This is a genomic window from Mesorhizobium sp. Primo-A (assembly GCF_003997175.1).
GTDB classification, from domain to species: domain Bacteria; phylum Pseudomonadota; class Alphaproteobacteria; order Rhizobiales; family Rhizobiaceae; genus Mesorhizobium; species Mesorhizobium ciceri.
On sequence record NZ_RZTG01000001.1, the window covers coordinates 342413 to 453485 of the forward strand.

At 61.8% G+C, this 111073-nt stretch carries 116 protein-coding genes, 2 tRNA genes and 1 pseudogene (2 of these 119 cut by a window edge); 66 read left to right on the forward strand and 53 right to left on the reverse strand.

Going from position 1 to position 111073, the window contains the following annotated elements; translation table 11 throughout:
- The 5 genes in view from EOC83_RS01530 to cpaB are tightly spaced (at most 57 nt apart) and all read right to left on the reverse strand, a layout consistent with a single transcriptional unit that may run on beyond the window.
- On the reverse strand, window positions 1-769 hold the 5' portion of the coding sequence (locus EOC83_RS01530) for a CpaF family protein (protein ID WP_024505345.1). 653 nt of this gene lie to the left of the window's left edge; only the first 769 of its 1422 coding nucleotides appear in the window; it begins with the start codon at window positions 767-769; its stop codon lies off the left edge, out of view.
- Entirely contained in the window at window positions 766-1980 is a 1215-nt protein-coding gene (locus tag EOC83_RS01535) for a CpaE family protein (protein ID WP_013531961.1), read from the reverse strand. Before EOC83_RS01535 ends, EOC83_RS01530 begins: the two co-directional genes overlap by 4 nt.
- Before the next feature lie 44 nt (window positions 1981-2024).
- Complete coding sequence (locus EOC83_RS01540) at window positions 2025-2294, reverse strand: hypothetical protein (RefSeq protein WP_013531962.1); 270 nt, start codon at window positions 2292-2294, stop codon at window positions 2025-2027.
- Window positions 2295-2298: 4 nt separating this feature from the next.
- The gene (locus EOC83_RS01545; RefSeq protein WP_244514347.1) at window positions 2299-3720 is read right to left on the reverse strand and encodes a type II and III secretion system protein family protein; all 1422 of its coding nucleotides are present in this window, start codon (window positions 3718-3720) and stop codon (window positions 2299-2301) included.
- 57 nt (window positions 3721-3777) lie between these two features.
- Complete coding sequence (gene cpaB / locus EOC83_RS01550; protein ID WP_244514296.1) at window positions 3778-4704, reverse strand: Flp pilus assembly protein CpaB; 927 nt, start codon at window positions 4702-4704, stop codon at window positions 3778-3780.
- A gap of 237 nt (window positions 4705-4941) precedes the next feature.
- Between cpaB and parE the strand changes: the two genes are divergently transcribed.
- Window positions 4942-6999 (forward strand): DNA topoisomerase IV subunit B, encoded by a 2058-nt coding sequence (gene parE, locus EOC83_RS01555; RefSeq protein ID WP_013531965.1) that lies wholly within the window; start codon window positions 4942-4944, stop codon window positions 6997-6999.
- Between the two features lie 45 nt (window positions 7000-7044).
- A complete protein-coding gene (locus EOC83_RS01560; protein ID WP_063167882.1) occupies window positions 7045-9111 on the forward strand; it encodes an FUSC family protein in 2067 nt (688 codons plus the stop codon).
- Here the strand turns inward: EOC83_RS01560 and EOC83_RS01565 are convergent.
- On the reverse strand, window positions 9108-10232 hold the full coding sequence (locus EOC83_RS01565) for a DUF2336 domain-containing protein (RefSeq protein WP_063167881.1): 1125 nt from the start codon (window positions 10230-10232) through the stop codon (window positions 9108-9110). The two genes, EOC83_RS01560 and EOC83_RS01565, sit on opposite strands and share 4 nt — an antisense overlap.
- Window positions 10233-10383: 151 nt before the next feature.
- Here EOC83_RS01565 and EOC83_RS01570 point away from each other — a divergent pair, with 151 nt between their 5' ends.
- Window positions 10384-10836: a MaoC family dehydratase gene (locus EOC83_RS01570; protein WP_063167880.1), complete on the forward strand. Its 453-nt coding sequence runs from the start codon at window positions 10384-10386 to the stop codon at window positions 10834-10836.
- A gap of 2 nt (window positions 10837-10838) precedes the next feature.
- Window positions 10839-11720: a CoA ester lyase gene (locus EOC83_RS01575; RefSeq protein WP_063170219.1), complete on the forward strand. Its 882-nt coding sequence runs from the start codon at window positions 10839-10841 to the stop codon at window positions 11718-11720.
- Between the two features lie 7 nt (window positions 11721-11727).
- Here EOC83_RS01575 and EOC83_RS01580 read toward each other — a convergent pair whose 3' ends face one another.
- Window positions 11728-12402, reverse strand: coding sequence for an isoprenylcysteine carboxylmethyltransferase family protein (locus tag EOC83_RS01580; protein ID WP_013531970.1), 675 nt, complete (start codon window positions 12400-12402; stop codon window positions 11728-11730).
- 398 nt (window positions 12403-12800) lie between these two features.
- Between EOC83_RS01580 and EOC83_RS01585 the strand changes: the two genes are divergently transcribed.
- A complete protein-coding gene (locus tag EOC83_RS01585; RefSeq protein ID WP_063167879.1) occupies window positions 12801-13517 on the forward strand; it encodes a TetR/AcrR family transcriptional regulator in 717 nt (238 codons plus the stop codon).
- 17 nt (window positions 13518-13534) lie between these two features.
- Here the strand turns inward: EOC83_RS01585 and EOC83_RS01590 are convergent, their stop codons facing one another.
- Entirely contained in the window at window positions 13535-14143 is a 609-nt protein-coding gene (locus EOC83_RS01590; RefSeq protein WP_024505354.1) for a flavin reductase family protein, read from the reverse strand.
- Window positions 14144-14728: a nitroreductase gene (locus tag EOC83_RS01595; protein ID WP_024505355.1), complete on the reverse strand. Its 585-nt coding sequence runs from the start codon at window positions 14726-14728 to the stop codon at window positions 14144-14146.
- Between the two features lie 157 nt (window positions 14729-14885).
- Between EOC83_RS01595 and EOC83_RS01600 the strand changes: the two genes are divergently transcribed.
- A complete protein-coding gene (locus EOC83_RS01600) occupies window positions 14886-15848 on the forward strand; it encodes a hypothetical protein (RefSeq protein ID WP_013531974.1) in 963 nt (320 codons plus the stop codon).
- Between the two features lie 20 nt (window positions 15849-15868).
- Here the strand turns inward: EOC83_RS01600 and EOC83_RS01605 are convergent, their stop codons facing one another.
- The 7 genes from EOC83_RS01605 to EOC83_RS01635 form a co-directional block, all read right to left on the reverse strand.
- Window positions 15869-16183 carry a type II toxin-antitoxin system RelE/ParE family toxin gene (locus tag EOC83_RS01605; protein ID WP_063167878.1) on the reverse strand — a complete coding sequence of 105 codons (315 nt, stop codon included), beginning with the start codon at window positions 16181-16183 and terminating at the stop codon, window positions 15869-15871.
- The gene (locus EOC83_RS01610) at window positions 16173-16448 is read right to left on the reverse strand and encodes a type II toxin-antitoxin system ParD family antitoxin (protein WP_063167877.1); all 276 of its coding nucleotides are present in this window, start codon (window positions 16446-16448) and stop codon (window positions 16173-16175) included. The genes EOC83_RS01605 and EOC83_RS01610 overlap by 11 nt, the downstream gene beginning before the upstream one ends.
- 105 nt (window positions 16449-16553) lie before the next feature.
- Entirely contained in the window at window positions 16554-17492 is a 939-nt protein-coding gene (locus EOC83_RS01615; protein ID WP_063167876.1) for a GNAT family N-acetyltransferase, read from the reverse strand.
- A gap of 84 nt (window positions 17493-17576) precedes the next feature.
- A complete protein-coding gene (gene thrS / locus EOC83_RS01620; RefSeq protein WP_027162582.1) occupies window positions 17577-19553 on the reverse strand; it encodes a threonine--tRNA ligase in 1977 nt (658 codons plus the stop codon).
- 176 nt (window positions 19554-19729) lie between these two features.
- A complete protein-coding gene (gene blaOXA / locus EOC83_RS01625; RefSeq protein WP_013531977.1) occupies window positions 19730-20557 on the reverse strand; it encodes a class D beta-lactamase in 828 nt (275 codons plus the stop codon).
- Between the two features lie 135 nt (window positions 20558-20692).
- The gene (gene yidD, locus EOC83_RS01630) at window positions 20693-21067 is read right to left on the reverse strand and encodes a membrane protein insertion efficiency factor YidD (protein ID WP_027162584.1); all 375 of its coding nucleotides are present in this window, start codon (window positions 21065-21067) and stop codon (window positions 20693-20695) included.
- Window positions 21068-21151: 84 nt separating this feature from the next.
- Entirely contained in the window at window positions 21152-21310 is a 159-nt protein-coding gene (locus tag EOC83_RS01635) for a hypothetical protein (RefSeq protein ID WP_082826450.1), read from the reverse strand.
- A 92-nt stretch (window positions 21311-21402) separates the two neighbouring features.
- Between EOC83_RS01635 and EOC83_RS01640 the strand changes: the two genes are divergently transcribed.
- Complete coding sequence (locus EOC83_RS01640) at window positions 21403-22320, forward strand: LysR substrate-binding domain-containing protein (RefSeq protein WP_063167875.1); 918 nt, start codon at window positions 21403-21405, stop codon at window positions 22318-22320.
- 103 nt (window positions 22321-22423) lie between these two features.
- Here the strand turns inward: EOC83_RS01640 and EOC83_RS01645 are convergent, their stop codons facing one another.
- Entirely contained in the window at window positions 22424-22870 is a 447-nt protein-coding gene (locus tag EOC83_RS01645; RefSeq protein WP_063167874.1) for an iron-sulfur cluster assembly scaffold protein, read from the reverse strand.
- A 240-nt stretch (window positions 22871-23110) separates the two neighbouring features.
- Between EOC83_RS01645 and folE the strand changes: the two genes are divergently transcribed.
- The 3 genes from folE to EOC83_RS01660 all read left to right on the forward strand — a co-directional run bounded on the left by folE (window position 23111) and on the right by EOC83_RS01660 (window position 25299).
- Window positions 23111-23746: a GTP cyclohydrolase I FolE gene (gene folE, locus EOC83_RS01650; protein ID WP_013531982.1), complete on the forward strand. Its 636-nt coding sequence runs from the start codon at window positions 23111-23113 to the stop codon at window positions 23744-23746.
- A gap of 35 nt (window positions 23747-23781) precedes the next feature.
- A complete protein-coding gene (gene hisI / locus EOC83_RS01655) occupies window positions 23782-24243 on the forward strand; it encodes a phosphoribosyl-AMP cyclohydrolase (RefSeq protein WP_013531983.1) in 462 nt (153 codons plus the stop codon).
- 81 nt (window positions 24244-24324) lie between these two features.
- The gene (locus EOC83_RS01660; protein WP_174299064.1) at window positions 24325-25299 is read left to right on the forward strand and encodes a patatin family protein; all 975 of its coding nucleotides are present in this window, start codon (window positions 24325-24327) and stop codon (window positions 25297-25299) included.
- A gap of 7 nt (window positions 25300-25306) precedes the next feature.
- Here EOC83_RS01660 and recJ read toward each other — a convergent pair whose 3' ends face one another.
- The 8 genes from recJ to EOC83_RS01700 form a co-directional block, all read right to left on the reverse strand.
- Entirely contained in the window at window positions 25307-27091 is a 1785-nt protein-coding gene (gene recJ, locus EOC83_RS01665; RefSeq protein ID WP_063167873.1) for a single-stranded-DNA-specific exonuclease RecJ, read from the reverse strand.
- Between the two features lie 178 nt (window positions 27092-27269).
- On the reverse strand, window positions 27270-27503 hold the full coding sequence (locus EOC83_RS01670; RefSeq protein ID WP_063167872.1) for a DUF6434 domain-containing protein: 234 nt from the start codon (window positions 27501-27503) through the stop codon (window positions 27270-27272).
- A 73-nt stretch (window positions 27504-27576) separates the two neighbouring features.
- A complete protein-coding gene (gene glpX, locus EOC83_RS01675) occupies window positions 27577-28560 on the reverse strand; it encodes a class II fructose-bisphosphatase (protein ID WP_013531987.1) in 984 nt (327 codons plus the stop codon).
- Window positions 28561-28764: 204 nt separating this feature from the next.
- Window positions 28765-28932, reverse strand: coding sequence for a Thivi_2564 family membrane protein (locus tag EOC83_RS01680; RefSeq protein WP_013531988.1), 168 nt, complete (start codon window positions 28930-28932; stop codon window positions 28765-28767).
- Window positions 28933-29003: 71 nt separating this feature from the next.
- Window positions 29004-29360: a hypothetical protein gene (locus tag EOC83_RS01685; protein ID WP_024505708.1), complete on the reverse strand. Its 357-nt coding sequence runs from the start codon at window positions 29358-29360 to the stop codon at window positions 29004-29006.
- 133 nt (window positions 29361-29493) lie between these two features.
- Complete coding sequence (locus EOC83_RS01690) at window positions 29494-30807, reverse strand: homoserine dehydrogenase (RefSeq protein WP_013531990.1); 1314 nt, start codon at window positions 30805-30807, stop codon at window positions 29494-29496.
- A 47-nt stretch (window positions 30808-30854) separates the two neighbouring features.
- Window positions 30855-32072, reverse strand: coding sequence for an LL-diaminopimelate aminotransferase (locus tag EOC83_RS01695; protein WP_013531991.1), 1218 nt, complete (start codon window positions 32070-32072; stop codon window positions 30855-30857).
- 44 nt (window positions 32073-32116) lie between these two features.
- Window positions 32117-32509 carry a hypothetical protein gene (locus EOC83_RS01700; RefSeq protein ID WP_063167871.1) on the reverse strand — a complete coding sequence of 131 codons (393 nt, stop codon included), beginning with the start codon at window positions 32507-32509 and terminating at the stop codon, window positions 32117-32119.
- Window positions 32510-32606: 97 nt separating this feature from the next.
- Here EOC83_RS01700 and phaC point away from each other — a divergent pair, with 97 nt between their 5' ends.
- The 3 genes from phaC to EOC83_RS01715 all read left to right on the forward strand — a co-directional run bounded on the left by phaC (window position 32607) and on the right by EOC83_RS01715 (window position 36284).
- A complete protein-coding gene (phaC, locus tag EOC83_RS01705) occupies window positions 32607-34442 on the forward strand; it encodes a class I poly(R)-hydroxyalkanoic acid synthase (RefSeq protein ID WP_063167870.1) in 1836 nt (611 codons plus the stop codon).
- 215 nt (window positions 34443-34657) lie between these two features.
- Window positions 34658-35908: a YcbK family protein gene (locus tag EOC83_RS01710; protein WP_032808955.1), complete on the forward strand. Its 1251-nt coding sequence runs from the start codon at window positions 34658-34660 to the stop codon at window positions 35906-35908.
- A gap of 301 nt (window positions 35909-36209) precedes the next feature.
- Window positions 36210-36284: transfer RNA gene (locus EOC83_RS01715), tRNA-Glu, on the forward strand.
- Between the two features lie 810 nt (window positions 36285-37094).
- On the opposite strand, the gene EOC83_RS01725 is transcribed toward EOC83_RS01715, so the two are convergent.
- The 5 genes from EOC83_RS01725 to EOC83_RS01745 form a co-directional block, all read right to left on the reverse strand.
- Window positions 37095-37502: a TadE/TadG family type IV pilus assembly protein gene (locus EOC83_RS01725; protein ID WP_013531997.1), complete on the reverse strand. Its 408-nt coding sequence runs from the start codon at window positions 37500-37502 to the stop codon at window positions 37095-37097.
- Window positions 37492-37917, reverse strand: a complete 426-nt coding sequence (locus EOC83_RS01730) for a TadE/TadG family type IV pilus assembly protein (RefSeq protein ID WP_032808908.1) — start codon at window positions 37915-37917, stop codon at window positions 37492-37494. Before EOC83_RS01730 ends, EOC83_RS01725 begins: the two co-directional genes overlap by 11 nt.
- Window positions 37918-37936: 19 nt before the next feature.
- Window positions 37937-39163: a pilus assembly protein TadG-related protein gene (locus EOC83_RS01735; RefSeq protein WP_063167868.1), complete on the reverse strand. Its 1227-nt coding sequence runs from the start codon at window positions 39161-39163 to the stop codon at window positions 37937-37939.
- Between the two features lie 322 nt (window positions 39164-39485).
- Window positions 39486-39749: a DUF6074 family protein gene (locus EOC83_RS01740; protein WP_013532000.1), complete on the reverse strand. Its 264-nt coding sequence runs from the start codon at window positions 39747-39749 to the stop codon at window positions 39486-39488.
- A 191-nt stretch (window positions 39750-39940) separates the two neighbouring features.
- A complete protein-coding gene (locus EOC83_RS01745) occupies window positions 39941-40237 on the reverse strand; it encodes a DUF982 domain-containing protein (protein ID WP_013532001.1) in 297 nt (98 codons plus the stop codon).
- 243 nt (window positions 40238-40480) lie between these two features.
- Between EOC83_RS01745 and map the strand changes: the two genes are divergently transcribed.
- On the forward strand, window positions 40481-41308 hold the full coding sequence (gene map / locus EOC83_RS01750) for a type I methionyl aminopeptidase (RefSeq protein ID WP_013532002.1): 828 nt from the start codon (window positions 40481-40483) through the stop codon (window positions 41306-41308).
- A 27-nt stretch (window positions 41309-41335) separates the two neighbouring features.
- On the opposite strand, the gene EOC83_RS01755 is transcribed toward map, so the two are convergent.
- Window positions 41336-42235: a HAMP domain-containing sensor histidine kinase gene (locus EOC83_RS01755; protein ID WP_245441330.1), complete on the reverse strand. Its 900-nt coding sequence runs from the start codon at window positions 42233-42235 to the stop codon at window positions 41336-41338.
- A 6-nt stretch (window positions 42236-42241) separates the two neighbouring features.
- Here EOC83_RS01755 and EOC83_RS33135 point away from each other — a divergent pair, with 6 nt between their 5' ends.
- Window positions 42242-42691, forward strand: a complete 450-nt coding sequence (locus EOC83_RS33135) for a hypothetical protein (RefSeq protein ID WP_245441331.1) — start codon at window positions 42242-42244, stop codon at window positions 42689-42691.
- Here the strand turns inward: EOC83_RS33135 and EOC83_RS01760 are convergent.
- Both EOC83_RS01760 and EOC83_RS01765 read right to left on the reverse strand, forming a co-directional pair.
- Window positions 42658-43419 (reverse strand): response regulator transcription factor, encoded by a 762-nt coding sequence (locus tag EOC83_RS01760; protein ID WP_063167867.1) that lies wholly within the window; start codon window positions 43417-43419, stop codon window positions 42658-42660. The genes EOC83_RS33135 and EOC83_RS01760 overlap by 34 nt on opposite strands.
- Window positions 43420-43461: 42 nt before the next feature.
- Window positions 43462-44319, reverse strand: a complete 858-nt coding sequence (locus tag EOC83_RS01765) for a MipA/OmpV family protein (protein WP_013532005.1) — start codon at window positions 44317-44319, stop codon at window positions 43462-43464.
- Between the two features lie 249 nt (window positions 44320-44568).
- On the opposite strand from EOC83_RS01765, the gene radC reads away from it, so the two are divergent.
- The gene (gene radC / locus EOC83_RS01770) at window positions 44569-45330 is read left to right on the forward strand and encodes a DNA repair protein RadC (protein ID WP_013532006.1); all 762 of its coding nucleotides are present in this window, start codon (window positions 44569-44571) and stop codon (window positions 45328-45330) included.
- A gap of 110 nt (window positions 45331-45440) precedes the next feature.
- Window positions 45441-46217 (forward strand): annotated as a pseudogene (locus EOC83_RS01775) (glutamine amidotransferase).
- 119 nt (window positions 46218-46336) lie between these two features.
- Here the strand turns inward: EOC83_RS01775 and EOC83_RS01780 are convergent.
- Both EOC83_RS01780 and tig read right to left on the reverse strand, forming a co-directional pair.
- The gene (locus EOC83_RS01780; RefSeq protein ID WP_013532008.1) at window positions 46337-46861 is read right to left on the reverse strand and encodes a hypothetical protein; all 525 of its coding nucleotides are present in this window, start codon (window positions 46859-46861) and stop codon (window positions 46337-46339) included.
- 160 nt (window positions 46862-47021) lie between these two features.
- On the reverse strand, window positions 47022-48488 hold the full coding sequence (gene tig / locus EOC83_RS01785; RefSeq protein ID WP_013532009.1) for a trigger factor: 1467 nt from the start codon (window positions 48486-48488) through the stop codon (window positions 47022-47024).
- A 374-nt stretch (window positions 48489-48862) separates the two neighbouring features.
- On the opposite strand from tig, the gene EOC83_RS01790 reads away from it, so the two are divergent.
- Window positions 48863-48947: transfer RNA gene (locus EOC83_RS01790), tRNA-Leu, on the forward strand.
- A 60-nt stretch (window positions 48948-49007) separates the two neighbouring features.
- Here EOC83_RS01790 and EOC83_RS01795 read toward each other — a convergent pair.
- Window positions 49008-49586: an NUDIX domain-containing protein gene (locus EOC83_RS01795; protein ID WP_024504405.1), complete on the reverse strand. Its 579-nt coding sequence runs from the start codon at window positions 49584-49586 to the stop codon at window positions 49008-49010.
- A 225-nt stretch (window positions 49587-49811) separates the two neighbouring features.
- Between EOC83_RS01795 and EOC83_RS01800 the strand changes: the two genes are divergently transcribed.
- From EOC83_RS01800 to EOC83_RS01810, 3 genes are all read left to right on the forward strand, one after another.
- A complete protein-coding gene (locus EOC83_RS01800) occupies window positions 49812-50915 on the forward strand; it encodes an NADH:flavin oxidoreductase/NADH oxidase (protein WP_024504404.1) in 1104 nt (367 codons plus the stop codon).
- Window positions 50916-51027: 112 nt separating this feature from the next.
- Complete coding sequence (locus tag EOC83_RS01805; RefSeq protein WP_013532012.1) at window positions 51028-51306, forward strand: DUF982 domain-containing protein; 279 nt, start codon at window positions 51028-51030, stop codon at window positions 51304-51306.
- A 30-nt stretch (window positions 51307-51336) separates the two neighbouring features.
- Window positions 51337-51576, forward strand: a complete 240-nt coding sequence (locus tag EOC83_RS01810) for a DUF2188 domain-containing protein (RefSeq protein ID WP_013532013.1) — start codon at window positions 51337-51339, stop codon at window positions 51574-51576.
- Between the two features lie 159 nt (window positions 51577-51735).
- On the opposite strand, the gene EOC83_RS33140 is transcribed toward EOC83_RS01810, so the two are convergent.
- On the reverse strand, window positions 51736-52287 hold the full coding sequence (locus EOC83_RS33140; protein ID WP_224672900.1) for a hypothetical protein: 552 nt from the start codon (window positions 52285-52287) through the stop codon (window positions 51736-51738).
- Window positions 52288-52413: 126 nt separating this feature from the next.
- Between EOC83_RS33140 and EOC83_RS01820 the strand changes: the two genes are divergently transcribed.
- From EOC83_RS01820 to EOC83_RS01860, 9 genes are all read left to right on the forward strand, one after another.
- Complete coding sequence (locus tag EOC83_RS01820; protein WP_063167866.1) at window positions 52414-53157, forward strand: competence/damage-inducible protein A; 744 nt, start codon at window positions 52414-52416, stop codon at window positions 53155-53157.
- 81 nt (window positions 53158-53238) lie between these two features.
- Window positions 53239-54072, forward strand: coding sequence for a universal stress protein (locus tag EOC83_RS01825; protein ID WP_027162597.1), 834 nt, complete (start codon window positions 53239-53241; stop codon window positions 54070-54072).
- A gap of 131 nt (window positions 54073-54203) precedes the next feature.
- Window positions 54204-54704, forward strand: coding sequence for a xanthine phosphoribosyltransferase (gpt, locus tag EOC83_RS01830; protein WP_013532017.1), 501 nt, complete (start codon window positions 54204-54206; stop codon window positions 54702-54704).
- Window positions 54705-54914: 210 nt separating this feature from the next.
- The gene (locus EOC83_RS01835; protein WP_013532018.1) at window positions 54915-55403 is read left to right on the forward strand and encodes an NUDIX hydrolase; all 489 of its coding nucleotides are present in this window, start codon (window positions 54915-54917) and stop codon (window positions 55401-55403) included.
- A gap of 132 nt (window positions 55404-55535) precedes the next feature.
- On the forward strand, window positions 55536-55847 hold the full coding sequence (locus EOC83_RS01840; protein ID WP_063167865.1) for a PilZ domain-containing protein: 312 nt from the start codon (window positions 55536-55538) through the stop codon (window positions 55845-55847).
- Window positions 55848-56478: 631 nt separating this feature from the next.
- Window positions 56479-60261 carry a vitamin B12-dependent ribonucleotide reductase gene (locus tag EOC83_RS01845; RefSeq protein WP_063167864.1) on the forward strand — a complete coding sequence of 1261 codons (3783 nt, stop codon included), beginning with the start codon at window positions 56479-56481 and terminating at the stop codon, window positions 60259-60261.
- An 88-nt stretch (window positions 60262-60349) separates the two neighbouring features.
- A complete protein-coding gene (locus EOC83_RS01850) occupies window positions 60350-61375 on the forward strand; it encodes a DUF4238 domain-containing protein (RefSeq protein WP_063167863.1) in 1026 nt (341 codons plus the stop codon).
- Between the two features lie 55 nt (window positions 61376-61430).
- Window positions 61431-61628 (forward strand): type II toxin-antitoxin system HicB family antitoxin, encoded by a 198-nt coding sequence (locus EOC83_RS01855; RefSeq protein ID WP_164746046.1) that lies wholly within the window; start codon window positions 61431-61433, stop codon window positions 61626-61628.
- An 87-nt stretch (window positions 61629-61715) separates the two neighbouring features.
- On the forward strand, window positions 61716-62312 hold the full coding sequence (locus EOC83_RS01860; protein ID WP_063167862.1) for a hypothetical protein: 597 nt from the start codon (window positions 61716-61718) through the stop codon (window positions 62310-62312).
- Between the two features lie 115 nt (window positions 62313-62427).
- Here EOC83_RS01860 and EOC83_RS01865 read toward each other — a convergent pair whose 3' ends face one another.
- The 7 genes from EOC83_RS01865 to EOC83_RS01895 form a co-directional block, all read right to left on the reverse strand.
- Complete coding sequence (locus EOC83_RS01865; RefSeq protein WP_127224108.1) at window positions 62428-62757, reverse strand: hypothetical protein; 330 nt, start codon at window positions 62755-62757, stop codon at window positions 62428-62430.
- Window positions 62741-63571, reverse strand: coding sequence for an S-formylglutathione hydrolase (fghA, locus tag EOC83_RS01870; protein ID WP_063167861.1), 831 nt, complete (start codon window positions 63569-63571; stop codon window positions 62741-62743). Before fghA ends, EOC83_RS01865 begins: the two co-directional genes overlap by 17 nt.
- Before the next feature lie 102 nt (window positions 63572-63673).
- The gene (locus tag EOC83_RS01875; protein ID WP_063167860.1) at window positions 63674-64483 is read right to left on the reverse strand and encodes a formylmethanofuran dehydrogenase subunit C; all 810 of its coding nucleotides are present in this window, start codon (window positions 64481-64483) and stop codon (window positions 63674-63676) included.
- The gene (gene fhcD, locus EOC83_RS01880) at window positions 64480-65388 is read right to left on the reverse strand and encodes a formylmethanofuran--tetrahydromethanopterin N-formyltransferase (protein ID WP_063167859.1); all 909 of its coding nucleotides are present in this window, start codon (window positions 65386-65388) and stop codon (window positions 64480-64482) included. The genes EOC83_RS01875 and fhcD overlap by 4 nt, the downstream gene beginning before the upstream one ends.
- Entirely contained in the window at window positions 65376-67007 is a 1632-nt protein-coding gene (locus EOC83_RS01885; RefSeq protein WP_063167858.1) for a formylmethanofuran dehydrogenase subunit A, read from the reverse strand. Before EOC83_RS01885 ends, fhcD begins: the two co-directional genes overlap by 13 nt.
- A complete protein-coding gene (locus tag EOC83_RS01890) occupies window positions 67001-68089 on the reverse strand; it encodes a hypothetical protein (RefSeq protein WP_063167857.1) in 1089 nt (362 codons plus the stop codon). The genes EOC83_RS01885 and EOC83_RS01890 overlap by 7 nt, the downstream gene beginning before the upstream one ends.
- A 117-nt stretch (window positions 68090-68206) precedes the next feature.
- Window positions 68207-68587 (reverse strand): 4a-hydroxytetrahydrobiopterin dehydratase, encoded by a 381-nt coding sequence (locus tag EOC83_RS01895; protein WP_013532029.1) that lies wholly within the window; start codon window positions 68585-68587, stop codon window positions 68207-68209.
- A gap of 153 nt (window positions 68588-68740) precedes the next feature.
- Here EOC83_RS01895 and EOC83_RS01900 point away from each other — a divergent pair, with 153 nt between their 5' ends.
- The 7 genes from EOC83_RS01900 (at window position 68741) to fae (ending at window position 75306) form a co-directional block, all read left to right on the forward strand.
- Entirely contained in the window at window positions 68741-69712 is a 972-nt protein-coding gene (locus tag EOC83_RS01900; protein ID WP_024504393.1) for a beta-ribofuranosylaminobenzene 5'-phosphate synthase family protein, read from the forward strand.
- 29 nt (window positions 69713-69741) lie between these two features.
- Window positions 69742-70635, forward strand: a complete 894-nt coding sequence (locus EOC83_RS01905; RefSeq protein ID WP_013532031.1) for an NAD(P)-dependent methylenetetrahydromethanopterin dehydrogenase — start codon at window positions 69742-69744, stop codon at window positions 70633-70635.
- A gap of 13 nt (window positions 70636-70648) precedes the next feature.
- A complete protein-coding gene (locus EOC83_RS01910; RefSeq protein WP_063167856.1) occupies window positions 70649-71743 on the forward strand; it encodes an ATP-grasp domain-containing protein in 1095 nt (364 codons plus the stop codon).
- Entirely contained in the window at window positions 71740-72696 is a 957-nt protein-coding gene (gene mch, locus EOC83_RS01915; RefSeq protein WP_024504391.1) for a methenyltetrahydromethanopterin cyclohydrolase, read from the forward strand. Before EOC83_RS01910 ends, mch begins: the two co-directional genes overlap by 4 nt.
- Window positions 72697-72926: 230 nt before the next feature.
- Complete coding sequence (locus tag EOC83_RS01920; protein ID WP_224619548.1) at window positions 72927-73778, forward strand: RimK family alpha-L-glutamate ligase; 852 nt, start codon at window positions 72927-72929, stop codon at window positions 73776-73778.
- 14 nt (window positions 73779-73792) lie between these two features.
- Entirely contained in the window at window positions 73793-74650 is an 858-nt protein-coding gene (locus EOC83_RS01925) for a triphosphoribosyl-dephospho-CoA synthase (protein ID WP_318011922.1), read from the forward strand.
- A 149-nt stretch (window positions 74651-74799) separates the two neighbouring features.
- A complete protein-coding gene (gene fae, locus EOC83_RS01930) occupies window positions 74800-75306 on the forward strand; it encodes a formaldehyde-activating enzyme (RefSeq protein ID WP_013532036.1) in 507 nt (168 codons plus the stop codon).
- A gap of 137 nt (window positions 75307-75443) precedes the next feature.
- Here the strand turns inward: fae and EOC83_RS01935 are convergent, their stop codons facing one another.
- A complete protein-coding gene (locus EOC83_RS01935; RefSeq protein WP_063167854.1) occupies window positions 75444-76142 on the reverse strand; it encodes a HisA/HisF-related TIM barrel protein in 699 nt (232 codons plus the stop codon).
- A 44-nt stretch (window positions 76143-76186) separates the two neighbouring features.
- Here EOC83_RS01935 and EOC83_RS01940 point away from each other — a divergent pair, with 44 nt between their 5' ends.
- Entirely contained in the window at window positions 76187-77224 is a 1038-nt protein-coding gene (locus EOC83_RS01940) for a hydantoinase/oxoprolinase family protein (protein WP_024504387.1), read from the forward strand.
- Window positions 77225-77244: 20 nt separating this feature from the next.
- Here the strand turns inward: EOC83_RS01940 and EOC83_RS01945 are convergent, their stop codons facing one another.
- Genes EOC83_RS01945 through EOC83_RS33145 form a run of 4 tightly spaced genes read right to left on the reverse strand, consistent with a single transcriptional unit; the run spans window position 77245 to window position 81611 of the window.
- A complete protein-coding gene (locus EOC83_RS01945) occupies window positions 77245-77835 on the reverse strand; it encodes a DUF447 domain-containing protein (protein WP_063167853.1) in 591 nt (196 codons plus the stop codon).
- 4 nt (window positions 77836-77839) lie between these two features.
- Window positions 77840-79234 carry a DUF6513 domain-containing protein gene (locus tag EOC83_RS01950; protein WP_063167852.1) on the reverse strand — a complete coding sequence of 465 codons (1395 nt, stop codon included), beginning with the start codon at window positions 79232-79234 and terminating at the stop codon, window positions 77840-77842.
- Window positions 79227-79778, reverse strand: coding sequence for a flavoprotein (locus EOC83_RS01955; RefSeq protein WP_013532041.1), 552 nt, complete (start codon window positions 79776-79778; stop codon window positions 79227-79229). The genes EOC83_RS01950 and EOC83_RS01955 overlap by 8 nt, the downstream gene beginning before the upstream one ends.
- A gap of 3 nt (window positions 79779-79781) precedes the next feature.
- Window positions 79782-81611, reverse strand: coding sequence for a (5-formylfuran-3-yl)methyl phosphate synthase (locus tag EOC83_RS33145; RefSeq protein ID WP_082826446.1), 1830 nt, complete (start codon window positions 81609-81611; stop codon window positions 79782-79784).
- 250 nt (window positions 81612-81861) lie between these two features.
- On the opposite strand from EOC83_RS33145, the gene EOC83_RS01970 reads away from it, so the two are divergent.
- The 6 genes from EOC83_RS01970 to EOC83_RS01995 are packed head-to-tail and all read left to right on the forward strand — an operon-like array spanning window position 81862 to window position 86904.
- Entirely contained in the window at window positions 81862-83091 is a 1230-nt protein-coding gene (locus tag EOC83_RS01970) for an ABC transporter substrate-binding protein (RefSeq protein WP_063167851.1), read from the forward strand.
- Between the two features lie 21 nt (window positions 83092-83112).
- A complete protein-coding gene (locus EOC83_RS01975) occupies window positions 83113-84084 on the forward strand; it encodes a YVTN family beta-propeller repeat protein (protein WP_013532045.1) in 972 nt (323 codons plus the stop codon).
- Window positions 84085-84113: 29 nt separating this feature from the next.
- Window positions 84114-84557 (forward strand): hypothetical protein, encoded by a 444-nt coding sequence (locus tag EOC83_RS01980; RefSeq protein ID WP_013532046.1) that lies wholly within the window; start codon window positions 84114-84116, stop codon window positions 84555-84557.
- A 57-nt stretch (window positions 84558-84614) separates the two neighbouring features.
- Complete coding sequence (locus tag EOC83_RS01985) at window positions 84615-85403, forward strand: ATP-binding cassette domain-containing protein (RefSeq protein ID WP_063167850.1); 789 nt, start codon at window positions 84615-84617, stop codon at window positions 85401-85403.
- Between the two features lie 35 nt (window positions 85404-85438).
- Window positions 85439-86275 (forward strand): ABC transporter permease, encoded by an 837-nt coding sequence (locus EOC83_RS01990; RefSeq protein WP_050580490.1) that lies wholly within the window; start codon window positions 85439-85441, stop codon window positions 86273-86275.
- A 53-nt stretch (window positions 86276-86328) separates the two neighbouring features.
- Window positions 86329-86904, forward strand: coding sequence for a hypothetical protein (locus EOC83_RS01995; protein WP_244514294.1), 576 nt, complete (start codon window positions 86329-86331; stop codon window positions 86902-86904).
- 16 nt (window positions 86905-86920) lie between these two features.
- Here the strand turns inward: EOC83_RS01995 and EOC83_RS02000 are convergent, their stop codons facing one another.
- Together EOC83_RS02000 and EOC83_RS02005 are read right to left on the reverse strand one after the other, a co-directional pair.
- Window positions 86921-87121 (reverse strand): hypothetical protein, encoded by a 201-nt coding sequence (locus tag EOC83_RS02000; protein WP_013532050.1) that lies wholly within the window; start codon window positions 87119-87121, stop codon window positions 86921-86923.
- A 201-nt stretch (window positions 87122-87322) separates the two neighbouring features.
- Window positions 87323-88261, reverse strand: coding sequence for a LysR family transcriptional regulator (locus tag EOC83_RS02005; protein WP_013532051.1), 939 nt, complete (start codon window positions 88259-88261; stop codon window positions 87323-87325).
- Window positions 88262-88384: 123 nt separating this feature from the next.
- Between EOC83_RS02005 and EOC83_RS02010 the strand changes: the two genes are divergently transcribed.
- From EOC83_RS02010 to gph, 10 genes are read left to right on the forward strand one after another with little or no spacing between them, the layout of a single operon-like run.
- Complete coding sequence (locus tag EOC83_RS02010; RefSeq protein ID WP_013532052.1) at window positions 88385-89431, forward strand: class 1 fructose-bisphosphatase; 1047 nt, start codon at window positions 88385-88387, stop codon at window positions 89429-89431.
- 8 nt (window positions 89432-89439) lie between these two features.
- Complete coding sequence (locus EOC83_RS02015) at window positions 89440-90312, forward strand: phosphoribulokinase (RefSeq protein WP_013532053.1); 873 nt, start codon at window positions 89440-89442, stop codon at window positions 90310-90312.
- 10 nt (window positions 90313-90322) lie between these two features.
- A complete protein-coding gene (gene tkt, locus EOC83_RS02020; protein ID WP_063167849.1) occupies window positions 90323-92335 on the forward strand; it encodes a transketolase in 2013 nt (670 codons plus the stop codon).
- An 11-nt stretch (window positions 92336-92346) separates the two neighbouring features.
- A complete protein-coding gene (gene fba, locus EOC83_RS02025) occupies window positions 92347-93426 on the forward strand; it encodes a class II fructose-bisphosphate aldolase (protein ID WP_063167848.1) in 1080 nt (359 codons plus the stop codon).
- A 21-nt stretch (window positions 93427-93447) separates the two neighbouring features.
- Entirely contained in the window at window positions 93448-94941 is a 1494-nt protein-coding gene (locus EOC83_RS02030; RefSeq protein WP_013532056.1) for a ribulose-bisphosphate carboxylase large subunit, read from the forward strand.
- Window positions 94942-94959: 18 nt separating this feature from the next.
- Window positions 94960-95394, forward strand: a complete 435-nt coding sequence (locus tag EOC83_RS02035; protein WP_013532057.1) for a ribulose bisphosphate carboxylase small subunit — start codon at window positions 94960-94962, stop codon at window positions 95392-95394.
- 7 nt (window positions 95395-95401) lie between these two features.
- On the forward strand, window positions 95402-96340 hold the full coding sequence (cbbX, locus tag EOC83_RS02040; protein ID WP_013532058.1) for a CbbX protein: 939 nt from the start codon (window positions 95402-95404) through the stop codon (window positions 96338-96340).
- Between the two features lie 58 nt (window positions 96341-96398).
- Window positions 96399-97085: a ribulose-phosphate 3-epimerase gene (rpe, locus tag EOC83_RS02045; protein ID WP_063167847.1), complete on the forward strand. Its 687-nt coding sequence runs from the start codon at window positions 96399-96401 to the stop codon at window positions 97083-97085.
- A gap of 21 nt (window positions 97086-97106) precedes the next feature.
- Window positions 97107-97664 carry a thioredoxin family protein gene (locus EOC83_RS02050; RefSeq protein WP_013532060.1) on the forward strand — a complete coding sequence of 186 codons (558 nt, stop codon included), beginning with the start codon at window positions 97107-97109 and terminating at the stop codon, window positions 97662-97664.
- Window positions 97661-98362 carry a phosphoglycolate phosphatase gene (gene gph / locus EOC83_RS02055; protein WP_013532061.1) on the forward strand — a complete coding sequence of 234 codons (702 nt, stop codon included), beginning with the start codon at window positions 97661-97663 and terminating at the stop codon, window positions 98360-98362. Before EOC83_RS02050 ends, gph begins: the two co-directional genes overlap by 4 nt.
- Before the next feature lie 47 nt (window positions 98363-98409).
- On the opposite strand, the gene EOC83_RS02060 is transcribed toward gph, so the two are convergent.
- Window positions 98410-98790, reverse strand: a complete 381-nt coding sequence (locus EOC83_RS02060; RefSeq protein ID WP_024504374.1) for a cytochrome c family protein — start codon at window positions 98788-98790, stop codon at window positions 98410-98412.
- 363 nt (window positions 98791-99153) lie between these two features.
- On the opposite strand from EOC83_RS02060, the gene EOC83_RS02065 reads away from it, so the two are divergent.
- From EOC83_RS02065 to EOC83_RS02090, 6 genes are all read left to right on the forward strand, one after another.
- Complete coding sequence (locus EOC83_RS02065; protein ID WP_013532063.1) at window positions 99154-99363, forward strand: hypothetical protein; 210 nt, start codon at window positions 99154-99156, stop codon at window positions 99361-99363.
- Window positions 99364-99396: 33 nt separating this feature from the next.
- Entirely contained in the window at window positions 99397-100383 is a 987-nt protein-coding gene (locus EOC83_RS02070; protein WP_063167846.1) for an ABC transporter substrate-binding protein, read from the forward strand.
- Entirely contained in the window at window positions 100380-101204 is an 825-nt protein-coding gene (locus tag EOC83_RS02075; protein ID WP_027162619.1) for an ABC transporter permease, read from the forward strand. Before EOC83_RS02070 ends, EOC83_RS02075 begins: the two co-directional genes overlap by 4 nt.
- The gene (locus EOC83_RS02080) at window positions 101173-101913 is read left to right on the forward strand and encodes an ATP-binding cassette domain-containing protein (RefSeq protein WP_013532066.1); all 741 of its coding nucleotides are present in this window, start codon (window positions 101173-101175) and stop codon (window positions 101911-101913) included. The genes EOC83_RS02075 and EOC83_RS02080 overlap by 32 nt, the downstream gene beginning before the upstream one ends.
- Window positions 101914-101947: 34 nt before the next feature.
- The gene (locus EOC83_RS02085) at window positions 101948-102910 is read left to right on the forward strand and encodes a quinoprotein relay system zinc metallohydrolase 2 (RefSeq protein ID WP_027162621.1); all 963 of its coding nucleotides are present in this window, start codon (window positions 101948-101950) and stop codon (window positions 102908-102910) included.
- A 118-nt stretch (window positions 102911-103028) separates the two neighbouring features.
- On the forward strand, window positions 103029-103892 hold the full coding sequence (locus EOC83_RS02090; RefSeq protein WP_063167845.1) for a quinoprotein dehydrogenase-associated SoxYZ-like carrier: 864 nt from the start codon (window positions 103029-103031) through the stop codon (window positions 103890-103892).
- A gap of 124 nt (window positions 103893-104016) precedes the next feature.
- Here the strand turns inward: EOC83_RS02090 and EOC83_RS02095 are convergent, their stop codons facing one another.
- Window positions 104017-104370, reverse strand: a complete 354-nt coding sequence (locus tag EOC83_RS02095) for a hypothetical protein (RefSeq protein ID WP_013532069.1) — start codon at window positions 104368-104370, stop codon at window positions 104017-104019.
- A 686-nt stretch (window positions 104371-105056) separates the two neighbouring features.
- On the opposite strand from EOC83_RS02095, the gene EOC83_RS02100 reads away from it, so the two are divergent.
- The 6 genes from EOC83_RS02100 to pqqC all read left to right on the forward strand — a co-directional run.
- Window positions 105057-106958, forward strand: coding sequence for a methanol/ethanol family PQQ-dependent dehydrogenase (locus tag EOC83_RS02100; RefSeq protein ID WP_013532070.1), 1902 nt, complete (start codon window positions 105057-105059; stop codon window positions 106956-106958).
- A gap of 178 nt (window positions 106959-107136) precedes the next feature.
- A complete protein-coding gene (locus tag EOC83_RS02105; RefSeq protein WP_013532071.1) occupies window positions 107137-107661 on the forward strand; it encodes a c-type cytochrome, methanol metabolism-related in 525 nt (174 codons plus the stop codon).
- Complete coding sequence (locus EOC83_RS02110) at window positions 107633-108526, forward strand: quinoprotein dehydrogenase-associated putative ABC transporter substrate-binding protein (protein WP_013532072.1); 894 nt, start codon at window positions 107633-107635, stop codon at window positions 108524-108526. Before EOC83_RS02105 ends, EOC83_RS02110 begins: the two co-directional genes overlap by 29 nt.
- Window positions 108523-109083: a PQQ-dependent catabolism-associated CXXCW motif protein gene (locus EOC83_RS02115; protein WP_027162625.1), complete on the forward strand. Its 561-nt coding sequence runs from the start codon at window positions 108523-108525 to the stop codon at window positions 109081-109083. Before EOC83_RS02110 ends, EOC83_RS02115 begins: the two co-directional genes overlap by 4 nt.
- Window positions 109084-109498: 415 nt before the next feature.
- A complete protein-coding gene (pqqB, locus tag EOC83_RS02125) occupies window positions 109499-110437 on the forward strand; it encodes a pyrroloquinoline quinone biosynthesis protein PqqB (protein ID WP_063167844.1) in 939 nt (312 codons plus the stop codon).
- On the forward strand, window positions 110434-111073 hold the 5' portion of the coding sequence (gene pqqC, locus EOC83_RS02130) for a pyrroloquinoline-quinone synthase PqqC (RefSeq protein WP_063167843.1). 119 nt of this gene lie beyond the right edge of the window; 640 of the gene's 759 nt are visible here — the first part of the coding sequence; the start codon lies at window positions 110434-110436; its stop codon lies off the right edge, out of view. Before pqqB ends, pqqC begins: the two co-directional genes overlap by 4 nt.

Here is a 111073-nt window from a genome sequence, read left to right on the forward strand (position 1 = left end):
CGGTGCCGGTGCCGCCCGAAATGATCGTCGTCTTGCGGGCATGCACGGCCGCCGCCAGCACTTCGGCCATGTTCTGGGTGATGGCGCCGAATTCGACCAGTTTATGCAGGCCGAGCTTGTTCTTGGAGAATTTGCGGATCGACACCAGCGGGCCGTCGACCGCAACCGGGCGGATGGCCGCGTTGAAGCGCGAGCCGTCCAGCATGCGGGCATCGACCATCGGCTGCGATTCGTCGACGCGGCGACCGACCGCGGCGACGATCTTGTTGACGATGCGCAGGAGATGCGCCTCGTCCTTGAACGGAATGTGGACCGGCTGCAGCTTGCCTTTCTTTTCGACAAAGCAGTTCATGTGGCCGTTGATCAGGATATCGTTGATGTCGGGATCCTTGAGCAGCGGCTCGAGCGGACCGAGGCCGACCATCTCGTCGACGATGTCGTCGACCAGCGCATCAAGCTCGACGGTGTTGATCGCCATCCGCTCCTGCTTGGTCTTTTCCGAAACGAAGTCATGCACTTGCCGGCGCATCTCATCCTTCGGCAAACGCTCCAGCGCGACAAGATTGATCTCTTCGAGCAGCAGCCGGTGGATACGCACGCGCGCATCGAGCACCTTGTTGGCATTCTTTGCCAGCGCTGCTTCCGGCTTTGCCGGCAAAGCCTTTCGGCTGGTTGGTATGACGACGGCATGATGGGCGACCGGCGTCGTCTCATGCGCGCGCTGCGGACGCGCATCGCGGTTCTGCAGGGTGGAGAAGCGGCTGGTCATCCGGCTTTCCTCTTCAGCAATCCACGGCCCATGCCAAACAGCGAGCGCGATTTCGCCCGGGTCGGGACCGCTTCTTCCGGCAGGATGATCTTCTTCAGATCGTTGACGACATTGGCGTTGGGATCGATCTCGTGCAGCGGTACGCCGCGATCGACTGCTTCGCGCACCAGCCGGTAGTTGTTGGCGATGCCGCCGACGAAATGCTCGCCAAGGATTTCCTGGACGTCCGCCTGCTTGATGCCGTTATCGAACATCTTCTGTTCGAAACGGTTGACGATGACGTTCGGCTTCACTTCCTTGCCGGCCGTCTCGTAGACCGCCTGGATCAGCCGCTGGGTGTGGCGCAGGCACGGCACCGTCATTTCCGCGACGATGTAGAGCTTGTTGGAACCGAGCAGCACGGTCTCCGTCCATGGAAACCAGGTGCGGGGCATGTCGATGACGACATTGTCGAAATAGGCCGAAACGAGATCCAGCATGCGCACCACGACATCGGTCTTGAACGAGCGCATCTCGGCTGGATGCGCCGGTGCCGCCAGCACGCAAAGCCCGCTGGCATGCTTGGACAGCATCACGTCGAGCAGTTGGCGGTCGAGACGCTCGGGCTGGTTCTCGATCTCGGTGATGTCGAAACGCGGTTCGAGGTCGAGATATTCGGCACAGGCGCCCTGCTGGAAGTTGAGATCGACGACGCAGGTCGAGGCTCCGCGCGTCACCGAGTGATGCAGCTGGAAGGCGGTCTGCAGCGCCAGCGTCGTGGTGCCGACGCCGCCCGCCGCAGGCATGAAGGTATAGATTTGCGACTCGGTGTTTTCCTCGCGCCCGGGCCCTTGCAGCGCCCGTACCACGGAGCGCACCAGATCGGCCGTGGTGATCGGCTTGACCAGGAAATCCGCGACCTTGAGCTGCACGAGAATACGCACCGCGGCCGCGTTGAACTCCTGGGTGACGACGACGACCGGAACCTTGTCCTCCAGCCGACGCATGATGCGCTGCAGCGACTCGACCTCCTCCAGCCTTGCCGCATCCATGTCGACGATGATGGCGCCGAAGTCGGCTTCCTGGATCTCACCGCGCAACTCGGTAACGTTCTTCTCCACCGTCGAGAGCTGTATGATCTCGGAGGCGGAAAATGCGGTGCGCGTGTCCTGCGCAAACGTCCTGTCGGTCGATACGAGCAGGATCTTCCTGGTCTTGATGCCGTTTGCCATTCTGTCAGCCTGTCAGGTCGCCCGTTGACCAGTTGCCCGTTGAATCAGTTGCCTGTGGTCGACTGCGACGCCTTGGCACCGGCCGCCTGATCGGGTGTGACAGCCGCGGCACTGCCTCGTTGGGCCGGCACCAGGAGCCTGGTGTTCTGGACCCCGTATTTCCAGGGATCGACCATCTGCATGACGGTGTTGGCGGCCTGCGCATTGCCGGCGCCGGCCGTTGGCCCTTCGCTGCGCACATAGTCGTCGCTGGTGCAGCCAGCGGCAAAGCCGGCCAGCAGCAAGGCGACGCTCGATCCAAAGACCAGACGCATGGCTTCAATCCTTCGGCAGGTCGAGGAAATGCCCAGCCGAAGCGGCCGCTGCAGGTTGAGTGACGCGGCCGTCTGCCAGCGCCACGGTGCGACCGGCATCGGAATCCTTCACTTCCTCGGTGTTGTTGAGAAAATAGTCGGCATTGCTGGCCGGCTGCGTGCCATCTGTCGGCTCGACGAGCTTCTTCGACGGATCGACCGGCTTGACCAGATAGGGCGTTACGATGATGACGAGGTCGGTCTCGCGCCGCTGATAGGATTTGGACGAGAACAGAGCCCCAAGCACCGGCATCTTGCCGAGGCCCGGAATGCGCGACGTGGTGATGTCGTTTTGCGACTGCAGCAGTCCAGCGATCATGAAGCTCTGGCCGTTCTTCAGGTCGACTGACGTCCTGGCACGGCGCACGATGAAGCCAGGAACCGAGATCGTCCCGATATTGTAGGAGGCCGACGCATCGATCGAGGAGACTTCCGGCGCGATATCAAGGCTGACCAGCCCGTCTTTCAGAACCGTCGGCGTGAAATCCAGGCTGACGCCGTATTTCTTGTAGCTGACCGAGATCTTGCCGTTGTCCTCCGAGACCGGGATCGGGAACTCGCCGCCGGCGAGGAAGCTCGCCGTCTGACCGGACCGGGCGATCAGGTTCGGCTCGGCCAGTCGCCGCGCCAAGCCGCGCTCCTCCAGCGCCTTGATGGCAATATCGATCGATACGCCGTTCGATAGGAGACGACCGATGATCTCGCCAGTACCGGCCGCCGGCACTGTGCCCGGATCGATCGAGACGTCGCGGCCGCCAAGGCCATAGGCGAAATTGGCGGCGTATTTGGCACCCAGATCCTGGCCCGCCTGGCGGTTGATCTCGACAAAGCGGACGTTGAGCTGGACCTGCTGCGAAGATGAGATGTTGACCGAGTTGATCACCTCCTCGGCACCGGAAAAGCGCGTCGCGATCTTGTTTGCCTTTTCGGCGGCGACGGCATCGTCGGCCTCGCCCGACAGCACGACACGGCCATTGGCCGATCCGACCTTGATCCTGGCATCCGGCACGCTGGCGCGAATGGTGCTGGCCAGTTGGTCGGTGTCGAGCGTCACCTCGATGTCGACGGTGCCGACAAGCTGCTTTTTCTCATCGAACAGCGCAATCCCGGTGGTGCCGAGATTGTTGCCGAGCACATAGAAGGATTTGTCGGTCAGCGGATTGACGTTGGCGATCTCCGGATCGCCGATGACGATCTGGTAGAAGGCAGCACTGGTGATGATCGTCTTCGGCTTGCCCTTGGCAACCTTGATTGACGCATTCTTGGTCGACGACACGTAGACGACGTCGTTGTCAGCTCTCGCCGCCGAGGCGCCCAAGGCCAGCATCACCGCAGCGGCCAGCGAAGACGCGACAGCCACGGCGCGCAAAACGCGCAACCGCGTCATGACCCGATATATGAACAGCCCGAACATTGTCCCGTCCCTCACCCAGTCCCCACTGGTTTATTTCTGGTCCCGCGAAGGAACCTGGTATTCCTCGGCCTTCGTGCCGCGCGTTACGATGACCGTCTTGAACTTCGGTTTCTCCGGCTCCTTGGTGACGGCGTCGAACACCGAGCCGGCCGCGGCCTGCACATTCGAGGCGACCGATCCGCCGAAGGAGGAGATGGTGGTGACGCCGCTCTTGCCGTCAGCGCCTTCGCTGGCGGACCGAAGCGACAGCGAGAGCGTGCCGACGGTGCGGGCCAGCGCTACTTTCTGCGCGCCGTCCGTCGTCACCTCGATGGTCACCGAATTGGAAATCTGCGGCGTCGTCTGGCGCTCGTCGGCGCCCTGCCCGACGCTCAGCACCTTGGCATCGGCGACAACGATCTCGGAGGTGATGGTGGAACCGGCAGCGCCTTGCGCATTCTTGGCCACTTCCTGAATTTCGCCGGCATCGCGCGTCAGCACCACGTCAACGCGGTCACCGGGCGTGACGAAGCCGCCGACTCCGGCGATCTCGTCGGTGCGGATGGTGACCGCCCGCATTCCGGGCGTCATCATGTTGGAGAGCGTCGCGCGGCCATTCGGGCCGGACAGCTTGGCCAGCAGCACCGGTTCGTTGACCTCGATCGGCGACAGCACCACGCGGCTGCCGTCGGCGAGCAACGCATTGATGGTGGTGAAGGCGCCCTGCGGCACGGACTCTTGCGACCACGGGATTTCGCTGAGCTGCGCGCGGTCGAGCTCCATGCCGTAGCGCAACGGGGCATTCGCCACCACGATGGTCTTGAATTCGACTTTCGGCACGACAGGTGCCGGAATCGACGACGTCTTCTCTTCGGAATCGGCCTTGGCCTGGCTTTTGACCCAGAAATCCGCGGCAAAGATCGAGATCGCGCCGAAAACGGCGGCGATGCCGATCATCGATATGGCCTTGCCCCTCACGCCTAAACCCCTGATATCAGCAGTTTCTTATTTAGTTGGGCTCACGTTAGGCGGCATTGTTAAAGAATCAGGAATCCCGGGCGTTGGTATCGGATCTATTTCCGCCGGCTTGGTTATCGAATGGTTTTGGGGTAAGAGGGCCCAGATCCCCGAACGGAACAGGAACCTCGGTCGCTTGGCGCTGAAAAGCGTGGCAGTATCGCGAGGTGATTCGCAGCACCGGAACCTATGGCAGGCATGGACGACAGCAACGATCTCTTCGGCAATATGGACAAGCAGCCGCAGCCGGTGCGTACCGCTGCGCGCCCGGCGGATCCACTGGTGGTGCAAGCCACCAAGCGTCCTGCCTCGACCAAGGACGGCAGCGAGGGCTATAGCGCCGCCGACATCGAGGTGCTGGAAGGGCTGGAGCCGGTGCGCCGCCGGCCAGGCATGTATATCGGCGGCACGGACGACAAGGCGATGCACCATCTGTTCGCCGAGGTCATCGACAATTCGATGGACGAAGCGGTTGCCGGCCACGCCACCTTCATCGATGTCGAGCTTTCGGCCGACGGCTATCTCGCCGTGACCGACAATGGCCGCGGCATCCCGATCGATCCGCACCCGAAGTTCAAGAAGCCGGCGCTTGAAGTGATCATGACGACGCTGCATTCGGGCGGCAAGTTCGACTCCAAGGTTTACGAGACATCAGGCGGCCTGCATGGCGTCGGCGTATCCGTGGTCAACGCGCTGTCGGACCATCTCGAGGTCGAGGTCGCGCGGGGACGGCAACTCTATCGGCAAAAATTCTCGCGCGGCGTTCCCGTGACCGGCCTGGAACAGTTGGGCGAGGTCCACAACCGGCGCGGCACAAAGATCCGCTTCCACCCCGACGAGCAGATTTTCGGCAAGGGCGCGGCGTTCGAACCGGCGCGGCTCTACCGTATGACGCGCTCGAAAGCCTATCTGTTCGGCGGCGTCGAAATCCGCTGGACCTGCGATCCGTCGCTGATCAAGGAAAAAGACCAGACGCCGGCCAAGGCGGAATTCCATTTTCCCGGCGGCCTGAAGGACTATCTCAAGGCATCGCTCGGCGACGACTTCCAGGTAACGCGCGAGATTTTCGCCGGCAAGAGCGAGAAACAGGGCGGCCACGGCTCGCTCGAATGGGCGGTGACCTGGTTCGGCGGCGACGGCTTCATCAATTCCTACTGCAACACCATCCCGACCGGCGAAGGCGGCACCCACGAGGCCGGCTTCCGCAACGTTTTGACGCGAGGCCTGCGCGCCTATGCCGACCTCGTCGGCAACAAGCGCGCGTCGATCGTCACCTCGGAAGACGTCATGATCTCGGCGGCGGGCATGCTGTCGGTGTTCATCCGCGAGCCGGAATTCGTCGGACAGACCAAGGACAGGCTGGCGACGATCGAGGCAATTCGAATTGTCGAGACCGCGATCCGCGATCCGTTCGACCATTGGCTGGCCGACAATCCGCAGGAAGCCTCGAAGCTGCTCGAATGGGTGATCGCACGCGCCGACGAGCGGGTGCGCCGGCGCCAGGAAAAGGAAGTGTCGCGCAAGAGCGCGGTGCGCAAGCTGCGGCTGCCGGGCAAGCTCGCCGACTGCACGCAGAATGCCGCGGCCGGTGCAGAACTGTTCATCGTCGAAGGCGACTCGGCCGGCGGCTCGGCCAAGCAGGCGCGCGACCGCGCCAGCCAGGCCGTGCTGCCATTGCGCGGCAAAATCCTCAACGTCGCCAGCGCCGGCAACGATAAGCTGGCGGCCAACCAACAGATTTCGGACCTGATCCAGGCGCTCGGCTGCGGTACGCGTTCGAAGTACCGCGATGAGGATCTGCGCTACGACCGCGTGATCATCATGACCGACGCCGATGTCGACGGCGCCCATATCGCCTCGCTGCTGATCACCTTCTTCTATCAGGAGATGCCGGCGCTGGTGCGTGGCGGCCATCTCTATCTCGCCGTGCCGCCGCTTTACTCGATCAGGCAAGGCGGCAAGGTCGCCTATGCCCGAGACGACGCCCACAAGGACGAGCTCCTGCGCACCGAATTCACCGGGCGCGGCAAGGTGGAACTGGGCCGCTTCAAGGGTCTGGGCGAGATGATGGCCGCCCAGCTCAAGGAAACCACCATGGATCCGAGGAAGCGAACGCTGCTCAGGATCGATGTAATCGACGCCGAGACGGCGACCAAGGACGCCGTCGATGCGTTGATGGGCACGAAGCCGGAGGCCCGCTTCCGGTTCATCCAGGAACGCGCCGAATTCGCCGAGACGGAAGTGCTGGATATCTAGCCGCCAGCCGGTCCATAACAAGGCTCCAGCTGCGGAGACGAGCATGTGACCAGGACGCGGCTGAAAGGCTATTTCGGGACGAGTTTAGCCGGGTTGACGCAGCCGACGCGCTCCGACTGGATCTTTGCCTTGCGCACCGTTTCAGCCGGCTTGATCGCGCTGCTGGCAGCCTATGCGCTGAAGCTCGACCATCCGCAATGGGCCATGATGACGGTGTTCATCGTCGCCCAGCCGGTTGCCGGCATGGTGCTGGCGAAGGGCTTCTACCGGCTGCTCGGCACGCTGGTCGGCGGCATCGCCGCGATCGGCATCACCACCGTTTTCGGCACCAACCCCTGGGTGCTGGTGACTGTGCTTGCCGTCTGGATCGGCATCTGCACCTTCGTCTCGTCGCTGCTGCGCAATCCGGAAGCCTATGGCGCCGCCCTGGCCGGCTACACCGCAATGATCATCGGCCTGCCCGCTTTCGGACAGCCGCATCTCGTCGTCGACCTCGCTGTCGCGCGCTGTGCCGAGATCGTGCTCGGCATCGTCTGCGCCGGCCTGACCAGCCGGCTGATCCTGCCAAAACTGGCCAGCGACGCCATCGTCTCGCGCCTGAAACGCTGCATCCTCGATCTTGCCACCTATGCCGGCGGTGCGTTCTCCGGCGGCGACCCGGCAACGCTGTCCGCGCTGCACCGAAAGCTGGTCACGGATACCCAGACGCTCGGCGAGATGCGCGCCTATGCCAGGCTCGAGGCGCCGAGCTTCGCGCCGCGCGCGCATCCGGTCCGGCGCACGATCGGACAACTGCTCTCGGCGCTGTCGGCGGCACGTGCGTTGCATTCGCATGCCGCTCCGAAGAATGCGGCGCTCATTCCGGTGCGTTCGGAGTTGCAAGCCCTTGTCGGTGAAATGGCCGCGAAGCCCGGCGCGCTGGACGACACCACGCCTTGGGTGGCGCGGCTCGACACCATCTCGGCCAAGGCCCGGCAAATGCCCGATGCCTCGACCGACCAGGGCGACGACAGGGTCGGCACGATCACCCGCCTGACCATTGCCGCCGATTTCGCCGATGCGCTCAAGCAGGTGCTGCGCGGCCTCGATGCCCTGCGTGCGCCTGCCACGCGCCCGGCCAGGGGCAGCAGGCAGCCTGCGCTGGTGGTGCATCGCGATTACGCCGGCGCATCGCGCAACGCGGTGCGCGCTGCCCTTGCGACGCTGCTGGTCGCGGCCTTCTGGTTGACGACGAAATGGTCGGAAGCCGCCGGCACGGTCATTCTCGTCGCCGTCGTGTCGAGCCTGTTTGCTGCTCGCCCCGACCCTGTGCAGGTCGCCTGGGGTTTCTTCAAGGGAACGCTTCTGGCGCTGCCCTTTGCCTTTCTCGTCGGCCAGATCGCATTGCCCGCCCTGCCCGGCTTCGGCTGGTTCATGCTGTTTGTCGTGCCGATCCTGGTGCCGACGGCGCTGGCCATGGCCAATCCACGCTATGTCGGCGTTGCGACGGCTTTCGCCATCAACTTTCTCGCCTTCCTCAGTCCGCACCAGGCGATGACCTACGATCCCGGACCCTTCTTCGCCGGTTCGGCGTCGATCCTGGTCGGCATCCTGCTGGCGATCGGTGTCTTCATCGTCGTGCTGCCGGCCGATCCTTGGCTCGCGGCCAACCGCATCGTGCGCGCCATGCGTGAGGATCTGGCGCGGCTTTGCCTGCATGAGCGGGTGCCGAGGCGGTCGGCCTTCGAGAGCCTCGCCTACGACCGCATCAACCAATTGATGCCGCTGGTGCAGAATGCCGGTCAGAAAGGCGATGCGGTTCTGGGCGGCGGCGTCGCCGCCGTCACCGTCGGCCTGGAGGTCCTTCGGCTGCGCGATGCGAGCCAGAGCCATGCCATCCCATCCGAGACCGCGCTTTCGATCGCCAACTTCCTGAGAGGGCTGGCGCGCGAACTGCTCTTCCGCGCCCCCGGCGATCCGCAGACATCAACCGTCACCGTCGCCCGGCAATATGCGGCTGGTATTGCCCAGCGAAACGGTACCGGGGAATTGCTGCAGATCGCGGCATCGTTGCGCATCATCGCCGCCGCGATGGAGGATTTTCCGGATTTTTTCGCCAGGGATAAAGGCTAGGCGGCCGCTATCGCCAGCGCGTGGCCGCGTGCGTTTTCGCGCAGCGCGTCGAGATGGATCGACTTGACCAAGGCGGCGAGATCACCCTCGGCGGATTGACCGCCCACTTCCTTGAGCATCAGCCAGCTTACCTCCTGCACACCGGCGACGCGCTTGCCGTTGGCGACCTCGCGCCAGATCTTCAGCGCACGCAGGATGATGGCGTGCGTGGCGCCGGCGAGCCCGGCGCTGCGGAACAATGCCTGCAAAGCCACGTCGTGCCCGCCGGCCAGCAGCGCCCTAACCCTTTGTTCGGACTGCTGGCTGAGCGCAACCAGTGCCGAGCCGAAGAAATCGACCTTGCCATGCGCGATGGTGCGGATGAGGAAGCTCGCGGTGAGGTCGCCACGCAGCCTGAGATGCTCGATCAGGGCCGCATGTTCTTCCGTGCGCGTGCCTTCGATCAGCGTCACCGAAGCCTTGACGCAGGCGTCGCGCATGACGCGGTCGGCTCGCGCCGCGCCCATCATCGCCATCACCAGTGGCGACGTTTTCAGCATTTCGCCAAGCTTGACGAGCAGCATATGCCGGCAGTCGGCCGGCAGCCTGACATCCGATATCAGCGCCTCGCGCACCAGCGGCAGGTGCCCATGCCGTTCGGCCATGCGGCGGAAGCTGAGCGAGGCGATGTCGGCGCCGCTGTTGGCGAGCAGCACGGCGCAGGCGTCCGCCTCGCCGATCTCGGCGATGGCCGCCGACAGCGCCATCGAGACGAGCGGCCGGTCTGCGATCAGTTTTTGCGTCGCCTTCGGACTCGAAGCCACGCGGTTGATCAGGTCGGCGTCGGTGAGCAGCGGCGAGCGCGCCAGCACCACGCCGGCGACTTCCGGCTGGTCGGAGGCCAGCACGCTGATGATCTGCATTGGCGCGTGTTGGCTCATCGACAGCGCCTCGGCCATCGCCAGCCGCACCTTTGACGAGGCATCGTCGAGCAACAGTGTCAGCGCCGCCTCTGCGGCGCAGCGGTCCTCGAAGGGCAATTCGGAATTGATGTAGGCTCGGGCCAGAGCGCTCGCCGCCGCGGCGCGCTCCGACACCTTGGCCGTGTAGATCCATTTCAGGAAATGCGAAACAACAACCATGCCCGCCTGCTTACGCCCCTTGCCGGAAGGTTCCGACCCCACTGACGACCGTAGGCAGAATTGGTTTACGAACCGTTCACCATGTTCATTAACTGGCTTGCGAGGCTGATTTGCAGCGCCTATCAACCGTCAAGCACCTGAGGAGAGAGAAATGGCCGGACTTTATCTCGAAGAGTTCGTCGTCGGCCATGTCTTCCAGCACACGCTGCGCAAGACCGTTACCGAAAGCGACAACATGCTGTTTTCGGTGATGACGCTGAACCCGCAGCCGCTGCACATCGACTTCGATTTCGCCACCAAGAGCGAATGGGGCAAGCCGCTGGTCAATTCGCTGTTCACGCTCGGGCTGATGATCGGCATTTCGGTCAATGACATCACCGTCGGCACCACGGTGGCCAATCTCGGCATGAAGGAAACCGTGTTTCCGCATCCGGTCTTCCATGGCGATACCGTTCGCGTCGAAACGACAGTCATCTCGGTGCGCGAGTCCAGGTCGAAGCCCGATCGCGGCATCGTCGAATTCGAGCATCGCGCCTACAACCAGCATGGCGATCTCGTCGCCAAATGCACCAGGCAAGCCATGATGCTGAAGAAGCCGGCCTGATCATGCGCTCGCTGCTGTTCGTCCCCGGTGATTCCGAGAGGAAGCTGGAAAAGGGTTTTGGTGCCGGCGCCGACGTGGTCATCGTCGACCTCGAGGATTCCGTGGCGCCGCACAACAAGGCGCTGGCGCGCGTCGTAGCGGCGCGCTTCATCCTGGAACGCAGGGCACAAACGACTTCCGCCATCTATGTCAGGGTCAATGACCTCGCGACCGGGCTGACGGATGACGATCTGGCGGCGCTGGTTCCGGCGAAACCCGACGGCATCATGCTGCCCAAGTCGAACGGCGGCCAGGATGTGCAGCACCTGTCGGCAAAACTCAGGGTGCGCGAGGCCGAAAAAGGCCTGGCCGACGGCGCGATCAAGATCCTGCCGATCATCACCGAAACGCCGGCAGGCGTGCTGGCGGCGGCAACCTATGCCGGGACCAGCGCGCGGCTTGCCGGGCTCACCTGGGGCGCGGAAGACCTGTCGGCGGCGCTCGGCGCGCGCAGCGCCCGCGACGAGCATGGCCGCTACACGGACGTGTTCCGTCATGCTCGCACCATGACCATACTCGCCGCCGGTGCGGCGGAGGTCGCGGCGATCGACACCGTCTTCCCAAATTTTCGCGACATGGCGGCCTTCGCCGCGGAGTGCGCCGAGGCCGAACGCGATGGCTTCACCGGCAAGATGGCGATCCACCCCGATCAGGTGCCGGTCATCAACGCAGCCTTCACGCCGTCGGCCGAGGCGGTGAGACAATCGGCGGCAATCGTTGCTGCGTTCGCGGCAGCGGGAAGCCCCGGCGTCGTCGCTATCGACGGCAAGATGTTCGACCGCCCGCACCTGCGGCTGGCCGAGCGGCTTCTGGCGCGGGCGAAGGCGGCAGGTGTTTCCGCCTGAGCGCCTGCTACCAAACCAATGGAATCAGGCGGTAACGGACCCGGGCCACATAGTCGTCATAGCCGCGCAGACCGGCGCGAAGCGTTTTCTCTTCGATGAAGGTGCGGATGGCCAAGAGAACGACGAGCACGAGCACCGACGCCAGCCCCCACCAGGAACCAAGCAGAAGTGCCGTGCCGGCGAAGAAGAGGATGGCGCCGGCATACATAGGATGGCGGACGTAGCTGTAAGGCCCGGTGGAGATCACACGTTGTCCGCGTTCGTCCTGGATCTTGACCACGGGCGCCGCAAAACTGTTCTCCAGCATCGTCAGATAGCAGATCCAGATTCCGAGCAGCAGGACCAGTGCGCCGACCACCTGCACCCAGACGGGAACCGCCGACCAGCCGAAACGCACGTCGAATCCCATGAATATCTGAGAACCAAAGATGGCGAGCAGAAGTATGGACAGCAGCACCTTGTCGGCCGCGTCCTGATTCTTCTGGATGGGAGAGCTCAGCCGCTCATTCATCAGACCGGGATCGCGCCTCGCCAGCGCCACGCCCAAGGTGAGACTGAGGCCCACCATCCCCACCAGATAGACCCAGGCCCCCGGCCAATGCAGCGTGCCGGCCGACAGGAAGAGCAAGGCGCCCATGGCGACGAACCAGACGAATGTCTGAAGAACCAATTTCGCGATCATGATCGACCTGCCTTGATATCCGCTGATGATTGGTATTTTAGACCATTGGTCTACCATACAGACCACTGGTCTATAGTTCAAGCGAACCTTCGACCCGAGGCTCCGAACTCCAGCTTAACAAAAGGCTTGCGGCAGTCGGTTGTGTTGGCGGCTTTTTGCCGGGCAGCCTTCCACGATAGGAATTTTTTCTTGACTCGGTGATCTCAGCTATGGTACATTTTTGCCCATGGTGCTGATTTGCGCCAGTGACCCGCCGCACAGGCGGGTTTTTCGTTTGATGCTCCGTCAGCCAACGCGCAAGCGGAGACTCCGAAGGGACCCGTTAACCCGAAATCCGTTGCCCTGGCTGCCGACGTCGGGACTGGACGGGAGCAGCCATCACGTGCAGAAAGTTCGTCATGCCCCGTGTCATCAAGCATCCAGAACTCAGGCGAGAAGAACTTCTGGATCATGCCCAGACCCTGTTCCTGACCCAAGGCTATGACAAAGCGAGCCTCAATGACGTGATTGCGTCCGCCGGCATCTCGAAGGGTGCTTTCTATCATTACTTCCCCTCCAAGGAGGCTCTCCTGGAGGCATTGGCCGATCGCTTTGCAAAACAGGCACTGGCTGGGGTCCAGGACATACTCCACGATCCCGGCCTCGACCCGCTTGGCCGCCTGAATGGCCTGCTCAGCCAGTCGCGGCGGGCCAAGATCGAAACCGCGCCGGAAGCTTGGGCTCTTTTCGAGACGATGTTCCGGCCTGAGAATCTGGTGCTTTTCCACCGTATCAATCTGGCCGCCAGCGCGTCGTTTTCACCGCTGCTGGTCAAGGTCATCAGGCAAGGAATCGAAGACGGCACCTTCAGGACCTTCGATCCGGAAGGTGTCGCCGACATCGTCATGCAATTCGGCATGGCCACGCGTGATGTCGTCGCCAAGGCCATTGCCGGCGGCAGCGACGCCGACATGGAGGCCGCGATCGAAGTCCTGGAGAAACGCGTCAGGCTCTACGAGATCGCCCTCGACCGCATACTGGGCCTGCCCGATGGAAGCATTCGGATCGGCGAGCCCGGCTATGTGCGCACCGTCATGACCGCCAGGCGGCGAACGAGTTCCGGCAAGGCGCGGTAGCTGGCCGAGCCTGATATCTAGTCCTTGTCCCAGCGCGGCCGGCGCATCGAAAACACCTCGTCGACGCTGGCATAGTCCATATAGCCGAGACGAGCGACATTGCCGGCCTTGGTGATGTCGAACAGGCCGTCCGTCAGGAAGGCGTCGTCGATATGCACGCCGACCACTTCACCGGCGACGATAACGGCACTTGTCGGCGACCCGTCCAGGGCCTTTGGCCGAAAAACTTCAGTCACCCGGCATTCGAGCGCGGCCGGCGCTGCCGCCACGCGCGGCGGGGCGACCAGGCGCGACGGCGCCATGGCAAGATCGGCATAGACGAACTCATTGACGCCGCGCGGAGCATTGACCGACGTGCGGTTCATCTTCTCCGCGAGATCGCGGCTGACCAGATTGGCCACGAACTCGCCGGTTTCCTGGGCGAAGGAGGCGCTGTCCTTCTCGCCTTCGGAGGAGAACCAGACGATGAAAGGCCGCGTCGAAACGGCATTGAAGAAGGAATACGGCGCGAGGTTGATCTCACCAGCCCTGTTCAGTGTCGAAATCCAGCCGATCGGACGCGGCGCCACGATCGCCTTCGAAGGGTCGTGCGGCAGGCCGTGGCCCTTTGAAGGCTCGTAGAACATTCAGCCGACCCACGGCCCCGAATAGTCACTGTACAGCTTTGCCGGATCGGGCCGGGGCCGCTCCGGCGCCGGGCCGGCATAGGAGCCGATATGGATGAAGCCGATGACCCGCTCCTGCGGCGCCAGCCCCAGCAGTGCCCTGCCCTCCGGCACATCCGAATACCAGTTGCTGATCATGTTGGTGCCAAAGCCCAGCGCGTTGGCTGATATCATCAGGTTCATCGCCGCCATGCCGCCCGACAGGAACATTTCCCATTGCGGGATTTTTGGATTCTCCCTGGGGACAGATACGACGCCGATCACCAGCGGTGCGCGCGAGAACCGCGCCAGTTCCTGATTGCGGCGGCCCTCCGTCAATGGGCCCTCCCGCTGCTCGGCAAGTGCTGCCAGTTGCCTGCCGATCTCGACGCGGGCGTCGCCACGGTAGAGGATGAAGCGCCAGGGCTCCAACCGGCCATGATCGGGCACCCGGGAGGCAGCAGTGATCATTGTCGCGATCTCCGCATCGCTCGGCGCCGGCTCCTTCAGATCTGGAATCGGTGCGGAGTTTCGGGTCAGCAGGAAGTCGATGATCGGCGACGCCATGGGCGCAAGTCTCCTGGACATTCTGTTTTGAGCTGAAGCGCACCATCGGGGATTCGGGCGGCTCGGGCATTGGCGCGGGATACGCCGGACGGAAGAGTCGTATCGGTCGGACTCTTAAGCCTTGAAATTGCCACCGCCATGGGCTTCAACGCAAGGCATGTTTGAGGGGACTGTCCGTCTTTTCCTGGTCTGGCTCGGCGCCCTGCTGTTCATGGCGCCGGTTTCGTTCGCCATGGCGCAGAATGTCGACGGTGTCAGCGACCTGAAGCTTCCGGGAATTTCGAGCTACGCGACGCCGAAAGGCGAGACGTCACTGGCGCTGAGCGGCGGCGGTGCCATCACACTCTCTGCCCAGTTGACCGACAAGGGTTCCGACATCACGCGCGGCATCGTCTGGCGGGTCTTCAAGCCGGAAGCCGTCAACGGCAAATTGCCGATGGTCGCCTCCTCGCATGGCGGCACCGCCGTCTTCCAGCTCGAGCCCGGCAGCTATCTGGTTCACGCCTCCTACGGCCGGGCCGGCGCCACCAAACGCATCACTGTCGGCAAGGACGCCAAGCGCGAAAGCCTCGTGCTCGATGCCGGCGGCCTCAAGCTCGACGCCGTGCTGTCCGGCGGCGTGCGCATTCCACCGAAGAAGCTGCGCTTTTCGATCTACGAGGGCACTGCCGAGGCCAATGGCGACCGCGCGCTGATCATTCCCGATGTCGAGCCCAACAGCGTCGTGCGGCTCAACGCCGGCATCTACCATGTCGTCTCGACCTATGGCGCGGTCAATGCAGTCATTCGCTCCGACATCCGCGTCGAGGCCGGCAAGCTGACCGAAGCCACCGTCGAGCATCACGCCGCCGAGATCACGATGAAGCTGGTGCGCGAAACCGGTGGCGAGGCGATCGCCGACACGTCCTGGTCACTGCTCAACGAGTCCGGCGATCCGATCAAGGAAACCGTCGGCGCTTTCGCCTCGATGGTGCTGGCCGAGGGCGACTACACCATCATCGCCAAGAACCGCGACCGCATCTACCAGAAGGATTTTACGGTCGTGGCCGGGCAGAACCAGGAAATCGAGGTTCTGGCCACCGAGGCCGCGGCGATGGATCCTGAAGAAGGCGCGGATTAGTTCGCAATCCACCAGAAGAATCAGGTGTCTGCGTCATCCTCTGAACCAGCAGGATAATCCTGTCCGCCGTAGAGCACGCGCAGGATGACCACGGTGTCACCGTCGACCCGGAAAACGATCGACACGCGGCGTTCAAAGCCGACGATGCGGACGCCGGGGCCAACAGTGTCGCGCACGGTCCCGCGCTCCGGGAAGTTGGACAGCGCCATGCACGCGGCCTCTATGCGGTCGACATAGTCGTCGGCACGTCTGCTCCCGCTGTCGTTTTCGATGTAGTCGTAGATGGCGAAGAGGTCGGCTTGAGCCGCCGGTCTGAAGACGACCTTATGTGTCAAGCTTGGAGGCCTTCATGCGGTCCGCATGATGGGCGCGCAGCGCTTTGAAGACGTCTTCTGCCGGGATGTCCGGACGCGGGTCGTCAAGGGCTTCCTGGACCTTGGCGCGCATAATCGCGGTGATGGTCTGCTCTTCGCGGTCGAGGGCGCGCAGCGCGGCGCGCATCACCTCGCTGGCGGAGTCGTAGGCACCCGACGCCAGGCGTACGTCAACGCTGGCCTGCTGGCGGCCGAGGGTCACGGTGATCGGTTTGCTGGTTCTCATGGCAAGCTCTTTCCTTGCCCTAATATAGCGCATGACATTACAGTGTCATACTATTTTTCTCAACGGCCAGCCAAGACTCGGCCCTGTGAGCCGGACGTTTATTGTTCAAGCCGCCAGTTCGGTCCGCGCCGGCAGGAACGGGATCCGGCGGCGTGGCAAAGCTGGCGCCAGGTCGAACACGCCGCGATGGAGGCGGTCGAGCAAGGCCTTGCGGTCGCGCAACGGCTCCAGTTCGCTCCAGCTCAGCACATCGCCGACGCGCACGTCGATCGCCTTGCCCGACAGCCGCGCGAATTCGTGGATGAGCAGCGATGTGCGCAGCGTCAGCGAGGCCTTGCCGACGAACTTGGCCACCCGGCCGTCGCGCTCGGCCATGTTCATCGGCCCGCTGACAAGATGGAACAGCCTGCCGTTCTGCCCGGAAAAATGCATCGGGATGACCGACGCCCTGGCGTCCTGGACGAGGCGGGCCGGAAACATCTTCCACGGCAGATCGCGCGCCCGGCCAAAACCCTTTGGCGCGGTGGCGACACCGCCGGCCGGAAATACCACGATGGTGACGCCCTCTTTCAACAGGCGCACCGCTTCATGGCGCACGGCCATGTTGTTCTTCAGCGCATCCTTGGTCTCCGAAAAGTCGATCGGCAGCGAATAAGGCTCCATCTCGCGGATCTTGAGCAGATCCTTGTGGATCATCACCCGGAACGGACGGCCGAGCTGCTCGGCCAGCGACAGCACGGCGATACCGTCACCGATGCCGAACGGATGATTGGCGACGATCACCAGCGGCGTGTCCGGCAATTGCGCGGGCGGCCACTGATCAGCGGTCCGCACCCGCACGTCGATCAGGTCGAGCATGCGGCTGAACACGCGTTCGCCGGTCGGCACGATCTGGCGGCGCCAGAAATCATAAAGTGCTGTGTAGCGGTCGCGGCCCGACAAGCCTTCGACCGAATGTATGAACCAGCGCGTCAGCGCCGGCTGGCGCGGATTGGCATAGGAAAGCTCGGGAAAGGGTCGTTCGCGCAATTTCAACTTGAGCATAGGGGCTCGTTACAAGGTCGGCGTGACAGGGATATGAAAATGGCGGTGGATCGCTCCACCGCCATTTGGTCGAAACCATGCCAATCAGGCCGCGCGTTTGCGCCGGCGGTCGGGTGTGACGGCTTCCTCAGTCAGTTGCGCGATCGCCTGGTCAAGGCCAAGCGATTCCTGGTCGCGCGAGCCCAGTCGGCGCATGTTGACCGTCTGCTCTTCCGCTTCGCGCTTGCCGCAGACGAGGATGACCGGAACCTTGGCCAGGCTGTGCTCGCGGACCTTGTAGTTGATCTTCTCGTTGCGCAGATCCGCTTCCGCCAACAGCCCAGCGGCCTTCAGCTTTGCCACCACCTCGGTCGCATAGTCGTCGGCATCCGACGTGATCGTCGCCACCACCACCTGCAGCGGCGCGAACCACAGCGGGAAATGGCCGGAATAGTTCTCGATCAGGATGCCGAGGAAGCGCTCCATCGAGCCACAGATGGCGCGGTGAACCATGACAGGCTGCTTCTTCTCGGAATCCGAGCCGATGTAGAAGGCGCCAAACCGCTCCGGCAGGTTGAAATCGACCTGCGTCGTGCCGCACTGCCATTCGCGGCCGATGGCATCCTTCAGCACATATTCGAATTTCGGCCCGTAGAAGGCGCCCTCACCCGGATTGATCGAGGTCTTGATGCGATTGCCGGACCGTGTCCTGATCGTCTCCAGCACGCCGCCCATGATCGCCTCGGCGTGATCCCACGCCTCGTCGGTACCGACGCGTTTGTCCGGCCGCGTCGACAGCTTGACGCTGATTTCGTCGAAACCGAAATCAGCATAGGTCGACAGGATCAGATCGTTGATGCGCAGGCATTCCGCCGCCAGCTGCTCTTCGGTGCAGAAGATGTGCGCATCGTCTTGCGTAAAACCGCGCACACGCATCAGCCCGTGCAGCGCGCCGGATGGTTCGTAACGGTGGACGTTGCCGAATTCTGCAAGTTTGACAGGCAGATCGCGATAAGACTTCAACCCATGCTTGAAAATCTGCACATGGCCCGGGCAGTTCATCGGCTTCAGAGCGAAGATCCGGTCGTCATCGGTATCGTCGCCGGCCACCGTCACCTTGAACATGGCGTCGCGATACCATCCCCAATGGCCTGACGTCTCCCACAGGCTCTTGTCGAGAACCTGCGGCGCGTTGACCTCCTGATAGCCCTGCTCGTCGAGGCGGCGGCGCATGTAGTTGACCAGGTTCTGGAACATCTTCCAGCCCTTGGCGTGCCAGAAGACGACGCCAGGCCCCTCTTCCTGGAAATGGAACAGGTCCATCTCGCGGCCGATCTTCCTGTGGTCGCGCTTCTCGGCCTCCTCCAGCATCGTCTGATAGGCTTCGAGCTGCGCCTGATCAGCCCAGGCCGTGCCGTAGATGCGGGTCAGCATCGGATTGTTCGAATCGCCGCGCCAATAGGCGCCGGCCACCTTCATCAGTTTGAAGGCGTTGCCGATCTGCCCCGTCGAGGCCATGTGCGGGCCACGGCAAAGGTCGAACCAGTCGCCCTGCGCGTAGATCTTGAGATCCTGATCCTCGGGAATGGCGTCGATCAGCTCCAGCTTGTAGCGTTCGCCCTTGTCGGCAAACACTTTCTTCGCCTTGTCGCGCGACCAGACTTCCTTGGTGAACGGCTTGTTGCGCGAAATGATCTCGCGCATCTTCTTCTCGATCACGGGAAAATCGTCAGGCGTGAACGGCTCGTTGCGGGCGAAGTCGTAGTAAAACCCGTTCTCGATCACCGGCCCGATGGTCACCTGCGTTCCCGGCCACAATTCCTGCACGGCTTCCGCCAACACATGTGCGGCGTCGTGACGGATCAGTTCGAGTGCGCGCGGGTCGTCGCGGGTGACGATCTCGACCTTGCCGGATTTGCCAAGCGGATCGCTGAGATCGCGGACGGTGCCGTCGATCGCATAGGCGACCGCCTTCTTGGCCAGCGACTTCGAGATCGATTCGGCGAGGCCGGCACCGGTCATCGCCGCGTCGTATTCGCGGACGGAGCCATCGGGAAATGTCAGGGAAACGGAATTCAGCATGTATATCTCCTATCCAGTCCCGCAAACGAGCGCGGGTGGTTGAAATGCATGTCGCCCAAAAGTGTGTGGACGGTTTTGGGGTTACGACATGCAAAGAGTAGGCCGGATGCGTCCGGCAGCGGCTGTCTTTTATGGACAGATTCCGCCGCCGTAAAGCCCGGCTCAAATGTCAGACTTCATTTGATGAGCAGCGGCAGGTCCTTCAGGAACGCGGCTCGGGTCTTGAGGCCTTTGGGCATATCGGTCCGATCGGTGTCGACGACAAGGCGCGCAAAGACGATCTGGCGGCCATCCTTGTTCGCCCAGCCGACGAACCACCCAAGCGAGCGCTTATCCTGAACCTTGTCGGCATCGTTGCGCAGCCTGGTGCTTCCGGTCTTGCCCTGCACCGTCCAGCCTCCGGCCTGGAAGGTCGGGATGATGGCTGATGTCATGTCGTAGGCCCTGGCCGAGACAGGCAGCTTGCGGGCCAGCAGCTTGCGCAGGAAATCGACCTGCTCGACCGGCGTGATCTTGAGCGAGGAGTTTATCCAGGATTGGGTCAAACCATCATTCTTGCCGGGATTGCCGGAAACATCGGCATTGCCGTAGCCGAATTTGGAGACATAGCCAGCCAATTTTTCCGGCCCGAGCCGACTGGTGATTTCACGGGAGAACCAGACGATCGAATCCCGTTCCCAGATCACCGGATCGACGGTCTTCTGGTCCCGCTTCACCGCCTTGAACTCCGGCTTGTAGTCCCACGCCGGCGTATGCTCGTCGCTCAGGATCCCGCTGTCATAGCCGATCAGCGACAGCGGCACCTTGAACGTCGAGGCCGGGCTGAACCGCTGGTCGCACACTCCGTCCTGGTAAAGCGTCTTGCCGCTCGCCGCATCGGCGATCACCGTGCACTGCAAATCCCCCAGCGGCGCCGATTGCGCGCGCAGCGGAAATCCCAGCAGCCAGGCGAGCAGGAACAGGATCCCGGCAAAGATGAAGGGAAGACGGTCGAAATTGCGCATTTTCTGCTCGCTCCAGAAGGGGGTTCGCGAGCGGCTTAGCGGGGTCTCTTGTCTCGATTTTGTCTCAAATGCGCAGTCTTTGTGCAGGCTGTTGTTAACCCTACCGGATCGTAAACCTGCTATTCTCCCCGGCCATCATTCCTGCGCTTTGCCGCGCTTGCTGCCGATCCGCCAGTACCGCCAGGGCATGAACCAGAGATAGCGATCCGCAAGCGCCTCCGGCACGAGGTCTATGCCATGCGTGCCGAATGGCCCGCAGCGCAGCACGCGGAAGAATCCCATCCAGCCGCCGGCCCACAGGCCATGGCGGGCGATCGCCTCATGCGCATATTCCGAACAGGTCGGCAGATGCCGGCAGGAATTGCCGACAAAGCCCGACAGCGTCAGCTGGTAGAGGCGCACGAGCGACGTGCCGAGGAGACGGCCTGGCGTCTTGCGCCAGGGGCCGGGCCAGTTGCGGCCGCGTTTTTGCGACCCGTCTATATGCGCATGCCCATGCTGGTCGCGCACCACAGTCTCCGTATCGCGTTTCCCAGGCGATAGATGTGGACTTCCGCCGGAGAACGCAATCCCCGCTCCTTGCGCGCCCCGCCATCACGGACGGGAACGGCGAAACGGCTGCCTGTCAGCCGACGGCGCCCAGCGGCCACGACTGGCCGGCCCCTCGCGGCGCTTTGAATGCTGCTTTTCGTCACGCCATTGAAACGTCACGATCCGCATGACATCGCCAAAAATGTTCAGCAACTGGATCATGGTCGGTCTCCTTCGACATGGATTAGACCGCCGCTGGCCTTCGCCTTCAAACGAGTATAATTTCCACTTCGGATAATCCTGGGTTATGCGAAATGAAGCGTGGGCGCCTGCCGCTGACGGCATTGAGGAGCTTCGAGGCGGCGGGCCGGCATCTGAGCTTCAGCCGGGCCGCCGAGGAGCTTTTCGTCTCGCAGGCGGCGATCAGCCGGCAGATCCGCGAGCTCGAAATCTTCCTGCATCGACCCTTGTTCGAACGTCACCATCGACGAGTCGAACTGACCGACACCGGCCGGCGTCTGCTGGATCAGCTTGTCAGAAGTTTCGACGCCATCGATACCTTGCTTGGCGATCTGGTGGCGACACCGGCACAGTCCGTGGTCCGCGTCAGTGTCGAGCCGTCGCTTGCCTCCGTGTGGCTGGTTCCCCGGCTCAACCGGTTTCGCCAATTGCGGCCCGACATCGACGTCTCCCTCGAAGTCGATCCAAGGCTGATCGAGTTCCGCAGCGATCAGCCGGAGCTTGCCTTGCGCTTCAGCGCGCATGCCGACTCGTGGCCGCGCAGCCAGGCCGAGCGGCTTGCCTCGACGGTCGATTCGCCGGTCCTGTCGCCGGCGCTGCTTGCTTCTGGCCCTGCCCTCAGGAAGCCAATCGATCTTGGCCGCTACACGCTTTTGCACGAGGAGAACCGCCAGGGCTGGGCGCGCTGGTTCGAAGCGGCCGGCGTGCCCGCCGACGCCGTGCCCGCGCGCGGGCCGATGCTGGCGGATGCGTCGCTTTCAAAGCAGGCCGCCTTGCTCGGACATGGCGTGGCATTGGGCGATCTGTTGCAGATCGGCGGGGAAATCGCATCCGGCGCGCTGGTCAAGCCGTTCGACATCGACGTCGCATCCGGCGCCTATTGGCTGGTGGCCAGAAACCTGCACGACCTCTCGGAGCCGGTCGCCGCGTTCGCCGACTGGCTCAGAAGCGAATTTGCCGAAAGCAGGCGGGCGCTGGAAGCGCAGGTTTAAACCCTTCTGGCCCGGTTCCTGTCCAGCCAAATGCCAAGCAGTGGCAGCAAAGATTTGGGCGCCTGCGCGAAGCCTGCGCACCGTGGACGGCCAAATCCCAAGGTCAGGCCGCTTCTTCGGCGCGCTTCTTCTCGATCTGGCCGATCGCGTCGACCACGGCATCGAAAGTCAGCATGGTCGAAGCGTGCCGCGCCTTGTAGTCGCGCACCGGCTCCAAATATCTGAGATCCGCAAAGCGGCCGTCCGGCGGGGCGCCATTTTCCTTGAGCATCTTCAGCATGGAGTCGCGCACCGCGCGCAATTCCTCGGCACTCGCGCCGACGACATGCTGCGCCATGATCGATGACGACGCCTGGCCGAGCGCGCAGGCCTTCACGTCATGGGCAAAGTCCGTGACGACGCCGTCCTGCATCTTGAGGTCGACGGTGACGGTCGAACCGCATAGCTTGGAGTGCGCCTTGGCGGTCGCGTCAGGATGATCGAGACGGCCGATGCGGGCGATGTTTCCGGCAAAACCGAGAATTTTCGCGTTGTAGACGTCGTTTATCATAATTTTCCAATCCGTCGCCGCCAAGCGAACAGCGATTGCCGCTGTCGTGTCTTCCTTTCGCTCGCTATGACCTTATATAATGCTGGCAGTCCGGTATCGACAAGAACGACGAAAGCCAATGTCCTTGCCGGGAAGTTCACGCCGCTTACGGGGCTGGAAACGGGGCGAGTTTCCGACACCGAAAGGTCGTGGTCCGTTCAACTCGTTCCTCCGCCGAGAGGGACTACGGGAGACGCCTTTATGGATGCCGTCATCAAGAAGCTCATGCCACAGTCAGCCTATATGGAAAAGCCGGTCACCGACCGGCCAAGCGAAGCCGAAGTCGAAGCCGCCGTGCGCACACTTTTGCGCTGGACCGGCGACAATCCGGACCGCGAAGGGTTGGTCGACACGCCGAAGCGGGTGGCAAAGGCCTTTCGCGAAATGTTCGGTGGTTACGACATGTGCCCGGCCGACGAGCTCGGCCGCACCTTCGAGGAGGTCGCCGGCTACGATGACCTGGTCATCGTCAAGGACATAACATTCCATTCGCATTGCGAGCACCACATGGTGCCGATCATCGGCAAGGCGCATGTCGGGTATCTTCCGGACGGCAAGGTCGTCGGCCTGTCCAAGATCGCGCGTGTCGTCGATATCTTCGCCCACCGCCTGCAAACCCAGGAGGCGCTGACGGCGCAGATCGCCGGCGTCATCCAGGACGTGCTCAATCCGCGCGGCGTCGCCGTCATGATCGAGGCCGAGCACATGTGCATGGCCATGCGCGGCATCCGCAAGCAGGGATCAACCACGCTGACCTCGACCTTCACCGGCGTTTTCAAGGACACGCCCGAAGAGCAGGTCCGTTTCGTCACCATGGTGCGCGGCGGCGGGGTCTGATCGGCCCTCGCCGGCCATCAAAATAAGGACCGGCGATGTCGGCACTGGAATTTCCAAAAGCTCCGTCGGACAAGAAGGCTCTCGAGGAAGGCGCGGTGTTTTCGCCGCGCTTCGATGCAGCCGGGCTGGTCACGGTCGTCGTGACAGACGCCGCGGACGGCATGCTGTTGATGGTTGCGCATATGAACGCGCAAGCACTGGCGCTGACGCTTGAGACCGGCATCGCCCACTACTGGTCGCGCTCGCGCAGCGCGCTTTGGAAAAAGGGCGAAACATCAGGCAATTTTCAGCATGTCGTCGAGATGCTCACGGATTGTGACCAGGATGCCATATGGTTGCGCGTCAAAGTGTTGGGCCACGACGCAACCTGTCACACTGGCCGGCGTTCATGCTTTTATCGGACGGTGGGGCTGGTCGACGGCAAAGGGACGCTTGCCATCGACGGCAGCAAGCCGCTGTTCGATGCGGAAAACACGTATCGGAAACCAACAGCTTGAACCTTCTGCCTGACACCGACGACACAGATTCATCATTTCGATACGCCCCGCTCGTATAGTAGCCGTGGGACAAGGGAGATTATGATGCTCGAGTGGGCGTCATTGCGTAACAGACCAGATGTCAGGGAGGCCAACGGCCTGTCCTCGTCAGGCGGCGCGTCCGAAACGAACTCCCAAAAGAAAACAGGCATTTCGCTCGCCTTGGGTGGCGGGTGCGCCCGCGGCTGGGCGCATATCGGCGTGCTGCGCGCGCTGGATGAAGCCGGCATCGAAGTATCGATGATCGCCGGCACCTCGATCGGCGCGCTGGTCGGCGGCTGCTATCTCGCCGGCAAACTGGACGAGCTCGAAGAATTCGCCCGCAGCCTGACCAAGCGCCGCATTTTCGGCCTGCTCGATCTCAATTTACGCGGCAGCGGCCTGTTCGGCGGCATGAAACTCGATGCAAGGCTGCGCGAGCACATGGCCGGCATTCGTTTCGAGGACCTTGCCAAGCCGTTCGTCGCGGTCACTTCCGAAATCCGCACGGGCCACGAAATCTGGCTGTCGAGCGGCTCATTGATCACCGCCATGCGCGCCTCTTATGCGCTTCCCGGCGTGTTCGAGCCGGTGAATTGCAACGGCCGCGTGCTGGTCGACGGCGCTCTGGTCAACCCCGTACCGGTTTCGGTCTGCCGCGCCTACGAGCAGCCGCTCGTCGTGGCGGTCAACCTTCACTATGACCTGTTCGGCCGTGCCGCCGTCATCAAGCACAGCGCTGGCGAACTGGTCGTCGAAAAGGACGCGCCGAGGGCCGGACATGGCGATCCCGAACACCAGTCGCATCAGACCCGGCTCGGCATCACCGGCGTCATGGTCGAGGCCTTCAACATCATCCAGGACCGCATTTCGCGCGCAAGACTTGCCGGCGATCCGCCAGACATGTCGCTACAGCCGAAGCTCAGCCATATCGGCCTGACCGAGTTCCACCGCGCCGACGAGGCGATCAATCTCGGCTATCAGGCGACGATGGCGCAGATCGGCGAACTGACCCGGCTGCAGACAGTTCTCGCCTGATCAACACCTACGCACGAGCCGCATCGGTGATACGAAACTGAACGGTGCGGTTGCCGTTCCAGTAATTTCCCGACAGCGAACCGGCGACGTGGATTGTCTTGCCCCGGTTCTTGAACAGGAATTCGCCAAGCGCGGTATCGACGGCGCGAAAGGCGATCGCCTGGATCCGGCCGCCGCTTTCCGATTGCAGCTCGACGCGGATGTGATTGGTGCCGACCGGCCGCGCATCGGCCAACCGGTGGCGCGGCAACGCGAAAACAGGGGCCACGTGCCCGGCACCGAAAGGTCCGGCTTGTTCCAGCGCGTCGAGTAGGCTGAGTGTCGCGCCTTCAGCGGCAAGCGCACCGTCTATGGCCAGGCTTTCCTCGCCCTGCAGGCGAAACACGTCGGCTGCCGCCCGCTCTTCGAAAAACGCCCTGAGCTCACCAAGCCTCGCCCGCTCGACGGTGATGCCCGCCGCCATGCCATGCCCGCCACCCTTGACGATCAGACCGGCAATCGCCGCCTCGCGCACCAGCCGGCCGAGGTCGAAACCCGAGACCGAGCGGCCCGAGCCGGTGCCGATGCCGTTGGCGTTGAAGGCGATGGCGAAGGCGGGCCGGCGGGCATGATCCTTCAGCCGTGAGGCGAGCAAACCGACGATGCCCGGATGCCAGCTGTTGCTGGCGGTGACGACGATAGCCGGGCCATTGCCGCCGGCGAGCTCCGCATCGGCCTCGGCGCGCGCCGCCGCGAGCATCTCCTGCTCCATCAGCTGCCGTTCCTGGTTGAGCCGGTCGAGCGTCTCGGCAATGGTGCGCGCCTCGACCGGGTCGTCGGTCGCAAGCAACCGGCTGCCAAGTGCGGCATCGCCGATGCGTCCGCCGGCATTGATGCGCGGGCCGATCAGATAGGCCAGATGGAAGGTGCTGATCGGCTCGCCGATGCGCGACACCCGTGCCAGTGCCGCGAGCCCTTCGTTCTTCTGCTGGCGCGCCATCTGCAGCCCCTTGACCACGAAGGCACGGTTGACGCCGGTCAGCGGCACCACGTCACAAACGGTGGCCAATGCCACGATATCGAGCAGCGAAAGCAGGTCCGGCGGCGTAGCATCGGCCATGCGGCTACGCAGGATCCTGGCCGTCTGCACAAGGGCGAGGAAGACCACGCCGGCGGCACAGAGATGGCCCTGCCCGGAAAGGTCGTCGTCGCGATTGGGATTGACGACAGCGATTGCCGCCGGCAAGGCACCGCCGACCTGGTGGTGGTCGAGCACCACGACATCGGCCCCGGCCTCATTGGCGGCATCGATGGAAGCGGCGCTGTTGGTGCCGCAATCGACGGTGACGATCAGTGTCGCGCCACGCGAAACAAGTTCGCGCATGGCGTCGGGGTTGGGGCCATAGCCCTCGAAAATACGATCCGGGATGTAGATTTCCGACGGCACCGAGAAATGCGTGAGGAACCGCTTCAGCAAGGCCGACGAGGCGGCGCCGTCGACATCATAGTCGCCGAAGATCGCCACCTTTTCCCTGGCCATCACCGCGGCGGCGATCCGGGCCGCCGCCCTGTGCATGTCGGTCAGCGATGCCGGATCCGGCAGAAGATCGCGGATCGTCGGATCGAGAAACCGCTCGGTCTGCTCGGCGGTGACGCCGCGGCCGGCAAGCACCCGTGCTACGATATCGGGTACCCCGTAGCCTTGCGCGATGGCGAGCGCGATCATGTCCTGCCGCTCGGTCAGCCGGTGCTCCCAGGAAACCCCTGATACCGACTGCCTGACATCGAGGAAGAGGCGCTTTTCGCCGGTCATACGCTTTGCCAACTCATCGTTGGCCGCACGATAGTGCATGTCGCCCAAAAGTGCGCAGCGGTTTTGGGGCGACGACCTGCATTGGCAACGATTTAAATCGTGTCACGTTCATGCGACGCTCTATAGGCCAAAGGCAGGCAAAGCCAAGCGATTCACGGTGTGCGCCGTCCGGGAAGTGTCAAGAAAACTGCGCTTTCCGCTTTTCAGCCTGGCGCCGAAGCCATTCGTCGGCCGCATCGCCCATCGTCGTTTCCACACCGTCCTTGAGCCAGGCCATGAAAGGCCGGTCGAAGCTGAATGCGTAGCTGCATTCCCGGATGAGAAAGCGACGCACATTCTGGGTGTTGCGATAAGACTGCGTGATGGCGGTGGCGCGCGAGATCGGATCCGCGTGCCAGTCGAACGGTTTCATCGTCAAATCCTTGCAGCCAATATCGGGTGCGCCCGAATGGCTAACAATTGCAAGGTGGCTTCGCAAGCAAGCGTCAGAACTTATCCAGGTCCTGATGGCGTGCCTTGATCTCGCGCACCGTCCGCGACGACGAGCGCAGCACGATCGTGTGGGTGGTGATGTAATTGTGGCCGAACTTGACGCCAGCCAGCATGTTGCCGTCGGTGACACCGGTGGCCGCAAACAGCACATCGCCGCGCGCCATGTCCTCCGTCCGATAGACCCGTTTCGGATTGGAAATACCCATCTTTGCCGCGCGAGCAACCTTTTCCGGTGTGTCGAGGATCAGCCTGCCCTGCATCTGGCCGCCGGTGCAGCGCAGCGCGGCGGCGGCCAGCACGCCCTCGGGTGCTCCGCCAGTGCCGAGATAGATATCGATGCCGGTTTCTTCCGGATCCGTGGTGTGGATGACGCCGGCGACATCGCCGTCGCCGATCAGCCGGATCGCGGCACCCGTGGCGCGCACGGCATCGATCAGCTTGGCATGACGTGGCCGGTCGAGGATACAGGTGGTGATGTCCGAAATAGCCACGCCCTTGGCGCGGGCGAGGCTGGCGATGTTTTCGGCCGGTGAGGCATCGATATCGATGACGCCGTCCGCATAGCCCGGACCGATGGCGATCTTGTCCATGTAGACATCGGGCGCAAACAGCAGGCTGCCCTTTTCGGCGATGGCGATGACGGCGAGCGCATTGGGCAGGTTCTTGGCGCAGATCGTCGTGCCTTCGAGCGGATCGAGCGCGATATCGACCGCCGGACCTTTGCCGGAGCCGACTTCTTCGCCGATATAGAGCATCGGCGCTTCATCGCGCTCGCCCTCGCCGATCACCACCGTGCCCCTGATGGAAAGCCGGTTGAGTTCCTGGCGCATGGCATCCACGGCGACCTGGTCGGCCGCCTTTTCGTCGCCGCGCCCACGCAGCCTGGCGGCCGCGACGGCGGCCCGTTCGGTGACGCGCACCAGTTCCATGGTGAGTATCCGGTCAAGGCCGGCGACGATGTTCTGGGCCACATTCATCTGGTGATTTCCTCGTTGGCAATGCGGCCTCCCGCCGGAGGCGGGCCTGTTTTGTCAAACGAGCATGACAACGGCAAGACCTGCCACGAATATTATCGAATATCCAACAATATCAATCGATTAAACTACGTCTTGAAACACGACCGGCCCGATCGCCACGCGCCGGGCCAGTCTTAAAACGGTGAGAATGGCGGCCTTCGCGGCCTAAAAAACCGCGAGGTATTTGAGCAGCGAAATGATGCCGATGATGATGACGATGACCTGAACTATTTGTCTCATCCGGCCATCGAGCGGCAGGCGTTGAACCAGATAGAGAACGAGGATGATGACGAGGAATGTGATCAGGATGCCGATCAACGCTGACGAAGCCATGGTGTCCTCCTTAAAAGTGATTTGCTGAAAACAACAGAAAAGGCCGGAAGCCCGGCCCTATTGCGCTGCGGTCAATACCAGCGGCGGGAGGTATCGTTCGTCGATTGAGCAATGGCGAAGCCGGCCAGAAAGCCGAGCAGGCCGATCACGCCGACCAAAGCTGTCGTCGTACCAGGATTCTCGCGCGCGACTTCCGAAACAGCCTGGGCTTGGCTGCGCAGTTGTTGCGCCGTACGCGAAGCGCGGTTCGCCGCGGTGTCGTACAACTCGGACGCCTGTTCGCTGGCGTCATCGAGCATCTCCGCGCCCCGCGCCGAAATGCTCTTGTTGATCTTGGTGATCTCCTTGCGCAGTTCGGCAATCTGCTTTTCCAACGTCTTCTGGATGTCGTCGATATCGGGGGTGTCGGATTTGTTGGTGTCAGCCATGAAGCGGTTCCTCTGGTTGGTGACCAAGAGAACGGCGTCGACGCGAATTCGTTCCGGTCTGTGGCAGCTGCCTGCCTCCAGACCGGACCTCAATGCCTGCGGAATTCTTGTCCCGCGCGACTGTCGGACAAAGCTACCCTGCCCGTTCGATGCGGATGACCTGCGGTTTGTCGGTCAGATGTCCGTCCTTGGTGATGCCGTCTACCGCCTTGCGAACGGCGGCCTCCGTCGTCTCGTGGGTGACAAGGATCACCGTCTTCTGTGCCGCCGCCTCGCCGTTGACTGCGTGCTGGACGATCGATTCCAGCGAGATGTCATTGTCGGCCATGCGCTTGGCGATTGCCGCGAACACGCCGATGCGGTCGTGCACGGTCAGCCGGATGAAATAACCGCCGGCATGGCTGCGCATCTGCGCCTTCTTGTAGGGTTTCAGCTCCTTGGCCGGCCGGCCGAAGACCGGACCATGCTGGAAGCCTGGCCGGCTCTTGGCGATGTCGGCGATGTCGCCGATGACGGCCGATGCGGTGGCGTTGCCGCCCGCACCGGGGCCGGACAGCAGCAGCTCGCCCAGAATGTCGGTTTCGATCGCCACCGCATTGGTGACGCCATGCACCTGCGCGATGACCGATGCGGTCGGCACCATCGTCGGATGCACGCGCTGCTCGATACCGCTCTCGGTGCGCTGGGCGACACCCAGCAGCTTGATCCGGTAGCCGAGATCGGCGGCCGCGCGGATGTCGGCTTGGGTGATGTTGGAAATGCCTTCCATGTAGATGTCGTTGGCGGCGATCCTGGTGCCAAAGGCAAGGCTGGTCAGGATCGACAGCTTGTGCGCCGTGTCGTGGCCCTCGATGTCGAAGGTCGGATCAGCCTCGGCATAGCCCAGCCGCTGCGCGTCCTTCAGGCAAGCATCGAACGAGATGCCCTCGGCCTCCATGCGGGTCAGGATGTAGTTACAGGTGCCGTTGAGGATGCCGAACACGCGGGTGACCGAATTGCCGGCCATCGCCTCACGCATCGTCTTGATGACGGGAATGCCGCCCGCCACCGCCGCCTCGTAGTTGAGAAGCACGCCCTTCTTCTCGGCGATCTCGGCCAGCGCCACGCCATGCTTGGCCAGCAGCGCCTTGTTGGCGGTGACGACGTGACGGCCGGCTTCGAGTGCCGTCTTCACCGATGAGCGCGCCGGGCCCTCGTCGCCGCCGATCAGTTCGACGAACACGTCGATTTCTGCGGTCTGGGCCATCTTGACCGGATCGTCGAACCACTTTGCAGAGCTCAAATCGACGCCCCGATCGCGCTTGTGGTCGCGCGCCGAGACGGCGGTGACGATCACGTCACGGCCGCACTGGCGGGTCAGTTCCACCGCTTTGTCGCGCAGCACGCGCGCCACCGATGCACCGACCGTGCCGAGGCCGGCAATTCCAACACGCAATGCTTCAGCCATGTCCGGCGACGTCCCTCAAAGTCAGATCGAATTTGCGTGCGGCAAGCTTACCGGTGAGCGGAGAGCGGCACGACATTGTTGGGCTGCTTGGCGCTGGTCGACAGGAAGCGCTTGATGTTGCGCGCCGCCTGCCGGATCCTGTGCTCGTTCTCGACCAGAGCAACGCGCACGAATTCGTCGCCATGCTCGCCGAAGCCGACACCGGGCGCCACGGCCACGTCGGCATGTTCGATGAGCAGCTTGGAGAATTCGAGCGAGCCGAGATGCTTGAACGGCTCCGGGATCGGCGCCCAGGCGAACATCGATGCCGCCGGTGCCGGAATGGTCCAGCCGGCGCGGCCGAAGGCGTCGACCATCACGTCGCGGCGCTTGTGGTAGATGTCGCGTACCTCGGCGATGTCGGCGCCGTCGCCGTTGAGCGCGTGTGCCGCCGCCACCTGGATCGGCGTGAAGGCGCCGTAATCGAGGTAGGACTTCACCCGCGTCAGCGCCGAGATCAGCCGCTCGTTGCCGACGGCAAAGCCCATGCGCCAACCGGGCATGGAGAAGGTCTTCGACATGGAGGTGAATTCGACGCAAACGTCGATCGCGCCAGGCACCTGCAGCACCGAAGGCGGCGGATTGCCGTCGAAATAGATCTCCGAATAGGCAAGGTCGGACAGGATGATGATGTCGTTCTTCTTGGCGAAGGCGACCACATCCTTGTAGAAATCGAGCGAGGCGACCAGCGCTGTCGGGTTCGACGGATAGTTGAGGATCAGCGCCAGCGGCTTCGGGATCGAATGCTTGACACCGCGCTCGAGCGCCGGAATGAAACCGTCGTCCGGCTCCACCTGCAGCGAGCGGATGACGCCGCCCGACATGATAAAGCCGAAGGCATGGATCGGATAGGTCGGGTTCGGGCACAGGATCACGTCGCCGGGCGCGGTGATCGCCTGCGCCATGTTGGCGAAGCCTTCCTTCGAACCGAGCGTGGCCACCACTTGCGTGTCGGGGTTGAGCTTCACGCCGAAGCGCCTGCCATAGTAGGCGGCCTGGGCGCGGCGCAGGCCCGGAATGCCGCGCGACGAGGAATAGCGATGCGTGCGCGGGTCGCGCACGACCTCGCACAATTTGTCGACGATAGCCTTGGGCGTCGGCAGGTCCGGATTGCCCATGCCGAGGTCGATGATGTCGGCGCCACGCGATCGGGCGCTGGCCTTGAGCCGGTTGACCTGCTCGAACACGTAAGGCGGAAGCCGGCGAACCTTGTGAAATTCTTCCATGGCAGTTCCAGACAGCGAAGGGGTGTTGGGCGCGCGCTATATACTTATTTGCAGGTAGGGTCGAGGGCGGGGTCGCATTTGGCTTCGATCTGCTTCAGCGTTTCGTCGCCATGCTTCTTGGCCAGATCCGTCAGCGCCGCCTGGTTGACGACCTTGGGGCCGCCGCCCTTTGCCGCCTGCGCATTCTCATCCGCCTTCAATTGCGCGAGCTTGGCGTTCTTCTCGGCTTCGGTGAACTGCGGCGCCGCCACTTGCGGCTTGATGTTCAGGTTCGGGAAGGTGCCGGTATCCTTCGGTCCCGCACCCACAGCGACAGGCGTCGGGCCATTCGTGTTGGTGCTCGAGCACCCGGCAATGCCGATGAGGACGATCGCCGCGCCGATGCGGCAAAAACGTCCGGCACCGAAAAAAACAGTCTCGCCAATATTAATCGTCATATTGTTTCCTTGGCAGCCGAGGTAGAGCGAGATTGGCCCGGTCGGATGTCCCATGTTAATATGTCAAGAAAAGGCCTCGGGAGGAACCCCGCCAACCATGTCCAAAACACCCGATTCGGGCAAAGCGGAAGATGACCAGCCTTCGACCGTCGAGCAATATCTGGTGAAGGACCCGGAACGCTTCGCCCTGAACATGGCGCGCATGATCGAGCAGGCCGGCAAGGCCGCTTCCGCCTGGGCCGAGCCGCGTGAAAAAGGCGACGTGCGCGACCATGTGGCCGAGCCCGTCGTCGATATGGTGAAGACCTTTTCCAAGCTCAGCGAATACTGGCTTGCCGATCCGCAGCGCGCGCTGGAAGCGCAGACGCGGCTGTTCTCCGGCTATATGACGGTCTGGGCCAACGCCATTCAGCGCACCAGCAACGCCGCGCAAGACACCGAAGACGCGGTCAAGCCGGAGCGCGGCGACAAGCGCTTCCTCGACCCGGAATGGGGCCGCAACGCCTTCTTCGATTTCCTCAAGCAGGCCTATCTCGTCACCTCGCGCTGGGCGGCCGATCTGGTCGAGCACGCCGAAGGTCTTGACGAGCACACCCGCCACAAGGCCGGCTTTTACGTCAAGCAGGTGTCCAACGCCATCTCGCCGTCGAATTTCATCCTGACCAATCCGGAACTGTTCCGCGAAACCGTCGCCTCGAACGGCGAAAACCTGGTGCGCGGCATGAAGATGCTGGCCGAGGACATCGCCGCCGGCAAGGGCGACCTGAAGCTGCGGCAGGCCGACTACTCGCCCTTCGAGATCGGCAGGAACATCGCCACCACTCCCGGCAAGGTGGTCGGCCGCAGCGACGTCGCCGAAATCATCCAGTACGAACCGGCGACCGAGACGGTGCTCAAGCGGCCCCTGCTGATCTGCCCGCCATGGATCAATAAATTCTACATCCTCGATCTGAACCCGCAGAAATCCTTCATTCGCTGGGCGGTTGAACAGGGCCACACCGTGTTCGTCATCTCCTGGGTCAATCCGGACGAGCGCCACGGCACCAAGAGCTGGGAAGCCTATATCCGCGAGGGTCTGCAATACGGCCTCGACACGGTCGAGAAGGCCACCGGCGAACGCGACGTCAACGCGATCGGCTATTGCGTCGGCGGCACGCTCCTGGCGGCGGCACTGGCGCTGATGGCGCAAGAGGGCGACGACCGCATCAAGTCGGCGACCTTCTTCACCACGCAGGTCGACTTCACCTATGCCGGCGACCTGAAGGTGTTCGTCGACGAAGAACAGGTCGCGGCAGTGGAAAAGTCGATGAGCGAAAAGGGTTATCTCGACGGCACCAAGATGGCGACCGCCTTCAACATGCTGCGCTCAGGCGACCTGATCTGGCCCTATGTCGTCAACAACTACATGCGCGGCAAGGATCCCCTGCCCTTCGACCTGCTCTACTGGAATGCCGATTCCACCCGCATGGCCGCAGCCAACCACTCTTTCTACCTGCGCAACTGCTATCTCGAGAACAACCTTTCGCAAGGCACGATGGAACTGGCGGGCCGCACGGTCTCGCTCGGCGACATCACCATCCCGGTCTACAACCTCGCCTCCAAGGAAGATCACATCGCGCCGGCGCTTTCGGTGTTCCTCGGCTCGAAATATTTCGGCGGCACGGTCGAGTATGTGATGGCGGGGTCGGGCCATATCGCCGGTGTCGTCAATCCGCCGGCATCCAACAAATACCAGTATTGGACCGGGGCTACGCCGACGGGCGACTTCAGCCAGTGGATAGCCAATGCCACCGACCATCCAGGATCCTGGTGGCCGCACTGGCAAGGCTGGATAGAGGCCAAGGACAACACCCGCGTGCCTGCCCGCAAACCGGGCAAGCATATGAAAACTTTGGGTGATGCTCCGGGCACCTATGTGAAGGTCCGTGTGTAACGGACTGTAATGTGTGGTGAGTTGACGGGCCGCCAAAAGCGGGCGAAATGGTGTCGTCAACCATCAAGCGGCCGTAATTCGGCAATCACTGCAAAAATACTTCCAGGCTTGCGGATTTGACACAGGTCTCGTTTCCGGATCGGAGACAAAGGTCACCTTGGCAGCGACGCATGCATGCCGCGCCAAGATATGCCGACCGGACATCGAGGGGGAATTTGACTTTGAAATCAGCAGGATGGAGCCTCGCAAAGGGAGAACGCCGCGCCATTGTGGCAGCGCTCTGCTCCTTGCTTCTGGCCTCCTGCACTTCGGCTGGCGACCCGGCAATGTCGGTCGGAATGCCCGGCTACAATGCCACCGCATCGGACGTAAACGCGGCCTCCAGCGGCAAGGCGATCGCCGCCTCCGATTCGTCTGATGTCACGACGGAGCAGACGACCGTGATGACGGCAAGCGACACGGCGCTGCCTGAAAAGGTCGCCTATGTGCCTGTGTCCAAACCGGGAGCTGCCTTTCCGCTGACCATGCCGGCGGGCGCCGAAACCATCGTTGGAAACACGCCGCAGTCGCTGACGCAGCAGGCACAGACCGCGCAGCAGACCGATGCGGTAGCCCAGCAGATTGCCGCGGCCGACGGCGACGTGGCGGCGCCGAAGCCCGCTGCCGCTCCGGCCATGAACAACCCGGTCTATGTGACGGCTGGCGAGATGCCGCAGGCCGAAGCACCAAAGAAGAAAGGCTTCCTCGCCTCGATGTTTGGCGCAACGCCAGCCTCGGCGACACCAGCCCCCCTCATCAGCAACGCCCGGACGGGCGAGCAGCCCCCGGCGCAGGCAAAAGCGACGCCAGCAGCGGCAAAACCGATCATCACGCTTGCCTCGGCCGATTCCACGGCCAAGCCGGTACAACTGGCTTCGCTCGGTGGCGATAGCGGTCACATCACCGGCAGCGATGCCCTGCCCGGCGTGCGCCAGACGGCCCTGTTCGAGATCAAGCGCAAGTCGGGCCTCGATGACGAAAGCGACGTCGACCTCAACGAGGATGAGGGGCCAGTGGGCGGCTCCTATCAGGTTGCGTCCGCCGCCGGCATGGCCCGGCTGGCGCCCAACGGGCTGCTCAAGCAGAACGAAAGCGTCGATGTGGCCTGCCTGAAGCCGTCGCTGGTGCGCGTGCTGAAGACGATCGAAGGCCACTACGGCCGCAAGATGACGGTGACGTCAGGCTATCGCGACCCGGCCCGCAACCGGCGCGCCAACGGCGCCAAGAATTCGCTGCACATGTATTGCGCCGCCGCCGACATCCAGGTTCCCGGCGTTTCGAAATGGGAACTGGCGAGCTACATCAGAAGCATGCCCGGTCGCGGCGGTGTCGGCACATACTGCCACACAGAATCGGTTCACGTCGACGTCGGTCCCGAGCGCGACTGGAACTGGCGCTGCCGCCGGCGCAGCGGCGGTGACGGCTAGCAGCGCTATTTGACGGCCTACGCCTGTCAGCCGCCAAGGCCGTTCCGGCAATATCGTTCCAGCCTCCTGAACATTCGAGATAGGCTGAAGCGTCCCCAACTTCGTCATCCTCGGGTCTTCGCGACGGAGCGCTCCTTGCTCCGCCCGTGGATGACGAAACGATGGGTGTCGCCGCTAATCGTCAAGCCTGCCAGCCCTCGGCAAACCGTTGATTTGGCAGGCCTGGAAAAAAGTTGTCCAAGGTGGCACCTGACGGGTTGCCGGTTGCGCACAACGCCAGTATAAGCCGCTTCGTCTGAGCGCGCCCATCGTCTAGCGGTTAGGACACCGCCCTTTCACGGCGGTAACAGGGGTTCGATTCCCCTTGGGCGTACCAGAAAAATTTGCGTTTGGCGCAAACCTCCCTCCCAATGTCGGCAATTTCGCTTGGCTCTCTGCTGCTCTCTTCAACTGACGCGCAGTCTTCCGCGATCACACCATAGGCCAACGCGGCCACACGGGTCATAATCCTGCTACAAAGTGGTCGATTCCTAAGGGATGTAGCCGCTCCAAGAGCCCGCCGCAGGTCGCCCCCGTGGCGGGCTTTTTATTGCACGGTCGAGTTGGGCTTTCACGGCATTGCGACAACGGGGCGAAGCCCCGAGTGGCAAGTCCGTATTTATTTGCCTAGTTTGCGTGCGGGAGCCTACATGAGAACGGGTCGCGCGCCGCTCAAGACGACCCTCTTCAGCGCTTCAACCGGCATCCGACAGTGCAAAGTCAAAAGCCTGTTATGATCCACGGATTGGAGTCGTATCCGAGACGCGGCTCTGCCTTTGCCCCGCTATCTTCCGATTTGGCGGTTCCGGTGAAACCGCAGTCCAGATTTGCAACGGGCTTCTTGGTCGACGGTTTCGTGGAACACAAGGCGGCAGCGTCACTGACCGCCGCCTTCTTTTCCTTGGCAACAGCGACACCGGTCGCAGCGAAAACAACAGCCGCGCACAATACAGCCACTCTCATTGGAACCCCCACATTGCACCCGACAGATGGTCGAACATGACGTAACGTAATCTTAATATTAGCACTAACGAATATATTAGCTAGCCCCGTGCCATAAAAAGCAGGCCGAGTGCCAAGCTTGCGCCACGACCGCCAAACCGGTGCATTGGCAGAGCCCCGGCGCGCGAGGCTATCAGGCCACAGCCTAGCCGCTGCCAAGCAGCGGCACGGTAACGGTTGTCGCGTAGTTGATCGGGAAGGAACTGAAGTAGGGGAAGTCGATGACGAAGGCATAGGCGGCGGTCAGATGCGCCATGCGGAAGCCGCCGCTCACCGGGTCGATGGCGATCGTGACGTTCACGTCCTTGAACCCCAAGGCCTGCAATTTCTGCGTGGCGATCGATTGAATGTCGGCCTGGGTCAGCGTGTTCTTAAGCTGCAGCGAGCGCGCTGACGTCTCCAGCGTATAGCGAACACTGGAGACCGAGTGCATCGACCAGCCAAAGGCGAATATTCCGAACAGCAGCATGACAAGGAAGGGGGCGATCAGCGCGAACTCCAGCCCGGCCCCGCCCGATCGATCCCGCCGCAACGCGCTTACCCTAGCGGACACGGATCACCTCCTGGTGACCGATGACGGTGGGAGCGGCAAAGGCGCCGAAGGCAATTGGCGGCACCCAGGTGCCCGATGCCTGTATCTGGACATAGATCGACGGCACCTTGGGCCCACTGCACATGGTGGAAGCGTCGACCACGGTCGTCCCGCACATACGGATGTGGCTTAGCGTGACCTGGCCGTCTTCCGGCCGATTTTCCCAGCTCGCAATGGCAAGGGCCTGGGTCGCCGCATCATCGGTCGATCCGCTCATGACCAGGTTCGCGGCCGTCTTCACACCGGCGCGCATCGACAGTGAACTCGTTATGTAGGACCAGCCGTCCAGAATACCAAGCAGCACCAGGCACAGAATGGGCAGCACCATCGCGAACTCGACCGCCGCAACGCCCGAATCATCGCCGAGGATCGGCATCGACCGGCGCCCCACGGAGCTACTCGGACAGTGCCACGGACCGCGCGGCTGGAATGTTGGGCACTCCGAGGCTCGAGCAATCCTGATTGATGGTTGAATTACCGGACCATTGAATCGTATTTGCGACGACCCTGGTGCAGCCGCCATTGCCCGAGAAGTTGCCAAGATAGCTCACTTGCTGCTTGGGGAAATAGATGGCCCCGGTCAAAAGCGAGTCCGCTGTGCCGTTGAATGTGCTGGATGCACTCATGCCGGTCCTGTCGCCGTAGAACAGAACGCCTGAGTAGGTGCCCGAAGTCGCCGCGCTGAGCTTCACGGACGCATTGCCATTCATGCTGACGGTCGAGCTGCCGGACATGAAGATGGTCACCCCGGCGCCGGTGATGGCCGCGTTGGCGTTTATCTTGAGATTGCCCTGGACGACATAAACGCCGGGCGAAAGCGTGACGTTGCCCTTCAGGTTCATGCCGCTGCAATAGGTGCCTGGACCGAGCGTCGCCTTGTTGTCGTTCAGGCAGGGGGTCGCGGCCACCGGGGCCGGCAGGTCGACAAAGGGATCGCCGGCGGGCAGTGCCTGGGTGATCGGGGCCGCGCAGACGGTGGTGACGGGATTGCTGAGAGAGACACCGCCCGCCGATATCAGGCAATCGGCCTGCAGACCGGCCGCGCCCTGAAGCTTGATGGCGTCGGAGGCGATGGAATTGGACATGACCGAGCAGCCGGTGAGCTTAACGCTGGTGCTGCCGGAAAACAGCACCGCCTGCGACGCGGACGGATCGAGCGCGAGCATGCAAGCACTCGAGGCATCGGTAATGACGGCCACCGCCCTCGCCTGTTCGGGAACCTTTTCCTGTGTGAAGATCAGGGTGAACATCCGGTCGAGCTTCTGGCCGACGATCACCTCGACCGCTTTTTTCGCCGTATTCGGTCCGGACGCGGGCGGCGTATTGACGACGATCGTGCCCGAGCCCAGCCCGTTCGACGCCGCGGACTGGGTCGCAGCCGCGACGATCGTCGGCTTGTCGGAACCCGAAATCTGTTCGAGCGCTCCGGCATAGGCGGCTGCATCGGCCGTCGCCTGCAATCTCAGGCTGTTGTAGTACCAATAGGAGGTCTCGACGCCGAAGCCCGCAGCGCCGACAACGACCGGCAAGGTGAGGGCAAAAATGGTGGCGACATTTGCGCCCGTGCTCCGGCGCATGGCGTCCATTACAAGCCGAACACGGGTGAAGCTATTCAAGGCCATGGCTTAGATTAGAAAGCACGCATAAATGAACGAATGGCTAAAAAGTTCGGTGCATTTTTGAGCAGTGGTCCATTGGCTTCAAAAAAGAAGTGCTTCGCTGGCTGATCAACGCGCGAGCGCACTTCCTGGCAAGCGAGAAGGGCTAGGGCCAGCGGGAGGCGGCGAGAGAGAGCATCGATGTCCTAGAGCATCCGCCTGCGATAGGCAGCCATGGGTTCGCACCCGATCAGCGAACTTGCCGTCGAAGGCAGCAAACACCGATGTGTTGCTGCTCGCACTGTTGGAGAATGCAGTGGGAAGCCAAAGCTGTGCAGGATTTTCTTCAAGCGGAAAGAATCGGCATCGGCTCCGCAACCACCCCGGCCGACATCTCTCTTTGCACGGCTTGGAAAAACCTGCGCACTTCATCGCTGGCTGCTGTTCTGTCCCTGCCGGAGCCGACCACAAGATCGAGCAACTCCGACGCCTTGGCCCTCCAGAACGAGGTGGCGGTCTCGCCATGCAGGTTGCCGAGCTTGGCAGCAACCTCTCTGACCAAGAATACCTGACGGTCGATCGGGAATGCACGGATTTTTTCTGGGGACATCTTCCGAACCATGAGACTGACGCAACGAATCAACCATTGCCAACAAGCAATGGCGTAGCCGGGAAGGTGGAAACGGAAGCTTAACGGCGCTGACGTGGGTGCGGGGACGCAACGATACGCTCGCGACATCGCCTGTGCGTCAAACGCGCTTCATTGGTTGCAGTGGGGGGCAGGCGAAACGGCGGCGGCCCTTAGGCCTGGAGCGCCCTCGCCTCACCGCCGCGCTTGCGCGGCGTCATCATATCCCTGGCCATCAGTCCGCTGGCCCGGCAAAACGCCATGAACGCCCGGCAAGCATCCTCGGTCTTGACCACGTCTACCGTGGCCCCAAAGCAGGCGTTGAAGGCTTTCTGGTAGATCGGGCCCTGACGGCGCGCAGGCCAGTCCTGGAGAAAATCGAGCGCCTGTTCGACGCCGTAGATCTCCTCGACCGGCAGGCCGGGCGCGGGCGCTATGCGCACCGGCACCTCGAATTGCAGTCTGTCCATTTCCTGTCTCCCGAACTGGCGCCACCGCAGCAACGCCGTTCGTCGTCAAAAGTTGCTTTGACCGGCTTTTGGCCCAGAAATGTGTCGTCACTTGGGTCGCTGAACCGCCCATGCAAGGCGAATATCTCGAACTGTGCGGGTGCATCGGGCAGTTCTTCCTTGAACCTTTTGCCCTCAAGTGCCAAATCTGGGGAGATCTTCACGTCGGCTCTCTTGCAGGGCCCTACCCGCTACACGGACAAAATGGTCACCTATCTCGACGCTGCCACGGCCCCGCTCAGAAATACCGGCCAGATCCGCCTCTATGGCGAGGACGGCTTTGCCGGCATGCGCAAGGCATGCGATCTCACCGCGCGCTGCCTCGACGAGCTGGTGCCGATGGTCCAGCCCGGGGTCACCACCGAAGCAATAGACCGCTTCGTCTTCGAATTCGGCATGGACCACGGCGCGCTGCCGGCGACGCTCAACTATCGCGGCTACACGAAATCATCCTGCACCTCGATCAACCATGTCGTCTGCCATGGCATTCCCGACAACAAGCCGCTCAAGGATGGCGACATCGTCAACATCGACGTCACCTACATCCTCGACGGCTGGCACGGCGATTCTTCGCGCATGTATCCGGTCGGCACGATCAAGCGCGCCGCCGAGCGGCTGCTCGAAGTCACGCATGAATGCCTGATGCGCGGCATTGCGGCGGTCAGGCCGGGCGCCCGCACCGGCGCCATCGGCGCCGCCATCCAGACCTTTGCCGAAGGCGAGCGCTGCTCGGTGGTGCGCGACTTCTGCGGCCACGGCGTCGGCCAGTTGTTCCATGACGCGCCGAACATCCTGCATTACGGCAGCGCCAATGAAGGCGTCGAGATGCGGCCAGGCATGATCTTCACCATCGAGCCGATGATCAATCTGGGCAGGCCGCACGTGAAGGTTCTGTCGGATGGCTGGACCGCGGTAACGCGCGACCGCTCGCTGTCGGCGCAGTACGAGCACACGATCGGCGTGACCGACACAGGGTGCGAGATTTTCACGCTGTCGCCCAAAAAGCTCGATCGCCCCGGCCTGCCGGCTTAGAGCGCACCTTACCCGGCGGGAGGCCGTCTATGCCGACTGCACATCCGCGGCATTCGGCAGGTCGATGGTAACGACCAGTCCGCTGGGCTGGTTGTCCTCCAATTCGATCCTGCCGCCGTGCCCCTGGACGATGTCGGCAACGATCGAGAGGCCCAGACCGAAGCCATGCTTCGACGCAATGCCGCGCGACGCATCTTCCTTGAAGAATGGTTCGAAAACACGGGCACGTGCCGTCATCGGAATACCCGGCCCGTCGTCCCCTACCGTGATGCGCGCCGCCGTGCCGGTCGCCGTCAAGGCGACCGTGACATTGCCAGCGAATTTGACCCCGTTGTCGCAAAGATTGGCGATCGCACGCGCCAATGCATTGGGCTTGCACCAGCCCAGAAGCCGGTCCGGCCCGGAATATGAGACAGGAAATCCGACATCGGAGAATTCGGCGCAGACGGTTTGCAGAACGCTGGCAATATCGGCGCGCTGCAGCTTCTCCGTCGAAACATCGTTGCGCAGGTAGGTAAGGGTCTCATCGATCAAGATTTCGATGTGCTGGACATCGGACAGGATTGCGGTTCGGATTGGGCCATCATCCATGCGCTCGGCGCGAAGCCGCAGCCGCGTCAAAGGCGTGCGCAGATCATGACTGACGCTGCGCAACATGCGCGTGCGGTTTTCGATCATCGTGCGGATACGCGTCCTCATCCTGTTCAGGGCGCGCGCCAACCCCACCATTTCAATGGAGCCGTGTTCGACGAAGAGCTGGTCGCCATTCTCGATCTCGGCCGAACCGACTGCCGCCGAGATGCGCTTCAACGGATCCGTCACGGCCCAAACCGCAAACAGCCAGATCAGCACGGGCAAGGCAACGAAAGCCATGAACCTGTAGAACGAGGCACGGACGAGGCCCGATGTCAGCCAGGAATCGGGCATGCCGAAATGGGCCAGGACGTCCTGCTGGTCGAGGTCGATGACAAACGCGTATCGGCCGCCGATCCTTATCCAGCGTCCCTCAACCGTCCCCCTGTCGATACGCAAAAGCCATTCGACACTTCGCCATTGCAGATAGGACTGGGGAATGCCGGTTATCCGGTCCTTGGGCAATATCTCGAAATCAAAGCCGGCCCGCTTTGCTGTCGCCAGAATTGCGCCACGCGCCTGCGCCGGCGTTTCTTGCAACAAGGCAGCAACAACGGCCGCACGCCCGGCGTTATCTTCCGCGGCGGGAAGATCGGCGTTCTCTATGAAACTCTCGACGACCGAACCGACGAACATGATCACGATCACCGCGATGAAAATGATTGCCACAAACTGCCCACGCACGGACTGTGGCAAGAAACGGCGGATGAAATCCCTTATGCTTCCTCCACCGTCGCGGTGAAGATGTAGCCACCCAACCGAACGGTCCTCAAAAGCACCGGATCGCGCGCATCCTTTTCGATCTTCCTGCGGATTCGACTGATATGGACATCGACGCTACGCTCGATCGGCCCCGCGAGCCCGGCATGGGTTACGCCCAGAAGTTCCTCACGAGAGAGAACCCGGCCTGCATTGCGACAAAACGCAAGCAACAGGTCGAATTCATGCGTCGTGGTCGTCACCCGCGCATTGTTGGGGTCATGCAATTGCCGGCGTATGGGATCAAGGCGCCAGCCGTTGAAACGAAGTACCTTCGACCAGTCCCGCTCGTCGGGATCATAGGCTGTACGGCGCAGCAGCGCCCGTATCCTGGCCGTCAGTTCACGCGCGCTGAACGGTTTCGTCACATAGTCGTCCGCGCCGATTTCCAGCCCGAAGATGCGGTCGATTTCCTCGCCGAGCGCGGTCAGCATCAGGATCGGAATGTTGGTTGCGGCACGAAGGCGGCGGCAGATGTTGAGACCGTTTTCGCCCGGCAACATGACATCGAGCACGATGAGATCGAATTTCTGGGTGCGAAGCGCGGCATTCATCTGGACGCCGCTCTCGGCAATTTCCACAGTCATGCCGTTGTCGGTGAGCGTGTCGCCCAGCATGCGTGCGATCTCCAGATCGTCTTCGACAATGAGGATGCGCGAACCTTGCCTTGCCGACCTGGATTCGGCGCTCAAATCGCTTTGGTGCCGTTGCTGTGCCATTCCGGAGCTTGTCCAGCTTGCATTTGGTGCCCTGGGTAGGCGTCAGAACCGATATCCGACGAGAAGCATCCCTGAAGGCTGGATCTTTTCGACGACGACGGGGCTGTCGGCAGCGTCACCCAAGAGAACGCCGACCCCCGCTTCGCCGCGCACCATCCAGTTCTCGTCGAGCATATATGTGGCGGAAATCGAAAAATCGGCGCGCTTCAAACCGGCGCCGGCATCATAGCGCGCCAGCCCCGAGCGAGCCGATTGCTCGGGCGTGACACCAAAATAGGCCTGCATGTAATTTTCGTCGGCGAACACGGCGGACGCGCTGGCGCCGATCATCAACGATTGAGACAGAGGCCGGGTCACCTCGATCCCCACCCTGCCCTCCAGGCCATCGCTGCCGCCGATGGTCTTGTCCAGCTGCGCGAATATTTCGGCCGGACCGAACTTCGCCGCTGCCTTCACGCCGACCGTCGCGCCCATGTCGACATCCCCCAAGCCGCGCAGATGGTCGGAGTCGTCTTCCTTGCGGCCCATCTCATAGCCAAGCCGCGCGCTGAAGGCGAACGGTCCTTGTTCATAAACGGCGATGTTGGCACCAGTCGGATCGATCGTCACCGTGTCGAGGAATGTCGCCGTGACGAAAGGCACCGGCATGATCTTGAACTCATTGCTGCCCTCGTATTTGGGGACGATGATGGCGCCGCCGCCGAGCACGACGTGCCAGTCGGACAGTTTCTGTTCGAAGCGCCCGAAACGGGAAGGCTCGGGCGGCAGGGTAAAATCATCGGAATTCACCGCAATGGCGTCTGCCGCCAGCGCGCCGTCCGAATGGGCTGAAAGCAGGATTGCCATGACCGCAAGAGATGCCCGGCCGGCAAATAGTCCAGAGTCAATTTTGGCGAACATGCGTGCTCCAGTATAGCGAGGCAAAGAGCCTCCGATGGCGTCACCATGTCAGGTGAAAGTGGCCGCATGCGTTAAGTGATGTTAAGTTTTGTTGCGCAATCGTGGTTTCATCTTGCCGTATAGGGAGGCCCTAGGCTGACAGTGGGCTGCCACGATCTGCCGTGGATCGTCTCGCGATCGGAGAACGGAACTGTTTCAATCCAGGCCAGAACAGCTCTAATGTCTGTGCCGGAGCAATGTGGGCGGGGTATGGGGAACACAAGCGACGATGACGAGCGGAGTTTCTTCTCCGAAGCGCCGATGCGGCCTGCTGCGAAAGCCAAGGCGACGCTCGACGAAAAGCCGCATTACCTCGGCCATCGCGACCGCTTGCGCGAGCGCTTTGCCCTGGCGGGTCCGGACGCCCTGCCCGATTACGAACTTCTGGAACTTCTGCTCTTTCGCCTGATCCCTCGTGCCGACACCAAACCGGCGGCCAAGGCGCTGCTGGCACGCTTCGGCACGCTGGCCGAAGTGCTTGGCGCCCCGGTGGGCCTGCTGCAGGAGGTCAAGGGCATCGGCCCTGCGGTGGCACTCGACCTGAAAATCCTCGCCGCAACGGCGCAGCGCATGGCACGCGGCGAGGTCCACGGCCGCGAGATCCTCTCGTCCTGGCAGCAGCTCCTCGACTATTGCCGCTCAGCAATGGCCTTCGAGGCGCGCGAGCAGTTCCGCATCCTGTTCCTCGACAAGAAGAACGCGCTGATCGCCGACGAGGTGCAGCAGACGGGTACTGTCGACCACACGCCTGTCTACCCGCGAGAAGTGATCAAGCGGGCGCTCGAACTCTCGGCGACTGCCATTATCCTGGTCCACAATCACCCGTCAGGCGACCCGACGCCATCGCGCGCCGACATCGAGATGACGAAGGAGATCATCGACGCGGGCAAGCGGCTGGGCATCGCGGTGCACGACCACATCATCATCGGGCGGAAGGGATATGCCAGCATGAAGGGCCTGCTGCTGATCTGAGGTGGCAGGGCCGGCGCCAACGCCGATCGACCCCGACCACACGATCCCAGAGATCGGGGCGGGCGAAACCGGCTAGAACAAGCGACTGGCGGAATCAGGAGAGCACGATCATGGCGAAGACAAAAGTCCTTCTTGTCGGCGAAAGCTGGGTGAGTTCGGCGACCCACTACAAGGGGTTCGACCAGTTCGGCAGCGTCACCTTCCATCTCGGGGCAACGCCCCTGGTCGACGCCTTGAAGGACAGCGAATTCGATCTCGACTACATGCCCGCTCATGAGGCCGTCGAGAAGCTGCCTTTCACCATGGAAGGGCTGTCGCAATACAGGACGATCATCCTGTCCGACATTGGCGCAAACTCGCTGCTGCTTCATCCCGATGTCTGGCTGCACGGCAAGACAGTGCCGAACCGGCTCAAGCTCCTGCGCGACTGGACGCTGGCCGGCGGCGGCCTGATCATGATCGGCGGTTAATTAGGCTTCCAAGGCATGGACGGCAAGGCGCGCTGGCATCGCACGGCGGTCGAGGAGGCGCTGCCGGTGACCTGCCTTCCCAATGATGACCGCCTCGAAATTCCGGAGGGCTTTCGTCCCGAGATCACTGGCTCAAGAGACCATCCGCTTTTTGCCGGCATTGAGGGCGAATGGCCGCTGCTGCTCGGCGCCAACGAGGTCGTCGCCCGCGATCGCGACGATGTCGAGGTTCTGGCGCGGCTGCCGCAGGACCAGGGCGGCCATCCCCTGCTGGTCACCGGGCGTCACGGCGAAGGGCGCACGCTGGTCTGGACGTCGGACATCGGACCGCACTGGCTGCCGAACAGTTTTGTCGAATGGCCCGGCTATGCGCGGCTTTGGACCAACGTGCTCCGCTGGGTCAGCAACGCCGTTTGATGATGTCGCCCCAAAGTGCGTTTTTGAGGCAACGACATGTATGAGAACAAAGGTTTGAAGCCGATCAGCATCACCGGGAACGGCGAGCTCGGCCGTTGCCGCCTTCGCCTCACGGTCGTTCACGGCGGATCGGTGTTGCAGTTTCCGGCAACCTGGCTGACCGCTTCGCCGAACCCGGCGAGGTCGAAATCGGCCTCGCCGCGCCCCGCCAGCAGCCCGAACCGCCACGAAAGCTGGAGCCGGTTCGCGGCGACAAGGCGCCTGATGCCATCGGCGCCATCGCGCACCAGCATCCGGCCGCGCGGCCCGACCGACCAGCTTTCGTCGAACTTGCTCTCCTGATCGACCGTAATCGACATGGTGATCTTGCGGCTGGCCGAAACAGCGTCGTTCAGTTGCAGCCATTCAGTCCAATGCGGCTCGCCGTTTGCCCGGCAGGCAATCGTCAGGATCGGGCTGTAGCTCAAGGCACCGCCGCCGGTGATCAGCTTGTTGGTGGCGTAGAGCGAGGCCGTCACGAGGCCGTCTTCACTCGTGCCGAAGCGCCAGTTGTCAGGCACCGTGCCGGCCTGGGCAATGCCGCAGACCGAGATAAGGATCAGCGCGATTGCCGAAGCGTGTCCCAATTCGACGAACAGTCTCAACACGCCCTCCAACAACCAAGCGGCTTGCAATAGAAGCGCAGATAATGATCAAAGCTTGGTCGCCACAGGCCGTCGCTCGCGAAGCATGGCGGCTGTTGCAGTTTGGCAACGAAAAAGGCCGCCTCGAGGGCGGCCTTCCTGTTTCAGCGGAGCGCTGGTGTTATTCGGCGGCCTTCTTCTTCGGCGCGGCCTTCTTCTTGGGCTCTTCCGCGTCGTCGGCCGTCTTGGCGTCGGCCTTCTTGGCGGCGGCTTTCTTCGCCGGCTTCGCCTTGACGGCGGTCTCGTCCTCTTCGTCGTCGGCCATCAGCTCTTCCTTGCTGACCTTGACGTCGGTGACCGAAATCTGACCGAGCAGATGGTCGACCACCTTTTCCTCGAACATCGGCGCCCGCAGCGTGTTCAACGCTTCCGGGTTGTTGCGGTAGAACTCGAAGACTTCCTGCTGCTGGTTTCCTGGATAGCGCCGCACCTGCTCGAACAGGCCGCGCTGCAGCTCTTCGTCCGATACGGTCACGCCGGCCTTCTCGCCGATTTCAGCCAGCACCAGCCCGAGGCGCACGCGGCGCTCGGCAAGCCGCAGATACTCGGCGCGCGCCTCTTCTTCCGTCGTCTCTTCGTCGGCGAAGGTGCGTCCGGCTGCTTCCAGATCACGATTGACCTGCGCCCAGATGTTGTTGAACTCGGCGTCGACGAGCTTCGACGGCGCCTCGAACGAATAAGCCGCGTCGAGCTGGTCGAGCAGCTGGCGCTTGACCTTCTGGCGCGTCATGGCGCCGAACTGGTTCTCGATCTGGCCGCGCACGACGTCGCGCAGGCGCTCCAGCGACTCCAGGCCGAGGTTCTTGGCGGTCTCGTCGTTGATTTCCAGCGCGCCGGGCTGGGACACTTCCTTGACCGTGACATCGAAGGTCGCTTCCTTGCCGGCCAGATGCGCCGCCTGGTAGTTTTCCGGGAAAGTCACGGTGACCTGCTTTTCGTCGCCGGCCTTGGCGCCGACAAGCTGATCCTCGAAGCCGGGGATGAATTCCTTCGAGCCTAGCACCAGCGGCTGATCGGTGCCGGCGCCGCCATTGAAGGCCTCGCCGTCGATCTTGCCGACATAGTCGATGGTGACACGGTCGCCATTGGCGGCCTTGCCGGTCTTCGGCTCGTAGCTGCGCGCCGATTCGGCAACGCGCTGGACCTGCTCGTCGATCTCGGCATCAGGCACGTCGAACACCTGGCGCGTCACCTTGATGTCGGAAAAGTCCTTGATCTCGATCGCCGGGATGATCTCGTAGTTGAGGCGGAATTCGAAGTCGGCGCCGCCGGCCAGGATCTTCTCGGCTTCCTTCTCGTCCTCGGTCATGATGACTTCAGGCTGCATGGCAGCCTTTTCACCACGCCCGGTAATGATCGAACGAGTCGAATCGTTGAGGATTTCGTTGACCACTTCGGCCATGAACGACTTGCCGTAGACCTTGCGCAGGTGCTGCACCGGCACCTTGCCTGGACGGAAGCCGTTGATGCGGACCTTGTTGCGGGCATCCGAAAGCCGCGCCATCAGCTTGGCTTCCATGTCACCGGCCGGCACGGTGATCTTGATCTCTCGCTTGAGACCGGAGTTGAGCGTTTCGGTGACCTGCATCGTAAAACCTTTGTTTTCACCAATGAGACTGCCACGGCCTCTGCCGTTCACAGCCTGCCGGTATATTCTTGCCGGGAATGGCTTTTGGTACGGAACCTGGCGATTTGACCGAAAACCCGGCTCAAACTCTCCCAAACTGCGTTCCAAAATGTGAATAAGTTCTTGTTTTTCCTACTTCTTATCACATTCTGCAGAAGCGGATCGTCGCGTCCCGTCACATTTGACACGCCTTTTGTCACAGGCGAGGCCAATTTTCAACAGTCTTCGCATCCCAGCGATAACCAGCATTCGGGGCCTGCCCCACATCTTGTCGCTGGGCCACATCTTGTCTCTGACATTGACAGAATGATGGCCACATGGGATTGCCGGTCCATGCGGATGTGGCGGAACTGGTAGACGCCCTGGATTTAGGTTCCAGTGCCGAAAGGCGTGGGGGTTCGAGTCCCTTCATCCGCACCACCCTTCGAGCTTCGGGTGGCGGGCCACCCGAAAGTCCTGGCGAAGGAGGACCGGCGCCTTTCAGGCAGGCATCGGATTGAGCTTCAGATGCTGGATCAGGATGATGGTCTTGGCGTCGACGATACGGCCATCGGCGATGCCGGCCAGCGCCTCGTCGAGCGGCATTTCCAGAACCTCGATGTCCTCGCCCTCTTCTTGCGCGCCGCCGCCGGCCGAGATGCGGTCGGCGGGTGAATAGCGGCCGATGAAAAACCAGAGCCGTTCGGTGACGCTGCCGGGGCTCATATAGGGCGAAAACAGCCGCTCGATATCCTTCAAGCGATAACCCAGCTCTTCCTCGGCTTCCTTGCGGATGGCGGTCTCCGGATCGTTTTCGTCCAACAGACCGGCACAGGCCTCGATCAGCGGCTCGCGGTGGCCGGTGACGTAAGCGGGATAGCGGAACTGGCGCACCAGAAGCACGGTCGAACGCAAGGGGTCGTAAGGCAGGATCACCGCACCATCGCCGCGATCATAGGTCTGGCGGATTTGCGTCTCCCACTGACCGTCGCGCCGGCGGTAGTCGAGGACGGTCTTCTTCAGGATGGCCCAGTCGTCGGAGAGGATTTCCTCCGAACGGACGCGAATACGATCTTCCATCCCGGTCTCCATGCTAAAGCGCGTCGCACTTCATGCTCCTGTTTATGCCTGTCGTTCTCCCAAAACCGGAGCCACTTTTGGGAGACATGCCTGGCCGAGGCGTAGCCGCGAACCGGCATTTCGGCAATCCCGCCCGTGATTGGTCCAGAAGCCCTTTCACCGCCTCGTGTCTGGCGCAGGCGCCATCGGTCGCCTAAATAGCTGCGAACCCTCCCGGAGTTTCTCATGACAGCGTCGCTTTTCCAGTCGATCACTCTCGACGGCCTCACCTTCCCCAACCGCATCGCCGTCGCGCCGATGTGCCAGTATTCCGCCGAGGACGGCTCGGCCAGCGACTGGCATCTCCATCACTGGATGAACCTCGCAATGTCCGGCGCCGGCATGGTCACGGTCGAGATGACCGATGTCGAGCGGCGCGGGCGTATCACCCATGGCTGCCTCGGCCTTTACTCTGAAGACAATGAAGCGGCCGCCCGCCGCGCGCTGGACGCTGCACGACGCGTCGCCGCACCCGGCACGAAATTCGGCTCCCAACTGGCCCATGCCGGCCGCAAGGCTTCGAACCGCAAGCCGTGGGAGGGCGGCGGGCCACTGAAGCCAAACGAGGATCCCTGGCAGACCGTCTCCGCCTCGGCCATCCCCTACGACACCGGCTGGAACGTGCCGCACGCTCTGGAGGACGAGGAGATCCTACAGCTGATCGAGCGCTTCGCCGAGGCGGCAAGGCGAGCCGAACGCGCCGGCTTCGATTTCCTCGAACTGCACGCCGCGCATGGCTATTTGATCTTCCAGTTCCTGTCGCCCTTGTCCAACCAGCGCACGGACCGCTGGGGTGGCGCGCTGGAAAACCGCATGCGTTTTGCCGTCGAAATCACCAAGGCGGTGCGCAAGGCGGTGCCAAAGCTGATGCTCGGCGCAAGGCTGTCCGTGAAGGATTGGGTCGACGGCGGCTTCGACGTGGCGGACGCGATCGAAGTGGCCAAAGCGCTGAAGGACGAGGGCGTTGCCTATCTCTGCTGTTCGAGCGGCGGCAATTCGCCGTTGCAGAAATTGCCCACCGGCCCCGGCTATCAGGTGCATCTGGCGGAGGCGGTGCGCAAGGGCGCTGATATTCCGACCCGCGCCGTCGGCCTGATCGACGACCCCAAGCAGGCCGAAGCGATCGTCACCGAGGGCCGCGCCGACATGGTGGCGCTGGCGCGGGCCTTCCTGGCTGATCCGCGCTGGGGGTGGCGTGCGGCGGCGACATTCAGCGAGACAATCCACCCGGCGCCACAACTTGCCCGTTCGGTGACCACGATGCAGCATTGGATGAAGGCGGCGGGCTGAACGGTTCGCGCTCCCGACACGGCGCTGTAGAGCCTTCAAACAGCCTCTGAGACGTTTGGGCGCAGGCTGACGGCCATGGTTGCAACCAAATTGGCTGCTTTGCGTTGCGGCCATGATGGACAACAAACCTTTTGAAGTGCCGGTCGTCGTCGAACTTGGCCACGTCGGCAAATATCGCCACATCCGCAGCGCCCAGGAGGCCGCGGAGTGCCTGATGACGGTGTGGCCGCTCAATCGCGGCCCGCGCCATCGTGATGCCCTCGACACTTGCCTCAAAGTGCTGGAAGGTTATCGTTCGACAGCAGATGCGCGCCGGGCGCTGATTGAAGCCGCCAAGGAATCGGAAGTGCTGGTGCCCGACGACAGACTGCCCGACGACCGACTGCATTGAGCAGACGGACCTTTCAACCGGAGGTTTTTCATGGCGAAGCTGACTTACAAGATCGTCGAACATGACGGCGGCTGGGCCTACAAGGTCGGAGCGACCTTTTCCGAGACGTTTCCGACGCATCAGGACGCGTTGCGCGCCGCCGAAATCGCCTCGGCCGAGCAGCAGGTCGCCGGAGCGACGGACGGCATCCAGTATGAGGACGCCGAGGGAAAATGGCATGAGGAACTGGCCGACGGCCGCGACCGGCCGCAGACAGAAGTCTCGGACTGATTCGGTATCGCGGTTGATGTGGAGCGGTTCGACGGAGCGCCGACCGCAGCGCCGTCCGGAGAGAGGACGCGCCAGCGGCCAGCGGCTGTCCTTGCGGACTAGCCCTCGAACATGGATTTCTGGAAAATCGGCGTGCGCTTTTCGGAAATCACGTTCTGGCTATTTGCCGCAATACTGATCGTTGACGTTTTGCCCTGCGTTAGCGTCCGGGCCTGGTGTGTTGTGGGCACATGGGCCAATAGCGCCGGTGTTGCCTTGGGTGTTCAACCCGGAGCCGTCACTGATGCTTCCCGTGGTGTAGGGGTCGACAGTTGTCTGGTCGTTGTTACCGAACAGCCACCAGTCATGATTGTTTGAGTACCTGTCGTCCAGTGACTGCGCCATCGCCGATGTGGCGAGACCGATCGTCAGGACGGATGCTGCGAGAAGTTTTGTAACCATTGAATCACTCCGTATCTTAGCCGCCTTGGTGCGACACTCATAAAACCCGGTAGTCAGCCGAATGGTTCCTTGAAATTGTCGTGAAGCTGAGGTGAGGCCCCGATCAGCCCGGCCGGCGATGCGCTCGATGGATGCGGCGGTTCGCTCCTGGGCCATGAATTCCGGCAAGTGCCCCTTGCCATAGCACCCGTCGATGCGGCCGAGATCTTGCTCGACCGCCACGTCATCGCAGAACATGGTGTGGAAACGAGTTGGCTTCGACCGAGCCATCCACCTCCGGCGGTCATGTAGTCGGGCAGGAAAGCCGGCGCCGCGGAGATGACATTGCGGCCACCGCTGCGCCGCGCTATCTCAGACCACTCGCCTTCCCGGGCCACTCGCTTGCCGGAGCTTCCCATGCCTGAAATCGTGACCGCCGCCATGCTCGTCATCGGCGATGAGATTCTGTCCGGCCGCACCAAGGACAAGAACATCGGCCATCTCGCCGACATCATGACGGCGATCGGCATCGACCTGAAGGAAGTGCGCATCGTCCCGGACGAGGAAGACGAGATCATCGCGGCGGTGAACGCCGTGCGCGCGCGCTACACTTATGTGTTCACCACGGGCGGCATCGGGCCGACGCATGACGACATCACGGCCGATTCCATCTCCAAGGCCTTTGGCGTACCTTGCGAATACGATGCCCGGGCCTATGCGATGCTGGAAGCAAGCTATGCCGCGCGCGGCATCGAATATACCGAGGCCCGCAAGCGCATGGCACGGATGCCGCGCGGCGCCGATCTCATCGACAATCCGGTGTCGGTCGCGCCTGGCTTCCGCATCGGCAACGTCCACGTCATGGCTGGCGTGCCGTCGATTTTCCAGGCCATGCTCGACAATGTCGTGCCGACGCTGAAGGCCGGCACAAAGATGCTGTCGGCGACCGTGCCCTGCCCGTTCGGCGAAGGCCTCATCGGGGGGCCGCTGGGTGATATCCAGAAAGCGCATCCCGATACGATCATCGGCTCCTACCCGAAATATGGCGATGGCAAGTTCTGGACCGAACTGGTCGTGCGTGCCCGCAGCCAGGAGGCGCTGGACGCTGCCCGCGCCGATGTCGAGGCGATGGTCGCCGGCTTCGCCAGCAATCCCGGCTGATCTGGTCCAGACCGGAACAAAGCACGACGCTGCAACGTTTCCCCGGCACGAGTTCGCCAGCTCGTGAACTGAGGGATTGTCATGCGATTCAAAACCATCGTCGCCATTCTGCAGAACGAGCAGGACGCCGAGCGCGTGCTCGACTGCGCCATTCCGCTCGCCAACCGGTTCCAGAGCCATCTGGTCGGCATCCACGCCGAAACGCTTCCCGTGCCCTACACCTCTGCCACAGGCTTTCCCGACACCGAATTCCTGCAGGTTTCGGCAGATATGAACCGGGAACGGGCCGAGAAATTGAGGACGCTGTTTCTCAGGCATATCGAGGATTCCGGTCTTTCCTTCGAGTGGCGAAGCCTGGAGAGCTTTTCGGGTGACAGCGCGCTGACCGGGATTTCGAGCGTGCGGGCCGCCGACCTGATCATAGCAGCGCAGCGCGAAACGGGCGGCGATTCCAGCGCGGACGTTGACACGCTGGTCTACGATGCCGGCCGGCCGGTGCTGGTGGTGCCGCACGAGGGTCCGCTGATCACCACCTTCAAACGCGTCTTGCTCGCCTGGAACGGCAGCAAGGAAGCGGCGCGCGCCGCCTTCGACGCGCTGCCCTTCATCATCGAAGCCGAGAAGACCGACATATTGGTTATCGACCCTCCTGAAACGCTCGACGACAGCCCGGAGGCCGCCGGCGCCGAAATCGCGGCGGCGCTGTCGCGCCACGGCGCCACCGTCAGCGTCTCGGTGCAGCAGTCGGGCGGCAGTTCGGTCGATGACATCATCCAGACCAGGATCGCGGAAACCGGCGCCGATCTGCTGGTGCTCGGCGCCTACAGCCATTCATGGCTGCGCCAGCTTCTGTTCGGCGGCGTGACGCGCAGCGTGCTGCGCACCGCGCCGGTGGCAGCCTTCCTGTCGCGGTAAGCCCACAGCGATCGCTGGCCCTTGCCTTGCCAAGGCCCCTGCTCTTGCCAAGATGGGGGCTTTCCAGCTAATTCCGCGCGCATTCCCCTGTTTTCTTGCGCGCGATCCCCGCGTGCTGTGGAGTGCGCGACATGTCCCTTCCCGAAAAAGCCTTTCCGGTCTCCTGGGACCAGTTCCATCGCGACGCTCGCGCACTCGCCTGGCGGCTTGCCGGTGCCAACAAGGGGCAATGGAAAGCGATCGTCTGCATCACGCGAGGCGGGTTGGTGCCGGCGGCGATCATCTCGCGTGAACTTGGCATCCGCGTCATCGAAACCGTCTGCGTCGCCTCCTATCACGATTATACCAGCCAGGGGCAGCTGCAGGTCCTCAAGGAGATCACCCCTGCCCTGCTCGCCGAAGACGGCGCCGGCGTGCTGATCATCGACGACCTGACCGACACCGGCAAGACGGCGGGCATCGTGCGCGCGATGATGCCCAGGGCGCATTTCGCCACCGTCTATGCCAAGCCGAAAGGCAGGCCGCTGGTCGATACTTTCGTCACCGAAGTCAGCCAGGACACCTGGATCTATTTCCCGTGGGATATGGGCTTCACCTACCAGAAGCCGATCGCCGACGACCACGCCGGCTGATTCGCAACTACCCTGTTACAGACCAGCAGCTTGCACCGGGGATGGATTTGCTTTCGCAAACACGTCCGGCAGAGCCGGATATTTCGCGAAATCGACGTCTATTGGCGGAAATTGGCCAGGCGAATGAAATTTTTTACTTTTATTGCCGACAATTAGCCGTAAGATTCGTGAGACGGCAAACGATTCCGGAGGCTGGGGCTAGCTTCTTCGATGTTGACGAGGCCAACGACACACAATCATCTGGCCGAAAGGGTCCGACGGCTCTTCGGCACCGCGCCGTGCCGCCTGCAGGTTGCCGCCCTGCCCTGGCGCGACACGGGAGACGGCGTCGAAATCATGCTGATCACCAGCCGCGATACCGGCCGTTGGGTTTTGCCCAAGGGTTGGCCAGAGGCCAGGGAGCCGCTCTGCGAGGCCGCGGCGCGCGAAGCCGGCGAGGAGGCCGGGCTGCGCGGCCGTGTCTCTCATCTTGAAGCCGGCCGTTACTTCTACGCCAAGGCGCTGGCTTCCGGCGAAGAAGTCCCGTGCGAGGTCCTGGTGTTTCCGCTGCATGTCGACAAAGTCGCGGACCGCTGGAAGGAAAAACGCTCACGCACCCGCAAATGGGTCCGTGCAAGCGAAGCGGTGCGCATGGTCAACGAACCCGACCTTTGCCAGATCATCGCCTATTTCTGCGCCGACCCGCACAGCTTCTCCTGACGGGCGGCCACACCGCGCTCTTTGCAAAACGGGACTTGCTTGCAAAGGCTGGACACGCGTTGCCGCCATCGACATGAATGCTTTGCTAAGGAATCAAAGGTAGGATTCGGCAGCTCTGGTATTTTTTGATCGATGGCGAGCCCCGAAAATCCAATTCCAAACGAGTCCGACGAGCCTGAGCGCGAGCATCGTCCGCGCGTGCTCAAGGGCGGGTCGATCATCACCGGAATTTCGAATTCGGAAGTCGGCTGCACGCTGCGCAATCAACACGAAGGCGGAGCCGAACTGAAGATACCGCTGGAAGCCCGGGTTCCCGATCGCTTCCTTCTCTATGTGCCGCTCGACGGCATTGCCTATCGGTGTGAGGTCCGCTGGCGTCGCAATGACCGTATCGGGGTGCAGTTCACCGGCACCGAGCCAAAACCCAGGCTGCACTACGGCTGATCCATTCAGGCACGACGCTTTGGATCGTTGCCGCGTCCGGATTGCCTGGTGGCGACAAAATTGCGATCGCCGCACCGCATTCTATCCCCGTTATCCACATATGTGACACACAAGATGTTGGGGTCACAAAAGCTACGCAAACGAATCCTTGACGGCGCAAAACGAGTCGCCTTTTATAGGCCATGCGCTCCTGTTGAGAGTGCGACCGGAAAGTTCTGAGCCCGGTCTTTTTCCCGGATTATGTGCGTTTTGCTCGCATTTCCGCCTGGTTACGAGGCCGGCGGAAGCGTTGGAATTGTGGGGCGGTTGGGGTCGATAGGGACAATTGTCGGGCTTGAATAAATTGTCTGTTAATACTATATTTAGTGTTTGCAGGTAGGTTCGACGCTAGATAGTGTGAATTTCCCTCGACCGAGGGAATCGGAAAAAAATCAGTTTTGAGGGACCCGTGGGTTCGTCGGCGCGTTGGACAGGCACTTCGCAAGGAGTTTGACCAGCAGGGCCGGCGGAGGCTGCGAAATGGAGAGCCGGCCGTTTTCGAACGCCGGCAGACGGCGGACATGCGCGTTTCGCATCGGGGGCAGAAATCCCTGGGGAAAAGCGCTACATATAGACAAAAGGGACCGGACCAATGCGCATCGAGCGTCGTTTCACCAAGCCAGGACAGTCCGCCTATGCGGAGATCGAATTCCGCAAGGCGCTTTCGGAGATCAAGAATCCGGATGGCTCGGTGGTGTTCCGCTTGGACAATATCGACGTGCCGGCGCAGTTCTCCCAGGTCGCAGCCGATATCCTGGCACAGAAATATTTCCGCAAGGCCGGTGTTCCGGCACGCCTGAAGAAGATCGAAGAGAACGACGTCCCCTCCTTCCTGTGGCGCTCCGTCGCCGATGAGGCGGAACTCGCCAAGCTGCCGGAAGCCGAGCGCTACGGTTCCGAGATCGACGCCCGCCAGGTCTTCGACCGCCTTGCCGGCACCTGGACCTATTGGGGCTGGAAGGGCGGCTACTTCAAGGCGTCGGAAGAAGACGCACGCGCCTTCCGTGACGAGCTTGCCCACATGCTGGCCACCCAGCGCGTCGCGCCGAACTCGCCGCAATGGTTCAACACCGGCCTGCACTGGGCCTATGGCATCGACGGCCCGAGCCAGGGCCACTTCTATGTCGACCCGTTCACCGGCAAGCTGACCAAGTCGAAATCCTCCTACGAGCATCCGCAGCCGCATGCCTGCTTCATCCAGGGCGTACAGGACGACCTCGTCAACGAGGGTGGCATCATGGATTTGTGGGTGCGTGAAGCGCGCCTGTTCAAATACGGCTCCGGCACCGGCTCCAACTTCTCGCTGCTGCGCGGCGAAGGCGAAAAACTGTCCGGTGGCGGCCGCTCGTCGGGCCTGATGAGCTTCCTCAAGATCGGCGACCGCGCGGCGGGCGCCATCAAGTCGGGCGGCACGACGCGCCGCGCCGCCAAAATGGTCATCGTCGACGCCGACCATCCCGATATCGAGGAATTCATCGACTGGAAGGTCAATGAAGAGCAGAAGGTCGCCTCGCTGGTGACCGGCTCGAAGATCGTCAAGAAGCATCTCGAAGCGATCATGAAGGCCTGCGTCAACTGCGAAGGCAATGGCGACGACTGCTTCGATCCGTCGATCAACTCCGCGCTGAAGCGCGAGATTAAGGCGGCCAAGAAGTCGGCCGTGCCGGAGAACTACATCTACCGCGTCATCCAGTTCGCCAAGCAGGGCTATAGCTCGATGTCGTTCAAGACCTACGACACAGACTGGGATTCGGACGCCTACCTCACGGTTTCGGGCCAGAATTCCAACAATTCGGTGTCGCTGAAGGATAATTTCCTGCGCGCCGTCGAGGACGATGCCGACTGGCACCTGACCGCCCGCAAGGACGGCAAGGTACTGAAGACGCTGAAGGCCAGGGATCTCTGGGAAAAGATCGGTTACGCCGCCTGGGCGTCGGCCGATCCGGGCCTGCATTTCAACACGACGATGAACGACTGGCACACCTGCGCTTCCGCCGGTGCGATCCGGGCGTCCAACCCGTGCTCCGAATACATGTTCCTCGACGACACGGCCTGCAATCTCGCCTCGATCAATCTGCTGCCCTACCGCAACGCCGACGGCACGATCGACATCGCAGCCTACGAGCACACGGTGCGGCTGTGGACCATCGTGCTCGAAATCTCCGTCATGATGGCGCAGTTCCCGTCGAAGGAGATCGCCAAGCAGTCCTACGAATACCGCACGCTCGGCCTCGGCTATGCCAATATCGGCGGCCTGCTGATGACGTCGGGCATTCCCTACGACTCCGACGAAGGCCGCGCGATCTGCGCCGCACTCACCGCGATCATGACCGGCATGGCCTATGCCACCTCGGCCGAGATGGCCGGCGAACTCGGCGCCTTCGCCGACTACGACCGCAATGCCCAGAACATGCTGCGCGTCATGCGCAACCATCGCCGTGCCGCCTATGGCGAGAAGCAGGGCTACGAGAAGCTCGCCGTCAACCCGGTGCCGCTCGTCGCTTCCGACCTGAAGCAGCAGGACCTTGCGACCCACGCCAAGGCCGCCTGGGACCGCGCCATCGAGCTCGGCGAGGAGCATGGCTACCGCAACGCGCAGGCGACCGTCATCGCGCCGACCGGCACGATCGGCCTGGTCATGGATTGCGACACCACCGGCATCGAGCCCGACTTCGCGCTGGTGAAGTTCAAGAAGCTGGCCGGCGGCGGCTATTTCAAGATCATCAATCGCGCCGTGCCGGAAGCGCTGCGCACGCTCGGCTATTCCGAAGCCCAGATCGCCGAGATGGAGGCCTATGCGGTCGGCCACGGCAACCTCAACCAGGCGCCGGCCATCAACCCCGGCGCGCTCAAGGCCAAGGGCTTCACCGACGAGAAGATCGCGGCGCTCAACGCAGCCTTGAAGTCGGCCTTCGACATCAAGTTTGTCTTCAACCAGTGGACGCTCGGCGCCGACTGGGTGAAGGAGACGTTCGGCTTCACCGACGAGCAGCTCAACGACTTCTCGTTCGAGATGCTGCCGGCGCTCGGCTTCTCCCGCAAGGACATCGAGGCCGCCAACATCCATGTCTGCGGTGCGATGACGCTGGAAGACGCGCCGTTCCTCAAGGCCGAACACCTCGCCGTGTTCGATTGCGCCAGCCCGTGCGGCAAGATCGGCAAGCGCTCGCTGTCTATCAACAGCCACATCCAGATGATGGCGGCGGCACAGCCCTTCATTTCCGGCGCGATCTCCAAGACCATCAACATGCCCAACGATGCGACGGTGGAAGACGCCAAGGGCGCCTACATGCTGTCGTGGAAGCTGGCGCTGAAGGCCAACGCGCTCTACCGCGACGGCTCGAAACTGTCGCAGCCGCTCAATTCCTCGCTGCTCGCCGATGGCGAGGACGACGAGGATGAAGCCGTCGAGCAGCTGCTCGCCGCACCTGCGGCAGCACGTGCCGCACAGATCACCGAGCGGATCGTCGAGCGCATCATCGAGCGCGTGTCGCGCGAGCAGGAAAAGCTGCCCGGCCGCCGCAAGGGTTACACGCAGAAAGCCAAGATCGGTGGCAACACCATCTTCCTGCGCACCGGCGAATATGACGATGGCCGTCTCGGCGAGATCTTCATCGACATGAACAAGGAAGGCGCGACTTTGCGTGGCCTTCTCAACAACTTCGCCATCGCCATTTCGTTGGGCCTGCAATATGGCGTGCCGCTCGACGAATATGTGCACGCCTTCACCTTCACCAAGTTCGAGCCGGCCGGCATGGTGCAGGGCAATGACGCCATCAAGAGCGCGACGTCGATCCTCGACTACGTGTTCCGCGAGCTGGCGATCTCCTACCTCGGCCGCAACGATCTCGCCCATGTCGACCAGTCGGACTTTTCCAACACCGCACTTGGCCGTGGCATCAGCGAAGGCAAGACCGATGCGGTCTCCAAGGGCCTGACCCGTGGCGCCTCGCCGGTGAAGCTGGTGTCGCGCGTCAGCGGCAACGATCCGAAAGGCTTTGCGGCCCCCTCGGGCGCCCCTGCCCGCTCGGCACCGACCGCCTTCTCCGGCTCCAACGTGCTGGCGCTGAAACCCGCCAGCGACGAAGCGGTCGCCTACAAGCGCGACTATGAGGAGCGGGCAAAGGAATTGGCCGAGGACATCGCCTTCGAGGAAGCGGCGGGTGTTGCTTCCGACGCCACGGCTGCGCTGTTCACCGACGCCGCGGCCATGGAGGCGGCGGAAGCCAAGAAACTCGCCAACGACCGCCGCGCCAAATCGCTGCTCCAGGGCTACACCGGCAATTCCTGCTCCGAGTGCCAGAATTTTACCATGGTGCGGAACGGGACCTGCGAGAAGTGCGATACGTGTGGCTCGACGAGCGGGTGCAGCTGAGCTAATTCACGCGCGCTGTCTGTCTGCTGCCAACAATGCGACTCCGCTCTCAGCAGAAGAGATATGCTGAGAGCGGAGGTCTATAAAAATGCCGCCAGAGCCCAAGCAACAGCACTATATTCCGGAAACTTATTCGAAGCATTTCTTGGATGGAGACGGCTGCATCAAAGTCTACGATACGTGGGAAGATTGTAGGCTTTTCTGCACCTCTCCAAAATCGGTATTCAAAGAGAAATACCTATACTCACAACCAGTTCATGCTGAAGCGCGTTTTGACAACGCGATCGAGAGACTTTTTTCCGACACGATAGAAAGCGGCTGGGACCGAGCTGTGAACATTATCGCGGAAAAGAAACCGCTCTCACTTGATGAAATTAAACATTTCACCGAATTCCTTTTGTCCATGCGATGCCGTGTACCCAACGCGCTTAGATCTGTTATGAGCCTTTTGCGAGACTCTGTTGCTAGGATATCGGACGCAGTTTCACCTCCCGTACCCGAGGCTCTGTTGGAAATTTATCGCAAGACGACAGGAGATGTATCGAGCCAGATTAGAATGCAGGATTTGATAAACGCCGGCATAATTCAAATAAACATTGACCCGCATACCGCCCTTCTTTCGATGCCAAATATCATTCGAGGCATGCTTCCTGTAATGAATCGGTACAACGCGCCTGTTTTTATACACAACGAGACAGGCGTCGATTTTATTTCTAGCGATAACCCCGTGTGCTACTTCAAATCGGGAACACCAATAGGTAAAATAGTTCCATACAGTGTCGGAAATTTTGATGATTTTGAACTTGTCTTCCCTATAACTCCGCGCATTGCGATGTATCTGGACACCCGAAGGCAGACGGATGCAATGCATAGAGAAGTACGCAACCGCCGGGCGATAGATCGCATCAATGAGGTCGTGGCTCTTTTTGCTGATCGCTATATATTTAGCCAACGGGGAGACATCGAGACCTTAGTATCCAACTTTTTCGATAAAGGGCCAGTTCCGGACTTCGAACGCTCGATAGTTGGTAACGGCTTGGTGCAGCGAATAAGCTACAAGATCGGACAGCCCTCCGCTCTATCGAATGCGTGGGAATACCCATTCCGACGATGAGGATGCAACAGGGCGTGAGCCGCTACACTGACTATCCACCTAGGGAGTGAAGTGCGTGTGTTACGCGGTGGTGATTGAAAAGGCGGGAAATAACTTTTCCGCTTATGTGCCGAATTTACCCGGCTGCATCGCGACCGGTGCAACTGTACGCGAGGTGGAAGCCGAGATTCGCGATGCAATTCGCTTTCACATCAAGGGTTTGCGGGCCGATGGGTTGAATGTGCCGAAGGTGTTAGCTTGGCAGAGTGCGTAAAGGCATAAAGCCACGAACCAGACCGGCACTACAGGTAGATGAACTTCACACCCACGTTATTGAGCGCGGTTTCTTTTGGAAAAATTTATGACAAGCGCTATTGGTTTGACGCCTATAGACCTCCTAACAACAATTTTGGTAGTTATTACGGGCGTATACGCCTGGCTAACTTATAAGATAGCCCACTCAAATAAAATGATGGTCATAGAAATACAGAAGCAGATCGAGGTTCAAACGCGGCCTGTAATTGCTTTGAATATCGAAATTCAACACCATACTATTTTTGTTGCTCGAATCTGGAACCGAGGCTCCTCATCCGCCGAGAACCTTAAACTGACGGTCGACAGAGACTTCTATCGCTTTGGGGAAACCGTTGGAGAATCAAAAAATATTTCTGATATGTATATTTTCAAAAACACATTGGCTGCACTCGCGCCTGGCGATGGATTCTGGATCGATCTTTGTACAGGCCCTCAGGTCGGCAAGGAGATCGGCGGCAAAATAGTAACACCTGACAAATTCACAATTCAGGCATCCTATGGCTACGGGTCGCGTATCTATACCGAGAACTTCTTTGTGGATCTTCGAGCTTATTTCTATACGTCCGGAGCGAAGAGAATTCCTGAGCAACTCGAAAAGATAGCAAAATCTCTGGATGAACTGGCAAAATCAAACAGAAAGTAGTCACCTCACCGTGGAACATGTCGAGGTTGATATGGGATCATCTCCCTGTGGGACACCGGAGCCGGGAATACGGCCAGAATAGTTGTTTGCGGCCAGGATCGCTGCCCGGACCAATTTACCCCGCCTGCAACACCTCCAGCGTCTGCCCGTCAAACGAAGGCTCGTCCTGGCCTATCCGCACGAACAGCACTTTCCGCCCCCCACCCTCGGGCACCTCGAAATACTGGATGCCGTCAGGCATTTCGCCCCAGGCGCCGCAGGGCGGCTCCGGGATCTCATCGGGGCTGGCTACCGCTTTCAGCTCTTTCGCATAGGCAGCGTCCGGGCTGAATGTGTAGCGTTTGACGCCGGCGGGGACTCTGCCCCCGGCGTAAGGCGTCGAATTCAATACCTTGTTTGCATCTGGCCATGCCTTCGGCCTGCCCGGTTCAAAGCCTCTCAGCATGCCATCTCAGATGGTCGTCCATGAAGCTGGAGATGAAAAGATACGAGTGGTCGTATCCATCCTGCATCCGCAATTTTAAAGGAATACCTGCTTTGGTGCAGGCCGCCTCAAGCAGCCAAGGCCTCAGCCCGTCGTCAAGAAATCCATCCGACGTTCCCTGATCCACCAAAAATTCGGGGAAGCGGTATCCGTCGTCGATGAGCGACGTCGCGTCGCAGCTTCGCCACGAGGCCTCATCCTTGCCGAGATACTTCTCAAAAGCCGGTCTCGACCAGCCGGCGGTGCTTGGCTGGGCGATCGGGGCGAACGCCGAGCAGCTCTTGAACCGCTGCGGATTCTTCAAGGCAATCGTCAGCGCGCCATGCCCGCCCATCGAATGGCCAAAGATTGCCTGGCGTGCCATATCGGCTGGAAATTCAGCCGCGATGAGGGCCGGCAACTCCTCGGCGACATAGGAATACATACGATAGTTCTTCGCATAAGGCTCTTGCGTCGCATCGAGATAGAAGCCGGCGCCGGAGCCGAACTGCCAGTTGTCTTTTTCATCCGGAATGTCGGCCCCGCGCGGGCTGGTGTCGGGACAAACGACGATCAGGCCGAGCTCGGCGGCCATGCGCCTGTACTCGCCCTTGTCCATGACATTGGCGTGCGTACACGTCAGGCCTGAGAGATACCACACAACGGGACAAGGCGTCTCCCGCGCCTGCGGAGGTATGAAAACGGCAAAAATCATGTCGCAACGGCAACTCGTCGAGAAATGGGAATAGACGCCCTGCACGCCGCCATGGGCTTTCGTCTGAGAGATGATTTTCATGTGTTCTCCACGTTGCGGGTCGGATGACGGTCGGCCCCACCACTGCCACCCAGCGGCAAGCACTTGCGTCCTGCCATCGTATGGTTCCTGTGTCGACGGATCTCAGCGCGGAAAAAGAACATCGCCCATTCCGAGCACTGCGTTATCCCCGCCATATTTGCGCGGTGCGCTCCCCAGAAGCGGCCGTTTCAAAATGCCCTCGGCGATCAGATGACGATCGATGATGGCGGCGAAAACGCTCTCGGGCGCGCCGCATTCGACGAAGCTCGGCGACATGCGTGCCGGCGCGCGATCGAGAAGGATCGAACCGCGACGCATCAGATAGCCAGGCATCTCACCGGTGCCACCGGCCACCACCAAGGTGCCGGCGATCATGCGGCTGCCGGCATGGTCGCCGGAGCCTTTCAGCACCGCGACCAGGCCGCGCCGCATGCGGTCCGCCGCGAAGGCGCCCGCTCTGCCCCTGACGATCAACACACCGCCGTTCATGCCGGCCAGTTCCCCGACGAGCGGCGCACCGAGGTGGTCGCCGGCATTGCCTGTTATCTCAAGCCTGCCGCCGCGCATGCCGGAGCCGGCGTATGGACCCGCATTGCCTTCGATCGTGAGCTTGCCACCCCGCATGGCGCGCCCGGCCTGGGCGCCGGCATTGCCAACGAGGCGAACCGACCCACCCCGCATGCCTTGCGCCACAAGGTCAAGGCGCATGCTTCCGCCCTCGAACACGATGCTTGCCGGATCGCTGCCGGCGACGCGAAAAATGTCGCCCACCTTCGATCCGAGCTTCGACATGCCGATCTGGATTCTTTCGACGTCGCGCCTTTCGATCCCGGCCAGCCGCTCCGGCGTCAGCGGCGACAGGTCAAGGCGCTCCGGCGGCTCGGCAACCAGGGTGAAGGTCAGCGCCTTCATGGCAGCATATCCTTCAGCGAGTAGATGAATTTCCCGAGCTTGCCGCCGTAATTGCCGGCGCTGATCCGAACCGCGCCTCTTTGCGGTCCGAGCTCTATGACAGCCTTGATGCCCGCCTTCATCGCGGCGGCAACTGCATCATTGGTCTCACCATCGATGACGATTTCCAGGACGGCGTTGATGTCGGGACCGAGTTCACTCGCGACGACGCCGCGCAGTGTCGGCGCGTAGGCTTCGTTGGCCGAGGCGATCATGCCTTTGTATTTGCCACCGATCTTGGAACCCGAACGGGCAATGCCGCCCGGAAACGGCACGATGGCGCCAGGCACCATGCCGATCGCACCGACGGCGGCCTCGGCAGCGGCCAAAGCGTTGGCGCTGCTTTGCGCCATGACAAAGAAATTGCCGCCACCGACAGCTTCCTTCGTCAGTCCGGTCGTTGCTTCGCACAGGAACTCGCCATCCATGACGGGAATACGCCAGAAATGCCTGTCGCCGATCTTCTTGGAGATTTGCCAGCCGTCGCCGAAATAACGCAGTGCCGAACCGAGCTTGAGCTCGGCGCTGCCCTGCAGCCCGGCAAAGCAGGCGGAACCCGGCGAGGTCAAAACGCACTGGCCGACACGATTGAGCAGTTGTTTCTGCAATTCGTCCGTTCCCATCGCGAAAATCATGACGCGGCAGCCCGGCCGGCCATCCGGTGTGGCCGATGGCGGCAGGTCGAGATCGATTGCCGCTTCGCAGCCGCAACCGATCACCGAGGTGGCGAAGCCGGTCATTGTGATCGCCGCCTGGCGAGCCCATTTCCGGCTCGGCGCGGTGATGACGATGGCGGTTGCGCGCATGCCGAAGGCTTCCGCGAAGGTATCGTCGATCGTTACGCCATTGATGCTCATGTTCGGCATGGCACCTCGCCGAATGGCTGTTCGCGCGCAATCGCGGAATCCGGGAAATTAAACCAGTCCAGCGACAGGCCGTAGCGCTGCTGGTGATAGTCCTCGAGCCGTCGCACCATTGCCTTGTCGACAGGCGGCTTGAGCCTCAATGCCTTGCCCCAGCGGTAATGGATGATTTCCCCGTCTTGCACGACGAGATCGCCATCCTTGAAAACATACGCCGCCTCTCCGAGCATTTTGGCGATACTGCGGTCCCTGCGATAGACAGCGACGTCGGCTGTTGCGCCGGCGCCGAGATGGCCTCGATCCGTCAAGCCGAGCAGCTTGGCTGGCGCCGCGCGCGTCATGATGGCGATTTCCTCGAACGTGTATTCGCGGTCGATTGCGGCCAGGGTAGAGAGCACCAGGGCGGATCGTGAAAGTCCGGCGGCCATTTCGGCGCGCGCTTCCCGGCTCATCAGCAGTTCGAACAGCGCCGGATAGGCGGTAAAAGGTGCACCGTTGGGATGATCGGTGGTGAAGAACACACGCCAGGGATCGTCGATCAGGAGAAAAAGCTCGAGCCCGATCGCCCACTGCATCGTGCCGTAGAAGTCCTTGCCATAGCTGTAGGGCACGATGCCGCCGCCATTGCCGTCACCGTCATGAATGACGGTCTTTTTCGGGTGTGCGCTGCCACGCGCCGAAAACTGCCGCATGACGTCGGAGGAGACCGTGACCGTCTGGCCGAACATCACCTGGCCGATATCGATGGTGACTTCCGGCGTCGCGTTGACCAGTTCGGCAAGCCGTGCGGCGGCAGAGGAAAACCCGCGTTTTCCTTCCGTGCCATAGCCATAGAACTGGAGGTGGGCGAGATGCAGCGGCAGTCCATCCGCCGCTGCAATCGTCGCAGCCGCCGTATCCGCCGATCCGGGGCTGCCCAGATTGTTGCAATGGACATGCAAGGGATGCGGCAAGCCAAGACTGTCGACGGCGGCCTGCAGCGTCTTGACGATCTTGCGCGAACTGACGCCATAGGAAGGCACGACATCATCCAGCGAGAAGGTGCGGACGTTCTCCTTGAAGGCGGCCGCCGCACCGGCGTTGATCACCTTGACCCCAAGCGCTCGCGTCGAAGCGACCGTCCAGGCGACATAGTCCTCGATCATCGTCCGGGGGGCGTCGTCGCGGATCATCGACAACAGGAAATCGTCGTTGCCGAGAATGGCAAGGGTCGCTTTGTCGATAATCGGGATGTCAGCCAGTTCGAGATGCGTGTGCAGCGCCGCTCCCGGCGACATCGCCGGCTCGACGACCGTCGTAAAGCCCATCTTTGCGTAGAGGCAGCCGGTCTGGAACGTCGACCAGCCGGCATTGGCGAGCGGCGTCATTGCTGGCCGCAGCTGATGGGCGGCATGCTGTTCGGGCAAGAGCAGCCGCGCGGTGTTCACATTGCCGCCACCGATGTGGGAGTGGATATCGATGGCGCCAGCCATCACGATGCAGCCGCTGGCTTCGACGGTCCGGTCGGCCGCCCCTCCCGCCGGCGCCGGAACGATCTTGTCGTCCTTGATCCAGAGGTCGCCTTTGCCGAGACGGCCGTTGACGGGATCGATGATGTCGCCGTCGGCGATTTTCGTCAGCATGGCAGTGGCTCGAGGAAAGCGTGGGTAGCGATCAGGCGGATGATCGTCGCGGCGGAGGGCAATTGCGAGGCCGCTTGCGCATCGATCGACCTGAGCGAGCCCGTGCGGCTGGAGTAGACAACCGCATCGTGATCGACCCCAGCCTCGCCGATGGCCATGGTGACTGCGGCGCCGGCAACCGGCTTTTCCGTTTTCGTCAGCACAATCAGCGCCATGCGTGCCCTTTTTTTCTGTAGTTGGGCCGTTGCGGCGGAGATCCGCAGGTGCAGGTCAGCTTCGCCGGCAGCGATCATGCGCTCCACATCGCAGCGCCAGGGATCGAATTCAGGGAGGCCGCGCGCAAAGCCGGTGCGCAGCGGAAAACCTGTCATCCAGGCCGAGGCGAGCGCGCTTCCCCACCCGTTTTCGCTCGCCGGCAGATAAAGGCCGGATGCGCGCGATTTGCGATTGAGATCGGCGATCAGTCCTTGCAGCATCTCCAATGCCAAGCCTTCGGCGGCGTGGCCTGAAAACAGGAACACGGGAAAATGCGCGGCCGCCAGAGCTTTGGCAAAATCATTGAAATTCGACACCGGTTGCGATGTACGCCGCCCTTTGTACTGTGCCCTCAGTGCCGCCAGCGTGGCGGTGAGGCTAGCTTGGCCACAGGAAAGTTGCGTTGCCTTGCGTCCGCCGTTCAGCGGCGGCACAGACATCCCGTTTGGGCCTACCACGAAGAACGCGCGCTGGTTGCCGGTCGAGAGGTCGGGAACCGTCCCGGCAAGTTCGCCGACAAGACCATGATGGATCCGCGGGAGCTCGCCCACGATCACCACGACATCGGCACGCCGGCGCGTCTCTCCGGGGGCGACGGTCATTGCCCCCTTGTCGGTAAAAAGCGCGGTCTCTCGGGCAAGTGCCGCACCATCGGCATGGTCGTATGCCGCGCCAGCCCGCTCAGCCAGCGCGATCGCCGCCCTCGTGCCATCTATATCCGTATCAAAGCTGAAAACCGGGCACCGACTTGACGACAATAGCGACGCGGCATGCGCAGCCGCGTGCTCAATCAGCGCTTCCCGGTTGCCGATCCAAGCAACCGCCATTCGCTAAACTACTTTCTGGTGCCGGCTCGATCCTAGACGAAACTGGATTGGCCGTGAACCCCACCCTGCAGCGGATCAGCGAATGTTTTCATACGCGTCAACAAATTCCGACCCTGCTTAGTCATATTTGACGTAAGCGAAGCGTTGATCGGTCAGTGGAGTGCCCTCCAGTGCCCCGCCTTCCTTGGCCGGCTGCCACTGGACAACGTCCTCGATCTTTTTCGCCAACTCGAAATCCTTGTCGGTAATGCCTTTCGCCGCGTGATTCGTCAGGCGCACCTCGACCCAGGCATAGGAGGCGGTGATATCAGGATGGTGCCACGCCGCCTCGGCGAGATGACCAACCGTGTTGATGACCATGAGCGTCGATTTCCAGCTGTGGGTCTTGTATTTGCGCCGGATCCAGCCGTTTTCATAACGCCATTTCGGCAACTCCTTCTCAAGCCGGTCGGCGATCTCGGCTTCCGAATAGACCTTTTCCTTGACTGTCTCGTTCATCTCGACCTCCGCGAATTGCTCGGTCTGTCACACGCCGGAGCCGGCAAACACGTATGCGTTCTCTTTGGCTTGCCCCATCGACGAAAACAGTTATCATGGTACCGGGCACCTAAACTTCCATGATGCATCCATGATGCACCCATCGGGGGGCAGATGTCGAATTCTGTTACCATACGAGTGCCCGCTCGCCTGCACCTTGGCTTCCTTGATCTCAATGGCGATGCTGGACGGCGGTTCGGCAGCGTCGGGCTTCCATTGAGCGAACCCGAAACCGTCGTCACCCTGTCGCGGTCCAGCGAGACCATCGTCGAAGGCTCCGAGAGCACCCGCGCCAGCGAGCATCTATCGACGCTCTGCAAGCATCTTGGCATTCGCGGCCAGCACCATCTGGTGGTAGAGCAGTCGATCCCCAGTCATGCGGGTCTGGGCTCCGGCACACAGATCGCCCTTGCCGTCGCCTCGGCGTTGCGCACGCTCCACAATCTGCCTCTGGACATCGCCGGCGACGCTAACCTGCTCGAGCGGGGCGGCCGATCCGGCATCGGCATCGCAAGTTTCGAAGACGGCGGCGTCATAGTCGACGCCGGCAAGAACGACCGCGGCGGAACGCCTCCGGTCGTCGCGCGGCTGCCGTTTCCGGAAGAGTGGCGCGTCCTCCTCATCCTCGACCATTCCGGGCATGGACTGCATGGAGCAGCCGAGGTTGCGGCGTTTCGCTCGCTGCCGCCATTCCCAACGGCAGGCAGTGGGGAGATCTGCCGGAGGGTGCTGATGGGCATAATGCCGGCTTTGGTCGAGCGGGACCTTCCGGCATTCGGCGCCGCCGTCACCGCGATACAGATGCTGATCGGCAGCCATTTCGCCCCGGCCCAGGGCGGCGTGTTCACCTCGAAGCGGGTCGAGATGGTGGCCCACTGTCTCAATGAAGCAGGCGCCGTCGGCATCGGCCAGAGTTCCTGGGGGCCGACAGGCTTTGCCTTCGCGCCATCGCAGGACGCCGCACTCAAGTTCGTCGACGCGGTTCGGAAGACGACAGTTGAGGGCGGCCTTGAGGTCAAGATCGTCAAGGGCAGGAACTCCGGCGCGAAGATCAGTTCAACCAGGCTGGATCTCGTCGGCAGCTGACGCTTCAGTTTCAGGCAGAAAGGCAAGAAATGGCCCGCAAACACATCCTGCACATGCTGACACCGTTGAAGCAGATGAGCCCCTTCGACGTGAACATGGCGCTCGACGCAGGTTTCGACGCCGTCGTCCCCTATGTCGATGTGGGCCTGGCCGAAGTGACGGGACTGGTCCAGGACGCGATCTTTTCACGCCCGCCGGATGCGGGTGTCGACACCGGCATCTTCATCGCCGGGAAGGATGCCTCGTTGGCGCTCGACATGTTCGACGCCGCGAAGAAGGCGATGGTGCCGCCTTTCCAGGTTTCGGTATTTGCCGATCCAGCCGGCTCGTTCACCACAGCCGCGGCGATGGTGGCCAAGGTCGAAAAGGCGCTGGAGAAGAAATTCCAGCGTGCGCTCAGGGATACGAGAGTGGCTGTTTTCGGCGCCACCGGCGTCGTCGGCTTCTGCACCGCCGTCATCGCGGCAGGGGAAGGTGCCCGGGTCACACTTGTCGGCCATGACGGCATCGAACGGGTCAAGCAGATCGCGGCCGAGATCGAAAGCAGGTTCCACCTCACCGTCGATGCGGCTGACGGATCGAGCGACGCCCGCAAGACAAAGCTGGTCGAAGCCAACGAAATTATCCTGGCTTGCGCCAAAGCTGGCGTCCAGGTGGTCTCCAAAGCCCAATTGAAAGGCAATGACCTGCTTATTGCGGCCGACGTCAATGCCGTTCCCCCGGCCGGCATCGAAGGATTGGCCGTCAATGCCAATGGTGATCCACTCGATGCGGCAAAAGCTGTCGGCATTGGTCCGCTTGCCATCGGCAATGTCAAATATAAGGTCGAATTCGGTCTCTTCAAAAGAATGATCGAATCCGAAAAGACGATCACGCTCGGTTTTCAGGAAGCGTTTTCCCTTGCACGCGAGATTGCCAAGTAACGCCGGATCTCTTTTGATCGCGGCAATTTCAGGCCGGGGGCTGGCCGCCGCCGCGCGTCGCGCCGGCTATCGTCCGCTGGTCGCCGATTTCTTTTGCGATACGGACACCGTCGCGCTCGCAGAACGCGCGACAATGCTGCCAGGCGACCTGCAAGGAGGCATCGACGGCGAGCGCATCATCGACACGCTTCGGCGATTGGCTGGCGACGACCTGCCGGCCGCCATTGTCCTGGGCTCAGGGTTTGAGCGGATGCCTGAGACCGTGGACAAAATCGCGCGACACTTTCGGCTCGCCGGCAATGGCGGCGCCGCGATCCGCAGGATCAAGGATCCGCAGTTGCTGGCCGATGATTGTGCCGAACTCGGCATCCCGCATCCGCAACTGCGATGGGACCAGCCGCCTGACCCGGAGAACTGGGTGGTCAAGACCGCGGGCGGCGCCGGCGGCGGACACGTCAGACGAGCAGCCGGAGAAAGCCCGACCGCCGGCCGCTACTTCCAGCGCTTCGTTGCCGGTCGCAGCATCTCGGCCCTGTTCGTCGGCAATGGTCAAACCGCGCACCTCGTGGGTTTCAGCCACCAATGGACGTCTCCCGCCCCCACAGCGCCCTATCGCTACGGCGGCGCCGTACGGTTGAGACGCTTCGATCGCAGACAGGCGGCGGTCATCGGCGGCTGGCTCTCAAGTCTGACGCGGCGCGCCGGCCTGCTTGGATTGTGCAGCGCCGATCTGATCCGTGGACCAGATGGCTACACGTTCATCGAGATCAATCCGAGGCCGGGCGCCACCCTCGACATTTTCGACGATGTTGACGCGCCATTGATCGAAGCGCATCTGCGCGCCGCGACGGGTCAGGTCTTCCGCTTGCCGCGCTTCGTCGATTCGATGGCGTCGATGGTGACCTACGCCGCGACGCCAATCACTCACTTTCCGTCGATTGCCTGGCCTGAATGGACAGCGGACCAACAGTCGGCTGGCACCCGTCTGATTGCCGGCGACCCTGTCTGCACGGTCTTCGCGCGCGGTCCGAGCGCCCAATCGACCAAGCGGCTCATCAAGGGACAAGCCAGCCAATTGCAACTCCAATGGGAAGGAGACCGGACATGAAAGACGGTTCGGCATTCCTGAACGACAATGCACAGCGCATCGTTGACGGCATGATCGGCGACGCCGAACGCCTGCGTATCGTCGTTTCCAGGGGACCATTGGGCGAGCGCCTGATCGATGCCGGCGCCAAGACCGTCGGCAGCGTCGAGGCCGGGATGCGCATGGCTGAGGCTGCGATGGGCGGTCTCGGCAGCGTTTCGGTGTTCATGGATCGCGCGTCACAGCAATGGCCGTTCACCGTCGAAGCGCGATCTTCGCAGCCGGTGCTGGCCTGCCTGGGCAGCCAGTATGCGGGCTGGAACCTGTCTGGCCAGGACTATTTTGCGATGGGATCTGGGCCTGCGCGGGCCCTCGCCCGGGTCGAACCGCTGTTCGAAACACTTTCCTATCACGACATCGCATCTTCCGCGGTGCTTATCCTTGAGACGGCCGAACCGCCTCCCCGCGCGACCGTTGAGAAAGTGAGCAAGGCAACTGGACTGGCGACGGAAAAGCTCACCTTCCTCTATGCGCCGACACAAAGCCTTGCCGGCGGCGTGCAGATCGTGGCGCGCGCGCTCGAGGTTGCCCTGCACAAGATCAACGATCTCAAATTCCCGCTGGAAAACGTTGTCGACGGCATCGGAACGGCGCCGATCCCCGCCCCCCATCCGGATTTCCTGACCGCTATGGGCCGAACCAACGATGCCATCATCTATGGCGGCAGCGTCCAGCTCTTCGTCAAAGGATCGGCGAAGGAGGCTGGCAAACTCGCGGAAAAACTTCCCAGCAGCGCCTCACGGGACTACGGCCAACCCTTCGCCGAGATATTCACGCGGTTCAAGGGCGATTTCTATGCCATCGACCCGTTGCTGTTCAGCCCGGCTGAAGTGATCGTGACAGCGATCGAAACCGGCGATACTTTTCGCGCCGGTCGGCGTGATCTGAAGATGCTCGAACGGAGTCTCGGCTAGGGCATGGCGGTGCAAAGGGATTCGTCTGTCATTCGCCCGCCCGGCGACTGCCTTCCGTGCAGCCCTGCCGCGGACGCTGCCATGAGGGCCTGGAATCGCTCGCGCCGCCGACATTCCCGCACCCGAGAGGCCACATGATCCCTCGCATCCTGATCGTCAGCGACAAAGTGGACACCGGCTCCAACGGCCTGGCGGCAGGACTTGGTCGGGGGGGCGCCGCCGTTACAGCCGTGCCGCTGGCGGCGATCGCATTCGATACCAGCAGCCCGAGCGGACTTGCGATCCCCGGCTTCGGCGGCACGCTGCCCGACGCCGTGCTCGTCCGTTCGATCGCCGCCGGATCGTTCGAAGCGGTTACCCGGCGCCTCGGGGTGCTGCACGCGTTAAGCAGACTGTCGGTTCCCGTATGGAATTCCGCGCAGGCGATCGAGCGCTGCGTCGACAAGTCGATGACGACATTCCTCCTGAAAAATGCCGGCCTGCCTACGCCACGCACCTTTGCCGTAGAAGGACTTGCCGTCGCCGAGGAGGTCGCGGCGCAAGAGCTTCCGCGGGGACCGCTGGTGCTGAAACCATTGTTCGGGGCGCAAGGCCGCGGCATAAAGCTGATCCGCACGTTCTCGGACCTGCCGGCCGCAGAAGAGGTGAACAGCGTCTACTACCTTCAGCAATATGTGTCGCGTGCCGGTCCGCCTTTCCGGGATTTCCGCGTGTTTGTCTGCGCCGGAGAGACCGTGGCGATGATGAGCCGCATCAGCGACGACTGGATCACGAACGTCAACCGGGGTGGCGTGCCGGAACAGGTTTCCGAACATGGCAAGGCGGAACTGGCATCGCTGGCCGTCGCTGCGTCAGCCGCGGTCGGCGCGGATTTTGCCGGCGTGGACATCGTGCGGGCTGACGACGGCAATCTGTTCATACTCGAAGTGAACAGCATGCCCGCATGGTCGGGATTGCAGTCGGTGGTCGCCGTGAACATCGCCGAAGCAATCGCCGATGCCTTGCTGAAACTTCTGGCCGACCGCGCCGAGGCGGCCGCCGCACCGCGGCCCTACCGTTTTGCCGCGCCTGCGAATTCGTGAGGGCGGGCAAGGTGGTGCTTTCGCGTGAACGCCTCCGGGCCAGCTATAAGAATGCCTGCAGGATGGAGATCGAAGCCCTAAAGCCGGGCAACGTCCATCTGTTCGCCGACGGACACGGCATGTCCGCCGCCCAGTTCATGACAAGTGCGGAGGTTTCCTCCGGGCCGCTGACCGATCCTCGTCTGCCGGTCGGGCAGCGGATGCTGGAGGCGGTGCGCGCGACACGACTGGCGGTCGCAACCAATACCAATCTCGGAATCATCCTTCTGGCAGGGCCTCTGATATGCGCCGCCGAAATGGGCGGTGACAGACTGCGTGACAATCTCGATTCGCTGCTTCGGGCTTTGAGCGTGCAGGATACCAAGGCGGTATTCGAGGCGATCGTCACGGCCGCGCCAGGCGGCCTCGGAGAAGCCGCCAACGATGTGCGGCAGGAGCCGAAGGTCCATTTGCTGGACGCGATGAGGGAGGCTGCCGACCGCGACATGATCGCTCGCCAGTACAGCAACTGTTTCGGCGACGTGTTCGGGGTCGGGCTCGCCGCGCTGGATGGAGCGTTGGCACGTGAAGAAGACGGCATGTGGCCGACGGTGTTCGTCTACATGGCGTTTCTCGCCGGCTTCCCCGACAGCCATGTGATGCGCAAGCACGGCGTTCACGTCGCAAATCAGGCGCGGCAGGAAGCCGTTGCCGTTCAGGCGGCGCTCCATGCCGAGGGCGACGAACCGTCGCGCATTCGTCTGCTCATGGAGTTCGACCGCCGGCTGAAGGCCGACAACATCAACCCCGGCACCTCGGCCGACCTCACCGTGGCTACTCTTTTAGTCCACACCCTCGCCCTCACCTTGCATAATCGCGGCGTTGGTGCTTGACTTCCAAAAGCGGAAGCTGTGCTTCCGCGGCTATCTAGCCAACCGGTCCGGGCAAATCCGGACGCTGCCAACAAGGATAGCTGTCCATCGAGCGCCTGCTCGGTTGCAGCGTCCGTGGACATCATAATTGTGTCTTGGAGGAAATTGGCATGGCAAAAATATCAAAGGTTATGGTCGGTGAATCGCTGGTGGGAGACGGCAACGAAGTCGCGCATGTCGACCTGCTCATCGGCCCGCGGGGGAGCGCGGTCGAAACGGCATTTTGCAACGCGCTTACCAACAACAAGGACGGCTTTACTTCGCTTTTGGCGGTGATCGCGCCCAATCTTCAATGCAAACCCAACACCGTGATGTTCAACAAGGTCACGATCAAGGGTGCCAAACAGGCGGTCCAGATGTTCGGCCCGGCGCAGCACGCCGTGGCAAAGGCCGTGCAGGACAGCGTTGCGGACGGGACCATTCCGGCCAACGAAGCAGACGACGTGTTCATCTGCGTCGGGGTATTCATCCATTGGGACGCGGCGGACGACGCCAAGATCCAGAAATACAATTACGAGGCGACAAAGGAAGCCATCCAGCGCGCCGTTGCAGGAACCCCGACCGCCGCCGAAGCAACGGCCCAGCGCGACAAGGTCAAGCATCCGTTCGCAGCCTAGACAAGAGACAGCCCCGCACAGGAAAAACCCTCTTCTGAGACGGATGGTCTGTTGCGCCGGCTGAAAAAGGTTCTGGGCTTTTGAAACGTCAGCTCCCGAAGGGCGCACGCCCTTCGGGAGCTGACGAGCAACGACGATCAGGCGCCGAGTGACGCGAGGTGGCCGGGCGTGAGCGTAGCGTTGTGCAATGAGGTTGCGACCAGTGCCGCGGCGACGCCCATGGCGGACAAGGCCCTGATGTCGTTCTCGTCGCGGACACCGCCGGCCGCAATGACAGCGCGATTTCCGGCCTTGGCCTTGACCTCCTGCAACCGCCCGAAGTCGGGACCGGCGGCCGCACCGACCTTGGCCAGCGTCATGACAATCACCTTTTGCGGCCAAAGCTCGGGCTCATCGAGAAGAGAACGCGGCCCGCAAAAACTATCGCCGACGAAATCAAGGGACAGGATGAGATCGGGATGATCGCGAAAACGCCGCAGCAACATGTCGTCTCGCTGCGATTCAGAGCCCAGAACAGGAGACAGCGAGCGTTCGGCAAGCGCCGCCAAAAGTGTCTTTTCGTCGGCCACGCCGGCATCGACCCAAAGTTCCGGCGGCTCCGCCATCGTCCTCAGCCGGGCGAGTGCGTCGCTGTTTGGCGCTCCGCCTTCGATAGCGTCCAGATCTGCGATGTAGAAGGTGGAAAAAGGATAAAGCCCACGCAGTCCTTCAGCGACCGCGACCACATCAGGGCTTCGGCTGAGCGGCGTAACGATCGGCCTGTAGCGATCGCGTTTTCCCTGCTGGGCGCGAACCACCACGCCGTCTTTCAGGTCGAGAACCGGAATGATACGCAACGCTTTTTCACCGACCAATTGCCCCCGTCATGAAAGCTTGAAGCGTGGAAAAAAGAAAGGGCATCATTGCCGGTTTCGACATTGGCGGCGCGCATCTGAAGGTGACCCGCGCACAAGACGGTCGCATCGTCGAGGCGGTAACGATCGCAACGCCGCTCTGGCAAGGGTTGGACAAGCTGGCTTCAGCCCTCGACGAAACGGCTCCGATCTACGCGGGTGCGGATCTCAACGCATTCACCATGACGGGCGAACTGTCGGACATCTTTCCGTCCCGCGATGCCGGCGTGGCGGCTCTGCTGGGTCAGATTTCCACCCATTTCCCCGCAGACAAAAAGCTGGTCTATGCCGGACCATCCGGTTTCGTCGGAGTCGAGCGGGCAGCGCAGCTGACCGCCGATGTGGCTTCCGCCAATTGGCACGCGACAGCCTTGTTGGTGGCAAAACTCGCCGGCGATGCCCTGTTCGTCGACATGGGCTCCACCACCACCGATATTATCGCCATCAAGAACGGCGCCGTGGCCAATGACGGCTACACCGATGCCGGACGGCTTCTAACCGGCGAATTGGTCTATACCGGCTTTACCAGGACATTCCTGTTCGGCGTAGCCTCGTCGGCTCCCGTCCATGGCAGGCTAACGCCGCTGATGAACGAATATTTCGCCTCGATCGCCGACGCTCACCGCATCCTGGGCGTGCTCGACGAGGACGACGACAGGCACCCTCCCGCCGACGGCAAGGAAAAGACTGTGGACGGCTCGATCGCGCGGCTGGCGCGCATGGTGGGGCGCGACGCCACCGACCTCACCCCGCCGGAATGGGGTGAAGTCGCGCGCTGGTTCAGCGAGCAGCAACTGCGCAAAGTGCACGATGCAGCGGCGCTGGTTGCCGGAACCCTGTCTCGGGATGTCCCGATCGTCGGCGCCGGAAGCGGTCGCTGGCAGATCAGGCGGCTGGCCGAACGCATGGAACGCAGTTACGTCGATTTCGCCGACATCATCCCCGCCGATGACACTGTTCGCGGGCAAGCGAGCAGCGCGGCACCTGCGTCCGCAGTGGCGCTTTTGGCGGGATATCCTTCGTAAGCAGGTTGCGGCGCTCGCGCCTATGCTCGCGAGTCCTCGCTATCCGAACCTTTGGCGGTCAAGTGATCGCTGACACGCTGCATCAGCCAGCCCCAGGCTTCCTTTTCACCGTCGCCTGCCGTCTTTTCGATGGCGATCGAAAGGTAGGCGATTTCCGCCTCGATCTTGTTGCGCGGCAGCATGCCGAGCCGGCTGACCAGGATGGCCAGCTCAAGCACCGCCGCCTTGGCTCGGTTGAGGCCGGTGAACGGCGCGAGCGTTTCCTCCCGCACCACGCGGCAGAAATGGCGGGGGCGCACACCATTGTCATCGACCGCCCGGACTTCGAGGCCCGAATACGCCAGCGCCGCCTCGAGCCTCGGCACCGGGAACCCGTCAACCGGAACGGTTGGCCAATGCTTGCGGCCTGTCAGGCAGCCGGCAAAGACACGCGCGTCGTCAGTATAATTGGCGATGGCGAACGGCACTTCGGCGAGATTGTCGAGCGTGACCGACGGCCGGAACGGCGCGATAACCCAACCGTCATTCTCGGCAATGATGCCAATCGGCGCGATGTGGACGTTGCCTGCCTTATTGACCGTCGTGATGATCGATTCGCGAATGTAGGGCATGGTCCTAGCGCTCTTTCCTTGCGCGGAGCGTCTTGCCCGGCTCGGCAAGACGGGTACGGTCGGTTTCGGGTGCCGGCGCGGCAACGCCCCATGCGAGCGGCTCGTCCTGCACATAACGCTTGCCGAGCCGCCACGCGATCTCCGCCTTCATCAGTTCCGCGCCGAGGTAAAAAGCGTGTGCGCCGTCGGCGTTGACGTCCAGCCAGGCAAAAAGTTCGAACGCATCCGTGGCAACCGCATGCCCTTTGCTATTGAAAACATGGATGCCGTCCTCCGCTACCGCGATCCGGAAGTTGGCATCGCGCACCTGGGCCGCCAATGCCTCGATATCGTCGGTTGAGGCTGTGAAAGGCTTGCGATCGTGGACCTGCAACAGGCCTGGGTGATAGCCGCGCGGCAACGCGCCGTCCGTGCAAGCAGCCAACATGACGCGGCGGGCGATATCGTGCTCCTCGATCGTCCGCACCGTGTGTGGGCTGACATGCACCGTCAGCACGTTCCGGATCCGGAGTTCCGAGCAGAGCCCCGCTAGCACGGCTGTAACGCCGGAACTGTCGGCGTCGGTCAATTCGGTGAGATTGCCGGTGCCCATCAGCAATTCGATGTCCGGCCAACGGCGCCGCGCCTCGATGAAGCGCCCGAGTGAAACGGCGAAGCCGAAATGGATCGGGTCGAGCACGGGATCGGCAATGAAGGCGACGCCGGCCTTTTGTGCCGCGGTAATCGCCCGGCCGAGCGAATCCAGATCGCCGGGGATGGAGGGTATCAACACTGCCGTAGCCCGATGGTCGAAGATCAACGGCAGCGTGTTCTCATCGAGGCTGAGAAGATAGTCCGCGCCGGCGTGCGCACCGATCGACAGTTCGTCTGCGCTGGCCGAATCGACGCTGACCACAAACCCCTGTGCCTTGAGTGCCCGCACTGCCTCAGCCAGCAACGGAAACGGCGTCTCCGGCAGGCAGCCCAGATCGATGACATCCGCGCCGGCCGCAGCCAGCATCGAGGCCCTCGCCATCAGGGCCTCGACCGACAGCATCGGCGCATCGACGATCTCGGCGAAGATGCGCATATCGTGACGCGTCAGATCCGGCGGTTTGCCCGCCCGGCCAAGGAAGGCCGGAAGGTCGGCGATCTCGTCGGGGCCGCGCACAAAGGGCACGCCGAAATGCTCCGACAGGTGTTCGATGTTTCCCCGATAGCGTCCGGGCAGGATGACGCGGTCGACGTCTCCTGTCAGAGTGAGCCGACGCTTCACGATGTCCTCGCTCATCAGCGCGGCGACCTTGACGCCGACGTCGACGATTTCCCACACGAATTCGGTTCTGCCCAGCCCGGTCAGCAGCCGTTCCAGCCGCGCCTTGGCCAGATGGCCGGTAAGAAAAACCAGCCGCTCAGCCATCGCTTGCGAGTTCGGCCTGGCGCCGTGTGAGCGAGGCTTCGAGATCAGCGAGCGACTCGACCACCAGGGTCCGCTCGAAACTCTTCAACTGTTTGGTATTTTCCAGGTCGATCCTGCGCGGATAGACCTTGACCAGTCCGTGCGGTGCCTGGGTTTCGAGTTCCGGCGCAGTGTCGCAAGCAAAGACGATGGCTGGCACACGGCACTTTCCCGCTTGGGCAAAGACATTGGTGGCGAGCGTGTCGGAAATGCCATGCACGCATTTGGCGACCGTGTTGGACGTGGCCGGCGCCACCACGACCGTGTGATAGACACCGTGGTAGAATTCGCCGACCGGGATCGCGCTTGCGGTCTTGTCGTGCAGCACGCGCGTCGTCTCCGGGAAATCAAGTTTAAGCTTGTACATGCGCAGCACTTCGTTGGCGGCCTTAGACACGAAGACATCGCAATGTTCGAGCTGGCGAACAAGTGCGAAGCTCTCCGTAAAAAAATGCCCGGAACCCGTCAAAACCCACGCCCAGCGCGGCACATGCAGCTTCACCATCGGCTATCCCGCCTTCTTTGCCGACGACCCTGTTGAAGCCACTATCCGGATGCCGGGCAGCTTGCCCGACGCGAGCATCGCGCTGGCCCCGGCAGCATCCTTCGGACCGGCGAGATGGAAATCGATGCCGTCGGGCAGCATGGCGGCAAAGCCTGGGTCGACAATGCCTCGGGCCCTCAGGCTGTCAGCGGTATCGCTGTCGAAGAATGCACCGGTCTGCTTGACAAGCAACAGCGCGTTTGCGCCAAGCTTGCCGGCAAGCCAGGCGGCCAGAGAATCGGAGGTAATGTCCCAGGAGGCCGGAACATCCAGCGCCGGCAGTGCCAGTGACGACGGCAGCCACACCGGAACCTTCCCCGCCTCCAACACTCGCCCGATCTCGTCCAGCGACCGTGCCGGCGCCAGCCTTTCGTCCCGGTCGAGGATGACATGGCCGAACTGCTCCATGGCCAGGATCGCCATGGCATGAGCGGCGGTGTCGGAAAACTCCATGCTGGTCTGCGTCTCGCGCACATGGTCGGCAAAGAGCCCGCCGCCGGGCACGATGACGATCGGCAGCCTGGAACCCGCCAGCGCTGCGATCCAGCTCTTCATCTCCGCCGCATGGGCCGTGCTGCCGCCAAGCTTGACGATGGCCCGTCGAAGCATTTCGGGGCGCTCCTGGCGCGGCCGGAAAACAACGCTTCGGTCTTTTCGGCCAGCAATGCCGGAGGCAGCACCGCGTCCCGCCGATTGGCGCTTGCGTTCGATCTCAACGCCGACGCCGCCAGGGCCGAGCTCGAGCTTTTCCACCCTAACCGTGACGCGCACGACACGCTGGTTCTCCAGCACGTGCGCTGCCACCTGCTCGGCCAAAGCCTCGCTGAGCTGGATATGGCCCCGCGCGACGATGGTGCGAATGCCGTCCATGATGATGTCGTAGGAGAACACATGGCGCATGTCCTCGGGATGGTCGGTGATTTGCAGCACATCGGCGATCACATCAAAGCGCACTTTTTGAGTATGGCCATGCTCGAAGCTGTAGGCACCGATCTGGACCGGCAGAACAAAATCCCGCACAAAAATCCTGTCCGTGCCCAGTGTCGGGTCGGTGTCCGGCGAATAGCCTCTCGCTGCCAACAGGCGATAGTCGATACTCGATTGATCGCCGGTCCCGGATTCCGCTGGGATCAACTCGCGAATCTGCGAGACCGCCTCGGCGCTGATCGAACTCGTGCGACCGGAATGGCCACACAGCGCCCCCCGAAAGCCGAGAAAATCGGGAGCGAAAGGCAATAGGCGCGGAATATCCGGAGCTTCCAGCGATCCACTCAGGCCGACCATCAGACCGAGCGATTTCGTTCGATCGACGAATCCCGGAATACGCTCCGGCGGCAGATGATCGAGCAGCCGGCCCTTCCCCTTTTGCGCGGTATCAACCATCACGCCGTGGAAGCGATGCCTGGCGAACATCGGCAGAAGCTCGAAGTCCGGCGCCAGATCGGCAAACAGCACGGCAATCAGCTTCGTTCGTGCGGCGAGCGGTTCAAGCGCCTGTGCGCAGGCAGAGATATTTGCCGAAGGAAAAAATCCGATCTTCACATAGTCGACGCCGGTCGCCGCGATCTCTTCGGCCTTGATGCGGATCGTTTCGGGTTCCATCGGCAGGTCGCCGCAGACAGCGCTGACCGGAGCCCGACCCGCGATGAAAGAGATCGTTCGGAGCATAGTTTCCATGGACACCGCGCCCAGGGCTCCCGCCTTCGGGTCCTTCAGGTCGACGATATCGACACCTCCAGAAAGAGCGATCTCCGCCTCTTCGATGCCGGTGACGCTTGCCAGCATTCTGGTCATTTGAACAGTTTCTCCAGTTTGGAGGACAAGACGCTTTTATAGAGGCGGTCGATCCCCCTGCGCCACGTCTCGCCGGTGTTGCCATGCGAATCGATGCTGGCGACCTTCCGCACCGTTCTGGCAGGCGCGAAAAGTCGTCCTATAGGGTTTGATAAATTTTGCGGGTCGGCTAAGTTGATCATGGGCACCTTGACTTGGCGCGGGTCCGGCAACCGTCGAACCTCTGCGCAAGAATGGGTAATTACTATCGATGACGAGCGCGGTGCCAGGCACTCTCGCTGCCTTTTTGTGCTTTTTTTCCCTGACCGTCAACGTTTCCGACGCGACAGGCCAGGAAACGGTGGCGAAGCCGGAAAAAAAGATAACTGAAATCAAGATAGGCTATTTGCGGGCCTACGCACCGCAATTGACGCTTTCCATGCTCGACCTGCCGCCACGTGACGAAGGTGTCGCCGGCGCCGAGGTGGCGATCGGCGACAACAACACGACGGGAAAGTTCACCAACCAGAAATTCAGCCTCGACGTGACCGAGGTCAAGCCCGACGGCGACGCGGTTCAGGCATTCGAAGGCATGATCGCCAAGGGCGACCGCTATGTGGTCGCCGATCTTTCAGCCAAACAATTGCTGTCGATCGCCGACATCGCCCGCGACAAAGGCGTGCTGATCTTCAACGTCGGCGCCACCGACGACAGCCTTCGCGAGGAGGACTGCCGCATCAACGTTTTCCATATCGCGCCGACGCGCAGCATGCTGGCCGACGCGCTGGCGCAGTATCTCATGGTGAAGAAGTGGCCGAATTGGGTGCTGCTCTATGGATCGCATGAGCAGGATCATCTCTACGCCGATGCGCTGCGCCGCGCGGCAACCCGCTTCGGCGGCCAGATCGTCGCCGAGAAGGAATTCAAGGATACCGGCACAGCCAGGCGCACCGACACCGGCGCCACGCAGATACAGCAGCAGATTTCCGTGTTCACGCAAGACGTGCCGGAGCATGACGTGGTGCTTGTCGCCGACGAAAGCGAGGTTTTCGGCACCTACGTGCCCTACCGCACCTGGACGCCGCGGCTGGTCGCCGGCACGGCCGGTCTGGTTGCATCGTCATGGCATCCCGCCAGCGAACAATGGGGCGGCATCCAGATGCAGAGCCGCTTCCTGAAGACGACGAGCCGGCGGATGCTCTCCAAAGACATGTCGGCCTGGACCGCGGTGCGTGCGGTCGGCGAGGCCACCACGCGCACCAAGGGCGACGATGCGAAAAAGATCAGCGACTATATACGCTCTGACGATTTTTCGGTTGCTGCTTTCAAGGGGCAGAAGCTGACCTTCCGCAAATGGAACCTCCAGCTTCGCCAGCCGATCTTGCTTGGCGACACCAAGTCGGTCGTCTCGACATCGCCACAGGAGGGCTATCTTCACCAGGTCTCCGAACTCGACACTCTCGGTGTCGATCAGCCGGAAACGAAGTGCGCTCTCAAGTAGAGTCAATCGGGAGGAATTTGCGTGCAGAAACGAGCTTGCGCATTCGCCATTCTCGCGGCCGGCTTCACGGCCAGCCCGGCATCGGCCTATACGGCTTACGTGTCCAACGAGAAGGACAACACGATGACCGTCGTCGACACGGCGACGATGCAGGTGGTGAAGACCGTCGAAGTCGGCCAGAGACCTCGCGGCATCACCATCTCGCATGACGGCAAATTCGTCTATCTATGCGCCAGCGATGACGACACGATCCAAATCATCGACACCGCGACACTTGAAATCGTCGGTACGCTGCCATCCGGCCCCGATCCCGAATTGTTCGTCCTCTCGCCCGACGGCAAGACGCTTTATGTCGCCAATGAGGACGACAATCTCGTCACCGCCATCGACGTCGAAAGCAAGCAGGTCCTGGCCGAGATACCAGTCGGCGTGGAGCCGGAAGGCATGGGTGTCAGCCCCGACGGCAAGACCATGGTCAACACCTCGGAAACCACCAGCATGGCGCATTTCATCGACACCGGCACGCATGAGGTGACGGACAATGTGCTGGTCGACACGCGCCCTCGCTTCGCCGAATTCAAGCCCGACGGCTCGCAGGTCTGGGTCAGCGCCGAGGTCGGCGGCACCGTCAGCGTCATCGACAACGCCAAACGCGAAGTGGTGAAGAAGATCCAGTTCGCGATTCAGGGACTGCGGGCCGAAACCATCCAGCCGGTAGGCATCGCCATCAGCGCCGATGGCAAGAAAGCCTATGTCGCGCTCGGCCCGGCGAACCATGTCGCGGTGATCAATACCGACACTTATGAGGTGGAAAAATACATCCTCGTCGGCCAGCGCGTCTGGCATCTGGCCTTCACGCCCGACCAGAAAACGCTGATCACCACGAATGGCAATTCCAACGATATCACCTTCATCGACACGGCCACCGACGAGCCGGTCCAATCGCTCACTGTGGGCCAGCAGCCCTGGGGTGTGGTCATTTCGCCCAAATAGCAGACATTGATCATCGGGAGGCTCAAGACATGAAACTTTGCCGTAGGTTTTTCTTCGCCGCGCTCGCCGGATTTGTCCTTGCTCCGATCGTAGCAAACGCCGACGATGCGACGTCAAAACCGTCGCGTGCCAGCAAGAACCTGCCGGAATTGATTATCGGTTCGGCCGATTCCACCTATGCGGTCAATCAGAAGGACTTCGAGCTGATCGCCGGCCAGGGCTATCGCTGGAAGATCACGTCCAAGGGCGGTTTCGAGTACAAGTTCGTGACCGATCTCTTCCGCAATGTCTGGATGGACCAGATCGTCATCAACGATTTGGAAGTGCATATGGACGGCGGACCGGCCTGGCTGGAATTCGACGACGCGGGAACGATCCAGGTGCAGTTCCATACCGTTCGCCCGGGCGAATATACCTGGTCGGTTCCCGACCTTGCCGACAAGGGACTGAAGGGCAAGATTACGATCAAGTAAGACAAAAGGCGATCAGGGGCGCCAATAGGCCAACGCGTCCTGAAGGAGCGATCCGGTATGCAGCATATGAGGACAAGCGGACCGGGAGACGAGGTGGCGGCGCTCGATGTCCGAGCCGTCAGCCATTCCTATGGCCAGAAGCGGGCGCTCAACGACGTCTCCTTCTCGATCGCGCCGGCGACTTTCACCGTTCTGCTCGGCCTCAACGGGGCCGGCAAGACGACGCTGTTCTCACTGATAAGCCACCTCTACGACACGCGTCACGGATCGATCCGCATCTTCAGCCATGACATTCGCCGCGCGTCCGGCGAAGCACTCAGGCGGGTCGGCATCGTGTTCCAGGCACGCACGCTCGATCTCGACCTCAGCGTCTACCAGAATCTCTCCTACCATGCCTCGTTGCATGGCATTGGCGGACGCGAAGCTCGCCAGCGCATTGCCGCGCTGCTGGAAACGGTCGACATGCAGGGCCGCCAGCATGACAAGGCACGCAGCCTCTCCGGCGGTCAGATGCGGCGCATCGAAATCGCCAGGGCGCTGCTGCACCGACCTTCCCTGCTCCTGCTTGACGAGGCGACCGTCGGCCTGGATATCGAATCTCGCGCGGGCATCCTCGCCACCATCCGCAAGCTCGTCCAAGCAGAGGGCATCGGCGTGCTCTGGGCCACGCATCTGATCGACGAAGTCGAAGACGCCGACCATGTCATCATACTGCGGCGGGGTGACCTGGTCGCCAGCGGCAAGGTGTCGGATGTGATCCGTGCGAACGGCGGAAGTTCGATTCGCGAAACCTTTTCGAAGCTCAGCCGCGTCGATGCGGCGGGCATGACGGAGACGTCGCCATGAGCGCCCCTTCGATGCCCGGAAAGGTCGCCGGCATCATGCCGGTGCGGTCCGAGCCATTCGGCCTGCGCCACTATCTCATTTGCCTGAAAGGCGTCGTCCTGCGCGAGTGCCTGCGCTTCCTGCACCAGCGCGAACGCTTCATTTCCTCGCTGGTCCGGCCGCTGGTCTGGCTGTTCATCTTCGCGGCCGGCTTTCGCCAGGTGCTTGGCGTGTCGATCATCCCGCCCTACAAGACCTATGTGCTCTACGAGGTCTATATCACGCCGGGCCTTTGCGGCATGATCCTGCTGTTTTCCGGCATGCAGTCTTCACTGTCGATGGTCTACGACCGCGAGATGGGCAACATGCGCATCCTGCTGGTCAGCCCGTTTCCGCGCTGGTTCCTGCTGGTGTCGAAGATGCTGGCCGGTGTGGCCGTATCGATCGTGCAGGTCTACGCGTTCCTGATCGTTGCCTGGTTGTGGGGCGTCAAAGCGCCGCCACTCGGCTATCTCTATGTTCTGCCGGCACTGTTCCTGTCGGGCATGATGCTTTGCGCGCTCGGCATGCTCTTGTCTTCGCTGATCAAGCAGCTTGAAAACTTCGCCGGCATCATGAACTTCGTCATCTTTCCCGGCTATTTCGCGTCTCCGGCGCTGTATCCCTTGTGGCGCATCCAGGAGGCGAGCCCCCTGCTCTACAAGATCTGCCTCTGCAACCCGTTCACCTATGCCGTCGAACTGATCCGTTTTGCCTTCTACGGGCAGATCGAATGGCTGTCGCTGGGCGTCGTCGCCGGCTGCACGCTGCTGTTCCTGGGCGGCGCCATCATCGCATACGACCCTTCGCGCGGTTTGGTGATCCGCAAACAGGACATGGGAGGAAACGCCTGATGGCGCGAATGAGACTTGTTCACACTCTGGTTCTGGTCACCACGCTTGCGTCGATGGAGGGCGCCGCCGCGGCAAACACCGATCCCGACTGGCCCTGCATGCAGCGTAAGGTGCCACAGCTCTCGCTTGGCCAGATCTGGAATGGGCCGGAGCTTCCGGCGACCGCGAAGGATTGGGCGAAGGATCCAGGCGTGTCGGCGCTTGTCGATGCTGTGGCGGCCCGGCGGACGCCGATTGCACAAGCCCAGAAGGAGATCAAGGATTTCGCGACTTCCCTACCGCCCGAGCAGGTCGCAACCAAAATGACGATGCTGGTGCAGGGAATGTTCGATCACATGGACGCCGAGCGTTCGCACGTGATCTCCGGCATCTCCCGCTATGCCCACAAACAGCTGGAAATGGCGGCACAGTTGCGCAAGGAAGCATCCGAAGTGGACGCGCTGCGCGCCAAGGCCGATGCGGATCCGGACGAAGTAGAACGGCGAACCGATCAACTGAATTTCGCGACGCGAATTTTCAACGAACGCGTCCAGTCGCTGACTTATGTCTGCGATGTGCCGACGATAATCGAGCAGCGGCTTTACCAGTTGTCGAAGACTGTCTCGGAAACGCTCATCGTGAAGAAATAGACCTTGGCCGCCTGTCTCACGACTCTCTGCCAGGCAGCACACGCCAGCGCTGCACGAAATAACCGGGATGCGTCTCGATCCACCTTGCCACCAGCGGCTGCGCCTGCATGAAGGCAGTCCCGGGATTCATCGCCAGACCGTCTACCATTTCCTCGCGTTGTTCGCAGGTCCGCGGTCCATCCGTCAGGCAGACCATCATAACGAGTGTGTAAAGCATTACCCCTTTTCCCCATCGAATTCCCGAACCCATACCCGGGAGAGTTCCGAACAGTCTGCAGGGGTTGCACATACAGATCGCTTACGGTGTGAAAGGACGTGGCCCCCGCTCTTTCGCACTGCAACATAACATATCGCTTATATAATACCAACGAGCGCGGGCGTTCTCCACCGGACTTTCATCCGTTGCGCTCGTGCAGTGTCATCCAGCCTTGTCTGGATACAGCTTTCCGAAAAGGGGCAGGTACATTGCGCCCTTGCGCATCAGGAAATCGTTGAATGTGGCCATCGCCGGCGAGATTGCGTGATCGGTTCGCATCACCGAGAACCATTGTCGGCGGATCGGCATGCCGACAACGTCGAGGATGACAAGCCGGCCTGCCTCGGTTTCCGCAGCGATGGTGTGAGCAGAGATGAAGGCGATGCCCAGACCAGCCATCACCGCCTGCTTGATCGTTTCGTTCGAGGCCATCTCGACACCGAGGTCGTCGATGCGCCCAGGCACGTCGCTCAGGAATATTTCCAACGAGATACGGGTTCCGGAGCCGGGCTCGCGAATAAGGAAATGCTCCTCGGCAATCCGCTCCTTGGAGATATCGCGCGCCGCCACCAAGGGATGGTCGGGCGGCGCGATGATGACCAGCGGATGATCACCGAAGACCGAAGCACGCACCGGAACCTCTTTCGCCGGACGCCCCATCAGCGCGATATCGATGTCGTGGTTCCTGAGGTTGTCGATCGTCTGGGCACGATTGCCGATGGCAAGCCGCATGTCGATGTCGGGATGGTCCTTCATGAACGCAGCCATCAGCCGCGGCGCGAAATATTTGGCTGTGGAAACGACGCCGAGCCTCAAGCTGCCGGTGCGTACGCCCTTGATGGCATCCATCTTGTCTTCGAGCAAACCGAGATGCTCCTCGATAACCTGCGCTGTCTCGACGAAAGCCAGACCTGCGGCAGTGGGACGCATGCCGTCCGACGTTCGGTCGAACAGAGCCAGCTGGAATTCTTCCTCCACTTGTCGCAGTTGGATTGTCAGCGCTGGAGGAGACAGGCCTAACATCTTGGCTGCGCTGACAATTTTGCCGCACTTGATGATTGCCTGGACGGTCTTGAAATGCTTGAGCGTGAGGTTTCTCATGTCGCATACTAAGTTATTTTTACTGACCAGGTAAAGTTATTGAATTTTACTTATCGTGTGACGTTTGTTTCCATTCCTCCAGTCCAGCCGCTCCGAGGAGATGCGGCCGGAGGGGAGGTTACGATGCCAGCGGCAACGCTCGACGCTTTTCTGAACTCCTATCTCGGCCAGCCAGACGAATTCCGCTCGGCCGTTGTGACGACCGTCCGTCAGTTGACACAGGCCGCCATCAAGGTCCGCAACACCATCAACCAAGGGGTGCTCGGCGCCGCCTTTGCCGAGACCCGTGGCGCCAATGCCGACGGCGACGTCCAGAAGGATCTCGACGTCTTCTCCGACGACATCTTCCTCGACGCCATGCGCCGTGCGCCGGTGGCGCTTTACGCCTCCGAGGAGCTGGAGCAGCCAGTCCTGCTCGACAGGCAAGCGCCACTCGCCATTGCGATCGACCCGCTCGACGGCTCTTCCAACATCGACACCAACGTGTCGATCGGAACGATCTTCTCGCTCCTGACCGCAACTGGCGCGCCGGACGCTGATCCGGCCGCCTCTTTCTTGCAGGCGGGCGTGAACCAGCTAGGCGCCGGTTTCTTCATCTATGGGCCGCAGCTGGCACTCGTCCTGTCGCTCGGCAGCGGCACGCATGTCTTCGTCTTCTCGACAAGGCTCGGCACCTTCGTCCAGGCCTATGAAAGCCGGATCATTCCGCAACGCACTCAGGAGTTCGCCATCAACGCCGCCAACTACCGGCACTGGGACGAGGCTGTGCGGCTCTATGTCGACGACTGCCTGGAGGGCACCGAAGGACCGCGCGAGAAGGATTTCAACATGCGCTGGATCGCCTCTCTGGTCGCCGACTGTTACCGCATATTGATGCGCGGCGGCGTTTTTCTCTACCCCGGCGATCGGCGCAAGGGCTATGGTCAGGGACGGCTGCGCCTCGTCTACGAGGCCAACCCGATCGCCTATCTCATAGAGCAGGCTGGTGGTGCCGCCACCGACGCGATCACCCGCATCCTGGAAATCGAGCCCGAGAGCCTGCATCAGCGCGTGCCGATGATCTTCGGGTCGGCGCGGGAAGTCGCGCGCATCACGCGCTACCACACAGAGCCGAGCAACATCGGTGAGCGTGCGCCGCTGTTCAGCCGCCGCGGCCTGTTCAGAGCCTGAGCTGCACCATGTCAGCCAAGCACCCCATCATCACCATCACCGGGTCGTCGGGCGCCGGCACGACCTCGGTCAAGCGCATCTTCGAGCTGATTTTCCGGCGCGAGAACATCGAGGCCGCTTTCATCGAAGGCGACGCATTTCACCGCTACGACCGCGCGGCGATGAAGGCAAAGGTGGCCGAGGAGGAAAAGGCCGGCAACCCGAACTTCACCCATTTCAATGCCGCGGCCAACGAACTCGGAATTCTCGAAGAGGTGTTCGCGGAATATGGCCGTCGCGGAACCGGCAAGACCCGCACCTACATTCATGATGAGGAAGAGGAAAAGCAGCACGGCACGCCACCGGGAACCTTTACCGAATGGCGCGAATTCGCTCCCAGCGACCTGCTCTTCTACGAGGGGCTGCACGGCTGTGTCGTCACCGACACGATCAATCTGGCCAAGCATGCGGATCTCAAGATCGGCGTCGTGCCGGTCATCAATCTCGAATGGATCCAGAAGATCCATCGCGACCGTTCGACACGCGGCTATTCCACCGAGGCGGTGATGGACGTGATCCTGCGCCGGATGCCCGACTATGTCCGCTACATTGTCCCGCAATTCTCGCAGACCGCCATCAACTTCCAGCGCGTGCCGATCGTCGATACGTCCAACCCGTTCATCGCGCGCTGGATTCCGACACCCGACGAATCGATGCTGGTTATCCGCTTCGCCAATCCGCGCGGCATCGATTTTCCGTATCTGCTGTCGATGATCCACGACTCGTTCATGTCGCGGCCAAATTCCATCGTGGTGCCAGGCAACAAGCTCGATCTTGCCATGCAGCTGATCCTGACGCCGCTCATCCTGCAATTGGTTGAACGCAAGAGCCGTGTGTCGTGAGGAGGATGCAATGACCAGCCAAACAGCACTGAAGCCCGTCACCACAACCGCTCTCGTCTCTGAGCGCGACATGGCGAACGCCATTCGCGCGCTGGCGATGGACAGCGTCCAAAAGGCGAATTCGGGTCATCCCGGCATGCCGATGGGCATGGCCGATGTCGCAACGGTGCTGTTCAACCGCTTCATCAATATCGATCCGTCGAGACCGGACTGGCCCGACCGTGACCGTTTCGTGCTTTCAGCCGGCCACGGCTCGATGCTGCAGTACGCGCTGCATCATCTGCTCGGCTACGAAGACATGCAGGTCGAGGAATTGCAGCGATTTCGGCAGCTGGGCAGCCGCACCGCCGGACATCCGGAATACGGCCATGCGCTTGGCGTGGAGACCACCACCGGACCGCTTGGACAGGGCATTTCCACGGCGGTCGGCATGGCGCTGGCGGAACGCATGCTTGCCGCCCGCTACGGTGCCGATCTGGTCGATCATCATACCTATGTGATTGCGGGCGACGGCTGCCTTCAGGAGGGAATCAGTCACGAGGCGATAGATCTCGCTGGTCACCTGAAGCTTTCCCGCCTGATTGTCTTCTGGGACGACAATGCGATTTCCATTGACGGGCCGACCTCCCTCTCCACGTCGATGGACCAGCCGGCGCGCTTCAAGGCCGCCGGCTGGGATGTCCAAAGTGTCGCCGGGCACGACATGGCAGCAGTCGCCGCGGCAATCGAGGCGGCGCGGCGGTCGGATCGGCCATCGCTGATTGCCTGCCGCACAGTGATCGGCATGGGTGCCCCCAATCTCGGCGGTTCGGAAAAGACGCACGGCGCACCGCTGGGTGAAGCAGAGATCGCCGCGACACGCGAAAACATCGGCTGGGCCCACGCGCCGTTCGAGGTGCCGGATGATATCCTTTTCGCCTGGCGCGAGATTGCCGGTCGCGGCGAAGCGATGCGGCGCGCCTGGGAGCAGCGGCTTGCCGCCTCGCCGCGACGCGAGGCTTTTGAAAACGCCGTCGCCGCCGAACTGGCCGACACGGTCTTCGACGCGCTCGAAGCCTTTCGTCGCGAACATGTCGAGAAGGCAACCAAGGTGGCGACGCGAAAAGCCTCCGAAATGGTGCTGGAGGCCATCAACGGCGCAACGGAATTGACCGTCGGCGGCTCGGCCGATCTGACGCACTCGAATCTGACGATCACCAAGGGCATGAACCGCATTGCGCCGAGTGACTATGCCGGCCGCTACATTCACTACGGCATTCGTGAACACGGCATGGCGGCCGCCATGAACGGCATCGCGCTGCATGGAGGGTTCGTGCCCTATGGCGGTACGTTCCTGTGCTTCGCCGATTATGCGCGCGGCGCGATGCGGCTCTCGGCGCTCATGGGCCAGCGCGTCATCTATGTGATGACACACGATTCCATCGGCCTCGGCGAGGACGGCCCGACGCACCAGCCGGTCGAGCACCTGGCGATGCTGCGTGCCACGCCCAATCTCAACGTCTTCCGTCCGGCGGATGTCATCGAAACGGCGGAGTGCTGGGAACTCGCGCTGAAGAGCAAGGATCGGCCGAGCGTGCTGGTGCTGTCGCGCCAGAACCTGCCGATGCTGCGTCGGTCGCACAGTGACGAGAACCGCTCCCGCCAGGGTGCCTACGTCCTGCGCGAACCAGCCGAGCACCGTGCCGTCACCCTGATCGCCACCGGCTCGGAGGTCGAGATCGCGGTTGCTGCCGCCGAAAGGCTGGAGACCGAGCATGGCGTCGCCGCCGCCGTCGTGTCGATGCCGTGCTGGGAGCTTTTCGAGGAGCAGGAAAGAGCCACCCGCAAGGCCGTCCTCGGCTCGGCGCCGCGCGTCGCGGTCGAAGCGGCAGCCCGGCTGGGCTGGGACCGCTGGATCGGCGAGACCGGCGCTTTCGTCGGCATGACCGGCTTCGGCGCCAGCGCCCCTGCCCCCGACCTCTACCGGCATTTCAACATAACGTCCGAAGCGGTTGCTGCAGCGGCGCTGAAGCTCATCATCTAGGAGGATTCACAATGGCTCGCATCACCCTTCGCCAGCTTCTCGACCATGCCGCCGAGCACGGCTACGGCGTACCGGCATTCAACATCAACAACATGGAACAGGGCCTCGCCATCATGGAAGCGGCCAAGGCCTGCGACGCGCCTGTCATCATCCAGGCTTCGCGTGGCGCCCGGACCTATGCCAACGACATCATGCTGGCCAAGATGATGGAGGCGCTGACCGAAATCCACCCAACCATCCCGCTATGCATCCATCAAGACCACGGCAACAGCGAGGCCACCTGCCTTTCCGCGATCCGCCACGGCTTCACCTCGGTGATGATGGACGGATCCTTGATGGCGGACGCCAAGACGCCGGCAAGCTACGACTACAACGTCGCCATAACCGAACGCGTCGCACGTATGGCGCATTGGGTCGGCGCTTCCGTCGAAGGCGAACTGGGCGTGCTCGGCTCGCTGGAAACCGGCCAAGGCGAGGCCGAGGATGGCCACGGCGCCGAGGGCGCGCTCTCCCACGACCAGCTCCTGACCGATCCCGATCAGGCGGTCGACTTCGTGACCGCAACCCAAGTCGACGCGCTGGCGATTGCCTGCGGCACCTCGCACGGTGCCTACAAATTCACCCGCAAGCCGGACGGCGACATCCTGGCCATGCAGGTGATCGAGGCGATCCACGAGAAGCTGCCCAACACGCATCTGGTCATGCACGGCTCTTCCTCTGTGCCGCAGGAGTTGCAGGACATCATCAACAGATACGGCGGCGAGATGCCCCAGACTTTTGGCGTCCCGGTCGAGGAGATCGAGCGCGGCATCCGCTACGGCGTGCGCAAGGTCAATATCGACACCGATTGCCGCATGGCCATGGCCGGGCAGTTCCGCCGCGTCGCGACGGAAGACCCGCGCGAGTTCGATCCCCGCAAATTCCTGAAGCCCGCCATGGATGCCTTGCGCGACCTTTGCCGGGACCGCTTCGAGCGTTTCGGTACGGCGTCCAACGCCTCGAAGATCAAGGTCATCGCCATGGACGAGATGGCGAAACGTTACGCCGCGGGAAAACTCGACCCCCAAATCGCAACCGCGAAAGCCGCCTGAGCAACAAACAGGAGACCTGTCATGAACAAGATCGACATACTGCCAGCGGGGACGCTCAAGGAAGGCAAGGAGCGCTACAAGTCAGGGGTCATCCCCTACAAGAAGATGGGCTACTGGGAGCCTGACTACAGGCCCAAGGAAACCGATCTGATCGCCATGTTCCGGATCACGCCGCAACCCGGTGTCGACCACGAGGAGGCGGCAGCCGCCATCGCCGGTGAATCCTCCACCGCGACGTGGACCGTGGTGTGGACCGACCGGCTGACAGCTTGCGAGCTCTATCGCGCCAAGGCGTTCAGATCCGAGCCGGTGCCGAACACCGGTCCCGGAACCAAGACCGAGCAACAGTACTTCGCCTACATCGCCTACGACCTCGACCTGTTCGAGCCGGGCTCGATCGCCAACCTGACCGCATCGATCATCGGCAATGTGTTCGGCTTCAAGGCAGTCAAGGCGTTGCGGCTGGAAGACATGCGTATCCCGGTGGCGTATCTCAAAACCTTCCAGGGGCCGGCGACCGGCATCGTGGTGGAGCGTGAGCGGCTCGACAAGTTCGGCCGGCCGCTGCTCGGCGCAACGACGAAGCCGAAGCTCGGCCTGTCGGGACGCAATTACGGGCGCGTCGTTTATGAAGCGCTGAAGGGCGGCCTCGACTTCGTCAAGGACGACGAGAATATCAACTCGCAGCCCTTCATGCATTGGCGCGACCGCTTCCTCTACTGCATGGAGGCCGTGAACAAGGCGTCGGCCGCCACCGGCGAGGTCAAGGGCCATTATCTCAACGTCACCGCCGGCACGATGGAGGAGATGTACGAGCGCGCCGAATTCGCCAAGCAACTTGGCTCCTGCATTGTGATGATCGATCTGGTCATCGGCTACACGGCGATCCAGTCGATGGCCAAGTGGGCACGCCGCAACGACATGATCCTGCACCTGCACCGTGCCGGCAACTCGACCTATTCGCGCCAGAAGAACCACGGCATGAATTTCCGCGTCATCTGCAAATGGATGCGCATGGCCGGCGTCGACCACATCCATGCCGGCACGGTGGTCGGCAAGCTGGAAGGCGACCCGCTCATGATCAAGGGATTTTATGACACGCTGCGCGAGGAGCGCACGCCGCAGAACCTCGAAACCGGGCTGTTCTTCGATCAGGAATGGGCCTCGCTCAACAAGGTGATGCCCGTTGCCTCGGGCGGCATCCATGCCGGCCAGATGCACCAGTTGATCCACTATCTCGGCGAGGACGTCATCCTGCAGTTCGGCGGCGGCACGATCGGCCATCCGGACGGTATCCAGGCAGGCGCGACGGCCAATCGCGTCGCCTTGGAAGCGATGATCCTGGCCCGCAACGAGGGGCGCGATTATTTGCGCGAAGGGACCAAGATCCTCGAACAGGCGGCCAGATGGTGCACGCCGCTGAAGGCTGCCCTGGAGACCTGGAAGGACGTCACCTTCAACTACGAATCGACCGACACGGCCGACTTCGTGCCAACCGCAACGCCCAGCTTCTAGACGAAAGGAACCGTCGTCATGATGACCAATCCGGGAAACAAGGTCACACAGGGGCAGTTCTCGTTCCTGCCCGACCTGACCGACGAGCAGATTTCGGCGCAGATCAAATACGCGCTGAAGAACCATTGGGCGGTCAGCGTCGAGTACACGGACGATCCGCATCCGCGAAACACCTATTGGGAAATGTACGGCAACCCCATGTTCGACTTGAAAGATCCGGCGGGCATACTGCTCGAGGTCAATGCTTGCCGGAAAGCCTGTCCGAACATGTATGTGCGGGTAACCGCCTTCGATTCGACCAAAGGCTGGGAAGCGCCGCGCATGTCGTTCATTGTCAACCGGCCGCCCAGCGAACCCGGGTTCCGGCTGCTGCGCCAGGAGCGTGACGGCCGCAGCCAGGGTTATTCGATCGTGCCTTATGCGACCGACAGGCCCGAAGGCGAGCGGAGCTAGCCGAACCATGCTGAACGCGATGACAAAGGACGCTGCCGCACAAGACGCGACGGTTGATCTGCAGGCCGAGTTCGAGGCGTCCAACATCGACGAGGTGATGGACAAGCTCGACCGAGAACTCGTTGGCCTGAAGCCGGTCAAGACCCGCATCCGCGAGATCGCCGCCCTCCTCCTGGTCGACCGGCTTCGCCGCAGGTTCGGACTGACATCGGGCGCGCCGACGCTGCACATGAATTTCACGGGAAATCCTGGCACCGGAAAGACCACGGTGGCGCTGAGGATGGCCGAAATCCTGCATCGTCTGGGTTATGTCCGCGAAGGCCACATGGTCGCCGTGACTCGCGACGATCTCGTCGGCCAGTATGTGGGCCACACCGCGCCCAAGACCCGCGAGGTGATCAAGCGTGCCATGGGCGGCGTGCTTTTCATCGACGAGGCCTACTATCTCTACAAGCCAGAGAACGAACGCGACTACGGCCAGGAATCGATCGAAATCCTGCTGCAGTGCATGGAGAACAACCGTGACGATCTGGTTGTGATCCTTGCCGGCTACAAGAACAAGATGGACCGCTTCTTCGACAGCAATCCCGGCATGCGTTCGCGCATCGCCCACCACCTCGATTTCCCTGACTATGGCGTCAGCGAACTGAAATCGATCGCCGAGATTATGCTCGCGGAGCAGAATTATCGCCTCAGCGAGGCGGCGTCCCAGGCGCTCGAAGAGTATCTTCCGATCCGCATGAGGCTGCCGCATTTCTCCAACGCGCGTTCGGTTCGCAATGGGCTCGACCGGGCGCGGCTGCGGCAGGCCAACCGGCTTTTCGCATCGCGCAGCCGGGTGTTGACCAAGGCCGATCTTATCACCATCGAGGAATCCGACATTCGCGGCAGCCGCGTGTTCGCGGAAGGGAAACTGGAAGGCGAACCGGAGACGAAGATGCGCTGACACGACGAAGCGGCCGGCGCAGCGACCAACACCGCAGACAGAATTGGAGACGACGACCATGGTCACCGGGACAATCATCGCACCCTCCGTGCTTTCCGCGGATTTCTCGCGGCTCGGCGACGAGGTCGAAGCTGTCGTGCGGGCGGGTGCCGACTGGATCCATCTCGACGTGATGGACGGCCACTTCGTGCCCAACATCACCTTCGGTCCGCCGGTGATCAAGGCGATCCGCGACCGAACGGACAAAATCTTCGACTGCCATCTGATGATCGCGCCGGCCGACCCCTATCTGGCCGCCTTCGCCGACGCCGGTTGCGACATCATCACGGTGCATGCAGAGGCCGGGCCGCATCTCGATCGTTCCCTGCAGGCGATCAAAAATCTCGGCAAGAAGGCCGGCGTATCGCTGAATCCTTCGACGCCGGAGAGCGTCATCGAATATGTGCTCGACAGGCTCGATCTGGTGCTTCTGATGACGGTCAATCCAGGCTTCGGCGGCCAGGCCTTCATTTCCGCGGTCATCGAGAAGATCAGGCGAATCAAGGCATTGGTTGGCCACCGCCCGATTGACATCGAAATCGATGGCGGCGTCACGGCCGAAACCGCCCCGCTGGTCGCCGCGGCCGGCGCCAATGTGCTGGTCGCCGGGTCGGCCGTGTTCAAGGGGGGCACCGAGGCGGCCTACCGCGCCAACATTGGAACCATCCGACAGGCGGCCGACGGTGCGATCCGGAAAGCCGCGTAAACCATTTCATCGGAGGCAAGCATGGCGGCCGTTCCCCCTGTCTGCGATTTCGGCTGGCGCGCGATCGATGCCGTTTTGCCCGGCGTCGACGGCAGGTCGCATTCGATCCTCAGCCAGGCCGGCCCGAACGGCCTGGTCGTGGCCTTCATCTGCAATCACTGCCCTTATGTGAAGGCGGTGATTTCACGTATCGTGCGCGATGCCAACGACCTCAAGGCCGAAGGTATCGGCTTTGTCGCAATCAACTCGAACGATGCCGACACCTACCCGGAGGATTCCTTCGACCAAATGAAGCTCTTCGCCACGACGAACGGCTTCAGCTTCCCTTACCTGCACGACCAGCGCCAAACTGTAGCGCGCGATTACGTGGCGGTGTGCACTCCCGATTTCTTCGGGTTCAACAGCGAGTTGGGATTGCAATATCGCGGTCGGCTGGACGCCTCGCGACGAGAAGCCGGAGCGCCCGGGCTGAGACGCGATCTGTTCGAGGCGATGAAGCAGGTTGCCCGAACCGGCGACGGGCCGCTGGACCAGGTCGCCTCGATCGGCTGCTCGATCAAGTGGAAGGATGACGCATGAACGTCGGCGCAGGTAGGCCGCTTCGATCGCCGAAGGCGATCCTGTTCGACCTCGACGGCACGCTGGTCGACTCGGCACCGGACATAGCGGCCGCCGTCAACGAATTGCTGGCCAGCCGCGATCTGCCGCCGCTGCGCCTGGACCGGGTCAAGGCCATGATCGGCGGCGGTGTCAGGAAACTGATCGAGCGAGCCTTCGCGGCATCGGGAGCGCCACTGCTCGGCAACGCTCTCGATGAGGCAAACCGCGTCATGGCGCCTATCTACCGCCGGCACCTGACCGGCCTGACAAGGCTGATGCCTGGCGTCAGGGAGGCCCTCACCCACTTTCATTTGGGCGGAGTAAGCATGGGGGTGGCAACCAACAAACCGCAGTTGGCGACCCGCGAAATCCTGCTTCATTTCGGATTGACGGAATATTTCGGTGCGATCGTCGGCGGAGACGCGGTGACATACCTGAAACCGGCGCCCGATGCCCTGCTGCTGGCGTTGGCACAACTAGGCGTCGACCCGGGTGACGCGCTGCTGGTCGGAGACAGTGGCGCTGACCTGGGCGCCGCACGCGCCGCCGGCATGCCCGTCATTCTGCTGCGTGGCGGCTACAGCCACATTCCGGTGGAAGAGCTTGGCGCCGATCTTGTTTGCGACAGCCTTTTCGATCTGCCTTCGGCAATGCAGGGGCTGCAAGCCGATGCGTGATCGAGGCGAACGCCGGCCGAACGCAAGTTCGAACGGCCGGCGGCGCGCTATTTCGAGAATTGCTTCAGATAGGCGATGACATTGGCGATGTCTTCGTCCTGTTTGAGGCCGACAAACGCCATCTTTGTTCCTTTGACCATGGCCTTGGGATCGTGAAGGTAAGTCTTCAGCGTGGGTTCATCCCATTTGACGCCGGACTTGCCTGCCGCGACCATCGCCTGAGAATAGCTGAACCCCGGGTGCGTGCCGGCTGTTCGGCCGATGACGCCGTTCAACGACGGGCCGACCTTGTTCTTGTCCTGGTCGGCGACATGGCAGACCTTGCATTTGGCGAAGACCTTCTCACCCGCCGCCGCGTCCTGTGCCTGGGATTGGCTCGCGATGAAGGGCACAACGGACATGACTGCGAAAAATGCGATTGCGCGCATGGTATTTCCTCATTGATCGTCTGGGTGCCCTGGACGATTTGTGCATGCCGATCCTTTGATCCGTCGGCATGCGCCTTACGCGGTGGCGTGGAAATTCCGCTTCTCCCGTGGAGCCGCGCCACGTCACCTGGAAGCTAATCGGCATGTTGTGAAAGTCAATCGTACAAAGGTTTAGAGGCCTGGGTGCTCAAGGATCCTGTCCATTCGTCTTTGTTGACGGCTATTGGGCGAGCGCGTAGCTTGACCTCATTCCGGTTTCTCCATTGGCACCTTGAGAAATCCGGCAAGTGGCGGTTTTGTCCTGGCTCCTGGTTGGGCTGGACTCGCCGAGATGGGCGTTTGGGAACGCGCAAGAGGTGCTGAATGGACATGGTCGATCTCATATTGACGGTTTGCCTCAGCGCCAATCCGAGCAATTGCCGAGACGAACATCTCTATTTCGAGAGCCGCGGCACCCTGTTCCAATGCATGTTCCTTGCCCCCAGCGAAATCGCGAAATGGTCTCAAGAACACCCGACCCTCAAGGTCATGCGCTGGAAATGCGCATTTCCGAGCAAGGAACGAGCCATCTGATTTGGCAGCGCGGAACCCTGGGGAGGAGGTGTCATGATGGTTTCACGGCGCATGACGTTGCGTCTGGCGGTTCTCGGGACAGCCGCTGTTCTTGCTACCAGGCCAGCCGTTGCGGCAGCCAGGATTCGCCTCGGTGTGCTGAAGTTTGGAACCGTGAGTTGGGAACTCGATACGCTACGGCAGCACAAGTTCGATGCCGCGAACGGGATCGATCTGGAGATCATCGACTTCGCCGGCGAGGATGCAACCAACGTCGCGATGCAGGCTGGCGCGATCGACATGATCGTTTCCGACTGGCTGTGGGTCTCGCGCCAGCGCTCCGAAGGCGGCGACCTCACATTGTTCCCCTATTCCACCGCCGTGGGCGCGATCATGGTGAAGGAGGGTTCACCGATCCGGACGGTCGCCGATCTCAAGGACAAGAAGATCGGCGTCGCCGGCGGCCCGCTCGACAAGAGTTGGCTGCTGATACAAGCGCTGACCAGACGCGATCTCGGCGTCGACCTGTCGGCAACCAGCGACATCGTCTTTGGCGCGCCGCCGCTGATTTCGGAAAAGGCGATACAGGGCGAACTCGATGCAGTGCTGAATTTCTGGCATTTTTGCGCCCGTCTCGAGGCCAATGGCTTCCGTCGATTGATCGGCGTGAATGACGCGGCAAAGACGCTTGGGGCTCTGGGACCCGTGTCGGCGCTCGGTTACGTCTTCCATGACCAATGGGCGAACGAGAACCCCGATGCCGTCAGGGGGTTCGTGAGGGCGTCCGCGCAAGCCAAAGACTTGCTGGCCAGATCCGATGACGAATGGCTGCGTCTGGCGCCGATCATTCGCGCGGAAGGCAAGGAACTGGAAAAACTGCGCGATCGCTATCGTCAGGGCATTCCCAGACGGTCGGTCGCCGAGGAAGCGGCTGACGCCGGCAGGCTATACCATGTGCTGGCGGCGATCGGCGGCGCGAAGCTGGTCGGCAGCGCGGCGGAGATGGCGCCCGGCACATTCTGGCAGGAACCCTGGAAATGACCGCATCGGAAACCGACGGCACGCGTGATGCCCCGCCGAGCATGTCCGGCCGACGCAGCCTGGCGACGGCACTGGCGCCCGCGCTGACCGTAGCGGTTTCCCTGCTCGGGCTTTGCCTGCTGTGGAACCTTGCGGCAGGCGTCTGGCCAAGCCGTGCCTTTCCAGGACCTGGGCAGGTCTGGCAGGTGCTTCTCAGGGAGGCTGCGAGCGGCGACCTCTTTTACCATCTCGGCGTGACCCTCGGCCGGGTCGCCGCAGCATATATCGTCGCAATGATCATCGGATCCGTCATCGGCGTTTTGCTCGGCAGCTATCGTCGCGTCGACCGTTTTTTCAACCCGTGGGTGATCCTGTTCCTCAACATCCCGGCGCTGGTGGTCATCGTCCTCGGCTACATCTGGTTCGGCCTCAACGAGGCGGCGGCGATCGGCGCGGTGGCGGTGAACAAGATCCCGAATGTCGTGGTGACGATGCGTGAAGGCGCCAGGACGCTTGATCCAAGTTATGCCGAGATGGCCACCGTCTATCGCTTCGGCCGCCTTGATCGCATCCGCCATATCCTGCTGCCGCAATTGCAGCCCTATCTTGCCGCCGCGTCGCGATCCGGCATCGCCCTCATCTGGAAGATCGTCCTGGTCGTCGAACTGCTCGGCCGCTCGAACGGTGTCGGCTTCCAGATCCATCTCTATTTCCAGCTTTTCGATGTCGCCGCCATTCTTGCCTACACGCTGGCTTTCGTGGCGGTGATGCTTGTCATTGAACTTCTCCTGGTGCAGCCCGTTGAACGACATGCAACCCGTTGGCGCCGTCGTCCCGCTTAAGGTCGACATCGCCGAAAAGACCTTCAGGTCCGCGCGAGGCGTCTCGATCACGGCGCTTCAGGACCTTTCCTTCGAGGTCCGGCAAGGCGAATTCGCCTGCTTGCTTGGACCGTCGGGCTGCGGCAAGACCACGACGCTGCGTATCCTGCTTGGCTTGGACAAAGACTTTTCCGGCTCCTTCCAGTTGCCGCAAGGAGGTTCGAACCGCATCGCCGCCGTATTCCAGGAACCGACCCTGCTGCCGTGGCGAACGGTGGAGCAGAATGTCAGGCTGGCGTTGCCGAAAAGCTTGAGGGCGAAAAATCTCGACGGGCTGTTCGACACGCTCGGCCTCGCGGCCATGCGCTCGCTCTATCCTGCCGAACTGTCGCTCGGCCTTGCGCGCAGGGCAGCACTTGCCAGGGCTTTCGCCACGGAGCCGGCGGTGCTTTTCCTGGACGAACCCTTTGTCTCGCTCGACGAACAGACCGCCGAGCGGCTTCGGCATCTGCTTTTGACCGTGTGGTCGGCACGGCCCACGACCGCCTTGATGGTGACCCACAATCTACGCGAGGCACTGATGCTCTCGGACCGCATCATCGTGCTCGCGCCGCGGCCAACCCATGTGCTCGGCGTGTTCGACGTACGGTTGCCACGGCAACATCGCAATTCGCAGGTGATGAGCGACCTTCTGCGGTCGTTCCATCATAGATTTCCGGACGTCACCTGATCGCCTGCAGGTGAAATGCATATCGGAGGCCTTCATGTCGATCGATCGGCTAAGACGCAGGCTTGTGAGTGGCTTCGCCTGTACCGCCGCCAGCGCCGCCTTGATGCCGTGCTGCCTCGGACGAGCCGCGGCTGGCAACCTGGGATTCTCGCTCAGGCAGATCGCCGACGGCGTCTTCGCCTTCCAGGGCACGGATGAATTGATGACCGCCGCCAACGACGGTGCGATCTGCAATCTGGGCGCCGTCATCGGTACCGATGCGGTTGCCGTCATCGACAGCGGTGGCAGCCTGATCGAGGCGCACGCCTTTCTCGCCGCGATCGGAAAGGTAACCGCAAAGCCGGTTCGCTTCCTGGTCAACACCCACATGCACCCCGACCACATCTTCGGCAATGCGGCATTCCGGGAGATCGGCGCGACCATCGTCGGTCACCGCAATCTGCCGCGCGCCCTCGACGCGCGTGGCGCGTTCTATCTGCACAACTATCGCGAACAGCTTGGCGAGGCGCTGATGGAGGGGGTCGAGATCGTGTCGCCGACCAGGCTGGTCGACGATCACCTGCAACTCGACCTCGGCGGGCGCACGATCGAACTGCGGGCATGGAAGGCGGCGCACACCGACAACGACCTGACCGTATTCGATACCACGACCAGAACGCTCTTTGCCGGCGATCTGGTGTTCATGGGCTCCTTGCCGACGCTCGACGGATCACTGCTTGGATGGCTCCGCCAGATGGATGCACTCACCGCGATCGACGCCGCGCGCGTCGTTCCAGGTCATGGTCCTGTAACGGCCGACTGGCCACAGGCACTGGCGGGGGAGCGACGCTATTTCGAGGTTCTGGCGCGCGATATCCGCAAGGCGATCGCCGACGGAACGCCGCTGCGCGAAGCAGTCAAAACCGCAGGCGGAAGCGAACGGGACAATTGGCACCTGTTCGACGATTACAACGAGCGCAACGCAACGGCCGCATTTGCCGAACTCGAATGGGAATAGACGACGCCGACATGCGCCAGGCGGCCGTAAAGCACGGCGATTTGCCAAGGCGTCGCCAAAGGCTTATCCTCAACGCCAGCCTGGGCACCACCTCTCTTGCATTGGTGGAGGCATCGAAATGCAAAATCAAGCTTACTCGAGCCGGCAGCTCGCCTTGCCGCTCGCATCCGTTTTCACCGCGATCATCTTGACCATCGGCACGTTGCTCGGCTCCTCGGGAGCCGCCAACGCACAGCAAACAACCGCGTCCTCGGATAGAATCTGGCATGACTTGAAGGGCGACGTGTTCGGCGATCGGGCAATTCTGGTCGATACCGGCGTCGTCCGGATCGAAGCACCGAAGCGGGCGCAGGATGCCGCCATCGTGCCCGTCGATATCTATCTCGATCCAGCCAAGGCGCCAGACGGCATCAAATCCGTTACCTTGATCATCGATGCGAACCCTGCACCGGTGGCGGCAACGTTCCAGCTCGGCAAGGATGCCGGCGTGACGCATCTGTCGACGCGCGTGCGCGTCAACGACTATTCCTATCTGCGCGCCATCGCTGAGACGCAGGGTGGTCAACTCCATATGGTACAGACCTTCGTCAAGGCGTCAGGTGGCTGCTCCGCCCCTGCGGTCAAGAACCAGGACGAGGCCAACGCGACAATGGGTCAGATGAAGCTGCGCCAGTTCCCGCCCAAAGAGACGATGACCAAGACCGAGGAACTGCAGTTGATGATCCGGCACCCTAACAATTCGGGGCTGCAGCGGGATCCGCTGACCCAATATTTCATACCGGCGCATTTTGTCCAGAAACTGTCGATCTCCCAAGCCGGCCGGCCGATCCTCTCCATGGAAGGTGGAATATCGATTTCGGAAGACCCCAACTTCCGATTCGATTTCACCGTGCACGGCAATGGCGAAATCCAGGTTGAAGCGATCGATACGGACGGCAAAACATTTCGCAATCAGTGGCCGCTCGAGACAGCGGGACTCTGAAGTCTCGATATCTTGCGCTGGACTGCCGGGTGCTTGCCACTTGATCCCGAAAATGGAGCTCGTTCGGGAAGATCACGCCCGGGCAGAGGACGGAGCTCCATCCGGCTTCCGGATGGAGCAGGCTCTAAAAGCAGCGCACGTCGGCTTCCGACTGCGCGCGCTTCAATTCGGTACGGGCTGCCTTCGCCGGTGCGCTTTCGCGAAACAGCGCCGCGCTTTCGCCTGTGGTCAAAGACATGCTCTTGAAAGTCTCGGCTCTCTCATAGTGGTCGTAGGGAAGGATCGAGGCGATGACGTCGATCGAGCAGGAACAGCTTTCCAGCGCCTGACGTGTCTGGCCGTTCGTCTGCATGCAGCCGAGCACGTAGTCGGCGATCGTTGCTGTCGGGTAATCACCCGCGGCGCCCGCCGGGTTTGCGAAGGCCAGCGGCGCGGCAAGGAGCAGCGGCAAAGTCGAAAATCCAACATATCTGATCACGGGAAAACCTCCGGTTAGCCTAGGCGCGATGCGCCCAGTCGGGATCACCGTGGCAGTTGGCAACGTGCAGCAGAGTCAGTCAAGCGCCCATGGCTTCCGTATGCGACCAAAGGAGGAATGCGGGGCTTGTCGACCGTGGTTCCGCATGGCGGCTCCGTGGCCTGCTCCACGCCCCGACTCCAACGATCATCTCATGCTTGGCCCACTATCGATTCCCAATGGAGCACGCGCATGACCATGCCGAGACATCGAAGCGAATACCTCCAAATAAAATCAACGCTTAGGCGAAATGTAAAAATCAAAAAATAACTAAATTTTATGCGCCCCATCGTTATTTCGCGGTCATAAATACTTTATCTAACAAATACCGTCCTGCTTATTTTCTTATATTGCACCGCATCATTTACGATATTGCGGTGCAAAAACACCAGCAGGCTTTTTTGCTTGCCTAGCCTTTTACGATGACATAGCCTCACCCTGTTTCCGGCTTCAAGGGCGTCACCGTCATTAGGGAGCGGCGACAGTCTTTCGTAGGCCAAGGTGAGGTGGGCAGTAACGGTGCCCTCTGCACATCTGGCTTAGGTCGTGACACGCTGCCGGAAATATTTCCCCCCCGTGAATCGCTTGGGCAAGCCCTTGTGGGCTCAGCAAATGATTCATCACTATGAACCTCGGGAGGAATTCGGATGCGTGTACTTACGAAAGCTACCTATATTCTAACCACTGCGGCGTTTCTGTCGCTCGGCGCGGCCTATACGGCGTCGGCTAATGAGGACCTTGCAAAGCTGGCTTCGGATTCGAAGAACTGGGCAATGCAGACGGGTGACTACGCCAACACCCGCTATTCCAAACTCAACCAGATTACTGCGGACAATGTGAAGAACCTGCAGGTCAAGTGGACCTTTTCCACCGGCGTGCTACGAGGCCACGAGGGTGGACCGCTTATCATCGGCGATGTGATGTATGTCCACACGCCTTTCCCGAACAATGTCTTTGCGCTCGATCTCAAGAATGACGGGAAGATCCTTTGGAAGTACGAACCCAAGCAGGATCCCAACGTCATTCCGATCATGTGTTGCGATACGGTCAACCGTGGCGTTGCCTATGGTGACGGCAAGATCATTCTCAATCAGGCCGACACCACAGTCGTCGCCCTCGACGCGAAGACTGGCAAGGTCGTCTGGTCGGTCAAGAACGGCGACCAGACCGATGGCGGCAAAGGCGAATCTGGTACGGCTGCCCCCGTCGTCGTCAAGGACAAGGTGCTCATCGGCGTCTCCGGCGCCGAATTCGGCGTTCGCGGCTGGCTGGCCGCCTACAATCTGAAAGATGGCAAACTCGCCTGGAAAGCCTATTCGGAAGGTCCGGACGCAGACACCCTGATCGATCCCGAGAAGACCACGCAACTCGGCAAGCCGGTTGGCAAGGATTCCGGCACGAACACCTGGGAAGGCGAGCAGTGGAAGACCGGCGGCGGCACGACATGGGGATGGTATTCCTATGATCCCAAGCTGAACCTGGTCTATTATGGCACCGGCAATCCCTCGACGTGGAACCCGGTCCAACGCCCCGGCGACAATCGCTGGTCGATGACGATCATGGCCCGCGATGCGGATACTGGTGTTGCCAAATGGCTCTACCAGATGACCCCGCATGACGAATGGGACTATGACGGCATCAACGAGATGATCCTCGTCGATGGCATGGAGGTCAACGGCGCCAAGCACGACGTGCTGGTGCATTTCGATCGCAATGGTTTTGCCTACACCATGGATCGCGCCACCGGCGACCTTCTCGTCGCCAAGAAATACGATCCGGCCGTGAACTGGGCGACCGAAGTCGTCATGGACCCCAAGAGCGAACAGTATGGTCGCCCGCAGGTCGTGGCGAAATATTCGACCCAGCAGAACGGCGAAGACACCAACTCGACGGGCATCTGCCCGGCGGCGCTTGGAACGAAGGACCAGCAGCCGGCGGCCTATTCGCCGAAGACCGGGCTGTTCTATGTCCCCACCAACCATGTCTGCATGGACTATGAGCCTTACAAGGTGAGCTACACCGCCGGTCAGCCTTATGTTGGCGCCACCGTGTCGATGTATCCCGCACCTGGCGGCGACGGCAACATGGGCAACTTCATTGCCTGGGATGCGGCCAAGGGCGAGATCGTCTGGTCGAAGCCCGAGCAGTTCTCGGTGTGGTCGGGCGCGTTGGCGACAGATGGCGACGTCGTCTTCTACGGTACACTCGAAGGCTACATCAAGGCGGTCGATAAGGACGGCAAGGAACTCTACAAGTTCAAGACCCCGTCCGGCATCATCGGCAACATCACGACCTACGAGCAGGGCGGCAAGCAGTATATCGCCGTTCTGTCGGGCGTCGGTGGATGGGCTGGTATCGGCCTGGCAGGCGGCCTGCTTTCGCCTGACAACGCCGCTGCCTGGCATGGCGCCGTCGATCAGGGCCGCGCGCAAGGCGACCAAGCCGCTGTCGTTGGTACAGCTGGCCTGGGTGCCGTCGGCGGCTACGCGGCACTTGCCGACTACACGACGCTGGGCGGTCAGCTCACCGTCTTCGGTCTCCCGGATTGATGCGCTGGGAACCTTGAGCATGCCTCAGGTCTTGTGAGACCAAAGGCTTGAAGAACGAGAGCCCGGACATCCGGAAGCCATGGCCGGGCTCTCGATTCGGTTACGCACCCAAAAACACCGATCAATGCCGGTCGCGACAGCAAAACCGTGTCCATTGGCAAATGAAGGAAGCGTTTGAATGTCCGTTCGCATTGTAATTTCGGCTTTCGTCCTGGCTCTGCTGCCTCTGGCAAGCTCGAGCCTCGCCCGGGCCGACGACAGCATGGAAAAAGCCAAGGCGGTAAAGGAAGAAGGCGGCAAGTATTTGGATGCGGATGGAAATCCGACCTACAAGATCGAAAACGGAACCGTCGATTGGTACACGTTCAGCGGCTACCGCCGGTATCATTCCGATTGCCATGTCTGCCACGGACAGGACGCGACAGGTTCGAGCTATGCGCCGGCTTTGGTCAACAGCTTGAAAACCATGGATTACGCCACATTCCTCTCGATCGTCGCCGAAGGCCGCAAGAATGTCGGCGGCGGCAAGGAAAACGTCATGCCTGCCTTTGGCGACAACAAGAACGTCTATTGCTACCTGGACGATCTCTACGTCTATCTGCGCGCGCGCGCGGATGGCGCGGCGCCCCGCGGAAGGCCGCCCAAGCACGAAGACAAGGCCCAGGCGGCGAAGGATGCCGAAGCATCCTGCATGGGTGGATGACATGATCGGCCGCGATGCATTGAAGCTGCGCGTCGTTCTGCCGATCCTCGGCACACTCGCCTTGCTGCCGTCGAACGCGCATGCGCAAAGCGCCGGCCTTGGCGCGGCGGGAGAACTGGTCGACCCTGACATTCTGCGCGTCTGCGCCGATCCCTCGAATATGCCCTTCACCGACAAGAGCGGCGAAGGCTTCGAAAACAAGCTGGCCGAACTGGTTGCCGCGAAAACCGGGCGCAAGTCCGTCTCCTACACCTGGTTTCCCACGATCACCGGCTTCGTGCGCAATACGTTGGGGGCCAACCGATGCGACATCATCATGGGCTATGCCCAAGGCGATGAGCTGGTGCAGAACACCAACGCCTACTATCGCTCCGCCTATGTGCTGGTGCATCCGAAAAGCCACGATATGGAAGGCGTGGAAACGATCGAGGATCCCAGACTCACAGGCAAAACGATCGGCGTCGTTGAAAGCACGCCGCCAACCGCCAACATGGCCGCCAACAAGCTTCTGCGGACCGCCAAGATCTATCCGCTTGCGGTGGATACGCGCGTCACCCCATCAATGGGGGAGGTCATGATCAAGGACATGCTGGCACACAAGATCGATGCGGCGGTGCTGTGGGGACCGATGGCAGGTTACTACGCCAAGGAACTCGGAGCTGATGTGACGATCGTTCCACTGGTGAAGGAAAAAACCGGCTCGCGCATGTCTTACCGCATCACCATGGGCGTACGTCCGTCGGACCAGGAATGGAAGCGGACGCTCAACCGGGTGATCAGGGAAAACCAGGCGGAGATCACCAGGATCCTGCTGAGCTACAACGTGCCGCTGATCGACGAACACGACAACCTGATTACCCAATGAATGGAAGGGAGACTATTTTCGTGCTGGTCGCCGCGAGCCTTCTGGGTCTGGCCGAGCCGACATGGGCTGGCGACATCGCCGAACCCAGCGGTTTCCGGATGGACGACTATCGGGCGCCGGTGCCGCGGACGCTGCAAGGCGCGAGGGTGGTGACGACGGTGGAAGCGGAAGCGCTGTGGCGAGCGAAAAAGGCGATCTTCTTCGACGTGATGCCGGACACGCCCAAACCGGCCAATTTGCCGGCAGGGACGATATGGAGAGACAAGGTCAGAAAGGACATTCCAGGCAGCATATGGCTGGCCAATGTGGGATACGGCGCTATTTCGCAGGAGACCGCCAGCTATTTTCGCCAAGGCCTCGCGGCCAAGGCCGGGACGGACAAGTCGCGCACGGTTCTGTTCTACTGCATGACGAATTGCTGGATGTCGTGGAATGCGGCGAAACGGGCCGTCCAGTGGGGCTACAGTTCAGTGATCTGGTATCCGCTCGGCGCCGATGGATGGGAAGATGCAAACCTTCCACTGGAGGAGAAAAAACCCTACGCAACGAACAATTGAAATAAGGACTGCAATTATTCTCGATAGTTTGTTTTCAATTTTTCAAAACCTATTGTTTCATTTGTCCATTTTGAAACTTGATGGACGAGCCATTGCGTCGGTGCCCTGCAATGGTTGGCTAACGACAGGATCGGTCCCTTCGGGCTGGTATAAGAGGAGAAATGTCATGAAGAAGAACTGGAAAAAACCGACCATGTGTCAGGTTGCCGCTGGCTTCGAAATTTCACGGTATCTGCCTGCTGAAATTACTCCCAAGAAGTAGGCCGCAGAGGTGCGCGTCCCTGGCGACAGGGGCGCGCATCCCCTCGCCGCATGGGATTTCCGTGAAAGATTTTGACGCACGCAAAGCGCGCGGACTGTCGTTTGTGACTGCAAATTGCCTGCAGGTCAGAGAAGCCGGCGCGCGGGCATTTTCATGCATTTGAGGATAATCGGATCGGCGGCGGGCGGCGGCTTTCCGCAATGGAACTGCAACTACCGTCTCAGTCGTGCGGCTCGCAACGGCATGGCAAGCGTGCATCCACGAACCCAGTCAAGTGTCGCCGCCTCGGCGGACGGGTTGGGCTGGGTTCTTTTCAATGCCTCGCCCGACATTCGCCAGCAAATCGCTGCAACACCTGAATTACAGCCTGCGGGCGATGCGCCGCTGCGCTCGACACCTATTCGCGCTGTGGTGCTGACCAATGCCGACGTCGATCATATCGCCGGACTGCTCAGCCTGCGCGAGCGGCAGCCTTTCGCCATCTATGCAACGGCGCAGGTTCTGGCGACGCTGGAGGCGAATTCGATTTTCAACGTTCTCGATCCAGCGCTTGTGCCGCGGCGCATCCTGCCGCCGGCGAAAGAGTTGGCCATCTGCGACGCAGAAGGCCGCGATACCGGCGTAATGATCGAGCCCTTTGCCGTGCCCGGGAAGATAGCACTCTATCTGGAGGATAGAGACCATCCGGATGCCAATTTCAGCTCCGACGCAGGTGACACGATCGGAGTCCGAATTGCCGGCATCGGCAGCCGCGGCTCCGTCTTCTATATCCCAGGCTGCGCGCGCATCGATGCGCGGCTGCGCGCGCGTCTCACCGATGCCGCCTGTCTTTTGTTCGACGGCACGGTCTACACCGACGACGAGATGATCGTCGCCGGCGTCGGTCAGAAAACCGGCTCGCGCATGGGGCATCTGGCGATCTCGGGAGAATTGGGTTCGATTGCGGGCTTGGCCGATGTGAAGGTCGGCCGTCGCGTCTTCGTCCACATCAACAACACCAACCCCATCCTAGACGAGAATTCCGCCGAGCACGCGGCGGTCAAGGCGGCAGGCTGGGAAATCGCAAACGACGGTATGGAGATGGAATTTTGAGCGACTTCCGCGATGCAGCCAAAGGCGGACTCTCCACGAGCGCTCTCGAAGCCGTATTGAGGCAGGTTGGCGCCGAGCGCTATCACAATCGTCATCCCTTTCACCACAGGATGACCAGCGGCGCGTTGTCGAAGGCCGAGATGAAGGCTTGGGCGCTGAACCGCTATTGCTATCAGGCGGTCATCCCACGCAAGGATGCCATGATACTCGTACATGCCGAGGATCCAGCGTTTCGTGCCGCGTGGCGCAAGCGGATCGAGGATCATGACGGCGAGGACGGCTGGAGCGGCGGCATCGCGCGCTGGCTGTATCTGGCAACTTCACTCGGCCTGGACGCCGAGGCCGTGAAGAGCGAAAGGCTGGCACTGCCGGCGACACGCTTCGCGGTGGGCGCTTACCTTTCCTTTTGCACAAACCGGACGCTGTTCGAGGCGGTCGCGTCCTCGCTGACCGAGATGTTTTCGCCACTCATCATCGGCGAGCGGGTGCCGGCAATGCTGGCCAAATACGACTACATCACCGAGGATACGCTTGCCTATTTCAAGCAACGGCCCGAACAGGCCTCGCGTGACGCCGACTTCGCCCTTGCCTACGTGCTCAGCCACGCCGATACGGCGGAGCGCCAGCAGCAGGCAA

Excerpts from the sequence above, each read along its gene's own strand:
- EOC83_RS01535 (WP_013531961.1), bottom strand. The coding sequence starts at position 1,980 with ATGGCAAACGGCATCAAGACCAGGAAGATCCTGCTCGTATCGACCGAC.
- EOC83_RS01540 (WP_013531962.1), bottom strand. The coding sequence starts at position 2,294 with ATGCGTCTGGTCTTTGGATCGAGCGTCGCCTTGCTGCTGGCCGGCTTT.
- EOC83_RS01545 (WP_244514347.1), bottom strand. The coding sequence starts at position 3,720 with ATGACGCGGTTGCGCGTTTTGCGCGCCGTGGCTGTCGCGTCTTCGCTG.
- parE (WP_013531965.1), top strand. The coding sequence starts at position 4,942 with ATGGACGACAGCAACGATCTCTTCGGCAATATGGACAAGCAGCCGCAG.
- EOC83_RS01565 (WP_063167881.1), bottom strand. The coding sequence starts at position 10,232 with ATGGTTGTTGTTTCGCATTTCCTGAAATGGATCTACACGGCCAAGGTG.
- EOC83_RS01570 (WP_063167880.1), top strand. The coding sequence starts at position 10,384 with ATGGCCGGACTTTATCTCGAAGAGTTCGTCGTCGGCCATGTCTTCCAG.
- EOC83_RS01575 (WP_063170219.1), top strand. The coding sequence starts at position 10,839 with ATGCGCTCGCTGCTGTTCGTCCCCGGTGATTCCGAGAGGAAGCTGGAA.
- EOC83_RS01580 (WP_013531970.1), bottom strand. The coding sequence starts at position 12,402 with ATGATCGCGAAATTGGTTCTTCAGACATTCGTCTGGTTCGTCGCCATG.
- EOC83_RS01585 (WP_063167879.1), top strand. The coding sequence starts at position 12,801 with ATGCCCCGTGTCATCAAGCATCCAGAACTCAGGCGAGAAGAACTTCTG.
- EOC83_RS01590 (WP_024505354.1), bottom strand. The coding sequence starts at position 14,143 with ATGTTCTACGAGCCTTCAAAGGGCCACGGCCTGCCGCACGACCCTTCG.
- EOC83_RS01595 (WP_024505355.1), bottom strand. The coding sequence starts at position 14,728 with ATGGCGTCGCCGATCATCGACTTCCTGCTGACCCGAAACTCCGCACCG.
- EOC83_RS01600 (WP_013531974.1), top strand. The coding sequence starts at position 14,886 with ATGTTTGAGGGGACTGTCCGTCTTTTCCTGGTCTGGCTCGGCGCCCTG.
- EOC83_RS01610 (WP_063167877.1), bottom strand. The coding sequence starts at position 16,448 with ATGAGAACCAGCAAACCGATCACCGTGACCCTCGGCCGCCAGCAGGCC.
- EOC83_RS01615 (WP_063167876.1), bottom strand. The coding sequence starts at position 17,492 with ATGCTCAAGTTGAAATTGCGCGAACGACCCTTTCCCGAGCTTTCCTAT.
- thrS (WP_027162582.1), bottom strand. The coding sequence starts at position 19,553 with ATGCTGAATTCCGTTTCCCTGACATTTCCCGATGGCTCCGTCCGCGAA.
- blaOXA (WP_013531977.1), bottom strand. The coding sequence starts at position 20,557 with ATGCGCAATTTCGACCGTCTTCCCTTCATCTTTGCCGGGATCCTGTTC.
- EOC83_RS01635 (WP_082826450.1), bottom strand. The coding sequence starts at position 21,310 with ATGATCCAGTTGCTGAACATTTTTGGCGATGTCATGCGGATCGTGACG.
- EOC83_RS01640 (WP_063167875.1), top strand. The coding sequence starts at position 21,403 with ATGAAGCGTGGGCGCCTGCCGCTGACGGCATTGAGGAGCTTCGAGGCG.
- EOC83_RS01645 (WP_063167874.1), bottom strand. The coding sequence starts at position 22,870 with ATGATAAACGACGTCTACAACGCGAAAATTCTCGGTTTTGCCGGAAAC.
- folE (WP_013531982.1), top strand. The coding sequence starts at position 23,111 with ATGGATGCCGTCATCAAGAAGCTCATGCCACAGTCAGCCTATATGGAA.
- hisI (WP_013531983.1), top strand. The coding sequence starts at position 23,782 with ATGTCGGCACTGGAATTTCCAAAAGCTCCGTCGGACAAGAAGGCTCTC.
- EOC83_RS01660 (WP_174299064.1), top strand. The coding sequence starts at position 24,325 with ATGATGCTCGAGTGGGCGTCATTGCGTAACAGACCAGATGTCAGGGAG.
- recJ (WP_063167873.1), bottom strand. The coding sequence starts at position 27,091 with ATGACCGGCGAAAAGCGCCTCTTCCTCGATGTCAGGCAGTCGGTATCA.
- EOC83_RS01670 (WP_063167872.1), bottom strand. The coding sequence starts at position 27,503 with ATGAAACCGTTCGACTGGCACGCGGATCCGATCTCGCGCGCCACCGCC.
- glpX (WP_013531987.1), bottom strand. The coding sequence starts at position 28,560 with ATGAATGTGGCCCAGAACATCGTCGCCGGCCTTGACCGGATACTCACC.
- EOC83_RS01680 (WP_013531988.1), bottom strand. The coding sequence starts at position 28,932 with ATGGCTTCGTCAGCGTTGATCGGCATCCTGATCACATTCCTCGTCATC.
- EOC83_RS01685 (WP_024505708.1), bottom strand. The coding sequence starts at position 29,360 with ATGGCTGACACCAACAAATCCGACACCCCCGATATCGACGACATCCAG.
- EOC83_RS01690 (WP_013531990.1), bottom strand. The coding sequence starts at position 30,807 with ATGGCTGAAGCATTGCGTGTTGGAATTGCCGGCCTCGGCACGGTCGGT.
- EOC83_RS01695 (WP_013531991.1), bottom strand. The coding sequence starts at position 32,072 with ATGGAAGAATTTCACAAGGTTCGCCGGCTTCCGCCTTACGTGTTCGAG.
- EOC83_RS01700 (WP_063167871.1), bottom strand. The coding sequence starts at position 32,509 with ATGACGATTAATATTGGCGAGACTGTTTTTTTCGGTGCCGGACGTTTT.
- phaC (WP_063167870.1), top strand. The coding sequence starts at position 32,607 with ATGTCCAAAACACCCGATTCGGGCAAAGCGGAAGATGACCAGCCTTCG.
- EOC83_RS01730 (WP_032808908.1), bottom strand. The coding sequence starts at position 37,917 with ATGCCGATCCTCGGCGATGATTCGGGCGTTGCGGCGGTCGAGTTCGCG.
- EOC83_RS01735 (WP_063167868.1), bottom strand. The coding sequence starts at position 39,163 with ATGGCCTTGAATAGCTTCACCCGTGTTCGGCTTGTAATGGACGCCATG.
- EOC83_RS01740 (WP_013532000.1), bottom strand. The coding sequence starts at position 39,749 with ATGTCCCCAGAAAAAATCCGTGCATTCCCGATCGACCGTCAGGTATTC.
- EOC83_RS01745 (WP_013532001.1), bottom strand. The coding sequence starts at position 40,237 with ATGGACAGACTGCAATTCGAGGTGCCGGTGCGCATAGCGCCCGCGCCC.
- map (WP_013532002.1), top strand. The coding sequence starts at position 40,481 with ATGGTCACCTATCTCGACGCTGCCACGGCCCCGCTCAGAAATACCGGC.
- EOC83_RS01755 (WP_245441330.1), bottom strand. The coding sequence starts at position 42,235 with ATGCCCGATTCCTGGCTGACATCGGGCCTCGTCCGTGCCTCGTTCTAC.
- EOC83_RS33135 (WP_245441331.1), top strand. The coding sequence starts at position 42,242 with ATGGGCCAGGACGTCCTGCTGGTCGAGGTCGATGACAAACGCGTATCG.
- EOC83_RS01760 (WP_063167867.1), bottom strand. The coding sequence starts at position 43,419 with ATGGCACAGCAACGGCACCAAAGCGATTTGAGCGCCGAATCCAGGTCG.
- EOC83_RS01765 (WP_013532005.1), bottom strand. The coding sequence starts at position 44,319 with ATGTTCGCCAAAATTGACTCTGGACTATTTGCCGGCCGGGCATCTCTT.
- radC (WP_013532006.1), top strand. The coding sequence starts at position 44,569 with ATGGGGAACACAAGCGACGATGACGAGCGGAGTTTCTTCTCCGAAGCG.
- tig (WP_013532009.1), bottom strand. The coding sequence starts at position 48,488 with ATGCAGGTCACCGAAACGCTCAACTCCGGTCTCAAGCGAGAGATCAAG.
- EOC83_RS01795 (WP_024504405.1), bottom strand. The coding sequence starts at position 49,586 with ATGGAAGATCGTATTCGCGTCCGTTCGGAGGAAATCCTCTCCGACGAC.
- EOC83_RS01800 (WP_024504404.1), top strand. The coding sequence starts at position 49,812 with ATGACAGCGTCGCTTTTCCAGTCGATCACTCTCGACGGCCTCACCTTC.
- EOC83_RS01805 (WP_013532012.1), top strand. The coding sequence starts at position 51,028 with ATGATGGACAACAAACCTTTTGAAGTGCCGGTCGTCGTCGAACTTGGC.
- EOC83_RS01810 (WP_013532013.1), top strand. The coding sequence starts at position 51,337 with ATGGCGAAGCTGACTTACAAGATCGTCGAACATGACGGCGGCTGGGCC.
- EOC83_RS33140 (WP_224672900.1), bottom strand. The coding sequence starts at position 52,287 with ATGGCTCGGTCGAAGCCAACTCGTTTCCACACCATGTTCTGCGATGAC.
- EOC83_RS01820 (WP_063167866.1), top strand. The coding sequence starts at position 52,414 with ATGCCTGAAATCGTGACCGCCGCCATGCTCGTCATCGGCGATGAGATT.
- EOC83_RS01825 (WP_027162597.1), top strand. The coding sequence starts at position 53,239 with ATGCGATTCAAAACCATCGTCGCCATTCTGCAGAACGAGCAGGACGCC.
- gpt (WP_013532017.1), top strand. The coding sequence starts at position 54,204 with ATGTCCCTTCCCGAAAAAGCCTTTCCGGTCTCCTGGGACCAGTTCCAT.
- EOC83_RS01835 (WP_013532018.1), top strand. The coding sequence starts at position 54,915 with ATGTTGACGAGGCCAACGACACACAATCATCTGGCCGAAAGGGTCCGA.
- EOC83_RS01840 (WP_063167865.1), top strand. The coding sequence starts at position 55,536 with ATGGCGAGCCCCGAAAATCCAATTCCAAACGAGTCCGACGAGCCTGAG.
- EOC83_RS01845 (WP_063167864.1), top strand. The coding sequence starts at position 56,479 with ATGCGCATCGAGCGTCGTTTCACCAAGCCAGGACAGTCCGCCTATGCG.
- EOC83_RS01850 (WP_063167863.1), top strand. The coding sequence starts at position 60,350 with ATGCCGCCAGAGCCCAAGCAACAGCACTATATTCCGGAAACTTATTCG.
- EOC83_RS01860 (WP_063167862.1), top strand. The coding sequence starts at position 61,716 with ATGACAAGCGCTATTGGTTTGACGCCTATAGACCTCCTAACAACAATT.
- EOC83_RS01865 (WP_127224108.1), bottom strand. The coding sequence starts at position 62,757 with ATGCTGAGAGGCTTTGAACCGGGCAGGCCGAAGGCATGGCCAGATGCA.
- fghA (WP_063167861.1), bottom strand. The coding sequence starts at position 63,571 with ATGAAAATCATCTCTCAGACGAAAGCCCATGGCGGCGTGCAGGGCGTC.
- EOC83_RS01875 (WP_063167860.1), bottom strand. The coding sequence starts at position 64,483 with ATGAAGGCGCTGACCTTCACCCTGGTTGCCGAGCCGCCGGAGCGCCTT.
- fhcD (WP_063167859.1), bottom strand. The coding sequence starts at position 65,388 with ATGCCGAACATGAGCATCAATGGCGTAACGATCGACGATACCTTCGCG.
- EOC83_RS01885 (WP_063167858.1), bottom strand. The coding sequence starts at position 67,007 with ATGCTGACGAAAATCGCCGACGGCGACATCATCGATCCCGTCAACGGC.
- EOC83_RS01890 (WP_063167857.1), bottom strand. The coding sequence starts at position 68,089 with ATGGCGGTTGCTTGGATCGGCAACCGGGAAGCGCTGATTGAGCACGCG.
- EOC83_RS01895 (WP_013532029.1), bottom strand. The coding sequence starts at position 68,587 with ATGAACGAGACAGTCAAGGAAAAGGTCTATTCGGAAGCCGAGATCGCC.
- EOC83_RS01900 (WP_024504393.1), top strand. The coding sequence starts at position 68,741 with ATGTCGAATTCTGTTACCATACGAGTGCCCGCTCGCCTGCACCTTGGC.
- EOC83_RS01905 (WP_013532031.1), top strand. The coding sequence starts at position 69,742 with ATGGCCCGCAAACACATCCTGCACATGCTGACACCGTTGAAGCAGATG.
- mch (WP_024504391.1), top strand. The coding sequence starts at position 71,740 with ATGAAAGACGGTTCGGCATTCCTGAACGACAATGCACAGCGCATCGTT.
- fae (WP_013532036.1), top strand. The coding sequence starts at position 74,800 with ATGGCAAAAATATCAAAGGTTATGGTCGGTGAATCGCTGGTGGGAGAC.
- EOC83_RS01945 (WP_063167853.1), bottom strand. The coding sequence starts at position 77,835 with ATGCCCTACATTCGCGAATCGATCATCACGACGGTCAATAAGGCAGGC.
- EOC83_RS01950 (WP_063167852.1), bottom strand. The coding sequence starts at position 79,234 with ATGGCTGAGCGGCTGGTTTTTCTTACCGGCCATCTGGCCAAGGCGCGG.
- EOC83_RS01955 (WP_013532041.1), bottom strand. The coding sequence starts at position 79,778 with ATGGTGAAGCTGCATGTGCCGCGCTGGGCGTGGGTTTTGACGGGTTCC.
- EOC83_RS33145 (WP_082826446.1), bottom strand. The coding sequence starts at position 81,611 with ATGACCAGAATGCTGGCAAGCGTCACCGGCATCGAAGAGGCGGAGATC.
- EOC83_RS01970 (WP_063167851.1), top strand. The coding sequence starts at position 81,862 with ATGACGAGCGCGGTGCCAGGCACTCTCGCTGCCTTTTTGTGCTTTTTT.
- EOC83_RS01980 (WP_013532046.1), top strand. The coding sequence starts at position 84,114 with ATGAAACTTTGCCGTAGGTTTTTCTTCGCCGCGCTCGCCGGATTTGTC.
- EOC83_RS01985 (WP_063167850.1), top strand. The coding sequence starts at position 84,615 with ATGCAGCATATGAGGACAAGCGGACCGGGAGACGAGGTGGCGGCGCTC.
- EOC83_RS01990 (WP_050580490.1), top strand. The coding sequence starts at position 85,439 with ATGCCGGTGCGGTCCGAGCCATTCGGCCTGCGCCACTATCTCATTTGC.
- EOC83_RS01995 (WP_244514294.1), top strand. The coding sequence starts at position 86,329 with ATGGAGGGCGCCGCCGCGGCAAACACCGATCCCGACTGGCCCTGCATG.
- EOC83_RS02000 (WP_013532050.1), bottom strand. The coding sequence starts at position 87,121 with ATGCTTTACACACTCGTTATGATGGTCTGCCTGACGGATGGACCGCGG.
- EOC83_RS02005 (WP_013532051.1), bottom strand. The coding sequence starts at position 88,261 with ATGAGAAACCTCACGCTCAAGCATTTCAAGACCGTCCAGGCAATCATC.
- EOC83_RS02010 (WP_013532052.1), top strand. The coding sequence starts at position 88,385 with ATGCCAGCGGCAACGCTCGACGCTTTTCTGAACTCCTATCTCGGCCAG.
- EOC83_RS02015 (WP_013532053.1), top strand. The coding sequence starts at position 89,440 with ATGTCAGCCAAGCACCCCATCATCACCATCACCGGGTCGTCGGGCGCC.
- tkt (WP_063167849.1), top strand. The coding sequence starts at position 90,323 with ATGACCAGCCAAACAGCACTGAAGCCCGTCACCACAACCGCTCTCGTC.
- fba (WP_063167848.1), top strand. The coding sequence starts at position 92,347 with ATGGCTCGCATCACCCTTCGCCAGCTTCTCGACCATGCCGCCGAGCAC.
- EOC83_RS02030 (WP_013532056.1), top strand. The coding sequence starts at position 93,448 with ATGAACAAGATCGACATACTGCCAGCGGGGACGCTCAAGGAAGGCAAG.
- EOC83_RS02035 (WP_013532057.1), top strand. The coding sequence starts at position 94,960 with ATGATGACCAATCCGGGAAACAAGGTCACACAGGGGCAGTTCTCGTTC.
- cbbX (WP_013532058.1), top strand. The coding sequence starts at position 95,402 with ATGCTGAACGCGATGACAAAGGACGCTGCCGCACAAGACGCGACGGTT.
- rpe (WP_063167847.1), top strand. The coding sequence starts at position 96,399 with ATGGTCACCGGGACAATCATCGCACCCTCCGTGCTTTCCGCGGATTTC.
- EOC83_RS02050 (WP_013532060.1), top strand. The coding sequence starts at position 97,107 with ATGGCGGCCGTTCCCCCTGTCTGCGATTTCGGCTGGCGCGCGATCGAT.
- gph (WP_013532061.1), top strand. The coding sequence starts at position 97,661 with ATGAACGTCGGCGCAGGTAGGCCGCTTCGATCGCCGAAGGCGATCCTG.
- EOC83_RS02060 (WP_024504374.1), bottom strand. The coding sequence starts at position 98,790 with ATGCGCGCAATCGCATTTTTCGCAGTCATGTCCGTTGTGCCCTTCATC.
- EOC83_RS02065 (WP_013532063.1), top strand. The coding sequence starts at position 99,154 with ATGGACATGGTCGATCTCATATTGACGGTTTGCCTCAGCGCCAATCCG.
- EOC83_RS02070 (WP_063167846.1), top strand. The coding sequence starts at position 99,397 with ATGATGGTTTCACGGCGCATGACGTTGCGTCTGGCGGTTCTCGGGACA.
- EOC83_RS02075 (WP_027162619.1), top strand. The coding sequence starts at position 100,380 with ATGACCGCATCGGAAACCGACGGCACGCGTGATGCCCCGCCGAGCATG.
- EOC83_RS02080 (WP_013532066.1), top strand. The coding sequence starts at position 101,173 with ATGCAACCCGTTGGCGCCGTCGTCCCGCTTAAGGTCGACATCGCCGAA.
- EOC83_RS02085 (WP_027162621.1), top strand. The coding sequence starts at position 101,948 with ATGTCGATCGATCGGCTAAGACGCAGGCTTGTGAGTGGCTTCGCCTGT.
- EOC83_RS02090 (WP_063167845.1), top strand. The coding sequence starts at position 103,029 with ATGCAAAATCAAGCTTACTCGAGCCGGCAGCTCGCCTTGCCGCTCGCA.
- EOC83_RS02100 (WP_013532070.1), top strand. The coding sequence starts at position 105,057 with ATGCGTGTACTTACGAAAGCTACCTATATTCTAACCACTGCGGCGTTT.
- EOC83_RS02105 (WP_013532071.1), top strand. The coding sequence starts at position 107,137 with ATGTCCGTTCGCATTGTAATTTCGGCTTTCGTCCTGGCTCTGCTGCCT.
- EOC83_RS02110 (WP_013532072.1), top strand. The coding sequence starts at position 107,633 with ATGCCGAAGCATCCTGCATGGGTGGATGACATGATCGGCCGCGATGCA.
- EOC83_RS02115 (WP_027162625.1), top strand. The coding sequence starts at position 108,523 with ATGAATGGAAGGGAGACTATTTTCGTGCTGGTCGCCGCGAGCCTTCTG.
- pqqB (WP_063167844.1), top strand. The coding sequence starts at position 109,499 with ATGCATTTGAGGATAATCGGATCGGCGGCGGGCGGCGGCTTTCCGCAA.